The sequence below is a fragment of the Sagittula sp. genome (genome assembly GCF_052825245.1).
The window spans coordinates 55,809-167,912 of the sequence record NZ_JBRBWD010000014.1 but is presented as its reverse complement, the minus strand read 5'-3'; the positions used below and the strand labels follow the sequence as shown (position 1 = coordinate 167,912).

The window sequence follows — 112,104 nt, the reverse complement described above, 5'->3', positions numbered from 1 at the left end:
CGCCGGGCGACAGCGACTGGAAGGTGCCGCCGACGATGCCCGCCATGCCGGCAAGCCCCGCGCCGAAGGCGAAGACGGCGAGGAAGACGTACTGGATGCGCACACCGGAGGCGGCCAGCATCTCGCGGTCGTCGACGCCGGCGCGGACCAGCATCCCCAGCCGGGTCTTGTTCAGCACCAGCCACATGCCGACGCCGATGACGATGGCGGCGAAGAGGATCGCCATGCGGACGGCGGGATAGTTGAGATAGACGACCTCTCCGCTGTCGCGCACGTCCGAGACGATGGGCAGGGTCATCGGGCCGAACAGCAGGTCGGGCGCGTAGATCGTGTAGGACTGCCCGCCCCATTGCCACAGCAGGAGGTCGGCGATGACCACCGACAGGCCGATGGTGACCATGGTCTGGCGCAGTTCCTCGCCCTCCATCCGGCGGAAGACCTGGTTCTGCAGGACGATGCCCACGATGCCGACGACGACGAAGACCACCGGGAAGGCAAGGAACCACGATCCCGTCCGTTCGGAGATCTCGAAGCCGAGGTAGCCGCCCAGCAGGTAGAGCGATCCGTGCGCGAGGTTCACGTTGCGCATCAGGCCGAAGATCAGGGTGAAGCCGGAGGCGACGAGGAAATAGAGCGCGCCCAGCGTGATGCCCCCGAAGATGCCGTTCAGGAAGACGCGCTTCTTGCCGAGGGTCTCCTCCATGCCAGCGGACCACGGCGCGAAGATCAGCCACAGCAGGATCGCCGCGCCGAGCGCGATGATGAATGACCAGACCGGATGGCGCTGAATGAACCTTTGCATGGTCTCCCGTCCACGACGCCCCTCTGCAGGGGCTTGCAGAGGTTAGCGCCCAAACGCGGCCGCGCTGATACCCGAGGGTCTGATCCTTCAACCCTCCGTTTGAAAACATTCTTGCCGTCGAAGGGCAGGCAGGCTGCGCCGGAAATGCGCAGTTTGCGGCGCACGGGGCAGGTTCGCGGGGATAAGGGGCACTGTTGTCCCCTTTGTGATTTGACGTGAGGGCCGCGAACCCGAAGCCTTTCCCCCATGAAACGTGTTCTTGCCGCTTGTGCCGCCCTCGTCCTTGCCACGTCCACTGCGGCCCGGGCCGAGGAGGTCGACCTGGAGCTTGTACTGCTGGTCGACGTCTCGCGGTCGATGACCATGGGCGAGCTGGAGATTCAGCGGCAGGGCTATGCCTCTGCCCTGCGGTCCGACGAAGTCTATGCCGCGGTGCAGGCCGGGCTGCTGCAACGCATCGCGCTGACCTACGTGGAGTGGGCGGGCGGTCAGAACGTGATTGTCGACTGGACCGTGCTGGAGGGGCGGGAGGATCTGGACGCCTTTGCGCGGGCGGTGGAGATGACCTCCACCATCGGGATGCGGCGGACCTCCATCTCTGGCGCGCTGGCCTTCGGGGCGGAGATGATCGAGGCCAACGACTACGAAGGGTTGCGCCGGGTCATCGACATCTCGGGCGACGGGCCGAACAATCAGGGGCGGATCGTGACCGACGCGCGCGACGACGTGCTGGCCCGGCGGATCGTGATCAACGGCCTGCCGCTGATGACGCAGGAGGGGATGGGCGGCCGGTGGCACCTCGACGATCTCGACGTCTATTACGAATCCTGCGTGACGGGCGGTCCCGGCTCCTTCGTGATCCCGGTGCTGGACTGGACGGACTTCGGCGAGGCGGTGCGGCGCAAGCTGGTGCTTGAGATCGCCTCCGGCAGCGGGGGGGTGGGCCTCGAGGGTATTCAGGACGTGCAGTTCGCCCCGGCGAAACCGCCCTACGACTGCGAGATCGGCGAAAAGATCTGGGAGCAGCGGCGCATGGACTGGTGGGAGCCATAGGTCGGCGGGAGTGGCCTGCCCGGTGCGCGGATGCAGGCAAAGGAACAGGCGCCCGGCCGGCAGGCGGCAGGCCATCAGGGCAAAGGGGCCGCTACGTCAGGCGACGTGCACCGAGCGGCGGTAGGCCGAGGGCGGTACCACTCCGTTGCCGATGAAGAACCGCGAGAAGCTGGCCTGGCTGGAGAACCCGAGGTCGAAGCCGATGTCGGCCACGCCGTCCTCGGAGGTGGCCAGCATGTCGATCGCCTGCTCCATCCGCAGCGCGTTGAGGTAGAGGTTCGGCGTCAGCCCGACCTGCGCCCGGAAGAGCTTGTAGAAATGCGGACGCGACAGGCCGACCTCGCGCGCGACGCGGTCCATCTCCAGCGCCTCGCCCAGACCTTCCTGCAGGTACTTCAGCGCCTTGCGGATGCGGTAGTCGCGGCGCGGCATGTCCGGCCCGGTGAAGTCGGCACCGCGCGGCGTCCACTGCCATGACTGTTCGTAGGCGACGCGGGTGAGGTCGCATAGGCGGTCCTCGATCATCACGTCCTCGCTGTCCTCCTCGAGCATGGCCTGCGCCGTGCCGTAGATCAGCCGGGCGAGGTGGTCGGTCACCTCGATCCCCACGCGCCCGAACGAGAGCGAGGCCGAGGCCCGCCGCGACACGTCGAGAAACCACGACGGGCGGATGTAGAGCACCAGCGCCAGCGTCGGTTCGGACAGGTGCACCGGCTGGTAGAAGTGCGACAGCCAAGGGCTGACGGCGACGCCCTGGCCCGGGGCGAGCGGCCATTTCCGGCCGTTCACGTTGATCTGGCCCGGCGGCCCCTGAAGATGAAAGATCAGGTGGCCCTCGCGGTGCCCGTGCGGCACCATGCTGCGGTCCATGTTGTAAAGGCAGACGCGACCGAAACGGCCGTGGAACACGGCCAGCGAGTCACTCATTTACTCCTCCCGGGACGTTTCGTCCCTTAATGTTGGCACTGCATGCGCTCTCCGGGCATGTCAGGACACGGGCATGCTACTCCGATTCCCGTTTTCGACAAATATTGGTTGGCGTGCCGCCCGCGGGGGGCACGGCGGGGCAATTCGGGATCACAGGACGGCACGCATGATCCTTTCGTAGTCGCGCCCGGTGGCATGGCGCGGGTTTGTCCGGTTGGCCGGATCGGCGGCGGCGCCCTGGGCCGCACGCGACAGCATGTGTTCCTCGATCCCGATGTCCGACAGGCGGCGCGGCAGGCCGATGCGCTGCGCAAGCGCGACCAGCCGCTCGCCGGGATCGGCGTCGGCGGGCAGGCCCAGCACCATCCGCACCAGACCGAGGCGGTCGTGCACCGCGGGCGCGTTGAAGGCGAGCACCTCCGGCAGGAGCGCGCCGTGCAGGATACCGCGGCGGGAACGGGCGATGGCTTCCAGCCCGTGGGCCGCCGCCGCGATGCCGCCGTGCCCCTTCTCCGACGCCAACCCTGCGTTCAGGGCGGCGGCCAGCAGTTCACGCCGGGCGGACAGGTCCCTGCCGTCCTGCACGGCGGTTTCGAGCGAGAGCGCCGCGCGCCGCAGTCCGTCCAGCGCCATGCCGTCCGCCGGGGGATTGAAGGCGGTCCCCAGAAAGCATTCGAGACACTGGCAGAGCGTGTCCATGCCGGCTGCCGCCGTGGCCTCCGGGTCGGCGGAGGTGGTCAGCGTCGCGTCGCAGAGGATCGCCACCGGCAGCGCCGCCCTGCGTCCGGGCCGCGCCGAAAGACCGGGGTCGATGGGGCCGAGGCCCACGGTGTCCGTGCAGGTGGGAATGGTGATGACCGGCACCCGGTCCGACGCGGCGGTCCGGGCGAGGTTCAGGGCCGCCAGCCCGCCGAACCCGATGATCCCGTCGCAGCCCTCCTGTTCGAGGAGTTCGAGCGCGCGGGCCAGGTCCCGATCCGGCGCGATGTCCCCGGCGAAGTGGCTCGCGGTGCGTGTCTGGCAGGGCAGGGCGGCGTGGAGCCGGTCGAGCCCGTCGCCATGCGCCGCATCCCGGTCCGAGATCACCAGCAGATGGCGCAGGCCGTGACGCTCCATCTCTGCGGACAGCGCGTCCTCGAGCACGCGGTCGGCGAAATGGATGCGGGTGAGATAGGTGATGAGAGACACGGCGAGCCCGCTCCGAAGCCATGCGCGCCGCGGGGGCACCGGCCCCCTCGGGCGCAGCGCGGGGCCAGCAAGCGGCCCCGCGCGCGATTGCGCATCCGTGTCTTCGTCAACCGTCGCGCAGCGCTGCGCAATCGGGCGTGTCGCGGGACGGCAGACCCATCGCGCGGAATTCCTCCTCGGACAGGCCCAGCGTCTGGTTGACGTTGTCGGTACGCGACTTGAACTCGTTACGCAGACCACCCTGACCGTCATCCACGACTTCGTTGATGAACACCGAGCCGGTGGCCTGGCGGTTCTCGTTCAGGGTGACCGGACCGAGCGGCGTCTCGAGGGTCATGCTGGAAAGCGCCTCCTTGAAGGCGGCCTGCCCGTCCGAGAGATCGCCGTCGACCTGGTTCAGCCCCTCGATGGCCGCGAGCGCTGCGACGTAGTAGCCGACGCCGAAGAGCGAGGGCGAGGGGAAGCGTTCACCTTCGGGGAAGGCGTCCTGGTAGGCCTTGACGTATTCCTGCCATGCCGGATCGGGGTTGTCGTCCGCCAGCGGACCGGAGGTGGGCGTGCCGACGAGGGCCTCCTTGGCGCGGCCGCGCGAGGTCAGGACGGTCTGGTCCGCCATGATCGTGCCGCCGATCAGGTTGGTGTCGGCCCCGGCCTGGCTGTACTGGTTGAGGAAGTTGATCGCGTCCGTGCCGCCGACGCCGAGGTAGATGGCGTCCACGTCATCGGGCAGCGAGGCGATCACCCCGCCGAAGTCCGACGACCCCAGCGGCACCCAGAAGCGTTCGACGATGTCGCCGCCGGCGCTGCAGAAGTCCACCGCGAAGCCCAGGAAGTTGGTGTAGCCGAAGGAATAATCGGCGGCCACGGTGGCGACCCTGGTCCAGCCCTTCTCGTTCACCACGTAGGAGCCGAGCCCCGCGCCCCACTGTGCGCCGTCGAGGTTGAAGCGGAAGAAGTTCTCGGCCGGGTCGACCCATGTGGTTTCCAGCGCGCCCGAGATGCCGTTGATGACGGTCTTGTCGGGGATGGTCTTGGCGTAGTCGCGCATGGCGATCCCCTCGGAGCCGGAAAGCGGGCCGAGGATGATGTCGACGCCGTCCTGCTCGATCAGCTTGCGCGCCTGCCGGACGGTGGTGTCGGGCGTGGTGTCGGTGGGGGCCACGACGGTTTCGATGGTCAGACCGCCCGCGGTGCCGCCCGCCTGCTGGATCGCCAGCTCGACGTTGCGGATGCCGTCCGCGCCGCCTTCGGCGAAGGCGCCCTCGGTGGCGACAAGGATGCCGAACTTGACCGTGCCGTCCTGCGCCATGGCCATGGCCGGAAGCCAGAGTGCCAGCGCCGAAACGGAGGCCGTGAATGCCTTCTTCATGAGTATCCTCCCGTAAAAATCGGCAGGCGTCCGTATTATTGTTGTCGCCCCAACGCCTGCGTGCCGGGGGCTCCGGCAGCCGAATGAGGGTACGGCAGGGGGCGTTGCGGACAAACGCCCCACTGTTTCCCGGCATACCCGACCGTCTCTTTTTTGGGCGGCGCGGGAACGGGGCGTGGCCGGGCGGGCGCCCTCAGTCGCCGTTGCGCGGGTCGCGGAACTGCTTCAGGAGGCGGCCGACGGAGAAGGTCGTGCGCGGGGCATAGACGTAGCGGGTGCGGGTCGGGGCAGCCGGGCGTGCGCGCATCCGGACGAAACCAAAGATCACAAGCGCGGCGTGCCCGATTGCGATCAGGGCAAAAAGCGCGGGTGGTCCGAAACCCTCGATCAGGGCGGAGGCGACGTAGGGCGCGGCGATGGCGCCGGTCGCGTACCAGAACATCAGCGCGGCCGAGAGCTCCACCCGCTTGTCGTCCTCGGCAAAGTCGTGCGCGTGGGCGGCGGCGATGGAATAGATCGGGTAGGTGGTCAGCCCGAAGACCGCCGCCGACAGCATGATGCCCCAGGCGGGCAGGTCGGTGACGGTGGCGGTGAACACGCAGGAGAGGATCGCCGCGACCGAGAGCCAGACCAGCACGGTGCGCCGGTCGAAACGGTCGGCCAGCCAGCCCACCGGAAGCTGCGCCAGCGCGCCCCCGGCGACGAAGGCGGCGAGGAAGAAGGCGATCTGCGAGGGCGCAAGGCCCACCGCGGCGCCGTAGAGCGGTCCGACCATCCGGAAGGACGCGCCCGACAGCGCCGCCACCAGCACGCCTGCAACAGCGAGCGGCGAGTTGTGCCAGGCAAGCGACGGCGTCAGGCGCGGGGCCGCGGCCACCACGGGCTGCGGGATGCGGGTCAGGGCCAGCGGCAGCAGCGCCGCACAGCAGACCATCGCCAGCAGCGTGTAGGAGACGTAATGCGCCGGCGGCAGGACGGAGATCACCAGCTGCGCCCCCAGCGCCGCGCCCAGGTCCGCGAGGCGGTAGGCCCCCATGGCGCGCCCCCGGTTGGCGTTGGTGACCTTGGCCTGCAGCCATGCCTCGATCACCGTGTAGGCGCCCGCCACGCACAGCCCCTGCGCCACGCGCAGCGCGCTCCATGCCCATGCGCTGTCGGTCAGCACGTGGCCGAGGATGCCCAGGGTGCCGAGCGCGGTGAAGGCGGCGAAGGCGCGGGCGTGGCCGACCTCTCCCATCAGGCGCGGCGCCCACCAGCATCCGATGAAGAACCCGGCGAAATGCGCGGAGCCCAGAAGGCCGATCTGGGTGGTGGTGAACTCCAGCGCGATGCCCGAAAGCGCGTCGAGCGGGCCGATGCCACCGGAGGAAAGCTGCAGCAGGATGACCGAGAAGAAGAGGGCGGTGAAGGACAAGGCGAGTTTCATGCGGCCCGGCAGACCATGCGGGGCGCGGGGGTGCGCGTCGGGAATCGACCTTGGATGTCGTTTTGGGACAAGTTCCGTTCACCGGCGGTTAACTGCTCCTGCCGCAGAGTGCGGCCCATGTCGCGCTATCGCCGCCTTCGGGTGCCCGGGGGCACCGCCTTTTTCACCGTCTGCCTCGCGGAGCGGGGCTCGGACCTCTTGGTGCGGGAGGTGGACCTTTTGCGGTGGGCGGTGGGCGCCACGCTGCGCGACCGGCCGGTGGAGGTTCTGGCCTGGGTCGTCCTGCCGGACCACATGCACGCGATCTGGCGGATGCCGGAGGTCGACTACGGGTATTCCCGCCGGTGGGGCGCGATCAAGGGGCGGTTTTCGGTCGCGCTGAAGGAGGCGCGGGGGCAGGCGGCGCAAAGCCCCGCCCTACGGAGCGGCCCGCGCTTGCGGGACGGCGAGAGCGGTGTCTGGCAGCGGCGCTTCTGGGAGCATCACATTGCCGGGCCACAGGACCTGGCGGCGCATATGGCCTTCTGCCGGAACGCGCCTGTGCGGGAAGGTCTTGTGTCACGGGCGGGCGACTGGCCGTACAGCAGCTTTGCACGGGCGGAGGCACGGCAGGCGGCGCAGGCCGGTCCGGTTTCAGGCCCTTCTGTTCCGGGCCGGGCCACTGGCTAGGCGGCGGCCCGGTCGCGGCGCTTGCGGGCGGGAGCTTCGACAGATGCGCGTTCGTGTCGCGTGCCGCCGGTCGGGTCCTCTCGGCTGGCTGGCCACGCCGCGGCATGGGCCACGCGGCGGTGCAGCCTCTCCCGGCGGTCCCGTGTCCTATGTCCCCAGCGTCGGGACGTCGCGGGCGGGCACTTGGGGCGCGACCTCCTGTAGGGCGGGGCTTTGCGCCGCCATGCCCTCGGGCAGCAGGCGGTCGTTCTCCACCCGCCAGACCTTCGGCGGCAGCATCCGGGCGCGCAGCCGCTCCAGCCGCCAGGCGTCGCGGCCGGGGGCATGGGCCGGGGCGCAATGCCAGCGTGTCTCGATCCCCGGGGCGCCGCCCGTGCCCGGCGTCAGCAGCAGTCCGAGCGGCATCGACAGCCCGGTCTCCGCCCCGGCCTCCGCCGCGAGGTGCAGGCGGCGCACGGGGGTCATGCCCGGCGGCTCGGCCAGTTCCGCCACCACGACGGGGGCCGCGCCGCTCTTCAGCGCCTCCTCCATCGTCCAGAGCAGGTCGGCGGACCGTGCGGCGGTGACGAACAGCACCTCGCCGGGATCCATGAGGGCCGCCATGCCGCAGGCGTCCGGCAGGTCCGCGCCGCGGCCGGGCGCGATCCAGATCAGCGGTGCCCCGGCCCGGGCCGCCAGCCGGAGCGCCAGCGTGCGCCGGGCCGGGCCGCAGATCTCGTGCACGCGGTTCAGCGGCAGCGCCACCTCCTCCCATAGGGTCAGGGCGGGGGGCGGCCGGTGCGGGCGGCGGGAGAGGAGGGCGCTGGCCATCATGCCGTCAGTCTACAGTGTTCGCATTTTGTTCTCAAGCTGTTCTCGGGCCCTCGCGGCCGCCTTGTCTTCCCCCGGCGGGGCGGGCATCCTGCGCGCAACCACGACGATTGCAGGACAGACGCGATGAAGATGAACCCGCTGGGCCGTTCCGGCCTGATGGTGAGCGAGCTTTGCCTCGGCACGATGACCTACGGCAACCAGACCCCGAAGGAGGAGGCCCACGCCCAGATCGACTGCGCGCTGGATGCCGGCATCAACTTCATGGACACGGCGGAAATGTACCCGGTGAACCCGGTCCGCAAGGAAACGGTGGGCCTGACGGAGGCGGTGATCGGCGAATGGTTCGAAAAGACCGGGCGGCGCGGCGACTGGATCCTCGCCACCAAGCACTCGGGCGAGGGCAGCCTCGCGCGCGACGGGGCGCCGATCTCGTCGAAGTCGATCCGGCAGACGCTGGAAGGCTCGCTGAAACGGCTGAAAACGGATTACGTCGACCTCTACCAGTTCCACTGGCCCAACCGCGGCAGCTACATGTTCCGCAAGAACTGGCAGTACGACCCGTCGCAGTCCGGCTGGACGAGGGAGCAGGTCGTGCAGGACATGGAGGACTGCCTGGGCGCGTTGCAGGCCGAGGTGGACCGCGGCACCATCCGCGCCTTCGGCCTGTCGAACGAAAGCGCCTGGGGCACGCAGATGTGGCTGGATACGGCGGCGCGGATCGGCGGGCCGAAGGTGGTCTCTGTCCAGAACGAATATTCGCTGCTCTGCCGGCTGGCGGACACGGACCTGGCGGAACTGATGGCCTACGAGGACGTGGGCCTACTGCCGTTCTCGCCGCTGGGCGCCGGGTTCCTGACCGGCAAGTACCAGGACGGCCGGGTTCCCGAGGGATCGCGCATGTCGCTCAACGAGACGATGGGCGGCCGCACCGGCGACCGGGTCTTCACGGCGGTGGACGCCTATCTCGAGGTCGCGCGGCGCTTCGGGCTCGATCCGGCGCGCATGGCGCTGGCCTGGTCGGCGCGTCGGCCCTTCGTGACCTCCTCGATCTTCGGCGCCACGACACTGGCGCAACTGGAAAGCCTGCTGCCCGCCATGGATCTCGACCTGGGCGAAGACGTGCTGCAGGCGCTCGACGAGACCCACCGGGCCCATCCGATGCCGTTCTGACGCACCGGGGGTGGCGGGGCTCCCGCCCGCCCACCCCGCCCCGCCACCCCCGGCGCGGACCTCCGCGCGCGGAAATGGTGAAGAGGTCCCGGTCAGGTATTTGGACCAAGATGAAAGCCTGCGCGCGACTTTGCCTTCATCTTGGCAAAAATACCTGAACGGCCGTCGTGTCGGGCCAGCGGAGCGCCTGAGGTCTTGCCTGCAAGTTGGATTTGACTGGCTGGGCATCTGGTCTGGCGAGCGTGCGGCGATGGTCAGCCAGCGATCCCGTCGCGCAGGCGGCGGAGGTGGTCCGGGATGTCCCGCGCCGTGATTTCCGCCTCCTTCACGAGGTGGTCGAAATGCGCGGTGAAGACCGCGATCCGGTCGCTGTCGCGGAAGGCGAGGTAGTTGCGGCCAAGGTAGAGGACCGCCAGCAGCGGGCCGAACACCGTCAGCGGCGCGGAATAGAGGCGCCGGGCATCGTAGAGCGTCACCCGCAGCCGCGGGTAGAGCGCCTCCGTCAGGTCGATCATCAGGTCGAGTTGTGCCCGTCTCAGGCCTGGCGCCAGCCCGGCGTAATACCCCGTGGCCCCGGCGAAGGCCTCGATCTCCGACATGGGAAGAGCGATCTCGTAGTCGGAATGCGAGGCGCGCATCCAGTTCAGCCGGTCGGTGGAGGCGTTGATCGCCTGTTCGGTCGTACGGCCCAGGTGCGGCGTGTATTCCCAGTTGAGCAGTGCCCGGGTCTTGAGCATGTCGGGCAGGGCCGGGGGCACGTAGCGGATCTTGTAGCCCTCCGCCTCGCGGTGCCACGCAAAGATCTGTTCGTCGACCAGCGCGCGGGGGGCCTCGGTCATCGTCAGCGAGGTGGCCAGCAGGTCGGCGGCGCGTTCGGGCCGCTCCGACAGCCCCAGGAGCCAGTCCGCCGAGACCCCGAGCGCCTGCGCGCAGCTGCCGACGAGGTGGGCGTTGGGCAGGCGGGCGCCTTCATCCTTCAGGAGTTGTGAAATCGTCGAGCGGTCGACGCCGATCGCGCGGGCCAGCGCGGTCTGGTTGGTCTCGGCCCTCTCCATGGCGCGTATCAGCCGGGAGCGGAGCAGGGCGGCACGGGCGCGTTTGTCGAGAATCTGCTGCATGGCGTGACAAATATCACTGAACGGGAAATTTGTGAACCATACTCAGAATGGCCGGATGCGCGCGTCCGCGTTACCGCTGCTGACAGAAACAGTCGGGGGCAGGATGGGCAAGCGGGCGAGATATATGGGTCGGTTGAAGGTCCGGGAGCCGTTCAGAGCCGAGCGCGGGGGCGTTTCCACTGCCCGATCACGCCAAGCACTGGCCCCCGCAACCGCCGCGGCATGTCCGGCGTGCCCTGTCCAACAATCTGACCATATCTGCCGGAGGTCTCATGCCTGAGGGCCTCATCCCGCGCCTCGCGGACCGGTTTCGTGGTGTCGAATGGCCGACGCTCGGCCTTCTTGCGGTCTGTTACGGGCTTTGGGCGCTCGGCACCACGGCCGCTGCCGAGGTCTGGCTGCCGCTGGGCATGGCGCTGGTCACGGCGACCACGGCGCTGCATTCCTCGCTGACGCATGAGATGCTGCACGGACATCCTTTCCGGTCCCGCGTCCTGAACGGCGCGCTGGTCTTTCCGGCGCTGACGCTGGTCGTGCCCTACCTGCGCTTCAAGGACACCCACCTGGCGCATCATCGCGATTCGATCCTGACCGATCCCTACGACGATCCCGAAAGCAATTACCTCGACCCGAAGGTCTGGGCGCGACTGCCTGCCGTGGTCCGCCGGGTGCTGCGCTGGAACAACACCCTTGCGGGACGGCTGACGATCGGACCGCTGCTGGGGACCGTCGCCTTCTTCACCTCCGACCTCGCGGCGTTGCGGCGCGGCGACCGGCGCGTCTGGCTGGGCTGGCTGCTGCATGTGCCGGCCGTCGCGGTCGTCCTGATCTGGATGGGCGTGGCCGGCCAGATGCCGTGGTGGGCCTTCGGGCTGTCGGTCTACGGCGCGCTGGCGATCCTGAAGATCCGGACCTTCCTCGAACATCGCGCCCACGAGGACGCGCGCGGCCGCACCGTGGTGATCGAGGACAGGGGGCCGCTCGCGCTGCTGTTCCTCAACAACAACCTGCATGTCGTGCACCACATGCACGCCATGGTCCCGTGGTACCGGCTGCCGCGCCTCTACCGTGAGAACCGCCAGCGCTACCTGAGCCGGAACGCCGGCTACCGCTATGCCTCCTACGCCGAGGTCTTCCGCCGCTACTTCTGGCGCGCCAAGGATCCGGTGCCGCACCCGCTCTGGCCGCGCTGAGGCTCTGGACGGCGCCCGGCGAACGGGGCATTGGTCGCGCATGGACTTGTGGATCCTCGCCACCCTTTCCGCGGCAACCTTTCAGACCGTGCGATTCATGCTGCAGAAGGTGCTGGCCGGCGGACGGCTGAGCGCCGTCGGCAGCACCTTCGCCCGTTTCGCCTATGCGAGCCCCGCCGGGCTGGTGGTGCTGGGGCTGGTGCTCTGGACACGCGGGCAGGCGCTGCCGCAGATCATGCCCGCCTTCTGGGGATGGGCGCTGTTCGGCGGGCTGGGGCAGATCCTCGCCACCGTCTTCGTGGTGATGACCTTCCGGACCCGCAACTTCGCGGTCGGCATCACCCTGAAGAAGACGGAGGTCATCCTGACCGCGCTCCTCGGTCTGGTCGTACTGGGCGAGGCGCTGTCCCTCGCGGGCTGGCTGGGGATCTGCGTGGGGCTCATGGGCGTGCTGCTGCTGTCGGGCACGCCGGAGATCGAGGGCAACCTCCTGCGGCAGCTCCGCAGCCCGGCGGTGCTCTACGGTCTGGGATCGGGGCTGTTCTTTGCCGTGGCGGGGGTCGGCTACCGCGCCGCGACGCTGTCGGTGGCGAGCGAAGACCCGATCCTGCGCGCCGCCGTGGCGCTGGTCTGGGTGACCACCGGGCAGGCGCTGATCATGGCCGCCTGGCTGGCCTGGCGCGAACCGGGTGAGATTGCCCGCGTCTGGCAGGCGCGCGGGACCGCCGCCTGGCTTGGGGTGACCTCGGCGGCGGGATCGCTCAGCTGGTTCACCGCCTTCACCCTGCAGACCGCCGCCTACGTCTATGCGGTGGGGCAGGTGGAACTGATCCTGAGCCTCGCCGCCAGCGTACTGTGGTTCCGCGAAAAGGTCAGCACCCGCGAACTGCTGGGCATCGCCGTCCTCACCGTCTCGGTCGTGACGCTCGCGCTGGTCGCCTGACCGGCGCCCCTCCTTCATCTTGGCAACAATACCTCGGGGTCCGGGGCAGAGCCCCGGCCGCGTCCCACGCGCACCCAAGCCGGTAAAATGCGCCCCCACCCGGACCCCGCATGCTTGGTCTTCGCGGCACCCGTCTATTTGTAATCCTGGACATGAGTGCCGCCCAGGGCGGTGTGCAGCGCGCCCATCTGATCCAGGTTCCAGCCGGAGGCCGGGCTGCGGGCATCGTGTCAAATCGCCGTGCCCGGCCGGGTGATGACCCCGTTGAGCGCAATGCCGGTGGTCCGGACCTCGCGCGTCGTATGGGGCTTGCCGGGCGCGGCAGACACCTCCGATCCGCGTCCGGGCCGCGCCGCACACGAGGGCTGATTTTCGGGCTTGCACATATCCGAGTGTTTTTATAGGAATTGATCGACCCAGCCAGACGACGCTGTCCGCCAGGTCCGGAAAGGAGCCGCAACAGGCTCCGTGTTCAGGTCTGGAGGTGCGGTCATGGAAACCGGAAGTCAGCGATGCTTCGATGCAAAGCGCGGTACGCCCATCGGGGCGCTGGGGCTGAAGCCCGCGGAATTCATCGTCCTCAACATTGCGCGTCACTACTTCGGGGCGTTCTCGGACCCGGCGGAGCACGGCTGGTTGCAGGCCGCCTCCGACGCCTTGGCGTGTTTCGGTCCCGAGCGGGGGCCGCGCGCCGCGATGGCGGTGTTGTCCGCGGTTCAGTCGATGCGGCAGGCACGCGTATCGGTGTTCCGCTTCAACTCGGCGCGCTGTCCGCGCTGTTCGGCCTTCGTCAGCGACCATGAGCGGATGTTCCTGACCACCATGAGGGCCGTGGTGCGCGGCAACGAGGTCGCGGCGGCGGGACATGCGATGCTGTTGTGCGAAGGAAACGATCACTCCGGTTTCCTGCGCGCGCTGGCAGTTCTGGCCGATGACTGCGGACTGTTCGCGGGCGGCAATGGCGCCGCCCGCGCCGATCTTGTCGACGCCCCTCCTCACGCGGGGCTTTGACAGGCGCCCCTGTCGACGCGCCGGCGAGGTTCCCTCCCCGCTTGGAATCGGATCGACAGGGGCACATTTTTGCAAGGGTCGCCAAACGGCGAAGGCTTTGGCCACGACAAGCAGGACCGCACGAGGCCGGATTAACTCGACCGAGGCCTGTCAGGCGCAGGGGCGGGCAGGGTCCTGTCGGGCAGACGGGCAGCAGAAAAAGAAGAAGGGCCGGTCGCTTTCGACCGGCCCTTACCGCATGTCGTGACGATCCGGCGTCAGAGCGTCGGGTAGATCGGGAACTTGGCGCAGAGGGCAGCGACCTCGGCCTTCACCTTATCCTCGACCTCGCCGTTGCCGTCCTCACCGTTGGCGGCCAGCCCGTCGACCACCTCGATGATCCAGTCGGCGATCTGGCGGAACTCGGCCTCCATGAAGCCGCGCGTGGTGCCCGCCGGGGAACCCAGACGGATGCCGGAGGTGATCGTCGGCTTTTCCGGATCGAACGGCACGCCGTTCTTGTTGCAGGTGATGTGGGCCCGACCGAGCGCCTTCTCGGTGGCGTTGCCCTTCACGCCCTTGGGACGCAGGTCCACCAGCACGACGTGGGTGTCGGTGCCGTGGGTCACGGTGTCGAGGCCGCCCTTGATGAGCTGGTCCGACAGCGCCTGCGCGTTGGCGATGACGTTCTTGGCGTAGGTCTTGAACTCGGGGCGCAGCGCCTCGCCGAAGGCCACGGCCTTGGCGGCGATGACGTGCATCAGCGGACCGCCCTGGATGCCCGGGAAGATCGCGGAGTTGACCTTCTTGGCGATGTCCTCGTCGTTCGTCAGGATCATGCCGCCGCGCGGGCCGCGCAGGGTCTTGTGCGTGGTGGTCGTCGCGACATGGGCGTGCGGGAACGGGCTCGGGTGCTCGCCCGCGGCCACGAGGCCTGCGAAGTGCGCCATGTCCACGTGCAGGTAGGCGCCGACCATGTCGGCGATCTCACGCATCTTCGCGAAGTCGATCTGGCGCGGGATGGCAGAACCGCCGGCCACGATGATCTTCGGCTGGTGTTCCTTGGCCAGCGCCTCCACCTGATCGTAGTCGAGGCGGTTGTCCTGCTGGCGCACGCCGTACTGGATGGCGTTGAACCACTTGCCCGACTGGTTGGGCTTTGCGCCGTGGGTCAGGTGGCCTCCCGCGTCGAGCGACATGCCGAGGATGGTGTCGCCCGGCTTGATCAGCGCCTGGAACACGCCCTGGTTGGCCTGCGAACCGGAGTTCGGCTGGACGTTGGCGAATTCGCAGGAGAACAGCTGCTTGGCGCGCTCGATGGCCAGTTCCTCGGCCACGTCGACCCACTGGCATCCGCCGTAGTAGCGGCGGCCCGGGTAGCCCTCGGCGTACTTGTTGGTCATCACCGAGCCCTGCGCCTGCATGACGGCACGGGACACGATGTTCTCGGACGCGATCAGCTCGATCTCGTCGCGCTGGCGGCCGAGTTCGCCGGTGATCGAGGCAAAGAGCTCGGGATCGCGGGAGGAGAGGTCTTCGGTGAAGAAACCGTCGTCGCGGTGGGGGGCGTTCATGGCCGTGTCTCCTGTTGAGGGGTGGGCGTGCGTTGCGGGCGTCTTAAAGGAAAGCCGGACCGGGTCAAATACGGCAAAACGACTTAGTGTAATATTCTTGCGGCATCTCTGGTCCCCCACGGCAACTTGTGCTTCCATCCGCGCCAAGGGGGGCGTTCCGGAAACGTCGTCCCGGAACGGAGACCGGACGCCACATGACGCTACGCATCGCCTTCTGCGCATCCCGCGCGCCCATCGCGCAGGCGGCCCTGGCCGCGCTGACGCGGCGCTATGGCTGCCACGCAGAGCAGGGCGCGGACGTGATCGTGGCGCTTGGCGGCGACGGGTTCATGCTGCACACCATGCACCGCACGCAGGAAATCGCCGCGCCGGTCTACGGCATGAACCGCGGCACCGTGGGTTTCCTGATGAACGAGTATTCCGAGCACGGGCTGGTCGAACGGCTGACCGCGGCGGAAGAGGCGGTGATCAACCCGCTGGGCATGCGCGCTCATTGCGCCGACGGCACGCGGCACATGGGGCTGGCGATCAACGAGGTGTCGCTGCTGCGCGCCGGGCCGCAGGCGGCGAAGCTGAAGATCAGCGTGGACGGCAAGGTGCGCCTGCCGGAACTGGTCTGCGACGGTGCGCTGCTGGCGACGCCCGCGGGGTCGACGGCCTACAACTATTCCGCCCACGGGCCGATCCTGCCCATCGGCGCGGACGTGCTGGCGCTGACGGCCGTGGCGGCTTTCCGGCCAAGGCGCTGGCGCGGGGCTCTGCTGCCGAAGGCGGCGGAGGTCACCTTCGACGTGCTGGAGGCCGAGAAGCGCCCGGTCATGGCTGAGGCCGACAGCGTCGCCGTGCGCAACGTGGTGCAGGTGCACATCCGGTCGGAGCCGGGCGTGGTCCACCGGGTGCTGTTCGACCCGGGCCACGGGCTGGAGGAACGGCTGATCCAGGAGCAGTTCGTCTGAGGCAGGAGCGGGGCGCGGGCCGTCGGGCGGCACTGTTTGCTGACGCCAAGGCGCCCGCCCGCCGACCCGACGACCGCGCCTCCCGGTGAGCGACGCTCTGACCCTCGGTCGGAAGGGGCGGGCATGACGGATCGGAACGCACCGGGGCCCATGGCCCTGCCCAATGCGTGAGCGAAATTTCTCGCAATCCCGTGAAAGCTGATAGCCTGCCGCCAGCCCGCATACCCTGCCGAGTCGGGGCGCGGGCCGAACGGGAGGTATGTCGATGAAGAGAACACATGCGCTGGCGCTGGCATTGGCCGTGGTCGCGGGGCAGGCGGGCGCGGACTGCGCCACGGACGAGGCGATTGCAGCCTACGTCAAGGATTACATGGCGAAAGTGCCGGCAGCGGCCCTCGTCCCGGACGGGTCGATGGAGGACGCCCGCTGCACGCAGGACAAGCTGATCGAGGCGCTGGTGCCGGAAATGGGCGAGATCGTGGGCTACAAGGCCGGCTTGACCTCGGGACCCGCGCAGGAGCGGTTCGGCGTAACTGAGCCGGTGGCGGGCGTGCTCTATGCCGACATGCTGCTGGAAGACGGCGCCTCCGTGCCACTTTCCTTCGGCGCGCGGCCGCTGTTCGAGGCGGACCTGATCCTCGTCATCGGCGACGACGCGATCAACGATGCCACCACGCCGGAAGAGGCGATGGCCCATATCTCGGCGGTGCAGCCCTTCATCGAGCTGCCCGACCTTGTCTTCAAGGAAGGGGAGCCGATCAACGGGATCACCCTGACCGCCAACGGCGTGGCGCCGCGACTGGGGGTGCTGGGGACACCGATCCCGGTCGAGGACCCCGCCGCGATGCTGGAGGCGCTGGCCGCCATGCAGGTGACCGTCACGGACGCGGAGGGCACCGTGATGGCCGAGGCGCCGGGTGCGTCAGTGCTGGGCAACCCGGTGAACTCGGTGCTGTGGCTGATGTCCAAGGGCTACGCGATGAACGCGGGCGACCTCGTATCCGTGGGCTCCATCGGGCCGCTCCTGCCCCCGGCCAAGGCGCTGGGGAAGGCGACGGTCAGCTACGCCGGCCTGCCGGGCGATCCGCAGGTCTCCGTCACCTTCACGGAGTGACTGGCGCGCGGTCGGAGGTCGGGCCGCGAAAAAGCTGCCCGGCCATGAACCCCTGATTTACCCGGAGCATGGATAGTGCCAGCGACTCCCCTGCGCGGCGGCCGGATCGGTGTGCCCTGCGGCGGACGGATACACATAGGGGGCAACATGTGTTTCGTGGCAGGATGCGGCGTCGCGACGCCGGGCGGCGTGCGGCCGGTTGAGACGATCGTTCAGGGCGACCTCGTGCTGACCCACGACGAGCGGGCGGAGCCTGTGCTCTGGGTCGGCCTGACGCGGGTCACATGGGCCGAGCAGATGGGCAATGCGCGCAAACGCCCGGTGCGGATCGGCAAGGACGCATTGGGCCCCGGCGTGCCGGAGCGGGCCGTCATGGTCTCTCCGCAGCACAGGGTGCTGGTGCGGTCGCCGCTGGTCGCCCGGGCGGCCAGAGGGGGGGAGGCGTTGGTGCCCGCACTGTCGCTCACCGCGCTGCCCGCGGTGCGGCAGATGCCCTCGCTGCCCGGTCTCGACTATGTCCACATCGCCTGCGCGCGCCACGTCCTTCTGCTGGCAGAGGGGGTCGCGGTGGAGACGGCGCTGCCCGAACCGCTGGCTTTGCAGGAGATGAACCCCGTGCAGCGCGAGGCGCTGGTGGCGGCGGTGGGGCAGGCGGAACCGGGGTGGCCCGTGCTGAGCATGCGCAAGGCGGAGCGTGTGGTGGAGCGGTCGATGGCCCGCGGCGCGCCGCTTGTCGTCGCGGAACGCGGTACCGACCTTCGCCACAAGGCGTCCGGCTGACACCTGCGCGGCGGGCAGGGGCGTTGCATCGCGCGCCCTGGCCTGCATGGCGCTGACCCGCCTTTGCCCGCAGCCAGGGCAAAGACGCGCACCTTTTCGCGGGTATCTGTGTCGCAGGGGAACGGGGCTTGCTCGTCGCGGAAATGGTGCCATGTTGCGCAGCGATGGGGCCGCGTGGCCCGGGACTACTTGAGGGCTGCGCATGGTGCACCAACTCTCCCGCCCGTTCGATGCGGAGAACGACATTCTTCTGGGCGAGGCCGGTGGCCGTGTCGAGATCACCTGGTACGTCGATTACACCTGTCCGCACACACGCCGGATACGCGACATCCTGAGACGGTCGCCCGCCCGGTTCGGGCGTGACGGGGCTTCGGTCGCCGTCCGGTTCATCATTCCGCACAACGACGAGGACGGTGCAGCCATCGCTGCGCGGGCCGCCGTCGCCGCGCACCGGCAGGACCGGTTCTCCGACATGCACCGCGCGCTGTTCGATGCGCCGCCGGACTACTCCGTCGAAACGGTGGAGGAACTGGCACGCGACCTCGACCTCGATATGAAGCGGTTCCGGGAGGACATGGCGGAGGCCGACGCCAAGCTGGAGGCCGACCGCGATTCGCTTGGCGACACCTCCGACCTGCACATGCCGCTGATCTTCATCGACGGACGCTTCTACGAAGGGGCGTGGGACGAGACCGCGCTGATCGAGGCCATCGAGCAGCCGCTGGGCGTGCGCCTGTCGCTGGCGGGCAACGACTTCTTCCACTGGGCGGCCTCGGCGGGCCTAGTGCTGATCCTCGCCACGCTGGCGGCGCTGGTGGTGGCCAACATCGGCTGGCACGACGCCTACGAGGAGCTGCGCGAGACAGACTTCACCCTGATGTTCGGCGAGCGGAGCTTTGCCCTGCCGCTGGAGATGTGGGTCAACGACGGTCTGATGGCGCTGTTCTTCCTGCTTGTGGGCATCGAGATCAAGCGGGAGTTTGTCTTTGGCGAACTCAGCGACCGTGACAGGGCGATCATGCCGATCATCGGCGCGCTCGGCGGGATGATCGTGCCCGCGCTTCTGTATACGGCGGTCAACTTCGGCGGCGAGGCGGCGCATGGCTGGGGCGTGCCCATGGCGACCGACATCGCCTTCACGCTGGGGATCATGGCGCTTCTGGGGAACAAGGTGCCGACCTCGCTGAAGGTGTTCGTCTCGGCGCTGGCGATTGCCGACGACCTGGGCGCGATCCTCGTCATCGCGGTCTTCTATGGCGAGGGGTTCCACCTGACGCAGTTCCTGATCGCTTGCGGCGTCACGGGCGTGATGGCGGTGCTTGCGGTGGGGCGGGTCTACAACCGGATGCCCTACATGCTGCTGGGCGTGGTGCTGTGGTACTTCATCCACGAAAGCGGGCTGCACGCGACGCTGGCGGGCGTGATCACCGCGGCGGTCCTGCCGTCGCGTCGGCCGGCGGACGGGCGCAGCGTCGCCATGCAGGCCGTGGCCATCGTCGACGGCGAGGAAGACACGGAGAACATGAACGACTCCGCCGTGCGGCGGCTGCAGAACGCGGTCGACCGGCTGCGCGAACCGGGCTTTCACCTGCAGGAGGCGCTGGAGGCCTATTCGAACTTCATCATCCTGCCGCTCTTTGCCTTCTTCAACACCGGGCTGCTCATCATCGGGTCGAGCTTCTCTCCCTTTGCGCCGGAAAGCCTTGGGGTGATGCTGGGGCTCTACATCGGCAAACCGCTGGGGATCGTGGGCATCGTCTGGCTGGCGACGAAGCTGGGCATCGCCCGACTGTCGTCGGAGATCAGCTGGACACAGATGGTCGGCGCGGGCTTCCTCGCGGGGGTCGGCTTCACCATGTCGATCTTCATCAGCTCTGCCGCCTTCGAGGGCGGGCAACTCGAAAGCGTGAAGCTGGCGGTGCTGATCACCTCGACCGCGGCGGCGATCACCGGGTCGCTGATCCTTTGGTTCGCGCCGAAGATCGGCGGCAAGGCGGAATGAGAAAGGCCCGGCGCGTGGCCGGGCCTTTGGGGAACGCTGTGGATGCGCCGCGTTACCTAGCGTAGCCGAGGGTCTGCAGCGCTTCCCTGATCTCGTCGAGGATGGCGGGATCGTCGATGGTGGCGGGCGTCTTGAACTCTTCGTTGTCGGCGATCTTGACCATCGTCGCGCGGAGGATCTTGCCGGAGCGGGTCTTGGGCAGGCGGTCGACCACGCAGGCCAGCTTGAACGCCGCCACCGGGCCGATCTGGTCGCGCACCAGCTTCACGCATTCCTTCACGATTTCCTCGTGCGGGCGGTTCACACCGGACGACAGGCACAGGAAGCCCAGCGGCAACTGCCCCTTGAGATCGTCGGTCACGCCGATCACCGCGCATTCGGCCACGTCCGGATGGCTGGCGAGGACCTCTTCCATGCCGCCGGTGGACAGGCGGTGGCCCGCGACGTTGATGACGTCATCGGTGCGCGCCATGATGTAGACATAGCCGTCGTCGTCGATCATGCCCGCGTCGCCGGTCTCGTAATATCCCGGGAAGTGGTCGAGATAGGCCTTGCGGAACCGCGGTTCGGCGTTCCAGAGCGTCGGCAGCGTGCCCGGGGGCAGCGGCAGCTTCACCGCGATGGCGCCCAGTTCGCCCTTGGGCATCGGGTGCCCGGCCTCGTCGAGGATGTGAATCTCGTACCCCGGCATCGGCACGGCGGGAGAGCCGAGCTTCGTCGGCAGTTCCTCGATGCCCAGCGGGTTGCCCGCGATGCACCAGCCGGTTTCGGTCTGCCACCAGTGGTCGATCACCGGGACCTTCAGCTGCTCCTGCGCCCATTCGATGGTGGCCGGATCGGCGCGTTCGCCCGCAAGGTACACGGCGCGCAGGCCGGAGAGGTCGTACTTGCCGACGTATTCGCCCTTCGGATCCTCGCGCTTCACCGCGCGGAAAGCGGTGGGCGCGGTGAAGAAGCTCTTGACCTTGTGCTCGGAGATGACGCGCCAGAAGGTGCCCGCGTCGGGGGTACCTACCGGCTTGCCCTCGAAGACGATGGTGGTGTTGCCGTGGATCAGGGGGCCGTAGCAGATGTAGCTGTGGCCCACGACCCAGCCCACGTCCGAGGCGGCCCAGAACACGTCGCCGGGATCGACGTTGTAGAGGTTCTTCATCGACCAGTTCAGCGCCACGAGGTGGCCGCCGGTGTGGCGCACGACGCCCTTCGGCTGGCCGGTGGTGCCGGAGGTGTAGAGGATATAGGCCGGGTGGTTGCCCTCCACCGGGACGCATTCGGCGGGCTGCACGCCGTACTGGAAGCCGTGCCAGTTGTAGTCGCGCCCTTCGACCAGCGCCGCCACTTCCTGCTCGCGCTGGAAGATCACGCAGAAGTCGGGCTTGTGCTTCGCCTGGTCGATGGCGGAATCCAGTAGCGGTTTGTAGTGCACGACACAGCCGGGTTCCATCCCGCAGGAGGCGGCGATGATCGCCTTGGGTTGCGCGTCGTCGATGCGGACGGCCAGTTCGTGCGCAGCGAAGCCGCCGAACACCACGGAGTGGATCGCGCCGAGGCGCGCACAGGCCAGCATCGCCTCCAGCGCCTCGGGGATCATCGGCATGTAGATGATGACGCGGTCGCCCTTCTCGATCCCCTTGGCGCGCAGCGCGCCGGCCAGCATGGCGACACGGTTGCGCAGCTCGACGTAGGAGATCTCCCGCTTGGTGTGGGTGATCGGGCTGTCGTAGATGATTGCGGTCTGTTCGCCGCGGCCCTGCTCGACGTGCCGGTCCACCGCGTTCCAGCAGGTGTTGACCATGCCGTCCGCGAACCATTCGTACAGGTTGTCGCCCTTGTCGAAGAGGGCCTTGGAAGGCTTCTGCGTCCAGTCGATGGCCTCTGCGGCCTCCATCCAGAATGCCTCCGGGTCGGCTTTCCAACCCTGGTAAACCTCGTTGTAGCCCATGGTGTCCTCCTCTCGGGTCTCCCTCTTGCATAGCGGCTTAGGCGGGAGGCGGCCTTTCAGGCAAGACTGTTGGCGTCGGTCAGGACAGATTACCGCAGAGACTTTGCGATTCTCGCGTGTTTGACCCTGCAAATATTTGCAAATCCGCGGAAAACAGACAGGTTTCCTGCGAAGATTTCCTGAGTTTGCAAATCTTGGGGCGGGGGGTGCAAAGTTGCTGAGTCGGTCGGCCGGACGCTTGACCGGGCGCGCGGCCCGTGGCCTCCTCCGGTCATGAGAGCAGCGAAGACAGGTTTGGCCACGCGGGTGGCGGTGGTGGCTCTGGCGCTGGCCCATGCGGCAGGCGGGGCGCAGGCGGACTGGACGTACCAGGCAGGACCGGAAGAGGGACGGCACGCGGGTTTTGTCTGTGCGGAGGGCACGGGGGAGCGGTCGGGTGAACGGCTGTGCTTCGGGCTGTCGTGCAACGCAGGCAGCGCACTGGCCTTCGGGATGAGCGCCGAGGGCGCCGCCGACCTGCTGGCGCGTTCGGAGGTCGACGTGCAGATCTTTGCCGGGCCGCGCGTGCTGGCGCCCCTGAGGTTCCACACCATCGGGCTGGGCACCTTCGAAGCCCCGCTGGAAGAGGCGCACCTGCCCGGGCTCGAACGGCTGAAGGCGGGCGCCCGGATGGAACTGCGCTACTGGGAAGCCTACGACGCGCCGCCGGCGGTCTGGCGCTTTCCGCTGACCGGGTCGCGCACCACCATCGAGACGCTGGAAGAGGTCTGCCCGATGCCCGACTTCGCGGCGCAGGAAAGGGCGGCCCGCACCGAGGCCGATCCGGGCGCAAAGGTGCTGGCCGACATGCGCGAAGCCTGCGCCGTCCTTGGCGGAGAGGTCACGGTCGGCGCGGGCTATGCCACGCCCATCGATCTCGACGGTGCAGGGGCGGCGGACCTGGCGCTGAACCACGGCGCGCTGTCCTGTTCCGCGGCCGAGGATCTGGTCTGCGGACCGGCGGGGTGCCTGCGGTCGGTCTGGCAGGCGCAGGAGGACGGGCAATTCCTGCGCGTCTTCCTGAACACCGCGCAGGGCATTGCCGCCGAGGCACCGGGCAGCCTGCGCTTCACCTTCTCGGGGTCGCTGTGCGGGCGCGTCGGCGCGGGACCCTGTGAACAGGTCTGGTCGCTGCGGGACGGAGAGATGGCGCCCGTGGAATGATCCCGGAACGTTGCCGGGTCAGGAGCAGGGGTGCTGGGTGACGTAGGCGGCGTAGATCCAGCCGTCGATCAGGATGCCTGCCTTGTCCGCCCTGACCTTCAGCCAGTTGCCGTCCAGGTCGTATGCATAGACCAGTTGCCCGTCGAAGAGCTTTTCCTTCATGGCGCTGTCGGTGGTGTGCGAGTGGCGCACGGCCAGCCATTTGTCCTGCGTTCGGGCGACGTTCACCGTGCCGCAGATGAAAGCGCCGCGGGTCAGGTCCACCCGGTCGCCGGTCGTCGCCTTGCTTTGTTCGGGGGCGGCGACGATGATCAGGACGGTGAGCGAGGCCGCCACGAAGACCAGAAAGACACCGACCTGAACGATGGGCGTGTTGTCCCGGAACAGCAGGTAAATCAGGACGAACATGCAGGCGACGATCAGAGCGGACAGCTTCCAATTGTCAGTCACGGCGTCAACCACCGCGGGAAGTAACTTCAGCAGGTCGTACATGGCAAGACGGCCCTGTGGAAACACGAAAAGAAACGACGACAGCATACTCCGGGCTGCCTTGGGGTCAACCGTTGCGTGTTCCCGCAGGGGGTCTTCAGCTGTAGTGCTGCACCGGGGTTCCGGCAATCGCGGCCATGTTCAGAAGGCCGCGGGGCGTGATCGCGGGTGTCACGATATGCGCGCGGTTGCCCATGCCCATCAGGATCGGCCCGACCTCGAGCGCACCGGCCTTCATCTTGAGGATGTTGCGCACGGCAGAGGCGGCGTCGGCCTGTCCGAAGACCAGCACGTTGGCGCTGCCCTGCATCCGGTTCCCGGGCAGCAGGCGGTCGCGCAACTCGGGGTCGAGCGCGGCATCGACGTTCATCTCGCCCTCGTAGCAGAAGTCGCATTCGCGGGCGTCGAGAATCTCCAGCGCCTCGCGCAGGCGAGGGCCGGAGCCCTCGGTCTGGTTGCCGAAGGACGACTGCGAACAAAGGGCGATGTTCGGTTTCAGACCAAAGCGGCGGACGTGGCGCGCGGCCCCGATGGCCGAAAGGGCAAGCTGATCCGGGGTCGGTATCGGATGGACGTGGGTGTCAGCGATGAACAGCGGCCCGTCCTCGAGAATCATCAGCGAGAGCGCGCCCTGCGGATGCAGGTGCTTGTTGCCCAGGACCTGCCGGATGTAGTTCAGGTGCCAGCTGTATTCGCCGAAGGTGCCGCATATCATCGAGTCCGCCTCGTCGCGGTGCACCATGATCGCCGCGATGGCGGTGGTGTTGGTGCGCATGATCGCGCGGGCGAGGTCGGGCGTCACGCCGCGCCGCGACATGATCTGGTGATAGGTCTCCCAGTAGTCGCGGTAGCGCGGATCGTTTTCCGGGTTCACGACGTGGAAGTCCTGATCGGGCCGGATCTTCAGGCCGTAGCGTTCGCAGCGGGCCTGCATGACCTCGGGCCGCCCGATGAGGATCGGCGTCTCGGTCGTCTCTTCCATGATCGCCTGCGCGGCGCGCAGCACGCGCTCGTCCTCGCCCTCTGCAAAGACGATCCGGCGGGAGGCGGTCAGCGCGGCCTCGAACACCGGGCGCATCAGCAGGGCCGACTTGTAGACCGACGCATCGAGGCGCCGCTTGTAGGCGTGGATGTCGTCCATCGGGCGCGTCGCCACGCCGGATTCCATCGCGGCCTTGGCCACCGCGGTCGACACGACGCCGGACAGGCGCGGGTCGAAGGGTTTGGGGATCAGGTAGTCGGCGCCGAAGGTCAGCTGTTCGCCCCGGTAGGCGGCGGCGGCCTCGGCGCTGGTGGTGGCGCGGGCGAGGGCGGCGATACCCTCGACGCAGGCGATCTCCATCTCGTCGTTGATCGTCGTGGCGCCCACGTCCAGCGCCCCCCGGAATATGAACGGGAAGCACAGCACGTTGTTCACCTGGTTGGGGAAGTCGCTGCGGCCGGTGGCGATGATCGCGTCTGGTTTTGCCTCGCGGGCGAGGTCGGGCATGATCTCGGGCGTCGGGTTGGCAAGGGCGAAGATGATCGGCTTGTCCGACATCCGCGCAACGTGCTCCGGCTTCAGCACGCCGGGGCCGGAGAGCCCGAGGAACAGGTCCGCGCCGTCGATCACGTCGTCAAGCGCGCGCAGGTCTGAGGGCTGGGCGAACTCCGCCTTCTGCGGGTTCATGTCCTCGGCCCGGCCCTCGTAGACCAGCCCGTGAATGTCGCAGAGCCATACGTTCTCGCGCTTGACGCCCAGCTTCAGCAGCATGTTCAGGCAGGCGATGCCCGCCGCGCCGCCGCCGGTGGAAACGACCTTGATGTCCTCGAAGGCCTTGCCCGCGACGTGCAGCGCGTTGGTGGCCGCCGCGCCGACGACGATGGCCGTGCCGTGCTGGTCGTCATGGAAGACGGGGATGTTCATCCGCTCGCGGCAGATCCTCTCGACGATGAAGCAGTCCGGCGCCTTGATGTCCTCGAGGTTGATGGCGCCGAAGGTCGGTTCGAGCGCGCAGACGATGTCGGCCAGCTTCTCGGGGTCGGGTTCGTTCACCTCGATGTCGAAGCAGTCGATGTTGGCGAACTTCTTGAAGAGGACGGCCTTGCCTTCCATCACCGGCTTTGACGCCAGCGCACCGATGTTGCCCAGACCCAGGACCGCCGTTCCGTTCGATACCACCGCCACGAGGTTGCCGCGCGTGGTGTAGCGGGCGGCGTTGGCCGGATCGGCCTTGATCTCGAGGCAGGCCTCGGCGACGCCGGGCGAATACGCGCGTGAGAGGTCGCGCCCGTTGGCCAGCGGTTTCGTCGCACGGATCTCGAGTTTCCCGGGTTTGGGGTTCTCATGGTAGAACAGAGCCGCGTCGCGCAGGGTCTCCTTGGCGGTGTCGTGCTTTGAATCGCTCATCGGACGGCCTCCTCTCAATATTGGTTCAGCGTTAAACCAATGTCTCGCGCGATGGGTCTTGTGGCAGGGCGATACAGCCTCGGACCCTTTCCGACAAGGCTTTTCACGGTCCCCGGGTGACGCGCAGAGAAGGGTTGCAAATGGCGGGGCACAGGGGAAACATGGCCGGACCTGACCAATGAGAGGACCGTCATGTCTCTGGCCGATGCCGCGCGCAGCGTGCGTGAAAATGCCTATGTGCCCTATTCGCATTTCAAGGTGGGCGCCGCGCTGAAGACGCCCTCCGGCGCCGTGCACGTCGGCTGCAACGTGGAGAACGTGGCCTATCCCGAAGGCACCTGCGCCGAGGCCGGGGCGATTGCCGCGATGGTCGCCGCGGGCGAGACCGAGATCGTCGAGGCCTACGTGATCGCCGACAGCCCGCACCCGGTGCCGCCCTGCGGCGGCTGCCGCCAGAAGTTGATGGAATTCGCGAAGGGCGGGGTGAAGGTCACGCTGGCGACGGTCGACGGGCAGGAGTTCGTGACCACGGTGGCCGACCTGCTGCCGGGCGCCTTCACCAACACGCACATGGACAAGGCAGGCGGGGAGGCATGAGCGACGCGCGCGCCGTCATCGCCCATTTGAGGCGGGGAGAGGAGCCCTCTGCCCGCGACCTCGCGTGGTTCGCGCAGGGGCTGGCCGATGGCACGGTGAGCGCGGCACAGGGCGGGGCCTTTGCCATGGGTATCTGCCTGCGCGGCCTTTCGGAGGCGGGCCGGGTCGCGCTGACGCTGGCCATGCGGGATTCGGGGCGCGTGCTGGACTGGGACCTGCCGGGTCCGGTGGTCGACAAGCATTCGACCGGCGGCGTGGGCGATTGCGTGTCGCTGGTGCTGGCGCCGATGCTGGCGTGCTGCGGCGTCTACGTGCCGATGATCTCGGGCCGGGGGCTGGGCCACACGGGCGGCACGCTCGACAAGCTGGAGGCGATCCCCGGCTATTCGGTGTCACCTGATGAGGACCGCCTGCGCGCCATCGTGGCCGAGGTGGGCTGCGCCATCGTCTCGGCCAGCGCGGACATCGCACCGGCCGACAAGCGCCTATACGCCATCCGCGACGTGTCGGGCACGGTCGAGAGCCTCGACCTCATCACCGCCTCGATCCTGTCGAAGAAGCTGGCGGCGGGGTTACAGGCGCTGGTGCTGGATGTGAAGTGCGGCTCCGGCGCGTTCATGAAAACGCCGGAGGAGGCGCGCGCGCTGGCGCAGGCGCTGGTCGGCACGGCGAACGCTGCCGGGTGCCCCACCACGGCGCTGCTCACCGACATGTCGCAGCCGCTCGTGCCCTCGCTCGGCAACGCGCTGGAGGTCGATATCAGCATGGAGGTGCTGACCGGCGCCCGGAAGGGGCCGCTGCGCGAGCTGTCCGTGGCGCTCGGGGCAGAGCTGCTGGCGACGGCGGGTGTGCAGGACGGCACGACACGGCTGGAGGCATCGCTCGACAGCGGTGCCGCGGCAGAGCGGTTCGGCCAGATGGTCTATGCGCTCGGCGGGCCGCTCAGTTTCGTCGAGGACTGGCGCCGCTTCCTGCCGGAAGCCCCGGTGATTCAGGAGGTCACGGCGCGCGAAAGCGGGATCGTTGCCGCCATCGACGGCGAGGCGCTCGGCCTGACGGTGGTCGACCTCGGCGGCGGACGCCGGGTGGAGACGGACGAGGTCAACCCGGCGGTGGGCCTGACCGAGGTTGTCCGCTTGGGGCAGCGGGTCGAGAAGGGGCAACCGCTGGCCCGCGTGCACGCCGCCCGCGAAGGGCAGGCCGACCGTGCCGCGGCAGCCGTGCGCGCGGCCATCGTTTACGGCGACGCGCCCAAGCCGCGCGACGCGGTGCTGGAGCGGGTGGCATGACCCGCGCCTTCCTCGTGGTGATGGATTCCGTGGGCATCGGCGGCGCGCCGGACGCGGCGGAGTTCTTCAACAACGGTGTGCCGGACACCGGCGCCGACACGCTCGGCCATATCTTCGACGCCTGCGCGCGCGGCGAGGCCGAAGACGGGCGGAGCGGCCCGCTCTCGCTGCCCGTGCTTGCGGGGCTCGGTCTGTTCCATGCCGCCGATCTCGCAAGCGGCGGGGGTAGGGTGGGCCTTCGGGCCACCCCGCCGGTCGGGACATGGGGCGCGGCGACCGAGGTCTCGCAAGGCAAGGACACGCCCTCCGGCCATTGGGAGTTGGCCGGTCTGCCGGTGCCGTGGGACTGGACCTACTTCCCCGACACCGTGCCGGCCTTCCCCGACGACCTGACCGCGAAAGTCTGCGAGATCGCCGGGACCGACGGCATCCTCGCGAACTGCCACGGCTCCGGCACGGTGATGATCGAGCGCTTCGGGGATGAGCACGTCCGCACGGGACGGCCCATCTGCTACACCTCCGCCGACAGCGTGTTCCAGATCGCCGCGCACGAGGCGCACTTCGGCCTCGACCGGCTGTACGACCTTTGCGAACGGCTGGCCCCCATCCTGCACGACATGAAGGTGGGGCGGGTGATCGCGCGGCCCTTTGTGGGCGAGGCGGGGAACTACACGCGCACCACCAACCGCCACGACTATGCCATTCTGCCGCCCCGGCCGGTGCTGACCAACTGGGTGCAGGACGCGGGCCGTGCGGTCCATGCCATCGGCAAGATCGGCGACATCTTCTCCATGACCGGGATCGAGACCGTGGCCAAGGGGGCGGACAACACGCTGATGGAGCACTTGCACGCCGCGGTCGAGACGATGCCCGACGGGTCGTTCACCTTCGCCAACTTCGTCGAGTTCGACTCGCTCTACGGCCACCGCCGCAACGTGTCGGGCTATGCGCGGCACCTCGAATGGTTCGATGCGGGCATTGGGCGGCTCCTGCCGAAACTGCGGGACGGCGACCTGCTGGTCATCACCGCCGACCACGGCAACGATCCGACCTGGACCGGCACCGACCACACGCGCGAGCGGGTGCCGGTTCTGATCGCCGGGCGCGGCATGGGCGAGATCGGACAGGTGGGATTTGCCGATGTCGCGGCCAGCATCGCGGCACATCTTGGGGTCCCTTCACAGGGGCCGGGAAGGAGTTTCCTGTGAAAGATCCGGATTGGCGCGCGGACGAGGAGACCCTCGACCGCATCGGGAAGATGCCGAAGGTCGAGCTGCACCTGCATTTCGAGGGCGCGGCGCCGCCGTCGTTCATCCGCGGGCTTGCGAAGGAAAAGAAGGTCGACCTGAGCCGGGTCTTCCGGCCGGACGGCTCCTACGACTACCGCGACTTCTGGCACTTCCTCGAGGTCTACGAGGCCGCGACCTCGGTCCTGAAGACGCCCGAGGACTTCGCTCGCCTCTGCCGCGCGGTGCTGGAGGAAAGCGCCGCCAAGGGCGTGGTCTATTCGGAGACCTTCCTGAGCCCCGACTTCTGCGGTGGCGGCGACGTGTCGGCGTGGAAGGACTACCTTTTGGCGATCCGGGAAACCGCGGAGGCGGCGGAGCGCGACCTGGGCATCACGCTGCGCGGTATCGTCACGGCAATCCGTCATTTCGGTCCCGACAAGGCCCGGCAGACGGCGCTTTGCGCGGCCGAGACGGCGGGCGACTGGCTGACCGGCTTCGGTCTGGCCGGGGACGAAAAGAAGGGCAAGCAGCGCGACTTCGCCTGGGCCTTCGACTGCGCGCGGGAGGCGGGGCTGCGCCTGACCAGCCACGCCGGCGAATGGAACGGCCCGCAGGAGGTGCGCGAGGCGGTCGAGGACCTGGGCGTCGAACGCATCGGCCACGGCGTCCGCGCCTGGGGCGACCGCGCCTTGGTGGACATGCTGGCCGAGCGCGAGATCGTGCTGGAGGTCTGCCCGGGCTCCAACGTCTTCCTCGGGGTGTTCCCCTCGCTCGCCGCGCATCCGATCGCGAAACTGCGCGATGCGGGCGTGAAGGTCACGGTTTCGACCGATGATCCGCCATTCTTCCACACCACGATGCGCCGGGAGTTCGAAGACCTTGCGAAGACCTTCCATTGGGACGAAGAGGTGTTCGAGGAGCTGAACCGGACCGCGCTCGACGCCGCCTTCTGCGATGCGGCCACGCGTGACGCGGTCCTGAAAAGACTGGAGCCGAAATGACCCAACACCTGACCGTCGTCGATCACCCGCTGGTGCAGCACAAGCTGTCGATCATGCGCAACAAGGACACCTCCACCGCGTCCTTCCGCCAGCTCCTGCGGGAAATCAGCCACCTCCTGGCCTACGAGGTCACGCGCGATCTGCCCCTCACCAACGTGCGTATCGAGACGCCGCTGTGCGAGATGGACGCGCCGATGATCGAGGGAAAGAAGCTGGCGCTGGTGTCGATCCTGCGGGCGGGCAACGGTCTGCTCGACGGTATTCTGGAGTTGATCCCGGCGGCACGGGTGGGCTTCATCGGCCTCTACCGCGACGAGGAAACGCTGCAGCCGGTCCAGTATTACAACAAGCTGCCCGCCAACATGGAGGATCGGGTGACCATTCTCGTCGACCCGATGCTGGCGACGGGCAATTCCTCTGCCGCTGCGGTCGACCTGGTGAAGGCCGCGGGCGCGAAGGAGATTCGCTTCCTGTGCCTTCTGGCGGCGCCGGAAGGTGTGGCGCGGATGCAGGAAGCGCATCCTGACGTGCCTGTCGTGACCGCCGCGCTCGATCAGAGGTTGAACGAGAAGGGCTATATCGTTCCCGGACTGGGCGACGCGGGTGACCGGATGTTCGGGACGAAATAGTCCGTTTCCAAGCTGAACCTTGTTACAGCCCCCAAAATAAGGCGATTCTGCGACAAGCGGCCACAACCGCTTGTTTATCCACAGGAGTCCAGTGGAAATTTAGCGAAAGCAATGTTCTCAAAGCTTTACAGGTCAAAGCTGAGATTGCATTGTGCGAGTCACATCTGTGGGGGCAGACATGACGTTAAAGAAACTGGCGGTCTACGCCATTATTGTGTCCAATTTTGCGGGCTTTGCGCAGACTGCCAGCGCGCAGGGCCAGATCCCGGCGAACTTTCCGCCTGCCAGCTACACGGGCAAGCAATTCGTGGACAATGACGGCTGCGTATTCGTACGCGCGGGTTTTGACGGCAACGTCACATGGGTGCCCCGCGTCACGCGGCAGCGCAAACCGATCTGCGGACAGACACCGACCATGGGCGGCAATGTGACGGCTGCGGCAACGGTCCGCACGCCGGGTGCACCGCCTCCGGTGCAGATCACGGTGGACACCCCGCCGGCGGCCGCACCCGTGGCGGCAGCGCCTGCGCCGGTCGCAACCGCACCGCGCAGGGTGGTGCGCAGCACGACGGCGACCGTGCCGAATTACGCACCTGCACCGCGCGTGGTCATGGCACCCGCGTCGAAGCCGGTCACGGCGGAGCCGCCGCGCATCGTGCGCCCCGTGCCGACGACGACGGTCCGCACCGTCGCGCCGGCCAGGACGCGGGTCGTGGTTCCGGCGCGCGAAGCCTGCCTTGCCGGCAAGACGACGCGCCGTGTCGGCAACCGGACGGTTTCTGTCCGTTGCGGGCCGCAGAGCGCGCCGCATGTGACCGAGATCCGCCGCGGCGAAGCGCCGACCGCTGGCAAGAACGTCTATTACAACCGCAATTCGTGGCAGGGGTCCTCGCTGGCGCCCGATACGCGTATCGTCCCGCGCCATGTGTACGAAAGCCGCGACACGCAGATCGCCTCGATCCCGGCGGGGTACAAGCCGGCCTGGGAAGACGACCGGCTGAACCCCTACCGCGCGATCCAGACGGTGGCGGGTCATCAGGCGACCCAGCAGATCTGGTCCAACCAGGTGCCGCGCCGCCTGATCTCTCAGGCGAACAAGCGCCAGCCGTTCCCGAAGAACCTCTGGACCACGCGCTACCGGCATGAAGTGAAGGCACCGGACATCGCCTACGTCGCGAACCAGACCTATCCGCCGGTCGACGTGCAGATCGCCTACGCGGCGCAGGCACCGTACCGCACCGACGCCCTGTCCACGCGGGGCAACGCGGGCGCATCCGGCGGCGGCTTCGTGGAAATCGGCGTCTTCACCACCAGCGACAAGGCGGCTGCGGCCTCTGCCCGGCTGGCGGCAGCAGGGTTCCCGGTGCAGGCGGCCAACGTCACGCACCGCGGCCAGTCCGTGCAGCGGCTGCGCGTCGGTCCCTACGGCACCGATGTTGCCGTCAAGGCTGCGCTCGCTGCGGTGCACCGCAGCGGCTACACGCAGGCCTACGTCCGCTGAGCCGGACCTGAGACACAAGCCCGTTCGGAACGGACGGCTTCAGAGAGGCCCGGGCATGGGGGTGCCCGGGCCTCTCGCTTTTCCGGGATGGAGTTTCAGGAGCCGCAGATGCCCTGCAACCTGACCCAATCGGCATCCGAAAGGACGGTGCGGCTGCCGGTGGTGCGCATCGGGTCCGCCTCGATCAGGGCCAGCGTGGACTCGCCGGTGATGTCGATGGCGTAGGCGTAGGGCGTGCTGCGCAGTTCGGCTTCGGCGAAGGCGGGCAGCAACCGCGCGGCATCCGGGGTCCTTACGGGGCGGGTCATGATGTACTCGGCGTAGTCCGAAAGGGCTGAATCCGGCAGGCTGCCCGTGGTCAGCAACTTCAGCGACGCCGCCAGCCCCGCCCAGTCGAGCAGTTCGGCCAGCGGGTCGCTGGCACGGGCGCGGGCGGCCTCGACCAGTGCAAAGCCCGCGGCCACGTCCGGATCCTCGTGGTCTTCCACCACGCGGCGGTGCAGGAGCACGATGCCGCCCGGCAGATGAGTGCTGGTGAACCCGCCGCCCGGCACGATCACCACGCTGCCCGACGACTGGATGCGCTGCGAGAACCGCTTGAGCGGTTCGCGCGCGTCGGGCGTGTTGCACGGCTGTCCCGTCAGGCGGGTGATATGGGTCAGAAGGTTGGCGCCGATCTCTGCCCGTTTGACCGGGGGCACGACCGTCGTGGCATAGCGTTCGAGGGCATCGGGCAGCCAGAAGATCGCCCCGGCGGCCAGCGCCACGAAGAAGGCGCCGGTCAGGTAGAAGCGCAGCTTGCCGGGGCGCGGGCGCCGCCGGTCGATGGCACGCAGCACGCGGTCCAGTCCGGCGATCATGTCGGTCTCGTCCGCCGCCAGTTCAAGCGTCTCGTCCGGGTCGCTGTCGGGATGGTATATGGCAGGCACCTGCGTGCCGTTGGCCCGCGTCACGGCACCCAGCGACCAATGGGCGAGAATGTCGCCGGAGGTCGAGCTCATGGTGAGGGTCGCATCGCCAAGCGAAACGATCACCTCGCGCCGCTGTGCGTCCGGGTCCGGGCGCCACAGCCCGGTGGCCTCGAGCCTCTGGAATTGCTTCAGTGCTGTCATGCGGGCGCTGCTCTGCCTCTCGCTTCGGCGGACGATAGCACGGTGCACACAAGAGGTGCAATCTGGAGAGAAAGGCCGCGCTTAACCCGGGTTTAACCGCGCCGGCGCCAAGCTGACCGAAACGGAGGTCAGGCCATGCACCCTGTGGACGAGCTGGCGCAGCTGCGCGCACAAATGCGGCGCCTGAAGGCGCGCGAGGCGGAACTGCGGGCGCAGTTCCTGTCGGGAAACGCCCCGCCGATCAGCAACCGCCACCGGGTCGAAATCGTTCGGCAGCGCCGCCCGGCCTTCGTGAAGGACAAGCTGCCGGAACACGTCCTCAACGATCCGTGGTACTGGGAAACCCGGGAGACGCAGGTCGTGAAGGTGGTCGATCTGGCCCGGCGTGGCGGCGGATGGGCCGAGGTGGACAGCGTCCTCGAGACCTGAGGCACGCCATGGTGGCCAACCCCGGCCCGTGCCCGGGAACGCCCACCCTACGTCCCGCAGCGCCCCCAGCACCGAAAGCACGACGCCGCCCCTTCATCTTGGTCCAAATACCTGCTGCAACGTCAGTCCTCACGCCTTCGGCAACAGCAAGGAGCGCGCGGGTCGGCGTGCGCAGCACGGCGAAATCACTTCTCCTTCGCCAGTGCGCGCAGCTCGAACTTCTGGATCTTGCCGGTCGAGGTCTTCGGCAGTTCCTGGAACACCACCTTCTTGGGGGTCTTGAACCCGGCCAGCCGCTCTCGGGCAAAGGCGATCAGGTCGGCCTCCGTCGCCTCCCGACCGTCCTTCAGCTCGACGAAGGCGCAGGGCACCTCACCCCATTTCTCGTCCGGCTTCGCCACCACCGCGCACAGCAGCACCGCCGGGTGCGCCATCAGCACCCCCTCCACCTCCACCGAGGAGATGTTCTCGCCGCCGGAAATGATGATGTCCTTCGCGCGGTCGGCGATCTGCAGGTAGTTGTCCGGATGCATCACGGCGATGTCGCCGGAGTGGAAGAGCCCGTCCTTGAAGGCCTCTCTCGTGGCGCGCGGGTTCTTCAGGTAGCCCTTCATGACGCCGTTGCCACGAAACACGATCTCTCCGCGGGCCTGTCCGTCGCGCGGAATCGGTGCGCCGTCATCGTCAAGCACGTCCATCGGTTCGAGGAACGGCATCGCCACGCCCTGCCGCGATTTCTGGGCGGCGCGGGCCTCGCCCTCCATGTGGTCCCACTTCGACTGCCAGGTGCATTCGGTGCCCGGACCGTAGGTCTCGGTCAGGCCGTAGACCTGCGTGACGTTGAAGCCCATGGGTTCGATCGCGGCGAGCGTGGCGGGTGCGGGCGGCGCGCCGGCGGTGAAGACCTCGACCACATGGTCGAACGCCCGCCTCTGGTCCTCGGGTGCGTTGATCAGCGTGTTGAGCACGATGGGCGCGCCGCCGAAATGGGTCACCCCCTCGTCGGCGATGGCGTTGAAGATCGAGTCGGCCCGCACGTCCCGGCAGCAGACGATGGTGCCGCCGACGGCCGGCATCATCCACGTGTGGCACCAGCCGTTGCAGTGGAACAGCGGCACGATGGTCAGATAGACCGGGTGCAGCACGATGCGCCACGACAGCACCTGTCCCATGGCGTTCAGGTAGGCGCCGCGGTGGTGATAGACCACGCCTTTGGGCCGGCCCGTGGTGCCCGAGGTGTAGTTGAGCGCGATGCTCTCCCACTCGTCCTCCGGCATGATCCATGCAAAGCCGGGATCACCCTTCGTCAGCAGGTCCTCGTACTGCAGGTAGTCGGAATGGCGGTGCACCCCGGCATGGTCGTCGGGCACTTCGACGACCTGCGGCGGTTCGTTCTCCATCCGGTCGAGCGCCTCGGCCAGCACCGGCAGGAACTGCGTGTCGCAGAGCACGACCTTCGCCTCGCCATGATCGAGGATGTAGGAGACCGTGTCCGGGTCCAGCCGCGTGTTGATCGCGTTCAGCACGGCCCCGCAGGCGGGCACGCCGAAGTGCGCCTCCACCTGCGCGGGGATGTTCGGCAGGATCGTCGCGACCACGTCGCCCGGCTCCACACCCAGGCCGGCCAGTCCGGACGCCAGCCTGCTGACCCGTTCGGCATATTCCACGTAGGTCTTGCGGTGCGCGCCGTAGACCACGGCCAGGTGATCGGGCCAGATCTGGACGGCCCGGTTGAGGAAGGACAGGGGCGTGAGCGGCACGTAATTCGCCGCGTTGCGTTCCAGTCCGGTTTCATCCTTCAGCCAGCCCATGTCGTACCCTCCCTGATGGTCAAGCAAGAATGTTGCGCCAGTTGACGGGGAAGGAAAAGGGGGTTTTCGTATTCCGGACAAAGGAGTTTTCAGATGATCATTTCCCGCGGGCGCAAATACATTTTCGTGCACATTCCGAAGACCGGCGGCACGTCCCTGGCGGCGGCTCTGGAGGATCGCGCGATGCGCGGCGACATCCTGATCGGCGACACGGAAAAGGCCAAGCGACGCAAGCGCCGGGTGAAGAAGCTGCAGGAAACCGCGCGCGGGCGGCTCTGGAAACACTCCAACCTGATCGACATCGAGGGCGTCGTGACCCCGCAGGAGGTGGAGGATTTCTTTGTTTTCACCATGGTGCGCAACCCGTGGGACCGGATGGTGAGCTATTACCACTGGCTGAGAACGCAAAGCTTCGATCACCGGATGGTGCACCTGTCCAAGATGATGACCTTTTCGGACTTCGTGAAGCACATGTTCACCCGCAAGCAGATGGAACAGTGGCCCTACACCGCCTACACCACGGATTCGCAGGGCAGGAACCGCTGCAACCACTACATCCGGCTGGAGACGTGGCGGCCGGACATGGACATGCTGGCGCAGCACCTTGGTTTCATGCCGGGGATCGGGCACCTCAACCGCTCTCCCCGGCATCCGGATTACCGGACCTACTACACAGACGAAACGGCAGAGGTCGTGGGCAACATCTGCCGTCAGGACATCATGCGGTTCGGTTACAGGTTCTGAGGGGCGCGCGGCGCGGGTTCGGCGGGCGGGCGCCGAACGGCCGTTACCGGATCGGTTCGAACAGCGCGTCTTTCATGCTGCAATCCTTCACCACGTCGCGGCCACAGGGCACCGGCGTCAGGTCGCGCGACAGGCAGACGCGGACCTCCTGGATGTAGGCGTCCCGGCAGGTCACGGTGACCATGTCCTTCTCAAGCCCCGGGTTGGCCTTCAGGAAGGCTTCTTCGACCACCGAAGCGGGCAGCTTCACCGGCTTGTCGAGCTTGCGGAAGACCGCCGGCCGGGCGACGGTGCCGTAGGCCTCGCGGGAGAGGGCGTAGTAGGCGCTGGCCGACAGGCCGGAGCAGACGCCGTGCTTCTTCCACTGGTGCCACGCAAGGCCGGAGGTCCCCATGATGTCGGCCATCCCGGCGGTCTGCTGGCGGGAGGGCTGACGTTCCGTCGTCGGGCAATAGGCGGGCCAGCCGCGGTGGTACTGCGGCCACAACCCGTGGAGCACCCAGCCAAAATCCGCGTCGCATTGTTCGGAGTTCCGGGCATCGCCCTCCATCCGGCACCAGTTCGGCGACCACGACAGCGACATGACGTAATAGTCGAATTGCCCGGCGGGTTCGCCGTCGGCCAGTGCGGGGGCGGCGGCGAACAGGGCAAAGGCGGCAAGAAGGGCGCGCATTTTTCCGTTTCCTTTTGATTTTCGCGGCACTATATACGGCGCAAGTTTCCCCACAACGGTAACCCGCCCCGGAGTTGATCCGGGGTCTCCCGCGGCCCCGAAAGGCGGTCCGGGGCACGGAAAAGGTTTGGCCGTTAAGACGTGAATAGGAGTAGACGAGATGTCCAAGCTGCTGCACCCCAAGGCGACCGCCGTCTGGCTGGTGGACAACACCACGATGACCTTCAAGCAGATCGCCGATTTCACCGGCTTTCACGAGCTTGAGATCCAGGGCATCGCCGATGGCGACGTGGCCGTGGGCGTGAAGGGGTTCGATCCCATCGCCAACAACCAGCTTGAGCAGGCCGAGATCGACAAGGCGGAGAAGGATCCGACGTACCGGCTGAAGGTGAAGTTCAACCCGGCCGCCCGCGACGAGGAAAAGCGCCGCGGCCCGCGCTACACCCCGCTGTCGAAGCGTCAGGACCGTCCGAATGCGATCCTGTGGCTGGTGAAGTTCCACCCTGAACTGACCGACGGCCAGATCGCCAAGCTGGTCGGCACCACGAAGCCCACGATCCAGTCGATCCGCGAGCGCACGCACTGGAACATCCAGAACATGCAGCCCATCGACCCGGTGGCACTTGGCCTCTGCAAGCAGACGGAGCTTGACGCCGCCGTGGCCAAGGCCGCGAAGGATCTGGAAAAGGTGATGACCGACGACGAGCGCCGCAAGCTTGTGTCGACGGAGCAGAGCCTCGAGATGGACAGCGCCGAACCGCGCCTGCCGTCGAACATGGAAGGGCTGGAAAGCTTCTCGCTGTCCGATCCCCGTGGCGACGACGACGAGGAAGAGGACGACAACCAGAACTACCTGGACGCCGACAGCTTCTTCAACCTGCCTGAAGACAAGGAGGACGAGGACGAGGACCGCTGAGGCGGGCCTCTTCCTCTGACGCCGCAAGCACTTCGAAACCGCGGGCCGTCACTGGCCCGCGGTTTTCGTTTGCAGGGTGGGTGAATGGGCAGGGTCGGGCGCGGCGCCCGGATGGCCACGTGACAGAGCGGTTCAGAAGTTCAGGGAGAACCCGGCATTGAACCCGGTGTGGCCCTTGTCGTCGGACGTCAGCTCTACCCGGCCGCCGAGGCCGTTCAGCGCCTGCGCCTTGAAGCTCATGCCCAGCGACATCTGTGTCTTCGACAGCACGTCTACGGCGTCGAACGGCGCCATACCGGATACCGCGATCTCGTCCTGCCGGCCGCCGAAGGCCGTCAGCCCGAGGAAGGGACGCAGGCTCGCACCGGCGGCGGTCATCGGCGCGCCTACTTCCAGCCGCAGGGCGGTGGCGGTGCTGTCACGCTCGTCCACCGTGGCACCAGGCAGGCCGGAGACGGGGTAGGCCTTGGTCGTGTGGTGCAGCGCGTCGCCCTGGACGACGAAGTCGATCCCGTGGCCCGCGCCATCGTCCATCAGCATGCCCGATCCGCGCAGCGTCAGACCCATCAGGCGCCCGTCCCGGTCGGCGGCGCCTGTGGCGGTGTCGGGGCTGTCGATCACGTTGTGGCTGCGGCCCACGTAGGCGGCGCCGTCGAAGGCGAGCCGGCCAACCGTGCGGCCGTAGGTCAGGCCCAGGAAATAGGAGCGGATGCGCGCCTTGTGGATGTCATCCGCCAGTTCGGAGGCACCCTGCCCATAGCCCGCGAAAGCCGAGAAACCCGTCTCGCCGAAGCCGTAGCCAAGGACCACGTTGCGCCGGTCGGTGTCGGTCTCTTGACCGCCGGACGGATCGACCGTGCTGCGCCCGGTGCTCGCCCCAAGCCAAACACCTGCAGCGGCCGTATCGAGCGCGGTCTGCCCGATGCCAAAGCCGATCTCGCGCCCGAGCAGGTCGGTCTGCGACATCGCGGTCTTGTCGGCGGCATGGGCCGGGACAAGGGAAGCAGCAGTCAGGGCGACGGCAAGCGCAAGGCGCGCGAGGCAGGACATGGAGGGCTCCGGGGCAGCGGGCAAGCAGTTGGCCGCAGCTATTGCGAATAGCCCGCAAGCGCGCAATAGCCCCAGGCCACGAGAGGCGGCAGGTGCGTCCTTTCGGGCGCAGTTTCTGATCGGTTCAGAAGCGTTTGCGTGCGTTCAGGGCAGCAGTGATGGTCCCGTCGTCGAGATAGTCGAGCTCCCCCCCGATCGGCACGCCCTGCGCCAGCGAGGAAACGGACACCCGCCCTTCGAGCTGATCGGCGATGTAATGGGCGGTGGTCTGCCCGTCGATGGTAGCGTTGAGCGCGAGGATGACCTCCGTCACGTTCTCGGCGCCAAGCCGGTCCATCAGCCGGGGAATGCGCAGTTCGTCCGGCCCCACGCCATCCAGCGCCGACAGGGTCCCACCCAGAACGTGGTAGCGGCCCTTGAAGACCTGCGCGCGTTCCATCGCCCAAAGGTCCGCCACGTCCTCGACCACGCACAGAAGGCCGTTGCCGCGCCTCTCGTCGCTACAGATCGGGCAGATGTCGGCGGTCGATACGTTGCCGCAGTTCAGGCACTCACGCGCGGTGCGGGCAACCTCGGTCATCGCTTCGGACAGCGGTTGCAGCAGCGGGCCGCGCTTGCGGATCAGGTGCAGCACAGCGCGCCGGGCAGACCGGGGGCCAAGCCCCGGCAGGCGCGCCATGAGGCCGATGAGCGTGTCGATGGGGTCGGTGTCTTTCATGGACCTGCGGCGTTCGGTTCAGTGCAGATAGGTACACGTCATTTGAGGAGAAAGTCGATGATCGTCGGCAGGAAGGACAAGAAGGCGACGATGCCCGCCGCCGAGACCGAAACCTGTCCGCCCGGCGGCAGGGTCTGGATGCCGTGCAGGGTGTCGCGCGTCTCCATCAGCTTGTCCAGCGGTTCCAGCGTCGCGATGTCGAGATAGCCGTCGCCCTCCGGGTCCTTCAGCGGGCCGTCGGGGCGCGGCGGCAGGCCGGAGCGCTGCCTGTGATGCGCCTCGATCAGGCGCTCCACCTCGTTCATCGCCTCGGACTTCACCTCCCGCAGCCTGTTCGACAGGGGCAGGATCGGCACCGCGTAGGTGGCCACGACCAGCGACAGGGTCAGGAGCGAAAACAGCGCCACGGTCTGGTCGACCTCGAAGCCGGACAGGATCAGCGACAGGATCGACAGCGACGCCACAAGCGCCGACGTTGTGACCAGCAGGCTGTTGGCGCGCAGGAGCGCGGGCAGCGGTTCGCGCGAAAGGTTCAGGATGCGCAGGTCGATGTCGTCGATCCTCACCAGCACGGCCCACCAGAAGCGGAAGATCACCGCGACGGCGGCGCCGATGATCAGGTTTCCGCAGAAAATGAAGAGCGAGAGCATCCGGGTCAGCAACAGCTTGGGCACCGGGTTCGGGCAATGGTCGGGCGCGCCGAGGACGGTGCCCAGCGGGTTCTCCGCCGCTTCGGCGATCAGCGGCACAAGTTCCGACAGCGACAGGACCTCGCGGTTCCACGGGTCGTAGATCCAGATCCCGCCCGCCAGCAGGCCACCCCAGGCCGCCGCCAGCACCAGCGAGGCCGGGGTGAACAGCGTCCGGTCGATCCATCGTTGCGGGTCGTGCGCGGGCAGGGGCATGTTGGCGTACATCTGGCCCAGCCGCGGCGTCAGCAGCCAGCCGGTGGCGTAGACGATCCAGGCGTTCAGCGTGACCAGCAGGATCAGGGCCGCGTCGCGGATGTCGCAGGTAAAGGCGGCTTCGGTGGCCAGGTAGGCGATGCCGCTGACCGTCGTCAGTCCGACGGCGATGCCCCCGGCCAGAACCCATGCCCGGGGGGTGTGGTAGTGGCGTCCGGTCTGTTCCGCCGCGCCCACCGTCCCGTCTCAGAACGGCAGTTTCATGTCGGCAGGCAGCCCCATTTCCTCGGTCAGCTTGCGCATTTCCTGTTCTGCGCGGCTCTGGGCCTTGGCCTGTGCGTCCTTGATCGCGGCGAGGATCAGGTCTTCCACCACTTCCTTTTCCGAGGCCACGAAAATCGACGGGTCGATCTCCAGCCCGGTCAGTTCGCCCTTGGCCGTGGCCGTCGCCTTCACCAGGCCCGCACCGGATTCCCCGGTCACGGTCATGGTCTTCAGGTCGTCCTGCAGTTGCGTGACCTTGCCCTGCATTTCCTTGGCGGTCTGCATCATCTTGGCCATGTCGCCAAGATTTCCGAGGCCCTTGAACATCGTCTGTACTCCTGTGTTCGGGGCGCGCGCCTGCATGATCGCCGCCCGGAAGGTTCAGAGGCTTATCGCAAGCGCAGCCCCGATCGACAAGCCTTCAGGCGGCGGGGCGGTCCTGCGGCATTGCCCGCATGGGCTGTATCCCGCAGCGTTTGCGGCCATGCCGTAAGCCATAGACCCGGCGGCGCGCTTCCCTCTTCAATCCTCGTCGAACGGATCCCATTCGTCCTCGACCTCCTGAAGCCCTTCCGACTGGGCTTCCGCCTCGGCCTCGGCCTGGGTGCGGATCGAGGTGATCGTGGCCTTGGGGAAGGCCGCGAGGGCGGCCTGCACGAGGGGGTGCTGCGCGGCCTCGGCCTTCAGTGCGCGGTCGGCGGCGTCGCGCCGCTCGGTCACCGTCGGTTCTTCGCAGCCGTTCACAACCGTCACCGCCCAGCGGTTGCCGGTCCAGCGTTGCAGGGCCGCGCCGAGTTTCGACGCAAGCTGCGGATCGGCAGTATCGGTCGGGGTGAACTCGATCCGGCCGGGCTGATAGGCGGCAAGGCGCAGGCCGCCCTCGACCTCCACCAGCAGCTTCACGTCGCGGTTGGCGCGGATCAGGTCCAGCACGTGTTCGAACGTCGCGTAATGGGCCAGCGCGTCGGTGGCCAGCGCAGGCGCCGCGCTGCCCGAGCGGGAGGCGACGGGGCCGGAGGGGCCGCGATGCGTGGGGGCCGGCACGCCCGTGGCCTGGGTTTGCCCGCCATGATGCGCATGCCCGCCACCACCACCGGGGCCGGTGGGCATGGGGGGCGGGGGAGTGTCCTGCAGCTTGCGGATCAGGTCCTCGGGCGTCGGCAGGTCGGCCACGTGGGTCAGACGGATCACCGCCATCTCTGCCGCCATGATGGCGGACGGTGCGGTCGAGACCTCCTCGATCGCCTTCAGCAGCATCTGCCACGCCCGGCCGAGGCTGCGCTGGCCGAGACCGTCGGCAAAGGCCTGCCCGCGTGCCCGCTCGTCCGGCGAAATCGTGGGGTCCTCGGCGGCATCCGGGGTGATCTTGACCACGGAAATCCAGTGAGTCAGCTCCGCAAGGTCGCGCAGCACGGCCAGCGGATCGGCACCGTCGGCATATTGCGCGGCCAGTTCCTCGAGCGCACCGGCCGCGTCGCCGCGCATGATGCGTTCGAAAAGATCCATGGTGCGGCCCCGGTCGGCCAGGCCCAGCATCGCGCGGACCTGGTCGGCGGTCGTCTCTCCGGCGCCGTGTGAGATTGCCTGATCCAGCAGCGAGGTCGCGTCGCGGGCGGAGCCTTCGGCGGCGCGGGTGACAAGCGCCAGTGCCTCGTCGGTGATCTCCGCGCCCTCGCTGGCCGCGATCTTGCGCAGCAGGGCGATCATGATCTCGGGCTCGATCCGGCGCAGGTCGAAGCGCTGGCAGCGCGACAGGACCGTGACGGGGACCTGCCGGATCTCGGTCGTGGCAAAGATGAACTTCACATGCGCGGGCGGTTCCTCGAGCGTCTTAAGGAGCGCGTTGAACGCGCTCTTGGACAGCATGTGAACCTCGTCGATGATGTAGATCTTGTAGCGCGCCGAGGCCGCCCGGTAGTGCACGCTCTCGATGATCTCGCGGATGTCGCCGACGCCGGTACGCGAGGCCGCGTCCATCTCCATCACGTCGACGTGGCGGCCTTCCATGATCGCCACGCAATGTTCGCACTTGCCGCAAGGGTCGGTGGTCGGGCCGCCGTTGCCGTCCGGTCCGATGCAGTTCATGCCCTTCGCGATGATCCGCGCCGTCGTCGTCTTACCGGTCCCGCGAATCCCCGTCATGATGAAGGCCTGCGCGATGCGGTCCGCGGCGAAGGCGTTCTTGAGGGTGCGGACCATGGCATCCTGGCCGACGAGATCGGCAAAGGTCTCTGGCCGGTACTTGCGGGCGAGCACCTGGTAGGCGGGCTGATCTGACATGCGGGTTCCCTGGATCGGACGGGGCCAAGCTATTGTCCGGGGCAGGGGATCGCAAGCCTTGCGGGAACCGCCTTCGCACTTAAGACGTTCGATCACGACTGGGTGTACGGAGGGTGACCATGCGACTTAGGGGAATTCGGAGCAGTTCCAACGTCGAGGACAGGCGGGGCCGTGGCGGCGGCATGGCCGTCGGCGGCGGACTGGGCCTCGGCGGCGTGCTACTGGTGCTGGCCATCGGCTATTTCACCGGCATCGACGTGTCGCCGATCCTGACCGGAAACGGCTCAGGCCAGTCGCAGCAGACGCGCCCCCTGACGGAACAGGAAGAGCGGGCGGGCGAGTTCAGCGCGCAGGTCCTCGCCACGACCGAGCAGGTCTGGACCAATGTCTTCCCAAACGCCTTCGGCAAGCCCTACGATCCCCCGACGCTGGTGCTGTTCAGCCAAGTCATGCAGTCGCCCTGCGGCGGTGCGTCGGGCGCCACGGGACCGTTCTACTGCCCGGCCGACGAGAAGGCCTACCTCGACACCGCCTTCTTCGCCTACATGAAGCAGGAGCTGGGCGCGGGCGGCGACTTTGCGCAGGCCTACGTCATCGCTCACGAGGTCGCGCACCACGTCCAGGACGAGATCGGCATCCTCGCCGAGGTCAACGCCATGCGCCAGCGCGCCTCCGAGCGTGAGGCCAATGCCCTGACCGTGCGGCTGGAACTGCAGGCGGATTGCCTGTCGGGCGTGTGGGCGTCCTACGTCGACGACCTGCTTGAGCCGGGCGACATCGACGAGGCGCTGAACGCCGCGCAGCGGATCGGTGACGACTACCTCCAGCGCAAGGCGGGACGGGTCCCGAACCCGCATACCTTCACACATGGCACCTCCGAACAGCGGCAGCGCTGGTTCAGCAACGGGTACGAGTCGGGCAGCCCCGCGGCCTGCGATACCTTCGGCGCGGAACGTCTCTGACGCTTGCGCGCCGGGGACGGTTGACGCTAGGATCGGGCATGGCCCATCGGCAGGGGGCCACCTGATCCGCGGAAAGCCTTCGCACCTGCATCTGACGTCGAAGACCCACATCTTCGGATTTCTCTGGCCCGAGCAGCGGATTGCGGGCGATGACGGAGGAAGCCGATGTCCGAAACATCCCTCGACAAGCTGCGTCTCGACGCCAAACTTCTGCACCGCGCGTGGATCGCGCGCGAACCGTGGGCCGTCGAACGTGTGCGCCAGCACCCGCCGCGCAAGGACCTGACCGACCTTGTCCGGGCCGATTTCCTGTTCATCATCGCGCAGGAGAACGGCTTCGCAAGCTGGCCGCGGCTGAAGGCGGAGGCGGAGAGGACCGGCCTCGACCGGGCCGCCCGGTTGCAACGCCTGAAGGTGGCGCTGGCCCACGGGCAGGTCGATCTGGCCGAAACCCTGCTGGCCGACACACCCGACCTGCCGGATGGCCTTTTTGGACTGGAATGCGCGCTCTACCGCCGCGCGGCGGTGGAACAAGCGCTGGCCGCCCGGCCGGAACTGGCGGTACAGCAGCTGGGGCCGCGAACGCCGATCCTGCACCTCAGCTTTTCGCGCTGGATACACAAGTGCCCGGAACTGGAAGGCGACATGCTGGCCATTGCCGATCTGCTGGTGGAGCATGGGGCGGACGTGAATGACGGTCTGCCCGGACCGGACGGCCACCGGCTGTCGGCGCTCTATGGGGCCATCGGCCACGCCGACAACATGGCCTTGGGCGAATGGCTGCTGGATCACGGCGCCGATCCGAACGACGGCGAATCGCTCTACCACGCGACGGAGCTTGGCCATCACGGCGGCCTGCGTCTGCTGCTGGCTGCGGGGGCGACGCCGGAGGGAACGAACGCGCTGTTCCGGGCCATGGATTTCAACGACCACGTCGCAGTCGGGATGCTGCTGGAGGCGTACTCCGACACCGGGGACTTGAACGGTGGCGCCATCACTGCCTTGCATCACGCCGCACGACGTGGCTGCGACAGGCCGATGGCCGAGATGCTGCTGGACGCGGGCGCGGACCCGGAACGGCGCTGGCAGGGCACGCATCCCCTGGCCTTCGCGAAGGTCTACGGCAACGCGCAGGTCGCAGTGGCGCTCGAGGCCCGCGGCGTCACTTGCGACCTGAGCCGGGAGGAGACGCTTCTGGTGCGCGCGGCAGAGGGGCTGGACAGCCCGGGAGACTGCGTCGATCCTGACCGGCTCGCCGAACCCTACCGCAACATCTTCCGCGAGATCTTGCATCTGCCGGACCGCATGAACCATCTGCAGCGCCTCGTCGCCGTCGGTCTGCCCTCCGACGCAACGGATGCGCATGGGGTCACGCCGGTGCAGATCGCGGGCTGGGAGGGGCTGCCGGAGATCGTGGGCTGGCTTTTGTCGCTGAGGCCCGACCTGAGCCACGTCAACGGCTACGGGGGCACGCTCCTGTCGACGATCCTGCACGGGTCGGAGAACAACCCCGCGCGTGCCGACCGCGACCACGAAGCATGTCTGCGGCTGGCGCTGGAGGCCGGGGTCGCCCTGCCCAGGCACGTGATCTCCGCGACGGGGCGCTCCGACCTGCGCCGGTTCCTGTCGGATTGGGCGGAGGCCCGGCCGGGGCAGGTGGTCTGAGAGTGCCCCGGTTCACCTTCCACGGCCGTCATGCCGACCGAATCGCTAGGACCGGGGCGTCAAGTGTGTATCATCGCCGGGAACGGATTTTCCCCAGTCGGGTGAACAAGGGAACGGAAAGAACGGGGTAAGTGACGGGGATCGGAGAGAAATCGGCGGTCGTGATGCATGCGTGGCCCGTCGGTGGCGGGATCGTTGCGATCTCGCCGCTGCCGGGTGCGGGCGGCGACTATCGCGGCGACCTCGAGCACCTGGCAAGCTGGCGCCCGGCCATTGTGCTGTCGCTCGTGACCCCCGAGGAACTGGTGGACGCAGGCGCCATGAACCTTGGCCAGAACATCCAGGACAAGGGCACGCGCTGGGTGCACCTCGCGATCGGGCCGGGGGACAGGCCGAGCGACAGCCAGATGGAGACCTGGCCTTCGGTGTCGGAACAGGCGCGGCGTGCGCTGCTGGGCGGCGGGCGGGTCCTTGTGAACAGCCGGAACGGCGGCGGGCGCTGCGGCATGGCCGTGCTGCGCCTGATGATCGAGGCGGGCGAAGCCCCCGACGAGGCCGAGGAACGGTTGAAGAGCGTTTGTCCGGAGGCAGAGGGGACGCCCGATCAGATGGATTGGGCGAAGGCCGCAACGCGCGGCGCGGCTAAGTTTGTCCGTCATCCGGAGCGTTGATCCCGCGACCGCCCGCCATTGCGTCAAGATCCGGAAAAGCAAAAGCCCCGGCGCGGGGCCGGGGCTTTCTGGTGAGAGATTGCAACGACCCAAGCGGGGCTCGTTACGGCTGCTTCCTTCCGGACCTGACCGGGTTGGCGAGGCGCCTGCCCGCACAACCTCTCGACCGCTCATTTAGGGGTTCGCGCCGCGGATTGCAAGGGTTGCGGCCCGCCCGCCGGTCGACGTGCGGAGACGTGGCGACCGGAGGCCCGCGCGACCCCTCCGATCCCGGGCCTGTTCTGCGAAACCCTGTGGACAGGCGGGCCGGAACCGGTAAGAGCGGGGACATGGACACGCCTTTCGAGATATTCCTGAGCGCCCCGCCCGGGCTGGAAACCCTGCTGGCAGAGGAGGCAGCGGAGCAGGGATTCGCCGCGCCTGAGGCCGTTGCGGGCGGCGTCGTGACAAGCGGCGGCTGGCACGACGTCTGGCGGGCGAACCTCTGCCTGCGCGGGGCGTCGCGCGTGCTGATCCGCATCGCCGAGTTCCGCGCCTTTCACCTGGCCCAGCTCGACAAGCGCGCGAAGAAGGTGGATTGGGCCGCCTATCTCCCCAAGGGCGCCGACGTGCGGGTCGACGTGACCTGCCGCGCGTCGAAGATCTATCACGACCGCGCGGCTCGTTCGCGCGTGGCCGGTGCGATGGAGGTGGCCGGGCTGAAGGTCGGGGCCGAAGGGACCTTCCGTGTGATGGTGCGGATCGAGGACGACCTCGTGACCGTGTCGCTCGACACCTCCGGCGAGCTGTTGCATCGGCGCGGCTACAAGGAGGCAGTCGGCAAGGCCCCCCTGCGCGAGACGCTGGCGGCGTGCTTTTTGAGGGCGGCCGGGTATCGCGGGACCGAAACGGTGGTCGACCCGATGTGCGGTTCCGGCACCTTCGTGATCGAAGCGGCGGAGATCGCGCTGGGGCTGGCGCCGGGCCGTGCGCGCGGGTTCGCCTTAGAGGCCTTCCCGACGTTCGATGCCAAGGCCTATGACGCGATCCGCAGCGATGCCGGCCTGGAAGCCCGGCCTACGGACTGTCGGTTCTTCGGCGCTGACCGCGACGACGGGGCCATCCGGGGCAGCACGGCCAACGCGGAGCGGGCCGGGGTGTCCGGGGTCTGCACCTTCACCCGCGCGCCGGTCAGCGCCCTCGAACGCCCCGATGGGCCGCCGGGACTGGTCATGGTCAACCCGCCCTACGGCGCGCGGATCGGCGACCGGAAGCTGCTGTTCGGGCTGTACGGGTCGCTGGGCGCGGTGCTGAAGGAGCGGTTTGGCGGATGGCGGCTGGGTATGGTGACCTCGGACGGAGGGCTTGCCAAGGCAACCGGGCTGGAGCTCGACGCCGGGCCGCAGGTGGCCTTTGGCGGGCTGAAGGTCAGGCTGTACCAGGCGAGGATCTGAGCGACCGCCCAATCGCGCAGGACTGTGTTTTTGCCCTATGGGGCAGTCCGGCTGGCCGGGTGACCGGGAAGCGTCCGGCAACGGCGTTGCCACATCGGGCCAACTGACCGTAAGCTTCCCCAACGTCAGAGGGAGGCGCGCATGGCGGACAGTCAGAATATCTCGGACCACTGGGGCACCGGGGACGTCTACGGCAAGATCGTCGAGACCATGAAGGCCGCCGGGATGGACCCCGAGACGGTGACCATCGAACAGCTCGCCCCGGTCGACCACTTCCACGCCCGCGGCTTTCCGGCCACGCAGGATCTGGCAGAGGTGTTGCCCATCCGCGAAGGCCAGAGGATCGTCGACATCGGCAGCGGCATCGGTGGCCCGGCGCGCTACCTGGCGCAGCGCTTCGGCTGCCATGTTGAGGGCATCGACATCACCGCCCCCTTCGTCGAGGCAGCGAACAGGCTGACCGATCTGGTCGGGATGACGGGCCGCGTCACCTGCGTGCATGGCGACGGACAGGCGCTGCCCTTCGAGGATGAACGATTTGACGGGGGATACAGCCAGCACGTCACGATGAACGTGCCGGATCGTGCCGGGTTCTTCGGCGAAGCCTTTCGCGTGCTGAAACCCGGGGCCTTCTTCGCGATCACGGAACACGGGCTGGGACCTGTGGGCGATCCGCACCACCCGCTGCCGTGGTCTGAAGATGGCAGCGGCGCCTACCTGATGCGCCCCGACGACACGGTGGCCCTGCTCGCGGCGGCCGGCTTTACCGGGATCGACGTGACCGACACCGGCGAGAAGTACCTGGCGGGCTATAACAAGGCCATCGAGATGGCGGAGAAGGGGCAGGTTCCCGTGTTCGGCGTGCACATCCTGCTGGGCCGGCAGGCACCGCAGATCGTCCGCAATGCCGCGCGCAACATCGCGGAGCGCCGGACCCATCCGGTTCAGATCGTCTGCCGCAAACCGGGGTGAGGGCTGCCCTTGGAGGTCAGCCCAGCCCGGCCATGCGTGCGCCGCTCAGCAGGTCGGCGGCGGTGTGGTGGGCGTGGCCGTCCTCGACCAGCGCGATGTCCGGCACCACGACAACGGTCATTCCGGCGGCGCGTGCGGCGCGGGCACCGGGTGTGCTGTCCTCGAACGCGAGGCACCGCTCGGGCGCCACGTTCAGACGGGCGGCGGCGGTGAGGTAGGGTTCCGGATCGGGCTTCGGCCGGGTCACGCAATTGCGCGTCACGACGGTGGTGAAGCGATGGGTCAGATCCGCCGCCAGAAGCTTGCGGTCGGCGCTGGCACGGCCCGACGACGTGGCCACCGCGCGGGGCAGCCCCATCCCCTCGATCAGGTCGAGGAGCGCGTGCACCGTGGGTTTCAGGGGCATGCCTGCGACCAGCAGGTTGTCGTGTTCCTCATCCCAGGCGGCGTCGAACTCGGCCATCCGGTGGGCGCCGTATTCGGCGGCGAGCCGGGCGTTGGTCGATGCCATGTCGCCACCGATGAGCGTGCGGAAGAAGGTCTCGGTCATGGGCGGGCCGAAGCGGGAGCTGGCGCGGCGGGCGGCCTCGAAAGCCAGGCGTTCGGTGTCCAGAAGCGTACCGTCCAGATCGAAGATCACCGCGTCGTATGGCATGGCCAAACCCTTCCTTAAATCCGTCAGGTGATCGCTAACACGAGGCGGCGCCCTGCGGAAGCCGGGCGGCTTCACGTCATGTGTCAGGCTGTTGCGGCTTTCGTTCAAAGGCGCGTCAGGAACGTTCAAGACCCTCGGGGCAGGAGACGCCTAGCCTTTGTGGATCGGCTGGCCGGGAGGGGCCATCCGGAAAGGATACCCAAAGGGAGGAACAGGATGACACGGAAACTGGACGCATTGGTGATCGGCGCGGGCGTGGCGGGGCTGTACCAGCTCCACCAGCTGCGGCAGGAGGGCCTCGACGTGCACGGCGTCGAGGCGGGCACCGACGTGGGCGGCACATGGTACTGGAACCGCTACCCGGGGGCGAAGTTCGACTCCGAGAGCTACATCTACCAGTACCTGTTCGACGAGAAGCTCTACAAGGACTGGACGTGGAGCGAACGCTTTCCCGGCCAGCCGGAGATCGAGCGCTGGATGCACTACGTCGCGGACCGGCTGGATCTGCGCAAGGACTTCACCTTCGGCGCCAAGGTGACGTCGGCCCGCTGGAACGAGGACACGGGCCGCTGGATCGTGAAGACCGACACCGGCGAGACGTTCGACACCCGGTTCCTCATCGGCTGCACGGGCATGTTGTCGGCGCCGCTGACCGACCGCTTTCCGGGTCAGGACACCTTCAAGGGCACCATCGTCCATACCGGGCGCTACCCGAAGGAAGGCATCGACCTCGAAGGCAAGCGCGTGGGTGTGATCGGCATCGGCGCCACCGGCATCCAGGTGATCCAGACCATCGCGCCGGTCGTGGACTCTCTGACTGTCTTCGTGCGCACCCCGCAATACGTGCTGCCGATGAAGAACCCGAAGTACGGCCCGGCCGAGGCCGCTGCCTACAAGGCGCGCTGGGATGAGCTGAAGACCAACCTGCCCGTGACCTTCACCGGGTTCGAGTACGACTTCGAACATGCCTGGGCCGACTGCACACCGGAACAGCGCCGCAAGATCCTCGAAGACACCCACGCCGACGGATCGCTGAAACTGTGGCTCGCCTCCTTCGGCGAGATGTTCTTCGACGAGGAGGTGTCCGAGGAGATCAGCGCCTTCGTCCGGGAAAAGATGGCGGCACGGCTGAAGGATCCGGAACTGATCGACATCCTCGTGCCCAAGCCCGGCGACTACGGGTTCGGCACGCACCGGGTGCCGCTGGAGACGAACTACCTCGAGGTCTACCGGCAGGAGCACGTCACCGCCGTCCCGGTCCGGAACAACCCGATTGCCGAGATCGTGCCCGAAGGCGTGAAGCTGGCGGACGGCACGGTGTACGAACTGGACGTCATCATCATGGCCGTGGGCTTCGACGCCGGGTCGGGCGCGCTGACACGTATCGACATCACCGGGCGCGACGGCATGACGCTTCGCGACGAATGGTCGAAGGACATCCGCACCACGCTGGGCATCCAGAAGCACGGTTTCCCCAACCTGTTCATGACCGGCGCGCCGCTCGCCCCCTCGGCGGCGCTGTGCAACATGACCACCTGCCTGCAGCAGCAGACGGAATGGATCACCGACTGCATCAAGGCGGTGCGTGCCGCGGGTGCCACGGTGATCGAACCGACGGCAGAGGCAGAGGACGCCTGGGTCGCGCACCATGACGAGACGGCCAATGCCACGCTGATCTCGAAGACGGACTCGTGGTACACCGGCTCCAACGTGGCGGGCAAACCGCGGCGGGTGCTGTCCTACACCGGCGGCGTCGGCACCTACCGGAAGAAGTGTCAGGAGATCGCGCAGAACGGCTACGAAGGCTTCTCCATGTTGAAAACGCCGGAAGTCGAAGCGGCTGAGTGAGCGCGACCGGTCAGGGCAGGCGCAAGGCTTGCCCTGACCGGAGCCCGCATAGGTCGTATCGGCAGACTAGGACGCCTGCCGCCGGAAGACGGCGGGCGTCACATCGTAGGCGGCAGAGAACAGGCGCGTGAGGTGGGCCTGGTCGGAAAAGCCGCAATCCGCCGCCACCGCCTTGATCGGCAGGGTGGTGCGGGCCAGCAGATGTCGGGCGCGCTCCAGCCGCCGCGCCTTGACGAAGGCGTAGGGTGGCAAGCCGAAGCTGCGGCGGAACTGGCGGGCAAAGAGGCACGGCGTCAGAGACAACGCCTCGGCCATGCCGGTCAGGTCCAGCGACTGCGAAAGCCCTGCGTCGATGTATTCGAGGATGCGCGCCTGCTGGGTGCGGGACAGTCCGCCCGCGTCACTCTCCGGCGGTGTCCGGACCATGGCGTAGCGCCGCAACAGGTGGACGATCAGCCCGCGGGCCACGCTGTCGACATAGAGGGCGCCGCCAAGATCCTGCGTCTGCGCCTCTTCGGCGATGGCGGACATGGCGTGTGTCATCACCGGGTCCTCGGTGCGCAGGATGTCGGCCAGCGCGACGTCGGTCACGGTGCAGTCGAGGACCTCGCTCGCGACCTCGGCCACCAGTGCGCCGGACAGGTAGACATGGGTCACGTCGATGGGCTCCACCCAGCTCCACGACACCTGCTGCGCGCGGGTCAGCAGCGACACCGCACCGGGGCCCAGCGTCTCCTTCGTCCAGCGCCCGTCGAACCGGCGCTGCATCGGGGTCACACCGGACCTGTAGCCGACAAGCATGAAGTCCCGCATCGCGGGCACGGTCACATCCTGTCCCTCGTAGTGGTAGGACCGGAGTGCCACGTTTTTCCAGCCCAAGCCGTCGCTGGCCAGCAGCAGGCGGCCCGGCACCCAGTTCGGCAGGGTTTCGAAAGTGATCAGGTCTTTCATCGCTCCTCCTCCCAAAGGCCATGAAAAAAGCGGGGGGCGACGTGCCGCCCCCCGCTGACATTTCCGGACGGTCCGAAAGCGCGCTCAGGCGGCCTTTGCGGCGGCGATGGCCTGGTAGACGGCGGATTCGAAATCCAGATAGCCGGGGAACGACACCGGATCGCCGAACGGCAGGATCTGGGTCGCCCAGTAGCCGCCGACACCGGCCGCGCGGTCGATCCAGAAGAAGCTGTTGGCCAGCCCGGCCCAGCCGATGGCGCCCGCCGGACGGCCCGTGGGCGCTGTCTCGGTGTTGACCATGAAGGTGTAGGACCAGTCCTTGCCGAGGCCCGGGAAGAACTCCGCGTCGTTCGACAGCGAGGGGATGACGCCGGGCAGCATGGTCACCTTCTGCGGCGGCACCAGCGCGCCCTTCACCGCCCAGTCGACGGTCTCGGGCTTCAGCACGCGTCCGTTGGGACCGGCGCCGTCGTTCAGCCACATGCGGATGAACTTCATGTACTCGGGCACGGTGCCGTACAGACCGTGGCCGCCCATGTCGACCTCCGGGTTGTCTGGCAGCGCGAAGCCGTCCATTGGAGATAGGCTGCCGTCCTCGCCGCGCGCGTGGATCGTCGCGGTCCGCGCCTTCATGTCGTCGGTGCGGGTGAAGGCGATGTCGGTCATCCCGAGCGGCGCAAAGACCCGCTCTGCCATGACCGCGCCCAGGCGCTTGCCCCGGATGCCCTCGACCACCTGGCCCACCCAGTCGATGTTCGTGCCGTATTCCCACTTCTCGCCCGGATCGAACAGCAGCGGTGTCTCGATGGCAGCCCGGGTGCCGGACACGACGGAGGGCTGTCCGTGCTCATCGGCCAGGCGCTTGTAGGTCTCGTTGAAGAAGTCGTAGCCGAAGCCGCCGGTGTGCAGCATCAGCTGGCGCGTGGTCACGTCGGACTTCGGCGCGCGCAGGCGCGGGCTGCCATCGGCGTCGAACCCCTCGATCACCTGCAGGTTTCCGATGGCCGGGGCGTAGGTCTTGGCCGGCGCGTCGAGGTCCAGCAGCCCCTCTTCGACGCATTGCAGGGCGGTCGTCCCGGCAATCGCCTTGGTGGTCGAGAAGATGGCAAAGACCGTGTCGAGGCTCATCTCCCCGTCGCCCAGACGCCTGTCGCCCGCGCTGCCGGCGTAGATGTCGCCGTCGCGGTCGGTGACCATGGCGACCACGCCCGGCACGCGGGGGCTGCCGCTTGTCACGCGCGACAGCACGGCGTCGCAATTGGCCTTGAGATCCTTCATAGTGTCCTCCCTTAGGGTTTTCCCATGGCCAAAGCGTACCGCCCCCTCGGGCGGCTTTCTGTCCGTGACCGGCAGGGAGTGTCCGGTTTCGGAAGCGTTGTTCAGTCCGGCTTGCGGCCAGTGATGGCGCGCGCGCGGGTGTGCGACGGCAGCTCGCCAAAGCGTTCGCGATAACGCCCTGCCAGCGCTCCGAGGTTCACGAAGCCCCAGTCGGACGCGATGTCCGAGACGGAGCGATCCGCCTCCGCGCTTTCCAGTTCGGCCCGCAATCCGTCGAGCCTGCGCCCGGCCAGGAATTCGCGCGGCGACACGCCCCGGAACCGCTGGAACCCGCCGGACAACGTGCGTGCCGAGACCCCGATACGGCGGGCCACATCCCCGATCACCGGGGCGTCGCGTGCCTCGGCCTCCAGGATCTCCTCGGCGCGGCGGACATAGCCGGGGGCCGCGGTGCGCGCGCCGTCCTCCAGTCGGATACCGGCGGCGGCAGCCCAGCGGCGCAGGAGTTCGATGCAGATGATCTCTTCGAGGTGGCGGGCCAACGGGCCGTCTGCGGGCATCGGACCGGGACCGGCCATGGTGCGCGCGGCGTAGTCCAGCAGCGCCAGCCACGGAGAGCCCGGCCCCCCGAACTTCGTTCGGCAGGTCCAGAGCCGATCGTCCGGGACGAAGCCGAACCAGCGCCGGGCGGTTTCCTCCATCACCGCGTGGGGGATGGTCAGGTTGAACTGCATGTGGTCGCTGTCGCCCTCCAGCCAGTAGTCGGCACGCGAACAGTCGACGACAAAGCTCTCACCGGCGCCGGTGGAGGCGGGCGCACCAGAGGTTTGGTGGGACAGCGCCCCGCGCAGCGTGTTGAGGACAATGATGTTGCCCGCCTCGGGGTCGAAGCGGTCGAGGAAGATGCCTGTGCCATAGGAAAACCGCGTCATCGTCACGCGGCCCGCATGTGCCGACAGCATGGTGGCATCGGGGCGCGCGCCGCGTTCCAGCGGCCGCACTCGATATGGCATGTAGACGGTGCGGCAGAAGTCCTGCACCTCGTCCCAGTCGTTCGAACGGGTACGCCCCCGATGTCGCGCGGGCGCGCCCGAAGCGTCGAGCAAGAGTGCCTCCTCCAGCATCCCGCCACCCTCCGGTCATGTCTCCTCCGGAGGGCAGCATAGCATGGAAGGCGGGCACCGGTCGAATGTCGGATGCGCGACTTTGGTCGCGGGGCGCACCGACCGGCAACGCCCCGCCGCCGGGTCAGAGCGTGATGCGGAAAAGGGCGAAGCCGTTCTCGCCGTCGCCTGCATCCTCGATCTTCGCGCCGTCGACCTCAGACAGCAGGTCGCGCGCCTTGGGGCCGGTCTCGAACAGGACGGTGGTGTTTTCCAGCGGCTTGAAGGACCAGTTGTCGTCGGCCTTCGGGTCGATGGTGCCCTGTTCGACGATGTAGCGGACGATGACGTCGCGGTTGGTGTCGGGCGCCTCGAAGATGATGGTGTCGCCCTTCGCGCCCGGGAAACTGCCGCCGCCGGAGGCGCGGTAGTTGTTGGTCGCGATGACGAACTCCATGTCGTCGGTCACCGGCTTGCCCTCGTACATCAGGTCGACGATGCGGTTGGCGCCCTCGTTCACGACGTTGCCCTCGCGGTCGAACTTCGACGGCTGCGACAGGTCGATCTGGTAGGTCACCCCGTCGATGACGTCGAAGTTGTAGGACGGGAACTCCGGGTTCAGAAGCACGGCGTCGGTCGCGCCCGGCTCCACCTGATTGAACATGCCCGCAGAGCGTTCGAGCCAGTCCTTCACCTGCGCGCCCGTCACCTTCACCGCGCGCACGGTGTTGGGATAGAGGTAGAGGTCGGAGACGTTCTTGATCGCCACGTCGCCCACCGGCACGTCGGTGTAGTATTCCGGACCGCCACGGCCCCCCGCCTTGAACGGGGCGGCGGCAGATAGAACCGGCAGGTCCTCGTATTCGGTGCCTTCAAGCATCTGCTCAATGTACCATTTCTGCGCGATGGAGACGATCTGCACGGACGGGTCGTCGGCCACGAGGGCAAAGTACGAATGCAGCGGGGCAGAGGTCTTGCCCACGGCGCGGCGCACATAGGCCAGCGTTTCCTCGTGCTCCTGTTCGGTGGCGTCCAGCACGGGCTGGTGGCTTTCGACCAGCGGCGTGATGGAGCGGTCCTCGTTGCGCTGGGAGATCGGGCGCGCCTCCGTCGTGGCAGAGACCACGCGCCAGGTGTTGCCGTCCCGTTCCAGGAGCAGGTCGATAAGCCCTAGGTGCGAGCCCCAGAAGCCGCCCATGACGGCGGGCTTGCCGTGCAGCAGGCCGTTCTCGGCATCGACCGCGGCAAAGCCTTCGTAGGTCGGCGACGGAAAGACGAGGTGCGAGTGGCCGGTCACCAGCGCGTCGATCCCCTCGACCGCTGCCAGCGGAACGGAGGCGTTCTCCATCCCGTCCTCGTGGTCGGCGGAGCCGATGCCGGAGTGCGACAGCGCGATCACGATGTCGGCGCCCTGTTCGCGGATCTCGGGCACGTAGGCCTCGGCGGTCTCGACGATGTCGCGGGCGGTGACGTTGCCTTCGAGGTGCTTGCGGTCCCAGTTCATGACCTGCGGCGGGGTGAAGCCGATGATGCCGATCCGGATCGGATGCGCCGTGCCCGCGCCGTCCGTCACCTCGCGGTCGAGGATCACGTAGGGCTTGTAGAGCGTCTCGTCCTCGCGCGGGTTGGCGCCCTGGGTCTTGGCGATGTTGGCAAGCACGACCGGGAACTCTGCCCCGGCGGTGGATTTCGCCAGGAAGTCGAGACCGTAGTTGAATTCGTGGTTGCCGATGGTGGCGGCGTCATAACCCAGCGTGTTCATCGCGGTGATGACCGGGTGCATGTCGCCTTCCTTCATGCCCCGCTCGTAGGCGATGTAGTCGCCCATCGGGTTGCCCTGCAGGAAGTCGCCGTTGTCCACCAGCAGCGCGTTGGTTGCCTCGGCCCGGATCTCGTCGATGATTGAGGCGGTGCGGGCCACGCCCACGGTGTCGACCGGCTTGTCGGCGTAATAGTCGTAGGGCCAGACGTGCACGTGCAGGTCAGTGGTCTCCATGATCCGCAGGTGCGCCTGGTTGGCGGCGGCGTTGGCGGAATACGGGTGCAGGACGATCAGGGCCGCCCCGGCGGTGGTGCCCGCAAGGAACTGGCGGCGGCTGAACTTCGGTTTCTGTTGATACATCATACGTTCCCCCATTGGTTTTCAGGTTTTTTCTGCGCTCAGGTTGCACGGAAAAGGCACGGCGGTGTGACAGTTTTTTCGCATTCCGCAACGGCATGGCAGGTCGTCGCCGATCAATTGCATCTTTGCGTGTCGCTGTGCATGAAGGGGCAGGGCAGGGAGGGCGGCACATGCGTCATGCGGAACAAGTGACATTCGGCGGATCGGGTCTGGACCGGGCGGCGGAGCTGCGCGGCACGACGGACCTTCTGGCCGATCACGGCGGGCAGATGGTGGTGCTGTGGAACGGCAAGCCGCTGGTGGCCGGCGAGGACCGCGACCTCACCCTTCTGCGGCTGCCCATCGACCACCCCGTGCTGAAGGACGCCGTGCGGGCGCCGATCCTGCTGGGCCGCGAAGAGGGCGTCCTGACCTGGGCTGCCGACATCTCGGCCTGGGAGCCGGAGGAAGCGGCGGAGACGCTCGGCAGTTTCGTCGACCCCAGTGAACAGCAGCATCCGCAGGCGCCGGAAGGTCGGTTTGCCGAACTGCGCCGGATCATGACGCGGCTCACGGCGCGCGATGCCGAACTGGCCGCGACCGCGAAGGCGATCCACGGCTGGCACGACAGCCACGGGTTCTGCGCGCGGTGCGGTGCGGCGTCCGACATCCGGCAGTCGGGATGGCAGAGGCAGTGCCCGTCCTGCAACGCGCCGCATTTCCCGCGCACCGATCCGGTGGTCATCATGCTGATCACCCGCGGCAACCGCTGCCTCTTGGGCCGTTCGCCCGGCTGGCCCGAGGGGATGTATTCCTGCCTCGCCGGGTTCGTGGAGCCGGGCGAGACGATCGAGGCCGCCGTCCGCCGCGAGGTCTTCGAAGAGGCCGGGGTGCGCGTGGGGCCGGTGCGCTATCTCGCCAGCCAGCCCTGGGCCTTCCCGTCCTCCCTGATGATCGGCTGTCATGGCGAGGCTGAGACCTCGGAAATCGTGCTCGATCCGGTTGAACTGGAGGACGCGCGCTGGGTCAGCCGGGAAGACGTTGCCGATGCCGCGGCCGGTCTGCGGCCCGACCTGATGCCCGCAAGGCGCGGTGCAATTGCCCATTTCATGCTGCGGGCGTGGCTGGCGGACCGTTTGGATTGACGGCACCTGATGTGTGTGGTCCTCATCCAACGGGATCAAGGGGCCAGGACAGGGGCGGTAGAACGACATGCAGTTGAAGGCACGCGAAGACATCGAAGCGCCGCTGGACAAGGTGTTCGCGGCGCTCTCCGATCTCGAAACGGTCGAGCGGCAGGCGCTCCGGCGCGGCATCGACGTCCAGCGCATCAGGGGCGGCGGCGCGCCGACCGAAGGCATGGCGTGGCGAGTTGTCTTCACCTTCCGCGGCAAGGAGCGCGAGGCCGAGATCACCCTGACGGAATACACGCCGCCGGAACGGATGGTCTTTTCCTCGATCAGCGGCGGGCTGAAGGTGGTCATGGTGATGGACGTGGTGGCCCTGTCGCGCACGCGCACCCGGATCAGCGTAGAGGTCGAGATGGCGCCAACGACGCTTTCGGCCCGTCTGCTGGTGCAATCGCTGAAGCTGGCCAAGGGCGGGATGGAAAAGCGGTTCCAGGGCCGGATTCACGATCTCGCACGAGAGCTTGAACGCCGCTTGCAGGCGACGGGCTGAACGCTACGTCGCCAGCGCAGGAGGACATCGAATGAAACGTCTGCTTCTGGCGCTCTGCACGGCGGCCCTGCCCGCTAGCGCCCATGAATTCTGGATCGAACCGGTCGACGGCGTGGTGGCCGAGGGCGCGCCGCTGGTGGCGGACCTCTATGTCGGCGACAAGCTGGAGGGCGCCTCGTTCTCCTTCGTGCCGCCCAACTTCACCCGGTTCGAGATCCTGATCGACGGCGAGGTCCTCCCGGTCGAGGGCCGCGCCGGGGACAAGCCCGCACTCAACATGGCCGTGCCCGGAGAAGGGCTGGCCACGGTGGTGCATGTAACGCGCGACTACACGCTGACCTACAAGGACTTCGCCACCTTCGAACGGTTCTGCGCGCACAAGGACATCGAATGGGCCTGCGCGCGGCACATCGAACGCGGTCTCGACCCCGAGGCGGTGCGTGAACGCTACTCCCGCCACGCCAAGAGCCTGATCGCGGTCGGCGACGGAGAGGGGCAGGACGTGCAGGCCGGTCTGCTGACAGAGATCGTGGCAGAGGCGAACCCCTTCACCGACGACCTGTCCGAAGGCTTTCCGGTGCGCGTCTTCTACAAGGACGAACCGAGGGCCGACGTGCAGGTCGAACTGTTCGACCGCGCGCCGGATGGCACGCTGGACATCCGCCTCTACCGCACCGATGCAGAGGGGCGGGCAATACTCGACCTGTCGCCGGGACACTTCTACCTCGTCGACAGTGTGGTCATGGAAGAGCGCGATCCCGGCGCCAACGGCGACCCGGCGTGGGAGAGCCTCTGGGCCTCGCTGACCTTCAAGGTCCCCGAATGATCGACGCGCTGCGTGGCGTGACGGAGGTCCTGACCGGCGCCGACATGGCACCCTGGTCGCAGGACTGGACGGGGCAATACCGATGGACGCCGCTGTGCGTGGCCCGCCCGCGCGACACGGCGGAGGTGTCGGCGGTGATGCGTCTGGCACATGACAGCGGGACGCACGTGGTCCCGGTCTCCGGCCACACGGGGCTGTCCGGCGGGACGGAGGGGGAGGGCGCCATCATGCTCTCGCTCGACCGGCTGGACGGGATCGAGGAGATCCGTCCCGAGGCGCGTCTGGCGCGGATCGGGGCCGGGGTGATCCTTTCGGACCTGCACGCAGCGGCGGCGGCGCACGGGCTGGCCTTTCCGATGACCTTCGGCGCGAAGGGGTCCGCCCGGCTGGGCGGGTTGCTGGCGACGAACGCGGGCGGGTCCAACGTCCTGCGGTACGGCAACACCCGCGACCTTGTCCTGGGGCTGGAGGCGGTGCTGGCGGACGGTCGCGTCGTCGACCTGATGTCGGAGCTACACAAGAACAACACGGGCTACGACCTGCGGCACCTGCTGATCGGCTCCGAAGGGACGCTCGGCATCATCACCCGGGCCGTGGTCAAGCTGGTCCCGCAGCCCCGCGCCTTTGCCACGGCGATGGTGGCGGCGCAGTCGGTCGATGCGGCACTGACCCTGCTGAACCGGCTGCAGGACATCACCGGCGGCGCGGTCGAGGCCTTCGAGTTCATGCCCCGCGCCTACATGGACGCCTACGCTGCGCTGCGCCCGGAGGCACAGGCGCCTTTCGCGGAACCGCACGCGGTGAACATCCTCGTCGAACTGGGCGCCACCGCTCCGCGCGACGCGGCCCCCGGCCCGGACGGCAGTGTGCCGCTGTCGGGCCTGCTGGAAGACGCCTTGGGCACTTTGTTCGAAGAGGGGCTGGTGATCGACGCCGCAGTCGCCACGAGCGAGGCGCAGCGCGCCGCTTTCTGGGCAAGGCGGGAGGCAGCGGCAGAATTGTCCTTGGCCAGGAAACCCTGCGTGGTCAACGACGTGGCGGTGCCGCTGGACAAGGTACAGACCTTCCTTGAGCAGGCCGAAGAGCGCGTCGCCAGGGTGGACCCCAAGGCCGACGCCATGGTCGTGGCGCACTTGGGTGACGGGAACGTGCACTACGCGGTGCGCGTGACCGATGCGACCCTGGTCACGCCGGTGATGGAGACGGTGGAAGACCTTGTCCGCACGTTGGGCGGCACCTTCTCGGCCGAGCACGGCATCGGCCGGTCGAAGCTGGGCAGCATGGCGCGCCGCAAGGATCCGGTCGCGTTGGACATGATGCGCGCGATCAAGACGGCGCTCGACCCGAAGGGCATCCTGAACCCGGGGAAACTGCTGCCTCCGGCCTGAGGGATTGGGGGTGGCGTCGGGCGCTCAGCATCAGAGGACGCAGGCCGGCGCAACCCGGCCCGCAGGAAGTGCAATCAGGCGTCGCGCTGTGCGATCCAGTCGTGGTCGGGGTGGTTCTTGAACCGCCACTTGCGCATCGGGCCGGCCATGACGTTGAGATAATACATCTCGTATCCATAAGGCGCACCGCAGGGATGGTGGCCCTTCGGCACCAGCACCACGTCGTGATCGGAGACCGACATGGTCACGTCGAGCGAGCCGTCCTCTGTGAACACCCGCTGGTGGCCGTAACCCTGCGCCGGGTTCAGGCGGTGATAGTAGGTCTCTTCCAGGTAGGTCATGTCGGGGAAGTTGTCCTCGTCATGGCGGTGCGGCGGGTAGGAGGACCAGTTGCCCGCGGGCGTGAAGACCTCCGTCACAAGAAGGGAGGAGGCGACGTCACGCTCTTCCATCGCGATGGGGTGGATGTAGCGCGTGTTGGCGCCCTTGCCGCGGGTCACGAGGTCGACGCCCTCCGGGCTGATCTGCGCCGCCGGATAGTCGCCCGTGGCCGGTGCGGAGCAGACCGCGACGGTGCAGTCGGTGGTGGCCACGGCCTCCCATGCGGCACCCTTCGGCACGTAGACCGCGTGCGGCGGCGTGCGGTCGAAGACGCTCATCCGGTCGCCCAGTTCTCCGAAGGACACACCCGCGCCCGTCACCTCTGCCTTGCCTTCGACGAGGACGAGGATGACCTCCAGATCGCCGGTCTCTCCCGTCGCGGTCTCGCCGGGGGCAAGCCGCCAGAGGTCGAAACCGACGTAGCCCCAGTCCGGGCTGTCCGGGGTCCTCGCGTTGTCGATGGTGACGTTCTGGACCTGCCCGGAGGTCCCGGTCGGCTTGCGCAGGAGATGTGTCATGGGTCGTCCTTTCCGAGAGGTGGGCGGCGCGAAGCCCCGCCCTACAGGCGGTTTCACGCGCGGCGGCGGGCGTTCTGGGCGTCCAGCGCGGCGTTGAAGGCGGCCTCGTCCATGTCCTCCGCCAGGGCGCGGTGGAACAGGGCCGCCTGGGTTTCCGGCGCCAGCCCGCCCACAGGCGGATCCGTGTCGAGATTGGTGGGGAAGCTGTAGCCCTCGGCGCTGGAGGCGATGGCCGCGGCGGTGCCGGGATCGTCCAGCCGGCCCTCCGTCCGCAGCGCCTTCACCACCGGGTAGAGCGTCCGGACCATGGCGGTGCGGTCGATCGACTCCATCGCCCGGCCGAACGCGCTGGAGACCTGCAGGAGGTTGGCCATGCGGTTGATGTCCGCCGAATGGTTCGACCCTGCGCCGTGGAACAGCGCCGGGTTGAAGAACACGGCGTCGCCCTTCGCAAGCGGAAGCTGGATGCAGTAATCCTCGAAATAGGCGCGGAAGTCCTCGCGGCGGTAGGCCATGTAGCCGGGGCGGAAGAGCTGGCTGAACGGCAGCAGCTTGGTCGGGCCGCTCTCCACCGGCATGTCGCAATGCGCCACCGCGCCCTGCAGCGTCATGACCGCCGACAGGTCGTGCACATGCGCCGGGAAGCGCCCCGCCGCCTCAGCCGTCTGGAAGCCGAGGTGATAGTCGCGGTGCGCGACCTGTGCCTTGCCGCCGGGCCGCACGAGGTTGACCTGCGCGGTCATCTGGTAGCAGGGGCCGAGCCATGCCTCGCAGACCGCCGCGATGGCGTCGTTGCCGAAGTAGAGGGCGAAGGTCTCCGGGTCCTTCTCGCAGAGTTTCTGGAGCGAGTTCCAGATCCGGTCGTTGGCGCCTGCCGCCGCGAAGTGATCGGCCCCGCCGCCGGAGCGCGCCTTCTCCTCCGCGATGATCGCCTCGTAGGCGCGGGTGGCAGCGTCGATGGGGGCGGTGTCCTCGTAAGCGCCTTTCAGCACCAGCACACCGGCGGACTGTCCCAGCACCCAGCCCCATTCGGCCAGCAGGGACAGTCGTTGCGCCGGGTCGCTGAGGGCAGCGGTGAGGGAGGGCATGTCGTAAAGGGGGACGTTCTTCTGCACGTCAGAGGCAAAGCGCAACTGGCCCGCCGACAGCGTCTGACCGCAGAGCCGGGCGAAGTCCTGCAGGTCGCAGTCCTCGATATCGAAGTAACCGACGTCTTTCATGAATCCTCCTCCTTGGTTTCCGCCTCTTTCGGATCGAAGACGACGAAGAATTGATACGCACAGTACAAGCCGATCAGACCGAAGAGCAGCGCCCACATCGGCCCGCCCCACGACAGTTCCAGCAGCGCCCAGCCGAGGCAGGCCGCGACCGTCACGATCCGCCGCCAGAGCGGTTTGAAGAACGGGTGCTGGACGTCGAGGAAGCGGGCCATTGGATCAGGTCTCGACCGTCAGGCCAGCGTTGGCGCAGACCTCGAGAATGTGCTGATAGCCCTTCCGGCTGTATTCGTAGGGCGGGGCCTTGGCCGGGTCCTGCTCGGCCTCCACGACGATCCAGCCATTGAACGACATCTTCGCCAGCTTGTCGGCCACCGCCTGGAAGTCGATGCAACCGTCTCCCGGGACGGTGAAGGCACCCGCAATCACCGCGTCGAGGAAGGAGCGGTCGTTGTCGCGCACGTCCTTCACGACGTCGGGGCGGATGTCCTTGAAGTGCACATGGTGTATACGATCGGCCCAGCGGTCCATGGTTGCCATCACGTCGCCACCGCCGAACAGCAGGTGGCCGGTGTCGAAGCAGAGCGTGACCTCGGGGGACGATCCTTCCATCAGCCAGTTCACCTCTTCCTCGCTTTCGATGAAGCTGCCCATGTGGTGGTGATAGGACAGGACCATGCCGCGGTCCTGCATCCACTTCGCCACCTCCGACAGCTTCTTCGCATAGGTCGTCACCTCGTCCTTCGACAGCTTGGGCCGGTCGTTGACGGGGGTGTTGGCCATGCCCTGGACGGTGTTTGAACACTCGGCGTATACAAGGCAGGGCGCGTTCAGCGAAATGAACTGGTCGACCTGCTGGGTGATCGCGGCGCACTCTTCCTCGACGCTGGCGACCAGAAGGTTGCCGGAGCACCAGCCGCCGCACAGCGCGATGTCGTACTTCTGGAGGTAGGCCTTCAGTCCCTCGGTGTCGGCGGGCATGCGGCGTCCACGCTCGACCCCGGTATAGCCGATCTCGCGCGCCTCTTTCAGGCACTGCTCCATGGTGAAGGCAGAGGTCAGGTCGGGCAGGTCGTCGTTCTGCCAGGCGATGGGGGAAATGCCGATCTTGACGGTCATGGTCCTATCCTTACGTGCGCTCGAGCAGCGCGGCTTCGTAGACTTTGCGGGCGTCATTCACTTCGGCGCGCTCCGAGACCTCGGGCACCGCCACGTCCCACCAGTTGCCGCCGTGCGGCGTCGACGGGTAGGGGTCCGTGTCGATCACCACCACGAAGGGACCGGCCGCGTCCCTGGCGCGGGCCAGTGCGTCCTCGAGTTCCGCGATGCTCGACACGTGGACCGCTGCCGCGCCCATCGAGGCGCTGTGCGCGGCAAAGTCGATGTTGCTGTCGGCGGCAGAGGAGTGGTCCAGGAGGTTGTTGAACTCCGCCCCGCCGGTGCCCATCTGGAGCCGGTTGATGCAGCCGTAGCCGCGGTTGTCGGTGATGACGAGGGTGATCTTGAGGCCCATCGCCGCCGCGGTGGCAAGCTCGGAGTTGGCCATCATGTAGGACCCGTCGCCGATCATGCAGATCACGTCGCGCTCGGGCTGGGCCATCTTGATCCCCATGGCGCCGGCGATCTCGTAGCCCATGCAGGAAAACCCGTATTCCATGTGATAGGCGCCCGGCCGCGGCGCCTTCCACAGCTTGTGCAACTCGCCCGGCATGGTGCCTGCGGCACACATGACGACGGTGTCCGGGCCTGACGCCCGCTGCACCGCGCCGATGACCTGCTGGTCGGTCGGCAGCTCGTTGCCCTCCGCGGGCGCATCCGTCAGCGGGTCGACCTTGCCGAACCATGCGTCCTTGAAGCCGTCGATGCTCAGCCCGCCCTTGTAGCTGCCAAGCGCGGAGGCGAGGTCCTTCAGCCCGACGCGCGCATCCGCCAGCAGGGGCATCGCGCCGTGTTTCACCGCGTCGTAGGCCTGTACGTTCAGGGACACGAGCTTTGCGCCGCCGTTAAACACGGTCCAAGATCCCGTGGTGAAGTCCTGAAAACGAGTGCCGACACCCAGCACGAGGTCCGTCTCGGCGCAGGCCCGGTTCGCCGACTCAGCGCCGGTCACGCCCACGGGGCCGAGGTTCAGCGGATGGTCCCACGCCAGCGCGGACTTGCCCGCCTGGGTTTCGACCACGGGGATGCCGAAGGTTTCGGCAAAGGTCTGGAGGTCCGCACAGGCGTCAGAGAAATGCACCCCGCCCCCGGCCACGATCATCGGTTTCTTTGCCGCCTTGATCGCCTCGACCACGCGGGCCAGTTCGCCCTCGTCGGGACGGATGCGGCGCTGATACCAGACCTTCGGCTCGAAGAAGGACTCCGGGTAGTCGTATGCCTCGGTCTGCACGTCCTGACAGAAGGCCAGTGTCACCGGCCCGCACTGCGCCGGGTCGGTCATCGTCGCCATGGCCCGGGGCAGGGCGGTCAGAAGGTGTTCGGGGCGCATGATGCGGTCGAAGTAGCGTGACACCGGCCTGAAGCAGTCGTTGACGCTGATCGTGCCGTCCTCGAAATCCTCGACCTGCTGCAGCACCGGATCGGGGCCACGGTTGGCAAAGACGTCGCCCGGTACCAGCAGGACGGGAATGCGGTTCACGTGGGCCAGGGCTGCGGCGGTGACCATGTTGGTCGCGCCCGGCCCGATGGAGGAGGTCACCATCATCGCCCGTTTGCGGCCCAGCTGCTTCGAATAGGCGATGGCGGCATGGGCCATGGTCTGTTCGTTGTGGCCGCGCCATGTGGGGAATGACCCGCGCCCGTGGTAGAGCGCCTCGCCCATCCCCGCCACGTTGCCGTGGCCGAAGATCGCCCAGCATCCGGCAAGGAAGCGTTCGCCGTCCTCGTTCATCTGGTTGGACAGGTAGCGGACCATCGCCTGTGCGGCGGTCAGTCGGATCGTGGCCATGTCGTCGTCCTCCCTCAGGCGGTCTGTCGTGTGGTGCCGGTCTGCGCGGACGCCTGCGCGCGCGCATCGTCCCAAATGGTGCAGAGCCGGGTGTAGTTGTCTTTCATCAGCGCGACGGCGTCGGCGTCGGACATCTCGCCCTTCATCCACGCCTTCGCGGCATCGCCGAAGATCGTGCGGCCTACGGCAAAACCCTTCACCAGCGGGAATTTTGCGGCGGCCCTGAAGCTTTCGGCCAGCGCATCCTCCTCCGCGGCGAGGCCCAGCACCACGATCCCGCGGGTATGGGCGTCGTTGCGCTCGATGGCGTCGCAGGCGGCCTGCCAGCCCGCTTCGGACTTCATCGGTTCCAGCTTCCACCAGTCGGGGTAGACGCCGATGTCGTAGAACCGCTGGATGATCTCTGCCGTCGTGGTGTCGGTGACGGCGGCGACCTTGGAGGGGATGACCTCCAGCAGGAACTCAAGGTTGTTGCGGCGGCAGGCGTGGAACAGGCGGGTGACGGTGTCTTCCTGCTGCTGCTTCATCTCCGCCGTGTCGTCGGGGTGGTAGAAGCAGAGGCACTTCACCACGTGTTCCAGCGGCCATTCGTTCAGCCCGCCGAAGTCCGGGCCGATCTCGGGCTCGAGCGTCAGGGGGCGCGACCCGGGCCATTCCACCGGGCGGCCGATCCACAGCCCGGTGCCTGCCGCCTTGTAGAGCGCCTGCCGGCCAAGGCGCCCGTCGCACAGCAAACCATAGCCGGGACGACCGTCCGCGACGGCGGTGCAGGCGTCGAGGCAGAGCTCCTTGAAATCGTCGATCTTCGCGTCGGTCGCGCCGTCCAGCTCTTCCAGCTGCATCCGGTGGTCGAAGGCAAAGACCCGCATCGTCGACCAGTCGCCCTTGCGGTTCGTCGACCAGTGGATCTGTTCCAGCGCCTTGTCCTTGCGCAGCGCCTTCTCCTTCACGCCGCGGTCAAGGAAGAACTGCAGCTCGGTCCAGGACGGATAGGCGGGCGCGCAGCCGTGACGGCTGACTGCGAAGGCCCCGCAGGCATTGGCGTATTTCAGCGCGGTCGGCCAGTCCTCGCCATCGAGCCAGCCCTTCAGCAGCCCGGACATGAAGCCGTCGCCCGCGCCCAGCACGTTGAACACCTCGATGGGGAAGCCGGGGCCGGTCTGGCCATCGTCGAGGCTGTCGGGGATCGGCCCCTCGAAAGCGGATGCGCCCATCGGGCCGCGCTTGCAGACCAGCGTCGCGCCGGACACCTCGCGGACCGCGCGCAGCGCCGCAATCGTATCGGTGGTGCCGCCCGCGATGTGGAACTCCTCCTCCGTGCCGACGATCAGGTCGAAGAGGTGCAGCGTCGATTGCAGCTTGGCCGTCACCTTGTCGGAGGCGATGAAGCGGTTCTCGCCGTCGCCGTGGCCGGACAGCCCCCAGAGGTTCGGGCGGTAGTCGATGTCGAGCGCGGTCTGCATCCCGTTCGCGCGGGCGATGTTCAGCGCCTTGAGGACGGCGGCTTCGGTCCGCGTGTGGCTCAGGTGGGTCCCGGTCGCCACCACCGCGCGGGCGGAGGTCACGTAGCCCTCGTCGATGTCATCCTCGCACAGCGCCATGTCCGCGCAGTTGTCGCGGTAGAAGATCAGCGGAAATTGCTCCTGGTCGCGGATGCCGAGGATAACCAGCGCGGTCAGCCGCTCCGGATCGGTGACGATGCCGCGCGTGTCGACGCCCTCCTTGGCAAGCTGTTCCTTGATGAACCGGCCCATGTGCTCATCGCCGACGCGGGTGATGAGTGCGGACTTGAGACCGAGCCGTGCCGTGCCAGCCGCCATGTTGGTGGGGGAGCCGCCGATATACTTGTTGAAGCTGGCCATGTCTTCGAGACGGCCGCCGATCTGTGCGCCGTAAAGGTCCACAGAGGACCGCCCGATCGTGATCACGTCGAGGGGTTTCGTCATGTGTTCTGCCTTCGCGAATAGAATCCTCCACGGGGCCCGCGGACCGCCGTCTCCTCTGCCGATACCTGTCGGCAAGCAGCGCCCTGCGTCAACGCTTCTGCGATTTTTCCTATCATTGCTGAGAGGCGTCGCAGCGGTGAGATGAAACGATCAGACGGATTCCGGCAGGTAGAGATCGGGACGAAGGAACAGCTGCCCCGGCGTGCCGGAGGTGCCGTTGAGCACAGTGTCCGACACCAGTTTCACCGCTGCCTCGCAAAGCTGGCGCAGGGGCGTCGCGATCACCATCTCCGCATAGCGGTCGGCCAGGGCAGCGCGGGACTCGGGCGTAATCTCATGCACGACGAGCGCCACCTGCCCGGGTGCACGCGCCTCGCGCAGGGCGGCGATGGCGCCTTCCATGCCGCCACCCGCGCAATAGAGCCCCTTCAGATCGGGGTGCCTTTGCAGCAGTTCCAGCGTCGCCTCGTAGGTCAGTTGCCGGGTCTCGAGGTTCACCAGCGTGTCGAGGACGCTGTAGTCCGGCCCGAATTCGCGGAAGTAGGATCGGAACCCGGTCTCGCGCAGCTCGTGTCCGTGCCAGCGGAAACCACCCACGAACACCCCCAGTTTGCCCGGACGCTGGATCGCCTTCATGATCATGTGCGCCGCGACCCGCCCGGCCTTCATGTTGTTGACGCCGATATAGCTTTGCCGGATGCCCTGTGCGAAATCGTTGAGCAGCGAGAAGCAGGGCGTGCCCTCTTCCTGGATACGCGCGATGGTGTCCGTGACCTGCACGTGGTTCACCGCGGTCGCGACCAGCGCATCGGCACGCGCGGCGGTCTTTTCCAGCACGGCGGCGAAGTCAGACGGGCTTTGCGACGGTACGAAATCGACGATCATGCGCCCGCGGATGTTGGTGGCGCGGGCGATAGCATTCTCCATCTCCGTCCGGAAATCCTGGTAGAACGGCTGGCGCTCCTTGTTGAAGACGACGCCGAACCGGATCTCTGGCAGGTCGGCCATCATGCGCTGCCCGATCAGAGCTGCGGCGTGATAACCGATGCGCTGTGCCGCCTCGTAGACGCGGCGCGCGGTCTCCTCCCGCACCTTGGCGCGACCGTTGAGAACGCGGTCGACGGTGGCGACGGAAACCTGCGCCTCGGCGGCGAGATCGTTGATCGTGGGGCGGCGGGCCATGGCGTGTCCTGATGATATACCCGCATCGGACTGCGGCATTCTGATGGGTTTTGCAAGAAATTCTGTCGCCGATGACGCGGCTCGTTGCCGGAGCGGCATGCGACCGGCTACGCCATGTCAGGCAAACGGGAGGAGTTCGAAGATGACCGGGGTTGGCGTGGGTGTGATCGGCACGGGGTTCATGGGCAAGGCGCACGCTTTGGGGTGGCGCAACGCCCGCGCGGTTCTGGGAGGCACTCTCCCCGACGTTCGGATGGAGATGCTCTGCGACACGCCACTGGCAAAGGCAGAGCAGATGGCGGCGCAATTCGGCTTTGCCCGGGCCACCGACGACTGGCGGGCGCTGGTGGCCGATCCGGCGGTCGATGTCGTCAGCATCACAACGCCGAACAACCTCCACCGCGAGATGGCGCTCGCCGCGCTTGAGGCGGGCAAGCACGTCTGGTGCGAGAAACCCATGGCACTGACACTGGCCGACGCCGAAGAGATGGAGGCTGCGTCCCGGGCGGCGGGGGTCGTGACCATGCTGGGCTACAACTACATCCGCAACCCCGCCTTCCAGCACGCGAAGCGGATCATCGAGGACGGGCGCATCGGGCGTGTGGTGCATGTGCGCGGCTGGGTCGACGAGGACTATCAGGCCGATCCGGACCTGCCGTGGACATGGCGGGCGAAACTGGCGGATGCCGGGCTGGGCACGCTGGGCGACCTGGGCTGTCACCTCGTGTCGATGATCGTCGGACTCGTGGGGCCGGTCGAGAGCCTTGTTGCCGACATGCAGGTGGTGCACGAGACGCGGCCGCTGGCGGACGGCTCGGGGCGGTCACCTGTCGAGAACGAGGACACCGCCACCGCGCTGGTGCGCTTTGCCAATGGCGCGCATGGGTCGATCTCTACCTCGCGCTCCGCCTGGGGCCGTAAGAACAGGCTGGACTGGGAGATACACGGCACCAAGGGCATGATCTGTTTCGCGCAGGAGCGGATGAACGAGCTGCAGGTCTACCTGAACGAGGGGCCGCGCGGCGAGCAGGGGTTCCGCACGATCCTGACAGGCCCCGATCATCCGCCGTTCGGGGCCTTCGTGCCTGCGCCGGGCCACCAGATCGGGTTCAACGATCTGAAGGTGATCGAGGCGGCCGAGATCTTGACAGCGATCCGCGACGGCGCGCAGGCCTATCCGTCGATGACCGATGCGCTGGCGTTCGAGAAGGTGATCCACGCCATCGCGGAAAGCGCGCGGGGCGGATCGGTCCGGGTAACGCTCTGATCTACGGTGCAACGGTGCTGCGGCGCACCCTTCCGGACGCCCCGACTGAGCCTTCTCAGGCTCAGCGGCCTGCCCTCCAGGCCGCGCGCCGGTCTGCCGGAGGGGTCAGCCGAGGGCGCGATCCTCTGCCGCGCGCTCCAGCTTTTCGAGGGCGCGGTCGAGGATGAGCTCTTCCTCGATGTCGAGATGCGCGCGCAGGGCGTCCTGACGGGCGCGCATCCGCGGCAGAGTGTCCTGGAACACGCGCAGCCCGTGCGGTGTCAGTTCGAGGTGCTGGGCGCGGTGGTCTTCGGGGTCGAGCGTCACCTGCACGAAACCGTCCGTCACCAGCGTCTTGATGTTGCGGGAGATCAGCCCCTTGTCCATCGCCACCTCGCGAGACAGGTGCGCGGCAGTGGTGCGGCCCGCGCCACCGATCAGCGACAGCAGCCGCCACTGTGTCAGGGTGATCCCGGCATGGTCCTTCAGGATGCGGCTCGACTGGGCGTTCAGCTTGGCCTGTACACGCGCAAGACGAAACGTCAGGAACTTGGCAGGGGCATCGCCGGCCGGTGTCTGGGTGTCGATTTCGGTCTCGGGCGCCGTGTTCATTCCCGCGATCCCTCTTTGTCCTGAGCACATGTGTCCTCAGGACTTAGACTTGTCGCTTGCGGTGTCAACGGTTCAAATGCCCCTGCGCCTCAGGTATGCCATACGCGCATAGGTGGTATTTCGCCTAGTATTCGCACACGGCGCCAGCGGTTTGCAGCACCGCGCCGGGGGCGTCCGGCAACCGCATGAAGGTCACGCGGCGGTTCTCCGGAGCGCGGGGATCATAGACGTTTTTCAGCACATGCTCGCCGAAACCGACCGGATACAGCGGCAGGGTGACATAGGCAGCGTTGAGCGCGCCCGCGACCGAAGCGGCCCTGCGGCGGGACAAGTCACAGTTGTAGCCCTCCGAGCCGGAGGCATCGGTATGCCCGATCACCGCGTAGGAGGTGCCGGCAAGCGCGGGGTCGGACAGCGCGGCCACCAGGGAGGTCAGCTTGCCGAACTGGTCGCCCCGGATGTTGGCACTGTCGAAGTCGAATTCGATGGTGACCGCGACCGAGGGCAGCGCAACCGTCCCGTGAGTTGCCTGTTGCGGCGCGGCGTAGTTCGGCGCGGCGGCAGGCGGTGCGGCGGTGGAGGTCACCTTCTTCTGGTCGAGGTCCAGCACCAGCGTTTCGAACTGGACCTGCGGCACGGCGGATTCGTTCATCGCGCCGGACGGATCGACCGTCGCCCCGGCGCAGGTGGCCGCGTCCGGGGAGGCGAGGCAGCGGGCCAGCGCACTGGTCGGCTGGGCGGCGGTATCGTCCGGCAGCGCGCTGTCGTCGCCGCCGGGGATGAAGATCTCGCCGCTTTGCGCGTGGGCTGCGGGCGGCGCGCAGAGCGCCATGGCAAGGAGCAGGTGTCGCATCGGCGGCCCTCAGTGCGATTGGACGAGGACCGAGATCTGCGCCTTGGTCACGTCCGGGTTGTGGCTGGAAACAGCGCGGTAGTCGGCGCCGCTGGCGGTAGACAGCTGGTCGCCGCCGCCGGGGTTGAGGTCGAGGATCAGAGTCTCGTTCACCACCGACGTGTAGCTCTCGCGCGAGATCGGCTGGTGGTTGGCGGAGCAGGAGACGGAGTTGGTGCCCGACCGTTCCTTGCTGATCGCCGCGTCGGAGCCGTTGCAGATCGCCAAGACCGTTTCCAGCCCCGGCTCGGACGTACGCAGCGCACCCTGCGGCGGGAAGACGTACTGCGAGCCGCCCTTGATGACCACGTCCGGCAGGCCCGGGAAGGGGTAGAGGACGCAACTGTCATGGTCGTCGTCGATGGAGATTAGCGTCAGGCGGCAGTCGTGGCGCGGCTCGATGAAGATGCGCAGCGGGTCGCCGACCTTGTAGGTGGGCTTGTCGGTGTAGACGGTCAGGTGGCTCTGCGCCGTGACCGAGTGCTGCGTGGCATCGTAGTCGGCGCCGAACTGCTTGGCGTCGGCATGGGTGACGATGGGCTGCCCGCCGGTCTGGCCGACGCTGTCGTAGGGCGTGCCCTGCACCACCTGCTTGACCGAATGCGACAGGGCGGCGGTGGTGCGGTGGTCGGTCAGGATCGGACGGTAATCGGTCAGCTTGTCGAGCAGCACCGGGTACACCGCGGTCCATTCGTCACGCGCAATCGGAGAAACCTTCAGCCGTTGCAGGAGGGAGGCGTTCTCGGTCCCGGCAAAGGCGGCGCGGGCGGTCAACTCGTCCTCGGTCAGGCCCAGCTCGTTGGCGGCCTGTTCGTAGTTCACGAAGTAGTCGACGAAATAGACCATCAGGCCGCGCACGGGTTCGAGCCCGGCGGCCTTGGTCTCCGGGTCGATGCCGGCCTTCTGGAGGGTGGCAAAGAACGCCTCCATGTCCTTCTGGAAGTAGTCGTTGACCACCTCCTTGCCGGGATAGATCGCGTCGACGGTTTGGCGCACGGCGGGCGACAGCGCGAGGTTGTTCAGCGCCACCTCGCGGACGCGGTCGTCGTTGAAGCGGATGCCCTTGGAGTGGCAGGACATGCAGGAGATGCCGTTCACGACCTCGCCGGTTCCGTCCGGGTAGTCCGTATCGCGCACGATGGCGGTCGGCCCGACGTTCAGGCGCGTGCCGTCCGTGGTGTTCAGGTAATAGCCGTGGAAGCCGTTCGGCAGGGTGAAGATCGACTCGCCCCCGTCCTCGTGGAAGGAGACCTCCTCGCCATGCACCGAGACGGGGCCAAGCGGATACTCGAAGAAACTTTGCCGGCCCTTGGAACCGGCAAAGTCGTAGGACGTCCAGAACATGCCGGAACCGAGCGGATGGCGCTCGATCAGGCGATTGTTGGTGGATACGCCGGAATCCTGGAAACCGGCGCGGACGACCTGCTCGTTCAGGATATTGGATCGCATGTCTAAGCCAAGCTGCTGTTGCAGCCCTTGCAGCGTGTCGGCCAGCCCCAGCACGTCGTAGTACATCGGCGCGGCGGAGGCGGTGGCGGCGAACCAGTCCGCGCGGATCACCGGGATCTGGGTGCCCGCCATGGTCTGCAGCGTGCTCAGGTTCGGATCGGTGTCGGATTCCATCCCGTAGGGATATTCGCGCTCCATCACGGCCCACTTCTCGTGGGTCCAGTCCAGATCGGGCAGGAAGACCCGCAGCAGGATACCCTTCTCGTCGATCTTCTCGAACTTGTAGACGTTGGGGTTGAAGCTGAGCGCATTCATCAGCTTCACCGTCGCGGCGAGGTAGGCGTCGTAGTTCTCCTGCGTCACCTCGCTGTCGTTCCACAGCGTCCGCATGGAGATATAGCGCGTCCGGTCGCGGCGGTTGGTGGGCTGGGCGGAGAGGTCCTGCAGCGCCATGGCATAAAGCTCGGACAACGGGACGAAGGTGCGTTCCGGCGGCGCGGTCTCTCCCATCTTGGTGATCCACGTTTCGAGCGCGGCCATCTCCTCGGCCTTGGGCGTGCAGGTCGGATCCCAGCAATTGTCCGGCATGGCCGGGGCGCCGCCTGCGATCACCTGATAGAGCTTCGACTTGGTCGGCTCGCCCGAGACGACGAATTTCGGATCCTGCGCAAGGCGGCGGACATCGAGGATATGGCCGAACCCCGACTTCGGATTGGTCAGCCCCTCGTCGAGCATCCCCTGCTGGTGGCAGCCGGAACAGTACTTGTTCAGCACCTCGTAGGCCGCCGTCTCCTCCGGCGTGGCATCCTCGGGCAGGGGCATGCCGTTCAGCTCAAGCTCCACGTCGATGAGGATCGACTGGTCCTGTGCAGAGGCGGTTGACGTCAGGCCGATGCCAAGCGCCAGTGCGGCTGCCGTCATCCGGAAAATGGGGGTCATCGCGCGTGTCTCCTGTAAAATGCTTTTTGCATCCGCATCAGTTGCAGCGGACTGCGAGATACTTGGCCGAGGCCCAGCCGGTGGCGCCGCCGTTGCCCACGTACGGCTGCTGGCATTGCCCGGAAACGCATCGAATTTGCGCCCATCCATTGCTTTGCGCCACCACCTGGACCGTGTCACCGAGGTAGACCTCGGTCAGGATGTTGCCACGGGTCGACGGCGCGCTGCGCACGTTCAGATAGCCGGAGCCGTCCGAGCGTGTCCGGCTGGAATAGGGACTGAGGTTGGTCACAGTGGCGTAGCACTGGCGCTGCGCCGAGGGGCGGGAACTCGACAGGTAGGTGGCCGAGACCCAGCCGCTCAGCCCGTTGGGCAGGTGGATGTTCGACCAGCCGTCGCTGCTGCCCGTGACGGTCACCTGCGTGCCGCGGTCGACGGCAGTGATGCGGCCGTATTGCGTACCGGGGCCGGATCGGACGTTCAGACTGGCGGTGTTGTCGATGTACATCGTGTATCCGCCGCCGCCGGAAGAGGACCCGCCGCCAGACGATCCGCCGTTCCAGAGCACCTCTTCGACAAAGCGGGAGCCGGTGGAGCAGTAGCTGTCGTTCGGGATGCGCCCGGCAGAGATCAGTTGCGCGATGCGCCCGTCGGCGCTGCTGCGCGACACGGTCTCCAGCGCGATGCCGTAGTACCCGTTGGTCGACCGGAAGATGCGAATGCCCTGACCGCTGCCGAACCACTGAGAGATGAACGCCTTGGCCTCGGACAGGGAGGGGCGGGAGGCGGTCATGATGTAGCACGACGACGACAGCTCGTAGTTGCCGGACCGCGTGGTCGCGCCGCCCGATGAGCCGCCGGACGAGGTCGCCGGCGTCTTCAGGTAGGCGATGCGGTCGATCACTGACCGGGAAATGCAGCTTGTGTCCGTGCCGCAGCGGTCCCGTGTGCCGGTGCGCCACGCTCCCTGCGCGGAGGCAGAGACGCTGCGGGCCGGGTTCGCATAGGCCCGGTCGAGTTCCGCGTCGAGCCCGGCCAGGTAGCGGTCGCCGCAGATCGTCGCCTCCGTCGGGTTGAGGCGGCTGGAGGAGCACCAGGGGCGCAGCAGCTCGGTCGTTGTCCCGCCGCCGGACCCGCCGGTGCTGCCTCCGCCGGTCGATCCTCCGGACGGGGGCGTGGTGCTGCACTCGCGCGCGACATAGCCCTTGGCGAGAATGGCAAACGGATGGTCGCCGCAGGACTGCAGGTAGGCGTCGTAGGCGTAGCAGGCGTTGAGCGTCTCGGCCTTGTTGTAGAGCGTGTCGCAGAAGCTGGGCTGCGGAACGGTGCCGCCGGTTTCCTGACCACCGCCTCCGCCGCTGCCACCGCCCGGGACGCCGCCGACGGCGGCCTTCAGGATGCGGCTGTGCTCCAGGATCGCCTGCATCGGCGTGGCAAAGTTCACAGCGTCCTGGCCTGACCCTGCGTTGTGCAGACCGATCACCATGCGCGAAGCGGCATCGATCAGCGGCGAACCGGAGTTGCCCGGCAGCGTGTCGCAGGTGTGCAGCAGCCGCCCGCCGGAAACAGCGGGCGAATTCGCCTGGCACTTCTCGCGGCTGATGCGCTGCGCCTCGCCCATGGGGTGGCCGATCACCCAGTAGGGGTCGCCGTCGTGCGGGATGTTGGCGGCCAGTTCCAGCGTTCCGTAGTCCTCGGACGGGTCGCCGATCACCTTCAGCACGGAGTAATCGAGCTTCTCGTCCGCCTCGACCGGGGTAGGCAGGACGGTGTAGCTCCGGGCGCCTTCCTCAACGCCTTGGCGGGTGTAGCCGGCCCAGAACAGTGCCGCCTCGATCCGGGTCGCGCCGGTGCGGTCGGCCCCGGCGGCCCCGGGAATGCAGTGGTAGTTGGTGACGATGTGTTCGTCGTCGACGATGAAGGCGGTGCAGGGAAAGACGCCGTTGTCGGTCAGGATGTCGAGCCGCCCGACCGGGCGCCCGAGCTTGGCAAAGAAGTTCTCCGGCGAATAGGACCCGATGGATTCACTGGTGCCCTCGCCGGGCTGCGTCAGCCCCGTGCTGCTGCCGTCCTGCCGGTCCATGATGGCGAACTGCTTGCGGTCGAGCACGACCTGGCCAAAGCTGTTCCGGTCGAAGCCCACGAACTCCTGCGCCGCGCCAGACTGGGGCAGGGACAAGAGGGACATCAGGATGGTCGTCAGAACCAGAGAGCGCACGGCTTCCCTCCTCCCTTCGATAAAGGCTTTGTCTTCAACACCGATATGTTCGATGACGGGCGACCTCACGTCAACGAGGGAAAACCCGACCAAGGTGGAAAGAGCGGGATGCAGGAGGAAACGATCCTGTGGAACGCGACTGCAGGGCCGCTTGCGACCGGGGAAGTGGAGCGGATGCCGTCCTGTGGCTTTGCAGTGGTTCGACCGCCCGGCCGCGGTTCTGCAGCGGGCGTCGGTTGTTCAGGTATTTTTGCCAAGCTGAAGGACAGCGGGTCAGAGCACGCGGGCGAGGAAGCTTTTGGTGCGGGCGTGGCGCGGTGCGGTGAAGAACTCTGACGGCGGGGCCTGTTCGAGGATGCGGCCGTTGTCGAGGAAGCAGATGGTGTCCGCGACCTCGCGGGCAAAGGCCATTTCGTGCGTGGCGAGGATCATCGTCATGCCCTCGGTGCGCAACTGGCGCAGCACGTCGAGCACTTCGCCCACCAGTTCCGGATCGAGCGCCGAGGTGATCTCGTCGAAGAGCATGATCTCGGGCTGCATGGCAAGGGCGCGGACGATGGCCACCCGCTGCTGCTGGCCGCCGGAAAGCTGGTCGGGATAGTGGTGCATCCGGTCGGCAAGGCCGAAGCGGGCAAACAGTGCCTCTGTCCCCGGGAGCAGTTCGGCGCGGGACTTGCGGCGGACCCGGCGCGGCGCCAGCAGCGCATTGTCGAGCGCGGTCATGTGCGGGAAAAGGTTGTAGCTCTGGAACACCATGCCGATGCGCTGACGCACGGGCTGCGGATCGAGGCCGGGTTCGGCGATGTCCTGGCCGTCGAGCAGGATCTGCCCGTCGTCGATGGGTTCCAGCAGGTTCAGGCACTTCAGCAGTGTCGACTTGCCGGAGCCCGAGGCGCCGATCAGGCAGACCATCTGGCCGGGCGAGACGGAAAGGTCGATGCCGTCGAGCACGGTGTTGCTGCCGAAGGCCTTGGTGACGGCGCGCAGTTCGAGACTTTTCATGAGCGGGCCTGCCGTTCGCGGTTCATCAGGTGGTCGGCGTATCGGGTCGCCGGAATGGTAATCGCGAGGAAGATCAGGGCTGCGCCCACGTAGGGCGTGAAGTTCGCGAGTAGCGACTTGTAGACGCCGGCTTGGCGGAAGATCTCGACCGGGCCGATGAAGGAGAGCAGCGCCACGTCCTTCTGCAATGCGATGAAGAGGTTCATGTTGGCCGGGATCACCCGACGGATGGCCTGAGGCAGGATCACGAAGCGCATGGTGTCGCCGCCGGAAAGGCCAAGCGACAGGGCCGCGGCGCGCTGGCTTTCGTGGATCGAGTCGATGCCGGAGCGCAGGACCTCGGCGGTATACGCGGCATATACGAGGATCAGCGACAGCGACCCCCAAATGTAGGGCGAGTTCCACGGTCTCGGCAAGCCCAGGCCCGGGATGCCGAAGCCGATCAGGTAGATCACGAGGATCACCGGCAGGCCACGGAAGACGTCGATGAACAGCGTGGCGAACAGGCGGACCGGGGTGAGCGCGGGGCTGCGCAGGTCGCGCGCCACGGCGAGGACGAGCCCGAGGATCGCGATCAGCGGCGCGCTCCACGCAAAGATCGCCACATCCATCAGGAAGGCCTGCAGCAGGCCGGGGAAGGTACGGGCGAAGACCGAGCCGTTGAAGAACGCCCGCTGCACCGCCTCCCAGCCCGGGGTGAGGGGCACCAGGATGACAAGCGCCAGAAGTACGCCGCCGGTCGAGGCGGCGGCGATCAGGTTGGCGCGGCGGCGTTGGCGGGCCTCGAAGACCTGTCGGCGGGTGGGCATGGGCGTGTCCCTCGTTTCGGGCCGACTTTTGCCGCAGGGCAGCGGCGTGTCAAACCGTTCACATCTGTGTTTCAGGGATATAGGTAAGCATTGCGTACCTATATCCTCGGGCGTATCCCGAAGCAGGGAGTTCACGGAGGGGAAGGTCATGGACTGGCAAACTGTGCTGGCGCGGCGGACGGGGCGGATGAAGGCCTCGGAGATCCGCGAGTTGCTGAAACTGCTGGACCAGCCGGACATCATCTCGTACGCCGGCGGCATCCCCGATCCGGCGCTGTTCCCGGCAGAGGCCTTTGCCACGGCCATGTCGGAAGCGATGACCGGTCCGCGTGCCGCGCAGGCCCTGCAGTATTCCGTGTCCGAAGGCTATGCGCCGCTCAGGGCCTGGCTGGCCGATCACATGGGCACCATCGGCGTGCCGTGCGGGACGGAGAACATCGTGATCACCTCCGGTTCGCAGCAGGCGCTCGATTACCTGGGCAAGCTGCTGCTGACGCCCGGGGATACGGCGATGGTCGGCTGGCCCACCTACCTCGGGGCGCTTGGTGCCTTCAACGCCTGCGAGCCGCGGTACATTCCGCTGGACCCGTGGTCCAACACCGCGCCCGAAGATCTGCGCGCAGAGGCGGAGGCCGCGGGCGGGGCGGTCAAGATGGCCTACCTGTCGCCGGACTTTGCCAACCCAACCGGCGAGACGCTGGATGCGGAGGGCCGCGTGCGGCTGCTGGACCGGGCCGAAGCGCTGGGGATCGCGGTGATCGAGGACGCAGCCTACCAGGCGCTGCGCTATGACGGTGATCCGGTGCCGCCGATCCTTGCCACCGACATCGCCCGCAGCGGCGGGATCGAGAACACCCGGACGATCTACTGCGGTTCGTTCTCCAAGACTCTGGCGCCGGGGCTGCGCGTTGGCTGGGTCTGTGCCGCGTCCCCGGTCATCGAGCGGCTGGTGCTGATCAAGCAGGCGGCGGACCTGCATTCGCCCACCCTGAACCAGATCGCGACGGAGCGCGTGGCGCGCGGCATGTTCGACGACCACGTCGCCGGGTTGCGCCGGGTCTACGGCGCGCGGCGCGACCGCATGCTGGCGGCCCTGTCACGCGAGATGCCGGAGGGTGTCACCTGGACACGACCCGAGGGCGGGATGTTCGTTTGGGTGACGCTGCCCGAAGGCACGGACAGCGCGCAGCTGCTGGAGAGAGCCGTGCGCGAGGCGCGGGTGGCCTTCGTGCCCGGCGGCGCGTTCTTCCCGGATGGGTCCGGGCGGAACACGCTGCGGCTCAGCTTCTCCTGCGCGGACGATACCCGGATCGACGAGGGCATCGCCCGGCTGGGCAGGCTTTTGCGCTGAGGTTACTCGATCACCGGGACACCGGTGGTCTCTTCGAGCCAGCTCTTCTCGATCTCGGCCAGCGTGCCTGTATCGATCAGCTCCTGCAGGGCGGCGTCGACGCATTCCTTGAGCGGACTTTCGTTCGGCATCAGCAGGCCGAACTGGTCCGGGTTCTCCGTCCGGTCGGCGGGAAACTGGCCGAGGATTGTGCCGCCCTCGACCACGACCGCCGACAGGTAGAGCGCGGTCGGCAGATCGAAGAGCGCCGCGTCGATCTGGCCCGCCTGCATCGCTGCGGTCACGTCGACGTTGTCGTTATATAGCATCGGGTCCTTCGACGGGCCGATCAGGTCCTGCAGCATCGGCACGGCGGTGGTGTTGGCATCGGCGCCCCACACCAGCCCCTTGAGCGAGTCCATCGTGGCGGTGGCGCCGCCTTCGACCACGCGGTCTGTCGTCAGCACGGCCATGGCGGAGCTGTAGTAGGGGATCGAGAAATCGACGACCTCTTCACGCTCCGGCGTGATCGAGAACTGCTGGAGGTTGAAGTCGAAGTCCTTTTCGCCCGGCTGGATCGCCTGGTCGAAAGAGGACCGGACCCATTCCACAGCATCGGGCTCGAACCCCATCTTGGCGGCCACGGCGTAGGCGACGGCGGCCTCGTAGCCCTGACCCGATTCCGGTTTGTCGTCCAGAACCCAAGGGTAGAAGGCCGGGTTGCCGGTGGCGATGGTCAGGGTGCCGTCCTTCAGGGTCTTGCCGGCGGCGCAGTCGTTCTGCGCAAGGGCCGCGCCGGCAAGGCAAAGCGCGAGCGCGGTGGTCGTGACGAGTTTCATGTCTGGGACTCCCGGTTGGATTTTGTCCGGCAGCTTCCGTCGGTTGCCCTGCCTTGTCAATTTTGTCCTCCGCGGCGCGTTCAGGCGGGGCAGGGCTGACGGTTTTGGCAGCATGGCCAGCGGTTTGGAACCCGCGGAGGCTTGACGGCTGCGGCGGCGCGTGTCTGGCTTGAACCATCGACGCCAGCGCATTCAGGCCCGGAGATTTTCATGAAGGTCATTCATCTGTCCGATATCCATCTCGGCCCGCCGGGCATGACGAGCTGCGGCCTCGACCCTTACGACCGTCTGGCCCGCGCCTTCGGCCATATCGCCGAACACCATCGAGACGCAGCGCTTGTGGTGATCAGCGGCGACCTGACCGAGTATGCCGAACGCGAGGCCTATGCCCGGCTTAAGCAGGCACTGACGATGCTGCCGATGCCGGTGCGCCTGATGGTCGGCAACCATGACGACAGGGACGTGTTCTTCAAGGTCTTCCGGGATCATCCGAGAGACGCGGAGGGTTACGTCAACCACGCGGCGGATTTCCGGGAAGGCCGGTTCATTTTCTGCGACACGGTGGAGAAGGGCCGGGACGACGGGTCTTTCGGCCCAGATCGTCTGGGCTGGCTGACCGCCCAACTGGAAGGCTGCGACCGCGCCTTCCTGTTCTTCCACCACAACCCGCTGCACACGGGCGATCCGTCGGCGGACGCGGACTCTCTGCGGGACGCGGATCAGGGCCCTTTGCGCGACCTTCTGAAAGCCAACGCGGCGAAGGTGGCGCATCTGTTCTTCGGGCATGTGCATGCGTCGCTCTGCGGGACCATGGGGGGCATCGCCTTTTCCGGCGTGCCCTCCACGATGATGCAGCGCATCCCGAACCTGTCTCCGGCGGCACGGACGGCCATCGGCCCGCTGGACCCGTCCTATCGCGTCGTCCTGATCCGGGGCGACGACGTGGTCATCCACCAGATCCCCTTTGCCTACGATGGCGAACTCGACTGGTTCGCCAACGCATAGGGCAGGGGCCACGTCGTCTCAGCCGGGCCGGTAGACGCGGTTCGCTTCGGGGTCGTCGGCGTCGAAGGGCAGGGCGTCCAGCTCGTCCCAGACCTCTGCCGGGATCTTCGTGGCGGCCCAGTCGAGCGTCTGCTGCACGCGCTCCGGCTTCGACACGCCGATGAGCGTCGAGGTGATCCGCGGATCGCGCAGAGAGAAGCCCAGGGCGGCGGCGCCCGGTGCGATGCCGTGGTTTGCGCAGATCGCCTCGATGGCACGGACCGGCTGAAGCGCCTCGTCCGTCGCCTCCTGGTAGGTGATCTGCGGCATCTCGGCCGCGCCCTTGGCCAGCACGCCACCGGCGAAGGGAGCGGCGTTCAGGATCGCGATGTCGTTGTCGTAGGCGTAGTCGAACATCTGCGCGGCCGCCCGGTTGAGCAGGGTGAACCGGTTGTGCGAGATCAGCGCGTCGAAGGGCCGGTCGCGCAGCATCGGGAACATGATGTCGATGCGCCCCATGGCAAGACCCACGGCCTGCGCGATCCCCTCTTCCTTCAGCTTGAACAGCTCGTCCAGCGCGCCGCCTTCCCGGGTGATCTCATCCAGGTCGCGCGCGTGCTCCGGGTCGTGCAGGTGCAGCAGCGGGATGGTGTCGAGGTTCAGCGCCTTCAGGCTTTCCTCCACCGACTGGCGGACGCGGGCGGCGTCGAAGCGCCTCGTCTCCATGTCGCGGTCCAGCTTGGTGGACAAGACGAACCCTTCGGGCAATCCGCCGCGTTCCTTGATGACCTTGCCGATCCGCTCCTCGGAGCGGCCAAAGCCGTAGTTGCGCGAGGTGTCGAGGACGTTCACCTCCGAATCGAAGATGGCGTTGATGGTGTCGCGCGCGCGGTCCTCGGAGACGGAATAGCCGTAGGTGTCGGGCATATCGCCAAGCGCGCTGGCGCCGAAGCACACCTCGGTCACTTCGAGGTCGGTGCGGCCCAGTTTGTATCGGGGCATGGACATGGTCAGGTCTCCAGTCGGTAGAAGCGTGTCGCGGTCGCGCCGAAAATCGCATGTTTTGCGGCGGCGTCCAGATGGTCGGTCAGGGTGTGGGCGAGGGCGTGCCAGTTTTCGTATTCGGCGCGCAGCCGCAGGACGGGCCAGTCGCTGCCCCACATCGTGCGTTCTGCGCCAAAGACGGAAAGCGCATGGTCGGTGTAGGGGCGCAAGGCCTCTGCCGACCAGTCGGTGTCGGCCTCCGTCACGAGGCCGGAGAGCTTAAGGAAGGCCTGCGTCTGCGCGAGGTTCGACATGCCTTCGCACCATTCGGCGTGGGCTTCGGGCGTATGGGCGCGAAGCTGGGGTTTCAGGCAATGGTCCAGCACCGCGCGCAGGTCCGGGTAGCGGTCCAGCAGGCGGCGGAAGTTCGGCATGTGGCGCGGGAAGCCCAGGCAGTCGAACGTCAGGTCGAGGTCGACAAGCGCGGCGTAGGCCCATTGCACGTCGTCCCGCAACATCCAGTCGTCATCGGGCAGGTCCTGGATCATCGGGCGCACGCCCTTGAACTTCGGATGCTGCGCGAGTCGTTCGAGGGTGCGCGCCTGCGCGGGGTCCTCGAAGTCGATCCAGCCGACGACACCCGCCACATGCGGTGTCGCATCGGCGATGCCCAACAGGTACTCAGTCTCTTCCGTCGTGGGTGCGGCCTGCACGAGGACGGTCTGCGCGACACCGGTCTTCGCCAGTCCGGAAGCAAGATCGGCGGGACCGTAGGGTCGGGACAGTACCGGATCGTCCTGAGGCATCCAGCCGTAGTCGCCGCGTGCGGGGTGCCAGAAGTGGTGGTGAGCGTCGACGGTCACGGTCATCAGAACACGAGCCTCCTGTCGGTGCGCGGCACGCGGCGCAGCGTGGTCGCGTCGGGGTGGCCGGGGCGGGGCGGCAGGTCGATGCGCTGCGGCTGCCCGGTCTGCGCCGCCTCCTCGATGGCGCGCATGATGACCACGTCGGCGCGCCCTTCCGCCCCGTCGTTCTGCGGCGGCGTGCCCGTCTGGATGCAGTCGGAGAAATAGGCGATCATCGCGCCGAAGTCGTCGTTCTCCGCGGTGCGGACCTGTTCGACGACCTCTTCATCGGCGTGCCGGGTCAGGTGCAGCTCCTGCTCGAACTTGAAGCCCGGGTCGGCGGTCAGCGTCCCCTTGGTCCCAAGCACCTGCATCATGTCGCGCGCGTCGGTGCCGAAGCTCGCCATGAACTGCGCCAGCCGGTCGCCGGGGAAGCGCAGGGTGACGGCGACCGTTTCATGCGTCTCGGCAAAGCGCGGGTCGTTGTCGCCATGGCCGAACACCGCGGTGACCTCGACGGGTTGGGACTGAAAGACATGGCGCGCGGCGTTCAGGCAGTAGACGCCCAGGTCCTGCAAGGGCCCGCCCCAGTGTCCGCCTTTCAGGCGGTGGTTGCCTGCGTCGATCTGGAACCCGAAGACGGAGGAGAAGAGCCGCGGCTCCCCGATCTCGCCGCCCCTGATACGGTCCAGCATGTCGATGGTGCCGGGATCGTGGTGCAGGCGATAGGCGGTCATCAGGTAGGTGCCCGCCTCGGCGTGCGTCGCGATCATCGCGTCGCATTCGTCCACCGTGATCGCCAGCGGTTTCTCGACCAGCGCATGGCACCCGGCCCGCGCGGCGCGGATGGCAAAGTCGGCGTGGCTGCTGTTCGGCGTTGCGATATAGACCGCGTCCGCATGTCCCGACGCGAGATAGCCGTCCAGTTCGTCGTAAGAGATCACGTCGGGGATGCCGTGGAAATCGGCCAGCTCGCGGGCGCGCTCCGGGTTGCCGGTGACAAGGGCAGTGACCCGCGAATTCCCGGTCTGGTGCACGGCGGGCAGGAAGGCGATCTGGCTGATCCAGCCAGCGCCGATCACGGCGTAACGGGTCTCTGTCATGCTTGGTCCGGGTGTCTTTCAAAAGAAGAACGGTGGCGCGGAATGCGCGCCACCGCCTGTTGTTGCCTGTATCGTCTTATTCGACGCAGGTGTCGATGTTCTCGTTCGTGCAGACGTCGAGACCGGTGTAGGTCGGATCCTCGAGCGAGCCGCCTTCCTTCAGGTCCTTGAGCATCTGCATGGCGAGGTAGCCCATCTCGAACGGACGCTGACCGACCAGACCGTTGCCCAGACCGTCCTTGGTCTGCGCAACCTGCATCGGCAGGGTGTCTGCCACGACGATGGTCAGGTCGCCGGAGGCCATCTTGTCCTTGTAGGGCTCGGCCGCGCCGCGATAGGCGTTGTCGAACCACTGGGTGAAGGCACCGGTCGACAGGAACGCGGTCAGGTCGGGGTTCGCCGCAAGGATGTCCGTCATGCCCTGCACGGCGACGTTGCCGTCGTCGTTGGTGATCAGCGGGCAGCCCGAGATCTCGGTCCAGCCGCCCTGGCCGTCCAGCATGCTGCCCGGCGCTTCGCCCATGTCCTCGCCGGCCAGCGTGTCACGCGCACCCTTCAGGCGCTCGTTGTGGTTGGCCGCAGCGGCACCGCCGGTCTGCAGGCAGATCGTGCCGCCGTCAGGGTGACGGGCCTGAACCAGCTTCGCAAGTTCGACGCCGATGTCGTAGTTGTTGGTGCCGACGAAGGCCGCGCGCAGCCCCTTGTCTTCTTCCAGAAGGTCCGCGTCCCACGTGATGACAGGGATGCCTGCGGCTTCGGCCTCCTGCAGGGTCTTCGCCATGGCGGGCGCGTTCGAGGGCGACACCGCGATGCCGTCCACACCCTTGGTGATGAGGTCCTGCACGATCTGGATTTGCTCCAGCTCGGTGTGCTCACCGGGGCCGATGTATTCGCAGGTCACGCCTTCGATTTCTTCCTGCGCCTTGTAGCAGCCGTCGCGGGCGAGGTCGAAGAACGGGTTGTTCATCGCCTTGGGCACGAGGGCGAAGGTGTAGCCGCCGTGGCTTTCGGCAAAGGCCGGTGCCGCGAGGGCGCCCAGCAGGGCCGTGGCCGTCAGTAGTTTCTTCATGCGTATATCCTCCCTGAATTAGCATGAAAGTCCGGGGGTTATTTGCCCCCGCGATTGCGGATCTGTTCCAGGAGCACCGCGAGGATGAGGAACAGACCGACAAAGAATTGCTGCCAAAGCGCGGGTATCCCGGCGAGCAGAAGCGAGTTCCGGATCAGTTCGACCAGCGCGGCCCCGATGGGCGCGCCAAGCGCATAGACCACGCCGCCCATCAGGTTGGCGCCGCCGATGACGGTGGCCGCGATGACGTTCAGCTCGTAGGTGACGCCCATCGCGTTGGTGGCCGAGCCGGTGTAGCCGATGAACATGAAGGCCGCGATCCCGGTGCACATGGAGCACACCATGTAGACCGACACGATCACACGCTCGACCGGGATACCGGCCAGCTTCGCCGCGTGGGCGTTGCCGCCGATGGCAATGACCCAGCGGCCCCATTGGGTGAAGCGCCAGACCCACAGGAACAGAAGCGTCATGATGATGAGCACCCAGACGACGTTCGGAATGCCCAGAACGTCGCCGCCGCCGATCCACTCGAAGATCTCCTGGTCGGGGCCGAATTCGTAGATCATCTTGTTGTTCGAAACGACCATCGCGACGGATCGCGCCATGGCCAGCATGCCCAGCGTCACCACGAAGGGCGCGAGCCGGACGTAGGCGATCAGCACGCCGTTGATGAAACCGACGATGGCGGCGGTCACCATGCAGACGACGAAGCCGGCTTCGACCCCCCATCCGGCCTGCAGGACGAGGGCGAGGTTGATGCCGCACAGCCCCAGAAGGGAGCCGACGGAAAGGTCGATCCCGGCCGTACAGATCACAGCCGACATCCCCAGCGCCATGATGCCGAAATAGGCCATGTTGCGGGTGATGTTGAACATGTTGCGTTCGGTCATGAAGGCGTCGGAGACAAAGCTCATGACCAGTGCGATGAACAGGATCGCGATGAAGACCCAGAAGGGCTGGGTCCGGATCATGGCTCCGAAGCCCGTGACCTCCTGCCGCGACGTGATGCTGTCGTCGATGGCCGCGTGGTCGATCGGCTGCTGCGCCGTCTTGGCGTGATCTTCGGTGGGGGTGGTGTCGGTCATGCTGCTTCGATCGCTCCGATGATGAGTCCGGTGACCTCTTCGGGGGTCGTGTCGTTGATGCGCTTGTCGGCCACCTTGGTGCCGCGCCGCAGGACGGCGACCCGGTCGCAGACGTCGAAGACGTCCGGCATGCGGTGGCTGACGAGGATGACGGCGTGGCCGGTGTCCTTCAGGCGCTTGATGAGGGCGAGGACCTCCTTCACCTGCCGGACAGAGATCGCGGCAGTGGGTTCGTCCATCAGCACCAGCTTCGGGTCCGACAGCCGGGTGCGGGCGATGGCCACCGCCTGCCGCTGGCCGCCCGACATCTGCTTGACCAGGTCGCGCGGGCGGGTCTCGGACTTCAGCTCGCCAAAGAGTTCGCCCGCCTTGGCATACATGGCCTGGTAGTCGAGCTTGCGGAAGGGCCAGACCCCGGTCGAGATTTCCCGCCCGAGGAACACGTTCGCCGCCGCCGTGAGGTTGTCGCAGAGCGCGAGGTCCTGGTAGACGATCTCGATCCCGTTTTCCCGGGCCTCGATCGGCCTTGTCATGTGCACGGGCTTGCCCTCGATCAGGATCTTGCCCGCCGTTGGAGAGAAGTTGCCGGCGATGATCTTCATCAGGGTCGACTTGCCGGCGCCGTTGTCGCCCATTAGACCCACGGCCTCGCCGGGCTGAATCGTCAGGTCGATCCCGTTCAGCGCATGGATGGCGCCGAAGCTTTTGGTGATGCCTTTCAATTCGATAAGGCTCATGTCGGTCTGGTCCTCCCTGTCCGCCCCGGCCTCTGACGTGCCGGGTGCGGGCTTTGTTTGTCGTCAGCGGCGTATGGCGCGCCGCCGTTTCAGAACAGGGAGAGAACGATCCGTTCGACGTGCGGAAAGGCGACAGCGGCGCTGTCGTTTCGTCCGTCTTCCTCCCTTCCAAGTGCCGCTGATTTTGCGCGGGTCTTCGTGCCGCTGCGGCTTTGGTATACCATCGTTGGCACGGCGGACCTGACCTGACAAGAAAATTCTTCGGGAAATGTTAGCGCTGGCCAGAGCACCTGTTACCGGGGGCATCTGGGCAGACAGGCGCCGCGAGACACCGCCCGCACTGACGGGCATTCACGGTCTGCCCCGAGGCGCGCCGCCCGTCAGGACCGTGTCGCGCACAGCGGTCCGGGCAGCGCCCGGCGCATGACGCTGGTCGATTTCTCGAGTGCGGCCTTGGGCGAGAGCACCTGGTCCTGGTGAACGAGGGACAACCAGCCATCGTAGTCGTTCAGGCACAACCGGTACGCGAATCGTGCCCACCAGTCCTCGTCATGACCGTAGCCGGGGGTGGCGTAACTCCACGCGCGGGCATTGATGTCCGTCAGGCAGCCGGTGTCGATATACGAGGTCGTGGCCAGCACCGGCGGGTTGATCATGATGTCGGTGACATGGACCCGGTATAGCGCATCCCCCAGCGCGTCGATGGAGCTGATCGGGTCGGCCCCCATCAACATCAATTGCGACGGGTCGAGGTTCGCGCCGATCTGCGGGCCGATAACCTCCCGGAGGTTCTGCAACGTATAGACGTTGTGCACACATTGCCCCGCATGCATCGTGATCGCGATCCTGGACACGCCGTTTTCCCGCGCCAGCGCCGCCATGCCCGTCCAGAAAGGATAGAGCACGTCCTCCCACTGGTAGCGCAGCGCCGCGGTGTTTTCGGCCGAGTTGGAGGAGGTGATCCAGTTCGGCGCGGTGTCGGCGGCATTGGCGGCGGGCAGGCCGGACGTGGTCACAACCATCCCCACCCCGAGCGCGCCTGCCAGCCGGATGGCATCGGCCAGCGCGTCGGCATGGTCGCGCGTGGTTGGGTTGAGCGCATTGCCGGTCACGTTCAGCGCCGAGATCTCCAGTCCGCGGGCGGCGAAAGCCCTGAGGTAGGCATCGCGCGCCCTCACATCCGACAGAAGCGTCGGCACGTCGGCATGCGGCGTTGCCGACCAGCCGCCGACGTTCACCTCCACCCCTGCCAGGCCAAGCGTGGCGGCGGTGTCCAGCATCTCTTCGAACGGCAGTTGATGCAGGCTGTCGGAAAGCGTTCCGAGTTTCATGGGGCTGGTCCTTCGGTATCCAACTCCGAGGCTTAACGCGGCCAAGGTAAAGGAGAGCTTTCCCCTTGCGAAAAATCCTCCGCGGGCCAGCGCATCTAGGGGCAGTAGCAATCGTGCATCAATCTGGTCGGTAGCAGGTTGACCCGGGCCGCGACCGACCGCAGTATCCCGGCAGATCCCTGCGGCAAAGCGGGGACGACATGGGAGGAATTCGTAATGCTGACAAGACGCGGAGCGCTGCGCGCCGTCGTGGCCGGATCCGTTTCGGCCCTTGCCCTGACCGCCGGAGCGGCCCAGGCCGTGGAACTCGACCTGATGATCTCGGACGTGGACGGCAAGGCAGCCATCATCCAGGAGTTCGCGGAACGCTACCAGAAGCAGAACCCGGACGTTCAGATCACGCTCAACGCCGTGGGCTACAACGTGATCCGCGAGCAGCTTCCGATCCAGCTCGAGGCGGGCACCGGGCCGGACCTGTCGTTCGTCACCAACCTTGGCGGCATGCACCCCTATTACGTCGACCTGACCCCGCACGTCGATGCCGAGGCTTGGGAAGCCGCCTATGGCGCGGTCCTGCCGTGGTACCGTGCGGGCACCGAGGGCGGGATCTACGGCTTCCACACCGAGATGACGGTGACCGGTCCCTACGTGAACCTCACCATGTTCGAGGAAGCGGGCGTGGACCTGCCGGAACCGGGCGCGACCTGGGAAGAGTGGGCAGAAGCCACGCAGGCGGTCATGGACGAGACTGGATCCTATGCCGGGATGGTGATGGACCGCTCCGGCCACCGCTCCGCCGGTCCGGCCATGTCCTACGGCGCCAAGTACTTCGACAGCGAAGGCAACCTGATCGTCGACGAAGGCTTCAGGACCTTCGCGCAGATGATGCTCGACTGGCATGAAAGCGGCCTGATGCCCGCCGACATCTGGCCCGCCGCATCGGGCGCCAAGTACACCAACGGCAACGAGCTGTTCTTCAACCAGGAAGTGCCGTTCTACATGTCCGGGTCGTGGAACACCTCGAACGTGCAGGACAACGTTGGCGACGCCTTCGACTGGAAGGTGGTTCCCGTTCCCTGCGGTCCCGAGGGCTGCGGCGTGATGCCGGGCGGCGCGGGTCTCGTGGCTTTCAAGTCCGGCGACGCCGAAAAGGAAGCCGCCGCGGCCGCCTTCGTCGGCTGGATGGGCGAAGAGGAACAGGCGCGCGAGTGGTACGCCCGCACCTTCGCGATCCCGGCGCACGCCGGGCTTCAGAAGGAGGGCCTGGACTACCAGGCCGCCGGCGCGACCGAGGCCGTGGCCGAGGCGCTCAAGACCTTCACCGATATGGCGGCTGCCGCCGCCGAAGAGACCCCGCAGGCCTACGACCTTCAAGGCTCGCAGTTCGGCTTCGTCATGTACAACGCGACCGTGCAGTACCTGTCGGCCGCGATGAACGGCGAACTGACGCTGGACGAGGCGATGGAGAAGATTTCCGAGGAACTGGAAACCAACGCCCGCTGACGGATGCGCATGGGGCGGGCCACGGTCCGCCCCGTCACGCCGCACCCCCCTTGGAACGGGAGAGACCATGACACCGGCCGGACTGGCGATGACCATCCTCGGGCTTGCCTGGGTCGTGGGGGGCGCGGCGTGGCTTCTGAGCCACCGAAGCTACACCCTCCGGCAGGTGCCCCGCTTCTTCGCCGATCTGCTGGGGTTCCCGGTGGAGCTGTCGCAAAGCCTGTTCGGACGGATCGGCGTGCCTTACGCGCTGCTCCTGCCGAACATGCTGATCTTCGGCTTCTTCACCTTCCTGCCGATGATCCTCAACGTCTATGTCTCGATGACCGGCGGATCGTCCATCGCGCTCTTCGACCGGCCCTTCGTGGGGCTGGAGAAGTACCGGGACATCTTCGACTGCGCGAACATCTTCATCCCCAAGACCTGCAGCAACGCCGGCTACAACTTCTGGACCGGCATGTTCAACACGCTCTGGTTCGTGGTCATCCAGGTGCCCGTGATGGTCGTGGTGGCGCTGCTGACCGCGCTGGTGGTCAACCGCAACATCCGGGGCAGGGGGTTCTGGCGGGCAATGTTCTTCTACCCGGTGATGCTGTCGCCGGTGGTCATCGCCAACATCTGGAACTGGGTCCTGCATCGCAAGGGGGCACTGAACGCCGCGATCGGCGGCACGCAGGACACGCTCTCGACACTCGCCGGGCTGTCGGGCTTCGACATCGCGGCGACCGTGGTCTTCGGCATCGTGCTGATGGTGGTCTCCGAGCGCACCCTGCGCGGCGAGGGCGGTCTCTCCACCGCCTGGGCGGGTGTCTTTTGCGGGGTCTTCGCACTCCTGACCGCATGGGCACAGCCGCTGTCCATGGTGGGCCTGCCCGGCAGCGGCTGGCTGGGGCTGGCGCTGGCGGCGCTGCTTTTGTGGCTGGTGGCCAGCGAACGGGCCATCGCCCGCGCGGCGGTGATCGGCTTCGGCATCGCCGCCGTCCTCATGCTGCTGTCGATCCAGTTCGACGCGGTCTTCGACTACGGGCGCTACCGCCCGGTGAACTGGCTGGTGACGCCCAACACCGGCTGGCCCTTCTTCTGGCTGGTCTTCGTCTTCTGCTGGTCGCACATGGGCTTGTACATGCTGATCCTGCTGGCCGGCCTTCAGGCCATCCCAGCCGACCTCTACGAGGCCGCCAAGATGGACGCGACGAAACCCTTCCGTGCATTCCGCCGCATCACCCTTCCGCTGGTCATGCCGACCCTGACCGTCGTACTTGTGCTCTCGCTCATCCGCTCCTTCCAGATCTTCGACGAGGTTTACCTGCTGACCGGCGGCGGCCCGGGGCGCGAAACCTTCATGGTCGTGCAGAACATCTACGAGGTCGCCTTCTCCTCGAACCACCCCGACTACGGACAGGCGGCCGCCGGATCGATCCTCATGGCGGTCGTCATCGCCGTCTTCACCTTCTTCCAGCTCTGGTTGACACGGAGGCAATCGGACCTTTGACACACACGCCATCCATCCACAGACAGGCGCCCGCCCTTCGCCTTGGCCGAAATACCTCCGCCGGAGGCATCCGCCCCCACCACCCGCACCACGGGCGGAGACCCGCATGAGCGTCGCCACCTTCCTTTCCCGCACCTCCGGCAACCGCGAGACCGCCGAACGCATCGGCATCCAGGACGTGCTGGCCTACGGTTACCTCGTGCTGGGCGTGCTGGTCATCCTGGTGCCGGTGCTCTGGACGCTGTTCTCCTCCATCAAGCCCGAAACCGCCGTCGACAGCTTCGATACCCGCATCCTGCCGATGAGCCAGGTGATGCAGGATATCGACGGCGTGGGCGAGAAACCCGTCTGGATCTGGACGGCGGAGGACGGCACGGAGGCGCTGGTCTTCAAGGCGGGGCCGACGCGCAAGATCACGGAGGTGGCGCGGCTCGACGCCCCAGAAGACGTCTTCGAGGTGCCGCGCGAACAGCTGCGTGAGAAGGAGGAAATGCGCGTTGCGGTGGAGAACTACCTCGACCCGATCCTGAAGCGGAACGGGCAGGAGACGTTCAACTTCTTTACCTATCTCGCCAACTCCGTCTTCGTCACGGTGGCGGCGACGCTGATCACGCTGCTGATCAACGCCATGGCCGCATTCGCCCTGTCGAAGTACCGCTTTCCCGGGCGGCTGACCTTTACCATCCTGATCGTCGCCACGCTCCTGATCCCGGCCTCGATCATCCTCGTGTCGCTGTTCTTCGTGGTCTGGTCGTTCGGGATCTTCGGCTCGCTCTGGGGCGTGATCATTCCCGCCGCCGCCACGCCTACGGGGGTGTTCCTGCTCAGGCAGTACATGCTGACCATTCCCGACGAACTGCTGGAGGCCGCGCGCATGGATGCGGCGTCGGAATGGCGGATCTTCTGGCGGATCGTGCTGCCGCTTTCTCTGCCCGCGCTCAGCGTGCTGGCCATCCTCAGCGTGATCTGGCGCTGGAACGACTTCCTCTGGCCGCTGATCGTTCTGATCTCCGACCCGACGAAACACACGCTGCAACTGGGCCTCACCCAGTTCGCCGGAGAGTTCAACTCCGACTTCCATTACATCCTTGCCATGACCGTGGTGACGCTGATCCCGATCACGCTGGTCTTCGTCTGGCTGCAGCGGTTCATCACCACCGGCATCGCCACGACCGGGCTGAAATGACAGGTTCGACATGACCGACACGACCCACGCGCTGGAGCTGAACCAGATCCGCAAGAGCTTTGGCCCCGTCGACGTGATCCACGGCATCGACCTCGCCATCGAGGACGGGGAGTTCGTGGTCTTCGTCGGTCCCTCCGGCTGCGGGAAGTCGACACTGCTGCGGCTGATCGCGGGGCTGGACGATCCGACCTCGGGCGACATCGTGCTGAACGGCAAGCGGGTGAACGGCATCCCCGCATCCGAACGCGGCCTCAGCATGGTGTTCCAAAGCTATGCGCTCTACCCGCACATGTCGGTCCGCCAGAACCTGTCCTTCGGGCTGGAGAACATGCGCATGCCGCGCGAGGAGATCACGCAGCGCGTGGATGCCGCCGCGAAGATGCTGCAGATCGATCAGCTGCTGTCGCGCCGTCCCGGGCAGCTGTCCGGCGGCCAGCGGCAGCGCGTGGCCATCGGACGCGCCATCGTGCGCGAGCCTGTGATCTTCCTGTTCGACGAGCCGCTCTCGAACCTCGACGCTGAGCTGCGGCTGCAGATGCGGGTGGAAATCAGCGACCTGCACGCCAAGCTGGGCAACACGATGATCTACGTCACACACGACCAGATCGAGGCGATGACCATGGCCGACCGCATCGTCGTCCTGCGCGGCGGCCGGATCGAACAGGTGGGCCGGCCGCTCGACCTCTACAACACCCCGGCGAACCGCTTCGTCGCCGGTTTCATCGGCGCGCCGCAGATGAACTTCCTGAACGGGGTCCTGGAAGGCGGTGTGCTGAAGCTCGACTGCGGGATGGTCCGCGACGTGCCCTGCGCTCACGCGGGCAAGGTCACGCTGGGCATCCGCCCGGAACGGATCGGCGTCTCGCTCGACGGGCACGGGGACGAGGTCATTACGGTCGAGAACTACGAACAGCTCGGCGCCGTGACCTACATCTACGGCGCCTTCGCGAACGGCGAACGCCTGACCGTGCAGCACGCCCACCAGATCCCCCTGAAGCGCGGGCAACAGATCGGCGTGACATTCCCCACCGAAGCGTTCCATCTGTTCGGAGAAGACGAAAAGACACTGGAGATGACACGGTGAAATGCGCACTGATCGGCCTTGGCATGGTCTCGCAGACCTACGGCGACGCGATTGCCAAATGCGAGACGGTGGACCTGTCGCTGGTCTACGCGCGCAGCCCTGACGCGCGCGAGGCATTCCTTTCCGACTGGCCGCAACTGAACGCCCGCGCGGCGTCGAACGTGGACGAGATCGCCGCCTCCGACGTTGACTTCGTGATCCTGACGACGCCCCCCAACGCGCGCTCCGAGATCGTCGAGACGCTGGCTGCGGCGGGCAAGCCGATCCTGATGGAGAAGCCGGTGGAGCGTACGCTGGAAGCCGCCACCGCTCTGGTCGAACGGTGCGAGGCGGCGGGCGTGCCGCTGGGGATCATGCTCCAGCACCGCGCCCGTCCTGTCGTCGCCGACCTGCGCGCGGTGATCGGCGACCTGGGGCCCCTGCGCATGGCCGAGGTCAACGTGCCGTGGTGGCGTCCGCAGGCCTATTACGACGAGCCGGGCCGGGGCACCTATGCGCGTGACGGTGGGGGGGTGATGATCTCTCAGGCGATCCACACCATGGACCTGATGCTGTCGCTGACCGGCCCGGTGACCGAGGTGTCTGCCATGTCCGCCACGACCGGGTTCCACGACATGGAATCCGAGGACTTCGTCTGCGCCGGGCTGCGCTTTGCCAACTGCGCGGTCGGGCAACTGTTCGCGACGACCGCCAGCTTCCCGGGGAGGGGAGAGACCGTCACCCTGCATTTCGCCGAAGGCTCCGCGCATCTCGAAGCCGGGCAATTGAAGATCGATCGCCGCGACGGTACGTCCGAGGTGCTGGGGCAGGCCGCGACCTCGGGCGCGGGGGCGGATCCCATGGCCTTCACCTCCGACTGGCACCGCTTCGTGATCGAGGACTTCGCGCAAAGCCTGACCGACAAGCGTGCGCCGCTTGTCCCGGGGCGCGACGCGCTGGAGGTGCACCGCCTGATCGCGGCACTCGAAAAGGCCGGGCGCACCGGCACGACCGTTTCCCTGAAGGATATCTGACATGAGCCTGAAGCTGGGCGTACTGGGCATCGACCACGGGCATATCTTCGGAATGCTCGGCGGCATGAAGGCGTTGGGGTGTACCTGCGCGCAATACTGGACCGACGGCCCCGCCGTCACCGAGGACAAGTTCAACGAGGTCTTCCCGGAGGTGGCCCGCGTCAGCGACCGGCGCGAGATCCTCGACGCCGATCTGGACATGATCCTGATCTCCGCCGTGCCCGCCGACCGCGCCGCACTGGCGATCGAGGCAATGGAAGCGGGCAAGGATGTCATGGTCGACAAGCCGGGCTGCACCACGCTGGACCAGCTCGACGCGATCCGCGACTGCGTGGCCCGGACGGGCCGTATCTGGTCGGTGAACTTCTCCGAGCGGTTCCAGGTGCGGGCGGCGGCCAAGGCATCGGAACTGGTGGCCGCGGGCGCCATCGGGCGCGTCGTGCAGGTGGTTACGCTGGCCCCCCACAAGCAGAACCTGAAGACGCGCCCCGAGTGGTACTTCCAGAAGGAGCGGTACGGCGGCATCCTCTGCGACATCGGCTCCCACCAGGTGGACCAGTTCCTGCATTTCACCGGCTCCACCGACGTGACCATCGCCCATGCGCTGGCAGAGAACACGACCCGCCCCGAGTATCCCGGCTTCCAGGACTTCGGCGAGATGACCCTCGTCGGCGACAAGGGGCACGGCTACCTGCGTCTCGATTGGTTCACCCCGGACGGCCTGCCCACCTGGGGCGACGGGCGGCTCTTCCTGCTGGGCACTGAGGGCACCATAGAATGCCGGAAATACACCGACATCGGACAGCCGCACCGCACCGATAACCTCTACCTCGTGAACGCGGAGGAGAACGTGCACATCGACTGCCGCGATGTGGAACTGCCCTACTTCGGGCGCCTCATCGCGGACGTGCAGGACCGGACGGAAACGGCTGCCACGCAGGCCCACACCTTCCGCACGATGGAGATCGCGATCCGGGCGCAGATGAAGGCGGACGGACTGTGACGCGGGTCGCCATCATAGGCGCGGGCATCGGGGCCGAACACCTCGCCGCCTATGCCGAACTCCCCGAACTGTTCGAGGTGGCGACGGTCTGCGACCTGAACCTCGCCCGGGCCGAGGCGGTCGCCTCTCCCCATGGCATCCCGTCGACGGCGGATTTCGACGCGGTGCTGGCGTCGGATGTGGACCTGATCGACGTCTGCCTGCCGCCGCACCTTCATCTGTTTGCCTGCCTCAGGGCGCTGGAGGCGGGCAAGGACGTGGTCTGCGAAAAGCCCCTCGTCGCCTCGCTGGCCGAGGCGGACCAGCTGATCGCTAAGGCGGCAGAGACCGGGGGCAGGGTCTTTCCGGTGTTCCAGTACCGCTTCGGCCTGGGCACCGCGCAACTGCGCGCCATCGTCGACGCCGGGCTGGCGGGCAAGCTCTACGCCGGCACGATCGAGACACACTGGAACCGCGACGCCGCCTATTACGCCGTGGACTGGCGCGGGACATGGGCCGGCGAGCGGGGCGGCGCGATCCTCGGCCACGCGATCCACATCCACGATTTCCTTCCGGCGTTCCTCGGCCCCGTCGCGCGCGTCTACGCCGAACTGGCGACCCGGGTGAACGAGATCGAGGTGGAGGACTGCGCCGCCCTGTCGCTGCGGATGGAGAGTGGCGCGGTCCTGACCTCCTCGGTCACTCTGGGCGCGGCGACGGACACCACGCGGATGCGGCTGGTCTTCGAGGGCGTGACGGTCGAGACCGGCCTGTCGCCCTACAAGCCCGCCCAGTCCGCATGGCAGTTCACCCCGCGCGTACCGGTCACGGCCGAGCAGATCGCAGAGGTGCTGTCCGGGGTCGGCCCGCAGGATGTCGGCTTCACCGGGTTTTTCCGCGCGGTCGGAGAGGCCCTGGCCGGGAAGGGCGGGCGCGAGGTGACTCTGGCCGACGGACGCCGGTCGCTGGAGTTCGTCAGCGCGATCTACCAGTCGTCCCGCACAGGCCTGCCGGTCAACCTGCCGCTGGGGCCTGATTTCCCGCTTTACGATGGCTGGTTGCCCGCCTGAGACATGGACCGGGTTGACAACCCTGCCGGCGATGGCCGGCGGGGTGGCGGACTTCGACGCCCTTTACGGTGCGTTGCCCGCACCGCCGGATGCCGTGTCGTTCGAACGCATCGCAACCTCCGAACCCGGCATGGAGCGGATCGTGATCGAGGTGACGGTCGGGGTGCGTCGCCTGCGGGTCGATGCCGGATTGTGGTTGCCGCCGGGCGCCGGGCCGTTTCCGCTGGTGGCGGGGCTGGACTTCCTTGGTCCCGTGGGCATCACGACCACTGACGTTTTCCCCTCTGATCCCTACGCCGTGGTGCAGGCGCCCGAGGCGCTGGGAGGGCATGGCACATTGCAGGAGTTCCAGCGCGGGGCGTCCGGATATCGCTGGCCGGTGAGGATGCTCTGCAAGCGGGGATACGCGGTGCTCGTCAGTTGCTACGGGTCGTGGGTGCCGGATTCGCAGGCTGCCTGGGACGAGACCGGGGTGAGGCCGCTGACCGGGGCAACCGATGCCGGTGCGATTTCCCTCTGGGCCTGGGCGATCATGCGGCTGCTCGATGTGGCGCAGCGCTTGCCCGAACTCGACCCCAAGCGCCTTGCCGTGGCCGGGCATTCGCGGTTGGGCAAGGCGTCGCTCTGGGCCGCGGCGCAGGACACCAAGATCACGGCTGTCTGGGCCAATGCGTCCGGCTGTTGCGGTGCCGCGCCCGAGGCGCACGGCATCGGCGAAACCCGCGCGCAACTGATCGGGAGGTTTCCGCACTGGCTTCGGCAGGGTGGTCCTGGGGTCGTTGGCGTACCGGATCAGCAGGCTCTGCTCGCTCTCTGCGCGCCGCGGCGGCTGTACCTGTCCGGTGCGGTGGGCGACCTCTGGGCCGATCCGGTGGGCAGTTACCTGGCGCTCACCACGGTCGGCGGAGAGGATTGGCCCGATGTGGCGTCCATGTGGGACCCGGGCCGACAGATCCTGCGCGGGGCGTCGGGGTGGCATCTGCGCCCGGGCGGACACGAGATGCTGCCCCATGACTGGATGCGCTTTCTGCACTTCCTCGACGCCGCGGGTTTCTGAGGCGGCCCGGATCAGGCCGCCCGTGACGTTGCGCTGACCGTCGCCGGGGCGTCGAGTTCCGGCACCTTCAGCTTGATCAGGATCGTCTGCAGCCCGGTCGCCTCCTGCCGCATCCGTTCCGTCGCGGTCGTCGTCTCGTCGACCATGGCGGCGTTCTGCTGGGTGACCATGTCCATCTGCGCGATGGCCGCGTTGACCTCGCTCAGGGCTGTCGACTGCTCGCGCGAGGCAGAGGCGATGTCCGTGGACAGTTGCGCCACGTGGTCGAAGTTCTGGACGATGGTCTGAAGCGTCTCTGCCGCGCGCTGGATCAGGTCCACGCCGGAGCCCACTTCCTGCGAACTGGCCGAAACGAGGTCCTTGATCTGCTTGGCCGCGTCGGAGGCGTTGCCAGCCAGCACCCGGACCTCTTCGGCGACGACGGCAAAGCCGCGTCCGGCGGAGCCTGCGCGCGCCGCCTCAACCCCTGCATTCAGCGCAAGGAGGTTTGTCTGGAACGCGATGTCGTCGATCATGCCGATGATCTGCGTGATCCGGTCGGAGGAGGTCTGGATACGGCCCATCGCCTCCGAGGCCTCGGCCACCGTGGCGGCGCCTGCCTCTGCCGTGCGGGCCGCGTCGTCGGCCACGGACTTCGCCCGGTTTGTGTTGTCGGACGATTGCCGGACGTTTTCTGTCAGCTCGTGGATCGCCGCCGCCGTTTCCTCCAGCGATGCCGCCTGGCTGGCCGTGCGGTTCGACAGGTCGGAGGTGCCGGTGTTCACGTCGGAAATCATGCCGAGCAGGCTGTCCATCGTCGCCGACACCTGTGCCAGCGTCTGTCCGAGCTTGAAAGTCGCCTCGTTCAGCTTGCGCCGCACCGGATCGAAGGTGGCGGGGAAATCGCTTGTCTCAGCCGATGGGATCACATGCGTCAGGTCCCCGGCGGCCATCTTGTCGATGGCGGTGTTGATGTGCTGGAAGGCGCAGGTCTGTTCCTCGGCGAGGACCATGAAGGTCGTCTCCACCACACGCTCGATATCGAGTGAGAAGGCGCGGACCAGCACGCCGATCTGGTTGCGGATCAGGTCCACCGAACGCCCGCGGAATCCGATGCGGCACTTCTTCAGGAAGATCGACACCAGATCCGACGTCGCCTGTGAATAGGACGCCATGTAGAATTCGAGCGGCAGCTTGATCCGCGCATGTGTTCGGCCGATCCGCTCGATCGAGGCGAAATACTCGGCGTCGAACTGCGCGGTCAGGATACGTTCCCAGTGCTTCTTCTGGGCTGACCGGGCAAAGGCCATGCGGTCGGGCCCGTCGAAGAAAGCAGCCGTTTCGGGATTGGCCGTCGCCCGGGCGTAGAAATTTTCCAGCACCGTGTCGAGTTCCGGCAGGAGGAGCACGCCAGCCTTGATCAACATCTCGCGGTGTTCGCCGTCAAGCTGGTAAGTTTTCAGTTTGGTTTCAAAATCGTGGGTCATCTCTTGTCCGTCCCCTTCGCTGGAGGTGACCCAAGGTGAACCCAAATCCATTAACAAGCCGTCGCCCGGAGCGGCTGCGCGACCGCCAATGTCCCTTGCATTTAAGGCGAATGCCGGCGCGAGATCAGACCGATACCTTGGCCAGAAGCTCGTCGCGATCCGTATCCGCGCGGGTGGCGTTATGGATCACACGGCCCCGTTCCAGCGCGACGAAATGGTCGCCCAGCTCATAGGCGAAATCGAAGAACTGCTCGACCAGAACGATGGCCATGTCTCCCTTTGACCGCAGGTATTTGATCACCTCGCCGATCTGCTTGATGATGTTGGGCTGGATGCCCTCGGTCGGTTCGTCCAGCAGCAGGAGCTTCGGCTGCGCGATCATCGCGCGGGCGATGGCGAGCTGCTGTTGTTGCCCCCCCGACAGGTCGCCGCCGCGGCGGTTCAGGAAGCTCTTCAGGATCGGGAAAAGCTCGAAGATTTCGTCTGGAATTGTCCATTGATCCTTCGGGATGCAGGCATACCCGGTTTCGAGGTTCTCGCGCACCGTCATCAGGGGGAAGATGTCGCGGCCCTGCGGCACGTATCCGATTCCCGCGCGGGCCCGCGCCTGTGGCGGGGTGGAGGCCGGCACGTCCTGACCGTTCAGGATCATCGTGCCGCCGGAGCGCGGATGCGTGCCGGAGATCGCCTTCAGAAGCGAGGTCTTGCCGACCCCGTTGGTGCCCATCAGGCAGGTGACCGCGCCGGGCTTCGCCTCCATCGAGATGTCGTAGAGGATCTGGCTGTGACCGTAGTGCAGGGTCAGGTCGGAAAGCGTGAGCATGGGCTGTCCTGTCAGTGCGGGCCGTGGAAGGCTTGGCGGTGTGGCGCGGGGCGGGGCATCGGCCTCAGCGCCCGAGGTAGACTTCGATGACCTGCGGGTCGGAGGTCACGTGGTCGATGGAGCCTTCGGCCAGCACCGACCCTTCGCACAGCACGGTGACCTTGCAGCCGAGGCGGCGGATGAACTCCATGTCGTGCTCGACGACGACAACGGCGCGGGTCTTGGCGGCCTCGACCAGCATCTCGGTTGTCTTCTCGCGCTCTGCCGGGGTCATGCCGGCGGCGGGTTCGTCGACCAGCAGCAAGCGCGGTTCCTGGGCCAGCAGCATGCCGATTTCCAGCCATTGCTTCTGGCCGTGCGACAACTCGCCCGCGATGCGGTTCAGGCTGTCCGACAGGCCGGTGCGTTCGGCGATCTCCTCGATCCGCTCGGCGCCTTGCCTGGTCTTCTTGTAGAACAGCACGTCGAAGGGGCCGCGCGGGTTCTTCAGCGCCATGGCGAGGTTCTCGCGTACGGTCTGGGCCTCGAAGACGGTGGGTTTCTGGAACTTGCGGCCCACGCCTTCGCGGGCGATCTGGCTTTCGGACATGCCGAGCAGGGAGATGTTCTTGTCGCCCCAGATCACCCGCCCCTCGTCGGGCTTGGTCTTGCCGGTGATGATGTCCATGAAGGTGGTCTTGCCCGCGCCGTTCGGCCCGATGATGGCCCGCATCTCCGGTTCGCCGATCTGGAAGGACAGGTTGTTGATCGCCTTGAACCCGTCGAAAGAGACGGAGACGCCGGACATTTCGAGAAGGGTGCTCATGATTTCCTCACGATCTTGTCGACCAGCCCGCCAAGGCCCTGCGGGGCGAAAAGGGTGACCGCCACGAAGGAGAAGCCGAGCAGCACAAGCCACCAGTCGGTCCACTTGACGGTGTAGAACCCGAGGTTGATGTCGGGCGCGCCGCCGCCGGTGAACCAGCTCGACAGGAGTGTGACGAAGACGGTACCCAGCACGGCACCGTAGAGCCGGCCGCGCCCGCCGATGGCCACCCAGACGGCAAGGTAGATCGACGCAATGGGGGCGATCTCGGCCGGGTTCACGATGCCCGCCTGCGGATAATAGAGGGCGCCCGCGATGCCCGAGACCACGGCAGTCAGGGTAAAGACGAAGAGCTTGTAGCTTTCCACGTGGTAGCCGAGGAACCGCACCCGCCGCTCGTCGTCGCGGATGGCACGAATGACGGAGCCCATCTTGCCCGAGGTCACGAAGGCGAAGAGCACGTAGCCCAGACCCAGCGCCAGCGCGGAGGCCCAGAGGAAGTAGACGGAGATGACGCTTTGCGGCACGTCCGTTGCGCCGGGGATGTTCTGCAGGCCCGACAGACCGTTGTTGCCGCGCAGGCCGCTGTCGTTCTGGAAGAGGTAGAGCGACAGCGCCAGCGTCATTGCCTGGGTCAGGATCGACAGGTAGACGCCGGTGACGCGCGACCGGAAGGCCAGCCAGCCGAAGACCAGCGCCAGGAGGCCCGGCACGACGATGACCATCAGGAGCTGCAGCGGCAGCGAATGCGCAAAGGCCCAGATCGGCGGGAACTCCGACGCGCCGACGACGCCGAAGATCTGCGAGGCGATGGCGTCCGAGATCTCCTGCCCCGTGGGCGGGATGACCTGGTTCGACATGGAGCGGGCGACGATGGTCTCGGTCCGGGCGTACATCAGCCACATGCCGATGGCGTAGCCGCCGATCCCGAAGAACGCGAAGTGTCCGAGCGAGAGGATGCCGCAGTAGCCCCAGACCACGTCCATGGCGATGGCGATCAGGCAGAGGCAGAGCGTCTTGCCCAGCGTCTTCACGAAGGAGGTGGAGATCAGGCCGGTGCCGAAGGCCTCGGATGTCACCGTCACGACGAGGGTGAACAGCCCGAGGATGGCGATGAACCAGAGGATCGAGGGGTTCTGCGCGAAGAAGCTGCGGTGTGTCGGTCGGGCTTTGGTCATGTATCGGCTCCGCGGTCGGCGGGGGAGGTGTTGCGCCCCGGCAGGCCGGGCCGCCCGGGGGCGGGGGGGCGCGGGGGGGGCCGCCGGGGGGGGGGGGGGGGGGGGGGCGGGGGCGGCGGGGGAAGGGGGAGGGGAACGTTCCACGGCGGCGCACCAGAGGAGGATGTGGACGCCGTGGGCGGCCGCGCGATGCGCGGCCGAAAGGGGCTCTGCCCCTCTGCCTGCGGCATTCACCCCGAGGTATTTCAGCCAAGATGAAGGCGCCTGGAGCGGCGTGTCCTCGGGCGCGTCGCCGAAGGCCGCGGTGACGGGGTAGCCGGGCGGGACGGAGGTGAAGAGGGAGCGCATCGTGATCAGTCTCCTGCCGCGCGGCCCTTGAGGGCGACGATGCCCTTGGGACGGAACTGGATGAAGAGGATGATGAAGAGGATCATGTAGGTTTGCGCCGCCAGCGTGTTGGACGGGTTGAACCACTCGATGCCCTTCTGCAGGATGCCGATGAGGCCGGCGCCCGCAAGCGTGCCCCAGACGTTGCCGACGCCGCCCACGACCACGGTCATGAAGGACTGCACGATGTAGTCGGAGCCCATTTCCGAGGTCACCTTGGCATAAAGGCCGATGGCCACGCCGGCGATGCCCGCGATGCCGGAGCCCAGGCCGAAGGTCATCATCTTGATGCGGTCGGGATTGATGCCCATCGACGCAGCCATGCGCGGGTTCTGGGTGACGGCCCGGACCTCGAGCCCGAGGCGGGTCTTCTTCAGGATGAAGAGGAGCAGGCCGAGGAACAAGAGCGCCAGCACGAAGATCGCGATGCGGATGTAGGAGATCGCGATGACCTCGTTGATCTGCCAGGCGCCATCGAGCCAGGAGGGCGAGGTCAGCGGGCGGGCCTGCGTGCCGAAGATGTTCTTGGCGAGCTGCTGCAGCGCGATGGAGATCCCGAAGGTCGCGAGCAGGGTTTCCAGCGGGCGATGGTAGAGCCAGCGGATCACCAGCCGCTCCATGGCGACGCCCGCGGCAAACGTGATCGCGAAGGCCAGCGGCAGGGCCACGATCAGCGACACGGTATAGTTCGGGATGAACTGCTGGACCACGTAGCCGGTGTAGGCGCCCATCATGATGAATTCGCCATGGGCCATGTTGATGACACCCATGACGCCGAAGGTGATGGCGAGCCCGATGGCGGCGAGGAAGTAGATCGAGGCCAGGGACAGCGCGTCGAGCGCGAGGTCGGCGGTCTGGCTGGCGGCGACACGGGTCTGCACGCCAGCCTGCGCCTCGTTCGCGGCGTCGGTGATCGCCTTGTTGTTCTCTCGGTAGGTCTCGTAGATCGTCCAGCTGGCGAGCGTGGCGTCGATGCCCTCGGGGGTGGCGCGCGGCGGCAGGGCGCCTTCGGTGGCGAGCCGGTCGTAGGCTTCTTCGCGTGCGGCCTGGGTGTTCAGCGTGTTGATCGAGACACCGGCGATCTTGTTGTCCTCGACCTGCGTTTCCAGCGCGGACCTCAGTTGCGAGGCGCTCAGGATCGGCGGCAGGTCGGTTTCCTCGCCGATCATGGCGTAGGCCTGTTCGCGCCTCAGATCCGATCCGATCTCCAGGACGCGGGCGACGTTGGCATCGTCGGGCACCTCCTGCGCGATCTCCGTCTGGGTTGCGAGGATCTGTGAGAGCACGGCCCGCCCGTCGACGGAGAGGTCGTCGGAGAGGGATGTGATGGCCTCGATCCGGGCCTCGTCGTTTTCGCCGTAACGTGCGGCGAGGTAGTTCATCAGCCGTTCCTTGCGGCGCTTGAGGGCGGGGTCGGGTTCGTCCTCGATGGACCGGGCGAGGGGCTCCATCTGCGAGGGATCGAGGTTGCGCGATATGGCGTCGAGCGCGTCGCGGCGGCGGACGATGTCGGGATCGGAAAGCTGGAACTGCACCAGCGCCTCGGAGATCACCTTGCGGACGCCGCCGTTGGGCTTGATCTGGTCGAGGGAGGCAAGCTCCACCTCGGGCACGGGTTCGGCGGTGGCCACGTCCAGCACGGTCTTCTTGCGGACGATGTAGAAGGTGCCGTCATCGGCGACCCAGACCTGCTTGTCCCGCAGGCTTTCGAGGAACACCGGAACGGAGGGCAGCCCGGAGGCGGTCAGCGCCTCGAGCGCGGGGCCGACCTTGGTGCGGGAGGGCTTGGCCAGCTCTGCCTGGTGCTCCTGCAGGATCGACTGGAGGTCCTGGGCATGGGCTGTTGCGGGCAGTCCGAGCAACAGGAGAACCGCGAGGAGGGCACGAAGCATGGCGAGCGCCTGTATATGGGGAAGATCGGGAGACATGGCGGGGTCAGTGCCCCGCCATGCCGGCGTACTGTCCGGATGGCGTGCGGCGCGCGTGGCGCCGCCGCCGTCAGGAGATCAGTAGTTGGACTTGATCTGCACGCAGGTGGAGGTCTCGGTGTTGTACATGCCGCACTGGAGGTCTTTCCAGTCGGACTCGAGCACCGCGGATTCCGGCAGGAAGTCGGTCCATGCATCGCCCGGGACCGGCTCGGTCGAGGAGATGATGTCGAACTGGCCGTCTGCACGGATCTCGCCGATCAGGACCGGCTTGGAGAGGTGGTGGTTCACGCCCATCACGGCGGTGCCGCCGGTCAGGTTCGGGAATTCCTGGCCCCACATCGCTTCGCGCACGGCGTCGACATCGGTGGTGCCGGCCTGCTCAACCGCGTTCACCCACATGTTGAAGCCGATGTAGTGGGCTTCCATCGGGTCGTTGGTCACGCGCTTCTCGTCGCCGATGAAGGCATGCCACTGCTCGATGAACTCGGCGTTGGCCTCGGTGTCGGCGGACATGAAGTAGTTCCACGCGGCGAGGTGGCCGACGAGGTTGGAGGTATCCAGACCCGACAGTTCCTCTTCGCCCACGGAGAAGGCGACGACCGGGATGTCGTCGGCAGAGATGCCTGCCGCGGCCAGTTCCTTGTAGAAGCCGATGTTGGCGTCGCCGTTGATGGTGGAGATCACACCGACCTGCTTGCCGTCTTCACCCAGCGCCACGACGTCGGACACGATGGTCGCCCAGTCCGAGTGGCCGAAGGGGGTGTAGTTCACGAAGATATCTTCCGCGGCGATGCCCTTGTCCTTCAGGTAGGACTCGAGAATGTTGTTCGTGGTGCGCGGATAGACGTAGTCGGTGCCGAGCAGGGCGAATTTCTCGACGCCCAGTTCCTCAAGGAAGTAGTCCACGGCCGGGATCGCCTGCTGGTTCGGCGCGGCGCCGGTGTAGAACACGTTCTTGGAGCTCTCTTCGCCTTCGTACTGCACCGGGTAGAACAGCAGGCCGTTCAGTTCTTCGATCACGGGCAGCACGGACTTGCGCGACACGGAGGTCCAGTTGCCGAAGATCACGTCCACATTGTGAACGGTCAGCAGCTCGCGCGCCTTCTCGGCGAAGAGCGGCCAGTCGGAGGCAGGGTCGACCACGACGGCTTCGAGTTCGCAGCCCAGCACGCCGCCCTTTTCGTTCTGCGCGGCCACCAGCATTTCCATGGTGTCCTTCAGGGTGGTCTCGGAAATGGCCATGGTGCCGGACAGCGAGTGGAGGACGCCGACCTTGATCGGCTCTGCGCAGTCCTGCGCGGAAGCGGTGCCGGCAATGATCGCCGTGGTGGCAGCGCCGGCGAGAAGTTTGGTGAATCTGTTCATTCTTGTCTCCCTGCGAAGGTGTCCCTCGGCGCGGCAAGGCGCGCTCCTGTCCCTCGCGTTCCTGTTGCATCCCGTGCGGCAGCGTGATCGAGGCGATGATCCTGGGCTTTCGCACGCCCTCTGAAGCCCGACGAAATCCGTCACATCTGCAGGGGCAGCGTCACTTGGGGGCGCGAGACGATGTTCGGTCAATCACGGCGCGGGTGACGCATGGTGAATCGCAAGGTGTGCCCACGAAATGACCTGATATTTGGGGGAGTGATCAAAATATGGGCGGAATTTCGGGGTCGGTTGCCAAAATTTTGGGGAATCGTTGTTCTGACAGCCGGATGGCGTCTACGAATTGTGCAAGTGGAAGACGGGGGACCCGCGTGACATTTCATCAGCGCGAGGATGTGGAGGCGCCCGCAAGCGCCCCGAACGCCCAGCCGAGGGCGGTGGGCGATCTCGTGCTGTCGGCCAAGTCGCGGGGCGGTGTCTCTGCCATCGACCGGCTGCGGACGTCCGGCTGCCTGAAGACGCTGTTTCCGCGCAATGCCGAGGCCGTCGAGGCCATCCTGATCAACACATCCGGCGGGCTGACCGGCGGCGACCGCCTGGCGCAGGTCGCGGAGGCAGGCGCCGGCGCCCGCCTGACGCTGACCACCCAGGCGGCGGAGCGGGCGTATCGTTCGGCCTCCGGCTGGGCGCGGGTCGATACGCGGCTGACGGTGCATGCGGGGGGCCGCATCGACTGGCTGCCGCAGGAACTGATCCTCTTCGAAGGCGCCCGGCTGCAGCGCAGCCTGCGCGCCGACCTGCATGGCGAGGCCCGCCTGTTGTTGGTGGAGCCGGTGATCTTCGGGCGCGCGGCCATGGGCGAACGGCTGCACGACGCAGCGCTGCGCGACCGGATCGAGATCCGCCGCGACGGCGTGCCGCTCTATTCCGATGCGGTGCGGCTTGAAGGCGACCTGACCGTGCAGATGGCGCGGCCCGCGGTGGGCGGCGGCGCCGGTGCCATGGCCTGCATTGTATACGTCGGTGCGGATGCGGAGGGGCGGCTGGCCCAGCTCCGGTCGCATCTGCCCGTAACCGGCGGCGCTTCCCTCCTGCGCCCCGACGTGCTTGTGGCGCGCGTGCTGGCCGAGGACGGCTTCACGCTGCGCAAGACCCTTCTGCCCGCGCTGGACCTGCTGTCCGGCCACGGGCTGCCCGTATCATGGAGACTTTGACGGCATGCAACTGACCCCCCGCGAAAGGGACAAGCTTCTGGTGGCCATGGCCGCCGAGGTGGCACGCAAGCGGCTGGCCCGCGGTGTGAAGCTGAACCACCCGGAGGCCATCGCGCTGATCACCGACGCGGTCGTCGAAGGCGCGCGCGACGGCCGGTCCGTGGCCGACCTGATGCAGGCCGGGGCAGAGGTCGTCAGCCGCGAGCAGTGCATGGAAGGCATCGCCGAGATGATCCACGAGGTGCAGGTCGAGGCGACCTTTCCCGACGGGACCAAGCTGGTGACGGTGCACAACCCGATCCGCTGAGCGGGCGGCGGGCGTCGATTGAGTATTTGGAAAGCAGAGAAACAGGGGACATCGAGATGAAGACAGCAATGGGACTGGCGGCAACGGCCGTGATGGTGGCGGCGCCCGCAGTGGCACATGAGGCCGGGGCGCACATGCACCCGCATGGGTCCGAGGGCTGGCTGGCCATGACGGCGGCGGCGGTGCTGGTGGTCGCGGCGATCATCGTGGCGCGGTGGACCAGATGATCCCCGGAGAGCTGTTTCCCGCCGAGGGCGAGATCGTGCTGAACGCGGACCGCGAGGCGATCACGATCATGGTCGCGAACACCGGCGACCGGCCGGTTCAGGTGGGGTCGCACTACCATTTCGCAGAGACCAACCCGGCGCTCGACTTCGACCGGGAGGCGGCGCGGGGCATGCGGCTCGACATCGCGGCGGGGACCGCGGTGCGGTTCGAGCCCGGTCAGCGGCGGGAGGTCAACCTGATCCCCATCGGCGGGTCGCGCCACGTCTACGGATTCAACCAGAAGGTCATGGGCGCCCTCTGAAAGGGCGTAACCGGCCTCATACCACCAACCGGGAGTACCAAGTCATGTGCAACGCCTGCCTGATCGAGAACGTGCGGAAGTCCGCCTTTTCCCGACGCGATTTCTTTCGCCGTAGCGCCGCGGCGGGGGTGGCCGCCGTCGCCGCCGGTGCGGTGACCGCGCGGCCGGCGCTGGCGCAGTCGTCGGGGAAGGTCGTCGACCTTACATGGACGCTGACGCCCGAGTTCCCGACTTTCGACGGCAACCCAGGCATCATGTTCGAACCGGACAAAGATTATGCCGCGGACGGCTACAAGATCTGGAAGGTCACCTTCTACGAGCATTCGGGCACCCACATCGACGCGCCCGCGCATTTCGCGGAAGGCGCAGATTCGGTCGACGAACTCGCGCCGGAGAGCCTGATGTGCCCGCTCTGCGTGGTCGACATCACCGCGAAGGCCACCGAGGACCCGAACGCCATGGTCGAGGCCGAGGACATCGAGGCGTGGATCTCGGCCAACGGTGACATTCCCGAGGGCGCCTGCGTGGCGATGAACTCAGGCTGGGAAGAGAAGATGGGCAGCGACGCCTATCGCACCAACGCCGAAGGGAATTTTGCCTTCCCGGGGTTCGCGAAGTCCGCGACCGACATGCTGCTGGATATGGGCGTGGCCTCGATCGGGGTGGACACGCTTTCGCTCGACCCCGGCAACTCCGCCGACTTCGCCGTGCACTATTCCTGGCTGCCCGCCGGGCGCTACGGGATCGAGAACCTGAAAGGGCTGGGCCAGTTGCCGGCCACCGGCGCGACGCTGTTTGTCGGCGCGCCGAAGCACGAGGCGGGCACGGGCGGCCCGGCCCGCGTGCTGGCGGTCGTCTGATGGCGGTTGTCCCCCTCCTGTCCGACGAGGACCTGTCGGAGACGGCCCGCGCCGTCTTCGACGACATCCGCCGCGTGCGGGGGACCGACTTCGTCAATAACTTCTGGCGCGCGCTGGCCAACGACCCGCCGCTCTTGCAGGCGACCTGGGAGCGGCTGAAGGTGGTGATGGCGCCCGGGGCGCTCGACCCGCTGACGAAGGAGATGATCTATGTCGCCGTCTCGGCTGCGAACGGCTGCGAATACTGCTGCCATTCGCACAGCGCCGCCGCCAAAGCGAAGGGCATGACCGAAGAGATGCATGGCGAGCTTCTGGCGGTGATCGGAATGGCCATGCAGACGAACGGGATCGTCAACGCGTTGCAGGTCCCGGTCGACGAGGCGTTCAAGGCATGACCGGGGGCGTGAGTGGGAGGTATGTCAACCCTGCAGGGAGCGCGCGCCGCAGCCTCTCTGCCTTTTCCTACAGGAGCATTTTCGTGCAGTCCTCTTCCCCGCTCACCTGTTATCTCCGCGTCGCGGAACGTCAGGCCATGCTGGCCCTCATGGCGGCCGAGGCCTCGGCTGTCATCACCATGCGCACGCTCGGCTTCATGGGTATCTGGTCGGTGCCTGCGTCCGAGAACACGCGCATGGTCTCGGAAAAGCAGGCCGCGATGGTCGAGGCCGGGCACGGGATGATCCGGGCGGCGTGGCGGGGCGAGGCGCCGGACGCGGTCTATGACGCCGTGGTGCTGCCGTTCGACAGGGCCGCCCGGGAAAACCGGCGCCGGCTGTCGCGAAGAGGATTCCGGCGGCCCTGAGAGGGACGCCTTGCGGCCGGTGAGACCGGAAAGAACAAGCCGCCGGGGCGCCTTGCGTGGGCAGACCGGCGAACGAGGGAGATTACAGGAATGCCGACGTCCATCAAACGCGCAGACTATGCCGCCATGTTCGGTCCCACCACGGGGGACCGCCTGCGCCTGGCCGACACCGATCTGATCATCGAGGTCGAACGCGACCTGACCGCCGAAGCCGTGGGCGCCGCGGTCAGCGGTGGCAGCGGCGCCAACGCCGCAGTCTATGGTGAAGAGGTCAAGTTCGGCGGCGGCAAGGTGATCCGCGACGGCATGGGCCAGAGCCAGGTCACCCGGGCCGAGGGCGCTGTCGACACCGTCATCACCAACGCGCTGATCGTCGACTGGACCGGCGTCTACAAGGCGGACGTGGGGCTGAAGGACGGGCGCATCGCGGCCATCGGCAAGGCGGGCAACCCGGACACCCAGTCGGGCGTGAACATCATCGTCGGCCCCGGAACGGAGGCCATCGCGGGCGAAGGGCGCATCCTGACGGCAGGCGGGTTCGACAGCCACATCCACTTCATCTGCCCGCAGCAGATCGAGGACGCTTTGCACTCCGGCCTGACCACCATGCTGGGCGGCGGCACCGGCCCCGCGCATGGTACGCTTGCCACCACTTGTACGCCGGGGCCGTGGCACCTTGGCCGTATGCTGCAGGCGGCGGATGCCTTTCCGATGAACCTCGCCTTTGCAGGCAAGGGGAACGCGTCGCTGCCTGCTGCGCTGATCGAGCAGATCAAGGGCGGTGCCTGCGCGCTGAAGCTGCACGAGGACTGGGGCACCACCCCCGGCGCCATCGACTGCTGCCTCTCGGTGGCGGACGACTGGGACGTGCAGGTGATGATCCACACCGACACACTGAACGAGAGCGGCTTTGTCGAGAATACCGTGAAGGCCATGAAGGGCCGCACCATCCACGCCTTCCATACCGAGGGCGCGGGCGGCGGGCACGCCCCCGACATCATCAAGATCTGCGGCGAGTCGTTTGTGCTGCCGTCCTCGACCAACCCGACGCGGCCCTTCACCGTGAACACCATCGAAGAGCACCTCGACATGCTCATGGTCTGTCACCACCTCGACAAGTCGATCCCCGAGGACGTGGCCTTTGCCGAAAGCCGCATCCGGCGCGAGACCATCGCCGCCGAGGACATCCTGCACGACATGGGCGCGTTCTCGATCATCGCGTCCGACAGCCAGGCCATGGGCCGTGTCGGCGAGGTGCTGATCCGCACCTGGCAGACCGCGGACAAGATGAAGAAGCAGCGCGGGCGGCTGTCGGAGGAGAAGGGCGATAACGACAACTTCCGCGTCCGCCGTTACATCGCCAAGTACACGATCAACCCGGCCATCGCGCATGGCATCGCGCACGAGATCGGCTCCATCGAGGCGGGCAAGCGCGCGGACCTTGTGCTCTGGAACCCGGCGTTCTTCGGCGTGAAGCCCGAGATGGTGCTGATCGGCGGGACAATCGTCTGCGCGCAGATGGGCGATCCGAACGCGTCGATCCCGACGCCGCAGCCGGTCTATTCGCGCCCGATGTTCGGCGCCTACGGCCGCAGCGTCGAGAACTCTGCCGTGACCTTCGTGTCGGAAGCCGCGCAGTCGGAAGGGATCGGGGCGTCGCTTGGGCTCGCGAAGTCCACCGTGGCGGTGCGCAACACCCGCGGCATCGGCAAGGCGGACCTGAAGCTGAATGACGCGACCCCGAAGATCGAGGTGAACCCGGAAACCTACGAAGTGCGCGCGGACGGCGAACTGCTGACGTGCCAGCCGGCGACCGAACTGCCGATGGCACAAAGGTATTTCCTGTTCTGACGTGCCGGGCGGAAGGTCAGGGCCGCCGGTCGCTGCCAGTCATCGCGGAACGCGGCGGCATGTGCACCGCGGCGTCCCGCCTGTCGTTTGCAGGGTGCGATCCGGACCCTTGCGGGCAGTAGACGGGCTCTCGCCCGGACAGCTCGACATGGAGTTCCTTGATCATCTGCATGCGCTCCCGGATGGAATCCAGGGAGGTGGAGATGCGGGATATGATTTGCCTGTTGCCCATGCGAAACTGGTTAAGTCGATGGGGTAAAAACTTGGTTATCAAATCGAACAAGACGCGTGTTTTTCCATCGGCCAGAGGCACGCGCGGCGGGAGAATACCGATGCGAATCTTGGGCTTGGTGGCAGCGATGCTGGTCGCGGGGCCGGTGGCGGCGGAATGTCCGGTGGCCGCGGACCTCGAGACAGGCATCCGGTTCGACGTGGACGAGGGCGACAGCGAGGTCTTTCGCAGCCTGCGCCCCGGCGTGGTCGAAGCGATCTATTCGCACGCCGACGGCGGCGCGACGCGTACGCTGCTGGGGCAGGGGGTCTACCTTCTGGAACTCGTGGAGATGGCGGGCAAGGAACCGGACCCCTCGACCCGCATGACCTATGCCTTCCCGCAGAATGCCGAGCACCTGCCGCGGCCCGTGCCGGGGTCGACCGCCCAGTTCGAGCTGCTGCGCAACGAGAACGGCAGCCTCGAGCGCGAAGTGCAGTCCTACGACTTCGGACCACAGGCCCGCGCG

At 67.1% G+C, this 112,104-nt stretch carries 101 protein-coding genes and 1 other RNA gene (2 of these 102 running past the window's edge); 50 read left to right on the top strand and 52 right to left on the bottom strand.

Going from position 1 to position 112,104, the window contains the following annotated elements; translation table 11 throughout:
- Nucleotides 1-802, bottom strand: partial view of a branched-chain amino acid ABC transporter permease gene (locus ACU0DV_RS04435; RefSeq protein ID WP_100927908.1) — the 5' portion only. 209 nt of this gene lie to the left of the window's left edge; 802 of the gene's 1,011 nt are visible here — the first part of the coding sequence; it begins with the start codon at nt 800-802; the stop codon falls past the left edge of the window.
- Between the two features lie 246 nt (nt 803-1,048).
- Between ACU0DV_RS04435 and ACU0DV_RS04430 the strand changes: the two genes are divergently transcribed.
- Complete coding sequence (locus ACU0DV_RS04430) at nt 1,049-1,855, top strand: DUF1194 domain-containing protein (RefSeq protein WP_446242488.1); 807 nt, start codon at nt 1,049-1,051, stop codon at nt 1,853-1,855.
- 96 nt (nt 1,856-1,951) lie between these two features.
- On the opposite strand, the gene ACU0DV_RS04425 is transcribed toward ACU0DV_RS04430, so the two are convergent.
- The 4 genes from ACU0DV_RS04425 to ACU0DV_RS04410 all read right to left on the bottom strand — a co-directional run bounded on the left by ACU0DV_RS04425 (nt 1,952) and on the right by ACU0DV_RS04410 (nt 6,765).
- Nucleotides 1,952-2,782, bottom strand: a complete 831-nt coding sequence (locus ACU0DV_RS04425; RefSeq protein ID WP_100927906.1) for a helix-turn-helix transcriptional regulator — start codon at nt 2,780-2,782, stop codon at nt 1,952-1,954.
- Between the two features lie 150 nt (nt 2,783-2,932).
- Nucleotides 2,933-3,970: a hypothetical protein gene (locus ACU0DV_RS04420; RefSeq protein WP_446242487.1), complete on the bottom strand. Its 1,038-nt coding sequence runs from the start codon at nt 3,968-3,970 to the stop codon at nt 2,933-2,935.
- Nucleotides 3,971-4,076: 106 nt separating this feature from the next.
- A complete protein-coding gene (locus tag ACU0DV_RS04415) occupies nt 4,077-5,339 on the bottom strand; it encodes an ABC transporter substrate-binding protein (protein ID WP_100927904.1) in 1,263 nt (420 codons plus the stop codon).
- A gap of 193 nt (nt 5,340-5,532) precedes the next feature.
- Complete coding sequence (locus tag ACU0DV_RS04410; protein WP_283982304.1) at nt 5,533-6,765, bottom strand: MFS transporter; 1,233 nt, start codon at nt 6,763-6,765, stop codon at nt 5,533-5,535.
- Nucleotides 6,766-6,882: 117 nt separating this feature from the next.
- Between ACU0DV_RS04410 and ACU0DV_RS04405 the strand changes: the two genes are divergently transcribed.
- The gene (locus ACU0DV_RS04405; RefSeq protein ID WP_446242486.1) at nt 6,883-7,434 is read left to right on the top strand and encodes an REP-associated tyrosine transposase; all 552 of its coding nucleotides are present in this window, start codon (nt 6,883-6,885) and stop codon (nt 7,432-7,434) included.
- Between the two features lie 147 nt (nt 7,435-7,581).
- On the opposite strand, the gene ACU0DV_RS04400 is transcribed toward ACU0DV_RS04405, so the two are convergent.
- Entirely contained in the window at nt 7,582-8,244 is a 663-nt protein-coding gene (locus ACU0DV_RS04400; protein ID WP_446242485.1) for an ImuA family protein, read from the bottom strand.
- A 126-nt stretch (nt 8,245-8,370) separates the two neighbouring features.
- Between ACU0DV_RS04400 and ACU0DV_RS04395 the strand changes: the two genes are divergently transcribed.
- Nucleotides 8,371-9,417: an aldo/keto reductase gene (locus ACU0DV_RS04395; RefSeq protein WP_446242484.1), complete on the top strand. Its 1,047-nt coding sequence runs from the start codon at nt 8,371-8,373 to the stop codon at nt 9,415-9,417.
- 254 nt (nt 9,418-9,671) lie between these two features.
- On the opposite strand, the gene ACU0DV_RS04390 is transcribed toward ACU0DV_RS04395, so the two are convergent.
- Nucleotides 9,672-10,535 carry a helix-turn-helix domain-containing protein gene (locus ACU0DV_RS04390; RefSeq protein ID WP_446242483.1) on the bottom strand — a complete coding sequence of 288 codons (864 nt, stop codon included), beginning with the start codon at nt 10,533-10,535 and terminating at the stop codon, nt 9,672-9,674.
- A 272-nt stretch (nt 10,536-10,807) separates the two neighbouring features.
- Here ACU0DV_RS04390 and ACU0DV_RS04385 point away from each other — a divergent pair, with 272 nt between their 5' ends.
- The 3 genes from ACU0DV_RS04385 (at nt 10,808) to ACU0DV_RS04375 (ending at nt 13,682) form a co-directional block, all read left to right on the top strand.
- Nucleotides 10,808-11,728 (top strand): fatty acid desaturase, encoded by a 921-nt coding sequence (locus ACU0DV_RS04385; RefSeq protein ID WP_100927899.1) that lies wholly within the window; start codon nt 10,808-10,810, stop codon nt 11,726-11,728.
- A 40-nt stretch (nt 11,729-11,768) separates the two neighbouring features.
- On the top strand, nt 11,769-12,671 hold the full coding sequence (locus tag ACU0DV_RS04380; protein WP_446242482.1) for a DMT family transporter: 903 nt from the start codon (nt 11,769-11,771) through the stop codon (nt 12,669-12,671).
- 492 nt (nt 12,672-13,163) lie between these two features.
- Complete coding sequence (locus ACU0DV_RS04375; protein WP_100927897.1) at nt 13,164-13,682, top strand: hypothetical protein; 519 nt, start codon at nt 13,164-13,166, stop codon at nt 13,680-13,682.
- A gap of 257 nt (nt 13,683-13,939) precedes the next feature.
- Here ACU0DV_RS04375 and glyA read toward each other — a convergent pair whose 3' ends face one another.
- Nucleotides 13,940-15,235, bottom strand: a complete 1,296-nt coding sequence (glyA, locus tag ACU0DV_RS04370; RefSeq protein ID WP_283982312.1) for a serine hydroxymethyltransferase — start codon at nt 15,233-15,235, stop codon at nt 13,940-13,942.
- A 194-nt stretch (nt 15,236-15,429) separates the two neighbouring features.
- Between glyA and ACU0DV_RS04365 the strand changes: the two genes are divergently transcribed.
- From ACU0DV_RS04365 to nhaA, 4 genes are all read left to right on the top strand, one after another.
- Nucleotides 15,430-16,191 carry an NAD kinase gene (locus ACU0DV_RS04365; RefSeq protein ID WP_100927895.1) on the top strand — a complete coding sequence of 254 codons (762 nt, stop codon included), beginning with the start codon at nt 15,430-15,432 and terminating at the stop codon, nt 16,189-16,191.
- Between the two features lie 265 nt (nt 16,192-16,456).
- On the top strand, nt 16,457-17,305 hold the full coding sequence (locus tag ACU0DV_RS04360; protein ID WP_446242481.1) for a 2-keto-4-pentenoate hydratase: 849 nt from the start codon (nt 16,457-16,459) through the stop codon (nt 17,303-17,305).
- 147 nt (nt 17,306-17,452) lie between these two features.
- Nucleotides 17,453-18,085: a Hint domain-containing protein gene (locus ACU0DV_RS04355; protein ID WP_446269995.1), complete on the top strand. Its 633-nt coding sequence runs from the start codon at nt 17,453-17,455 to the stop codon at nt 18,083-18,085.
- 202 nt (nt 18,086-18,287) lie between these two features.
- Nucleotides 18,288-20,087 carry a Na+/H+ antiporter NhaA gene (gene nhaA, locus ACU0DV_RS04350; protein WP_446242479.1) on the top strand — a complete coding sequence of 600 codons (1,800 nt, stop codon included), beginning with the start codon at nt 18,288-18,290 and terminating at the stop codon, nt 20,085-20,087.
- A 52-nt stretch (nt 20,088-20,139) separates the two neighbouring features.
- Here the strand turns inward: nhaA and prpE are convergent, their stop codons facing one another.
- Nucleotides 20,140-22,029, bottom strand: coding sequence for a propionate-CoA ligase PrpE (gene prpE / locus ACU0DV_RS04345; RefSeq protein ID WP_446242478.1), 1,890 nt, complete (start codon nt 22,027-22,029; stop codon nt 20,140-20,142).
- 294 nt (nt 22,030-22,323) lie between these two features.
- On the opposite strand from prpE, the gene ACU0DV_RS04340 reads away from it, so the two are divergent.
- On the top strand, nt 22,324-23,232 hold the full coding sequence (locus ACU0DV_RS04340) for a hypothetical protein (RefSeq protein ID WP_446242477.1): 909 nt from the start codon (nt 22,324-22,326) through the stop codon (nt 23,230-23,232).
- An 18-nt stretch (nt 23,233-23,250) separates the two neighbouring features.
- Here ACU0DV_RS04340 and ACU0DV_RS04335 read toward each other — a convergent pair whose 3' ends face one another.
- Nucleotides 23,251-23,682: a hypothetical protein gene (locus ACU0DV_RS04335; RefSeq protein WP_157814928.1), complete on the bottom strand. Its 432-nt coding sequence runs from the start codon at nt 23,680-23,682 to the stop codon at nt 23,251-23,253.
- 136 nt (nt 23,683-23,818) lie between these two features.
- Nucleotides 23,819-26,110 (bottom strand): NADP-dependent malic enzyme, encoded by a 2,292-nt coding sequence (locus ACU0DV_RS04330; RefSeq protein ID WP_446242476.1) that lies wholly within the window; start codon nt 26,108-26,110, stop codon nt 23,819-23,821.
- A 192-nt stretch (nt 26,111-26,302) separates the two neighbouring features.
- On the opposite strand from ACU0DV_RS04330, the gene ACU0DV_RS04325 reads away from it, so the two are divergent.
- From ACU0DV_RS04325 to ACU0DV_RS04300, 6 genes are all read left to right on the top strand, one after another.
- Nucleotides 26,303-26,707 (top strand): cytidine deaminase, encoded by a 405-nt coding sequence (locus ACU0DV_RS04325; protein WP_100927888.1) that lies wholly within the window; start codon nt 26,303-26,305, stop codon nt 26,705-26,707.
- Nucleotides 26,704-27,996, top strand: a complete 1,293-nt coding sequence (locus ACU0DV_RS04320) for a thymidine phosphorylase (protein WP_446242475.1) — start codon at nt 26,704-26,706, stop codon at nt 27,994-27,996. Before ACU0DV_RS04325 ends, ACU0DV_RS04320 begins: the two co-directional genes overlap by 4 nt.
- Nucleotides 27,993-29,204 carry a phosphopentomutase gene (locus ACU0DV_RS04315; RefSeq protein WP_446242474.1) on the top strand — a complete coding sequence of 404 codons (1,212 nt, stop codon included), beginning with the start codon at nt 27,993-27,995 and terminating at the stop codon, nt 29,202-29,204. Before ACU0DV_RS04320 ends, ACU0DV_RS04315 begins: the two co-directional genes overlap by 4 nt.
- 50 nt (nt 29,205-29,254) lie before the next feature.
- Entirely contained in the window at nt 29,255-30,226 is a 972-nt protein-coding gene (locus ACU0DV_RS04310) for an adenosine deaminase (protein ID WP_100930850.1), read from the top strand.
- On the top strand, nt 30,223-30,855 hold the full coding sequence (gene upp / locus ACU0DV_RS04305) for a uracil phosphoribosyltransferase (protein WP_100927885.1): 633 nt from the start codon (nt 30,223-30,225) through the stop codon (nt 30,853-30,855). The genes ACU0DV_RS04310 and upp overlap by 4 nt, the downstream gene beginning before the upstream one ends.
- A 178-nt stretch (nt 30,856-31,033) precedes the next feature.
- A complete protein-coding gene (locus ACU0DV_RS04300) occupies nt 31,034-32,356 on the top strand; it encodes an SPOR domain-containing protein (RefSeq protein WP_446242473.1) in 1,323 nt (440 codons plus the stop codon).
- A 95-nt stretch (nt 32,357-32,451) separates the two neighbouring features.
- On the opposite strand, the gene ACU0DV_RS04295 is transcribed toward ACU0DV_RS04300, so the two are convergent.
- Nucleotides 32,452-33,468, bottom strand: a complete 1,017-nt coding sequence (locus ACU0DV_RS04295) for a hypothetical protein (protein ID WP_446242472.1) — start codon at nt 33,466-33,468, stop codon at nt 32,452-32,454.
- A gap of 135 nt (nt 33,469-33,603) precedes the next feature.
- Here ACU0DV_RS04295 and ACU0DV_RS04290 point away from each other — a divergent pair, with 135 nt between their 5' ends.
- Nucleotides 33,604-33,897, top strand: a complete 294-nt coding sequence (locus ACU0DV_RS04290; protein ID WP_283982322.1) for a hypothetical protein — start codon at nt 33,604-33,606, stop codon at nt 33,895-33,897.
- A 185-nt stretch (nt 33,898-34,082) separates the two neighbouring features.
- On the opposite strand, the gene ACU0DV_RS04285 is transcribed toward ACU0DV_RS04290, so the two are convergent.
- The gene (locus ACU0DV_RS04285; RefSeq protein WP_446242471.1) at nt 34,083-35,708 is read right to left on the bottom strand and encodes an AMP-binding protein; all 1,626 of its coding nucleotides are present in this window, start codon (nt 35,706-35,708) and stop codon (nt 34,083-34,085) included.
- Between the two features lie 93 nt (nt 35,709-35,801).
- On the opposite strand from ACU0DV_RS04285, the gene ACU0DV_RS04280 reads away from it, so the two are divergent.
- Nucleotides 35,802-36,452: a sulfotransferase family 2 domain-containing protein gene (locus ACU0DV_RS04280; protein WP_283982324.1), complete on the top strand. Its 651-nt coding sequence runs from the start codon at nt 35,802-35,804 to the stop codon at nt 36,450-36,452.
- Nucleotides 36,453-36,495: 43 nt separating this feature from the next.
- Here the strand turns inward: ACU0DV_RS04280 and ACU0DV_RS04275 are convergent, their stop codons facing one another.
- On the bottom strand, nt 36,496-37,125 hold the full coding sequence (locus ACU0DV_RS04275; RefSeq protein WP_446242470.1) for a ribonuclease T2 family protein: 630 nt from the start codon (nt 37,123-37,125) through the stop codon (nt 36,496-36,498).
- A 160-nt stretch (nt 37,126-37,285) separates the two neighbouring features.
- Here ACU0DV_RS04275 and ACU0DV_RS04270 point away from each other — a divergent pair, with 160 nt between their 5' ends.
- On the top strand, nt 37,286-38,041 hold the full coding sequence (locus tag ACU0DV_RS04270) for a DUF1013 domain-containing protein (RefSeq protein WP_446242469.1): 756 nt from the start codon (nt 37,286-37,288) through the stop codon (nt 38,039-38,041).
- 132 nt (nt 38,042-38,173) lie between these two features.
- Here ACU0DV_RS04270 and ACU0DV_RS04265 read toward each other — a convergent pair whose 3' ends face one another.
- The 5 genes from ACU0DV_RS04265 to ACU0DV_RS04245 form a co-directional block, all read right to left on the bottom strand.
- Nucleotides 38,174-39,091, bottom strand: a complete 918-nt coding sequence (locus ACU0DV_RS04265) for a hypothetical protein (RefSeq protein WP_446242468.1) — start codon at nt 39,089-39,091, stop codon at nt 38,174-38,176.
- A gap of 124 nt (nt 39,092-39,215) precedes the next feature.
- Nucleotides 39,216-39,809 carry a recombination mediator RecR gene (gene recR, locus ACU0DV_RS04260; RefSeq protein WP_100927876.1) on the bottom strand — a complete coding sequence of 198 codons (594 nt, stop codon included), beginning with the start codon at nt 39,807-39,809 and terminating at the stop codon, nt 39,216-39,218.
- A 38-nt stretch (nt 39,810-39,847) separates the two neighbouring features.
- On the bottom strand, nt 39,848-40,951 hold the full coding sequence (locus ACU0DV_RS04255) for a hypothetical protein (protein ID WP_283982328.1): 1,104 nt from the start codon (nt 40,949-40,951) through the stop codon (nt 39,848-39,850).
- 9 nt (nt 40,952-40,960) lie between these two features.
- Nucleotides 40,961-41,305 (bottom strand): YbaB/EbfC family nucleoid-associated protein, encoded by a 345-nt coding sequence (locus ACU0DV_RS04250; protein WP_283982329.1) that lies wholly within the window; start codon nt 41,303-41,305, stop codon nt 40,961-40,963.
- A gap of 195 nt (nt 41,306-41,500) precedes the next feature.
- On the bottom strand, nt 41,501-43,258 hold the full coding sequence (locus ACU0DV_RS04245) for a DNA polymerase III subunit gamma/tau (RefSeq protein WP_283982330.1): 1,758 nt from the start codon (nt 43,256-43,258) through the stop codon (nt 41,501-41,503).
- 119 nt (nt 43,259-43,377) lie between these two features.
- Here ACU0DV_RS04245 and ypfJ point away from each other — a divergent pair, with 119 nt between their 5' ends.
- The 3 genes from ypfJ (at nt 43,378) to ACU0DV_RS04230 (ending at nt 46,556) form a co-directional block, all read left to right on the top strand.
- On the top strand, nt 43,378-44,220 hold the full coding sequence (gene ypfJ, locus ACU0DV_RS04240) for a KPN_02809 family neutral zinc metallopeptidase (protein WP_446242467.1): 843 nt from the start codon (nt 43,378-43,380) through the stop codon (nt 44,218-44,220).
- Between the two features lie 165 nt (nt 44,221-44,385).
- Nucleotides 44,386-45,885 (top strand): ankyrin repeat domain-containing protein, encoded by a 1,500-nt coding sequence (locus ACU0DV_RS04235; protein WP_446242466.1) that lies wholly within the window; start codon nt 44,386-44,388, stop codon nt 45,883-45,885.
- A gap of 131 nt (nt 45,886-46,016) precedes the next feature.
- Nucleotides 46,017-46,556: a protein-tyrosine phosphatase family protein gene (locus ACU0DV_RS04230; protein ID WP_446242465.1), complete on the top strand. Its 540-nt coding sequence runs from the start codon at nt 46,017-46,019 to the stop codon at nt 46,554-46,556.
- A 67-nt stretch (nt 46,557-46,623) separates the two neighbouring features.
- Here the strand turns inward: ACU0DV_RS04230 and ffs are convergent.
- An RNA gene (ffs, locus tag ACU0DV_RS04225) (signal recognition particle sRNA small type) lies at nt 46,624-46,723 on the bottom strand.
- 162 nt (nt 46,724-46,885) lie between these two features.
- Between ffs and ACU0DV_RS04220 the strand changes: the two genes are divergently transcribed.
- The gene (locus ACU0DV_RS04220; RefSeq protein ID WP_446242464.1) at nt 46,886-47,989 is read left to right on the top strand and encodes a THUMP domain-containing class I SAM-dependent RNA methyltransferase; all 1,104 of its coding nucleotides are present in this window, start codon (nt 46,886-46,888) and stop codon (nt 47,987-47,989) included.
- A 141-nt stretch (nt 47,990-48,130) separates the two neighbouring features.
- A complete protein-coding gene (locus tag ACU0DV_RS04215) occupies nt 48,131-48,961 on the top strand; it encodes a class I SAM-dependent methyltransferase (protein WP_446242463.1) in 831 nt (276 codons plus the stop codon).
- 16 nt (nt 48,962-48,977) lie between these two features.
- On the opposite strand, the gene ACU0DV_RS04210 is transcribed toward ACU0DV_RS04215, so the two are convergent.
- A complete protein-coding gene (locus tag ACU0DV_RS04210; protein WP_283982335.1) occupies nt 48,978-49,616 on the bottom strand; it encodes an HAD family hydrolase in 639 nt (212 codons plus the stop codon).
- A 216-nt stretch (nt 49,617-49,832) separates the two neighbouring features.
- On the opposite strand from ACU0DV_RS04210, the gene ACU0DV_RS04205 reads away from it, so the two are divergent.
- Entirely contained in the window at nt 49,833-51,464 is a 1,632-nt protein-coding gene (locus ACU0DV_RS04205) for a flavin-containing monooxygenase (protein WP_446242462.1), read from the top strand.
- A 66-nt stretch (nt 51,465-51,530) separates the two neighbouring features.
- Here the strand turns inward: ACU0DV_RS04205 and ACU0DV_RS04200 are convergent, their stop codons facing one another.
- The 4 genes from ACU0DV_RS04200 to ACU0DV_RS04185 all read right to left on the bottom strand — a co-directional run bounded on the left by ACU0DV_RS04200 (nt 51,531) and on the right by ACU0DV_RS04185 (nt 56,921).
- A complete protein-coding gene (locus ACU0DV_RS04200) occupies nt 51,531-52,415 on the bottom strand; it encodes a helix-turn-helix domain-containing protein (protein WP_446242461.1) in 885 nt (294 codons plus the stop codon).
- Nucleotides 52,416-52,499: 84 nt separating this feature from the next.
- A complete protein-coding gene (locus ACU0DV_RS04195; RefSeq protein WP_446242460.1) occupies nt 52,500-53,693 on the bottom strand; it encodes a serine hydrolase domain-containing protein in 1,194 nt (397 codons plus the stop codon).
- A gap of 101 nt (nt 53,694-53,794) precedes the next feature.
- Nucleotides 53,795-54,817, bottom strand: coding sequence for an AraC family transcriptional regulator (locus ACU0DV_RS04190; protein WP_446242459.1), 1,023 nt, complete (start codon nt 54,815-54,817; stop codon nt 53,795-53,797).
- 124 nt (nt 54,818-54,941) lie between these two features.
- Complete coding sequence (locus ACU0DV_RS04185) at nt 54,942-56,921, bottom strand: bifunctional 2',3'-cyclic-nucleotide 2'-phosphodiesterase/3'-nucleotidase (RefSeq protein WP_446242458.1); 1,980 nt, start codon at nt 56,919-56,921, stop codon at nt 54,942-54,944.
- Nucleotides 56,922-57,088: 167 nt separating this feature from the next.
- Here ACU0DV_RS04185 and nudC point away from each other — a divergent pair, with 167 nt between their 5' ends.
- From nudC to ACU0DV_RS04165, 4 genes are all read left to right on the top strand, one after another.
- Nucleotides 57,089-58,042: an NAD(+) diphosphatase gene (nudC, locus tag ACU0DV_RS04180; protein WP_446242457.1), complete on the top strand. Its 954-nt coding sequence runs from the start codon at nt 57,089-57,091 to the stop codon at nt 58,040-58,042.
- Between the two features lie 67 nt (nt 58,043-58,109).
- Nucleotides 58,110-58,577 (top strand): SRPBCC family protein, encoded by a 468-nt coding sequence (locus tag ACU0DV_RS04175; protein WP_446242456.1) that lies wholly within the window; start codon nt 58,110-58,112, stop codon nt 58,575-58,577.
- Between the two features lie 31 nt (nt 58,578-58,608).
- Complete coding sequence (locus ACU0DV_RS04170; RefSeq protein ID WP_283982342.1) at nt 58,609-59,403, top strand: DUF4198 domain-containing protein; 795 nt, start codon at nt 58,609-58,611, stop codon at nt 59,401-59,403.
- A complete protein-coding gene (locus tag ACU0DV_RS04165; RefSeq protein WP_446242455.1) occupies nt 59,400-60,791 on the top strand; it encodes an FAD-binding oxidoreductase in 1,392 nt (463 codons plus the stop codon). The genes ACU0DV_RS04170 and ACU0DV_RS04165 overlap by 4 nt, the downstream gene beginning before the upstream one ends.
- A gap of 74 nt (nt 60,792-60,865) precedes the next feature.
- On the opposite strand, the gene iolB is transcribed toward ACU0DV_RS04165, so the two are convergent.
- The 7 genes from iolB to ACU0DV_RS04130 form a co-directional block, all read right to left on the bottom strand.
- On the bottom strand, nt 60,866-61,690 hold the full coding sequence (gene iolB, locus ACU0DV_RS04160; protein WP_446242454.1) for a 5-deoxy-glucuronate isomerase: 825 nt from the start codon (nt 61,688-61,690) through the stop codon (nt 60,866-60,868).
- Nucleotides 61,691-61,743: 53 nt separating this feature from the next.
- Nucleotides 61,744-62,910: a phytanoyl-CoA dioxygenase family protein gene (locus ACU0DV_RS04155; protein ID WP_446242453.1), complete on the bottom strand. Its 1,167-nt coding sequence runs from the start codon at nt 62,908-62,910 to the stop codon at nt 61,744-61,746.
- Nucleotides 62,907-63,122 (bottom strand): hypothetical protein, encoded by a 216-nt coding sequence (locus ACU0DV_RS04150; RefSeq protein ID WP_446242452.1) that lies wholly within the window; start codon nt 63,120-63,122, stop codon nt 62,907-62,909. Before ACU0DV_RS04150 ends, ACU0DV_RS04155 begins: the two co-directional genes overlap by 4 nt.
- 4 nt (nt 63,123-63,126) lie before the next feature.
- The gene (gene iolE, locus ACU0DV_RS04145) at nt 63,127-64,026 is read right to left on the bottom strand and encodes a myo-inosose-2 dehydratase (RefSeq protein WP_446242451.1); all 900 of its coding nucleotides are present in this window, start codon (nt 64,024-64,026) and stop codon (nt 63,127-63,129) included.
- Nucleotides 64,027-64,036: 10 nt separating this feature from the next.
- Nucleotides 64,037-65,854, bottom strand: a complete 1,818-nt coding sequence (gene iolD / locus ACU0DV_RS04140; RefSeq protein ID WP_100927853.1) for a 3D-(3,5/4)-trihydroxycyclohexane-1,2-dione acylhydrolase (decyclizing) — start codon at nt 65,852-65,854, stop codon at nt 64,037-64,039.
- 14 nt (nt 65,855-65,868) lie between these two features.
- Entirely contained in the window at nt 65,869-67,800 is a 1,932-nt protein-coding gene (locus tag ACU0DV_RS04135; RefSeq protein WP_446242450.1) for a bifunctional 5-dehydro-2-deoxygluconokinase/5-dehydro-2-deoxyphosphogluconate aldolase, read from the bottom strand.
- A gap of 150 nt (nt 67,801-67,950) precedes the next feature.
- Nucleotides 67,951-68,982: a LacI family DNA-binding transcriptional regulator gene (locus ACU0DV_RS04130; RefSeq protein WP_283982348.1), complete on the bottom strand. Its 1,032-nt coding sequence runs from the start codon at nt 68,980-68,982 to the stop codon at nt 67,951-67,953.
- Nucleotides 68,983-69,124: 142 nt separating this feature from the next.
- On the opposite strand from ACU0DV_RS04130, the gene ACU0DV_RS04125 reads away from it, so the two are divergent.
- A complete protein-coding gene (locus ACU0DV_RS04125) occupies nt 69,125-70,249 on the top strand; it encodes a Gfo/Idh/MocA family protein (protein ID WP_446242449.1) in 1,125 nt (374 codons plus the stop codon).
- Between the two features lie 105 nt (nt 70,250-70,354).
- On the opposite strand, the gene ACU0DV_RS04120 is transcribed toward ACU0DV_RS04125, so the two are convergent.
- The 6 genes from ACU0DV_RS04120 to ACU0DV_RS04095 form a co-directional block, all read right to left on the bottom strand.
- Nucleotides 70,355-70,840 (bottom strand): MarR family winged helix-turn-helix transcriptional regulator, encoded by a 486-nt coding sequence (locus ACU0DV_RS04120; RefSeq protein WP_157814927.1) that lies wholly within the window; start codon nt 70,838-70,840, stop codon nt 70,355-70,357.
- A 124-nt stretch (nt 70,841-70,964) separates the two neighbouring features.
- Complete coding sequence (locus ACU0DV_RS04115; RefSeq protein WP_446242448.1) at nt 70,965-71,693, bottom strand: OmpA family protein; 729 nt, start codon at nt 71,691-71,693, stop codon at nt 70,965-70,967.
- Nucleotides 71,694-71,702: 9 nt separating this feature from the next.
- Nucleotides 71,703-74,120, bottom strand: a complete 2,418-nt coding sequence (locus ACU0DV_RS04110; RefSeq protein ID WP_446242447.1) for a DUF4384 domain-containing protein — start codon at nt 74,118-74,120, stop codon at nt 71,703-71,705.
- A gap of 37 nt (nt 74,121-74,157) precedes the next feature.
- Nucleotides 74,158-76,338 carry an SH3 domain-containing protein gene (locus ACU0DV_RS04105; RefSeq protein WP_446242446.1) on the bottom strand — a complete coding sequence of 727 codons (2,181 nt, stop codon included), beginning with the start codon at nt 76,336-76,338 and terminating at the stop codon, nt 74,158-74,160.
- Nucleotides 76,339-76,611: 273 nt separating this feature from the next.
- Complete coding sequence (locus ACU0DV_RS04100) at nt 76,612-77,340, bottom strand: amino acid ABC transporter ATP-binding protein (RefSeq protein WP_283982353.1); 729 nt, start codon at nt 77,338-77,340, stop codon at nt 76,612-76,614.
- Entirely contained in the window at nt 77,337-78,149 is an 813-nt protein-coding gene (locus tag ACU0DV_RS04095) for an amino acid ABC transporter permease (RefSeq protein ID WP_100927844.1), read from the bottom strand. The genes ACU0DV_RS04100 and ACU0DV_RS04095 overlap by 4 nt, the downstream gene beginning before the upstream one ends.
- Before the next feature lie 148 nt (nt 78,150-78,297).
- Here ACU0DV_RS04095 and ACU0DV_RS04090 point away from each other — a divergent pair, with 148 nt between their 5' ends.
- The gene (locus ACU0DV_RS04090; RefSeq protein WP_446242445.1) at nt 78,298-79,500 is read left to right on the top strand and encodes an aminotransferase-like domain-containing protein; all 1,203 of its coding nucleotides are present in this window, start codon (nt 78,298-78,300) and stop codon (nt 79,498-79,500) included.
- A gap of 2 nt (nt 79,501-79,502) precedes the next feature.
- Here ACU0DV_RS04090 and ACU0DV_RS04085 read toward each other — a convergent pair whose 3' ends face one another.
- Nucleotides 79,503-80,318 (bottom strand): ABC transporter substrate-binding protein, encoded by an 816-nt coding sequence (locus ACU0DV_RS04085; RefSeq protein ID WP_446242444.1) that lies wholly within the window; start codon nt 80,316-80,318, stop codon nt 79,503-79,505.
- Between the two features lie 210 nt (nt 80,319-80,528).
- On the opposite strand from ACU0DV_RS04085, the gene ACU0DV_RS04080 reads away from it, so the two are divergent.
- On the top strand, nt 80,529-81,323 hold the full coding sequence (locus ACU0DV_RS04080) for a metallophosphoesterase (RefSeq protein ID WP_446242443.1): 795 nt from the start codon (nt 80,529-80,531) through the stop codon (nt 81,321-81,323).
- Nucleotides 81,324-81,341: 18 nt separating this feature from the next.
- On the opposite strand, the gene ACU0DV_RS04075 is transcribed toward ACU0DV_RS04080, so the two are convergent.
- The 7 genes from ACU0DV_RS04075 to ACU0DV_RS04045 form a co-directional block, all read right to left on the bottom strand.
- Nucleotides 81,342-82,310, bottom strand: coding sequence for an aldo/keto reductase (locus ACU0DV_RS04075; RefSeq protein ID WP_370311898.1), 969 nt, complete (start codon nt 82,308-82,310; stop codon nt 81,342-81,344).
- 2 nt (nt 82,311-82,312) lie between these two features.
- The gene (locus ACU0DV_RS04070; protein ID WP_446242442.1) at nt 82,313-83,155 is read right to left on the bottom strand and encodes an amidohydrolase family protein; all 843 of its coding nucleotides are present in this window, start codon (nt 83,153-83,155) and stop codon (nt 82,313-82,315) included.
- Nucleotides 83,155-84,234 carry a Gfo/Idh/MocA family protein gene (locus tag ACU0DV_RS04065; RefSeq protein ID WP_446242441.1) on the bottom strand — a complete coding sequence of 360 codons (1,080 nt, stop codon included), beginning with the start codon at nt 84,232-84,234 and terminating at the stop codon, nt 83,155-83,157. The genes ACU0DV_RS04070 and ACU0DV_RS04065 overlap by 1 nt, the downstream gene beginning before the upstream one ends.
- A 76-nt stretch (nt 84,235-84,310) precedes the next feature.
- Nucleotides 84,311-85,303, bottom strand: a complete 993-nt coding sequence (locus tag ACU0DV_RS04060; RefSeq protein ID WP_283982360.1) for a sugar-binding protein — start codon at nt 85,301-85,303, stop codon at nt 84,311-84,313.
- Between the two features lie 38 nt (nt 85,304-85,341).
- Nucleotides 85,342-86,391 carry an ABC transporter permease gene (locus ACU0DV_RS04055; RefSeq protein ID WP_283982361.1) on the bottom strand — a complete coding sequence of 350 codons (1,050 nt, stop codon included), beginning with the start codon at nt 86,389-86,391 and terminating at the stop codon, nt 85,342-85,344.
- Nucleotides 86,388-87,128 carry an ATP-binding cassette domain-containing protein gene (locus ACU0DV_RS04050; RefSeq protein ID WP_283982362.1) on the bottom strand — a complete coding sequence of 247 codons (741 nt, stop codon included), beginning with the start codon at nt 87,126-87,128 and terminating at the stop codon, nt 86,388-86,390. Before ACU0DV_RS04050 ends, ACU0DV_RS04055 begins: the two co-directional genes overlap by 4 nt.
- Before the next feature lie 380 nt (nt 87,129-87,508).
- On the bottom strand, nt 87,509-88,459 hold the full coding sequence (locus ACU0DV_RS04045) for a sugar phosphate isomerase/epimerase family protein (RefSeq protein WP_446242440.1): 951 nt from the start codon (nt 88,457-88,459) through the stop codon (nt 87,509-87,511).
- 216 nt (nt 88,460-88,675) lie between these two features.
- On the opposite strand from ACU0DV_RS04045, the gene ACU0DV_RS04040 reads away from it, so the two are divergent.
- The 8 genes from ACU0DV_RS04040 (at nt 88,676) to ACU0DV_RS04005 (ending at nt 97,846) form a co-directional block, all read left to right on the top strand.
- A complete protein-coding gene (locus tag ACU0DV_RS04040) occupies nt 88,676-89,962 on the top strand; it encodes an ABC transporter substrate-binding protein (protein ID WP_446242439.1) in 1,287 nt (428 codons plus the stop codon).
- A 67-nt stretch (nt 89,963-90,029) separates the two neighbouring features.
- Nucleotides 90,030-91,454 carry a carbohydrate ABC transporter permease gene (locus ACU0DV_RS04035; RefSeq protein ID WP_446242438.1) on the top strand — a complete coding sequence of 475 codons (1,425 nt, stop codon included), beginning with the start codon at nt 90,030-90,032 and terminating at the stop codon, nt 91,452-91,454.
- 106 nt (nt 91,455-91,560) lie between these two features.
- The gene (locus ACU0DV_RS04030) at nt 91,561-92,640 is read left to right on the top strand and encodes a carbohydrate ABC transporter permease (protein ID WP_446242437.1); all 1,080 of its coding nucleotides are present in this window, start codon (nt 91,561-91,563) and stop codon (nt 92,638-92,640) included.
- Nucleotides 92,641-92,650: 10 nt separating this feature from the next.
- Nucleotides 92,651-93,724 (top strand): ABC transporter ATP-binding protein, encoded by a 1,074-nt coding sequence (locus ACU0DV_RS04025; protein WP_446242436.1) that lies wholly within the window; start codon nt 92,651-92,653, stop codon nt 93,722-93,724.
- Complete coding sequence (locus tag ACU0DV_RS04020) at nt 93,721-94,737, top strand: Gfo/Idh/MocA family protein (protein WP_446242435.1); 1,017 nt, start codon at nt 93,721-93,723, stop codon at nt 94,735-94,737. The genes ACU0DV_RS04025 and ACU0DV_RS04020 overlap by 4 nt, the downstream gene beginning before the upstream one ends.
- Nucleotide 94,738: 1 nt before the next feature.
- Nucleotides 94,739-95,740 (top strand): Gfo/Idh/MocA family protein, encoded by a 1,002-nt coding sequence (locus tag ACU0DV_RS04015; protein WP_446242434.1) that lies wholly within the window; start codon nt 94,739-94,741, stop codon nt 95,738-95,740.
- Nucleotides 95,737-96,789 (top strand): Gfo/Idh/MocA family protein, encoded by a 1,053-nt coding sequence (locus ACU0DV_RS04010; RefSeq protein ID WP_446242433.1) that lies wholly within the window; start codon nt 95,737-95,739, stop codon nt 96,787-96,789. Before ACU0DV_RS04015 ends, ACU0DV_RS04010 begins: the two co-directional genes overlap by 4 nt.
- Nucleotides 96,790-96,802: 13 nt before the next feature.
- On the top strand, nt 96,803-97,846 hold the full coding sequence (locus tag ACU0DV_RS04005) for a glucuronyl esterase domain-containing protein (protein ID WP_446242432.1): 1,044 nt from the start codon (nt 96,803-96,805) through the stop codon (nt 97,844-97,846).
- Nucleotides 97,847-97,857: 11 nt separating this feature from the next.
- Here the strand turns inward: ACU0DV_RS04005 and ACU0DV_RS04000 are convergent, their stop codons facing one another.
- The 6 genes from ACU0DV_RS04000 to urtA form a co-directional block, all read right to left on the bottom strand.
- Nucleotides 97,858-99,312: a methyl-accepting chemotaxis protein gene (locus ACU0DV_RS04000; protein ID WP_198521823.1), complete on the bottom strand. Its 1,455-nt coding sequence runs from the start codon at nt 99,310-99,312 to the stop codon at nt 97,858-97,860.
- Nucleotides 99,313-99,436: 124 nt separating this feature from the next.
- Entirely contained in the window at nt 99,437-100,135 is a 699-nt protein-coding gene (urtE, locus tag ACU0DV_RS03995) for an urea ABC transporter ATP-binding subunit UrtE (RefSeq protein WP_446242431.1), read from the bottom strand.
- Nucleotides 100,136-100,199: 64 nt separating this feature from the next.
- Nucleotides 100,200-100,940 (bottom strand): urea ABC transporter ATP-binding protein UrtD, encoded by a 741-nt coding sequence (urtD, locus tag ACU0DV_RS03990; RefSeq protein WP_100927825.1) that lies wholly within the window; start codon nt 100,938-100,940, stop codon nt 100,200-100,202.
- Nucleotides 100,937-102,118: an urea ABC transporter permease subunit UrtC gene (gene urtC / locus ACU0DV_RS03985; RefSeq protein WP_100927824.1), complete on the bottom strand. Its 1,182-nt coding sequence runs from the start codon at nt 102,116-102,118 to the stop codon at nt 100,937-100,939. Before urtC ends, urtD begins: the two co-directional genes overlap by 4 nt.
- A 353-nt stretch (nt 102,119-102,471) precedes the next feature.
- Nucleotides 102,472-104,397, bottom strand: coding sequence for an urea ABC transporter permease subunit UrtB (gene urtB / locus ACU0DV_RS03980; protein WP_446242429.1), 1,926 nt, complete (start codon nt 104,395-104,397; stop codon nt 102,472-102,474).
- A gap of 114 nt (nt 104,398-104,511) precedes the next feature.
- Nucleotides 104,512-105,801, bottom strand: coding sequence for an urea ABC transporter substrate-binding protein (urtA, locus tag ACU0DV_RS03975; RefSeq protein ID WP_283982373.1), 1,290 nt, complete (start codon nt 105,799-105,801; stop codon nt 104,512-104,514).
- 437 nt (nt 105,802-106,238) lie between these two features.
- On the opposite strand from urtA, the gene ACU0DV_RS03970 reads away from it, so the two are divergent.
- From ACU0DV_RS03970 to ACU0DV_RS03930, 9 genes are all read left to right on the top strand, one after another.
- Nucleotides 106,239-107,015 (top strand): urease accessory protein UreD, encoded by a 777-nt coding sequence (locus tag ACU0DV_RS03970; RefSeq protein ID WP_446242525.1) that lies wholly within the window; start codon nt 106,239-106,241, stop codon nt 107,013-107,015.
- A gap of 4 nt (nt 107,016-107,019) precedes the next feature.
- The gene (locus ACU0DV_RS03965) at nt 107,020-107,322 is read left to right on the top strand and encodes an urease subunit gamma (protein WP_446242428.1); all 303 of its coding nucleotides are present in this window, start codon (nt 107,020-107,022) and stop codon (nt 107,320-107,322) included.
- Between the two features lie 56 nt (nt 107,323-107,378).
- Entirely contained in the window at nt 107,379-107,549 is a 171-nt protein-coding gene (locus ACU0DV_RS03960) for a hypothetical protein (RefSeq protein WP_446242427.1), read from the top strand.
- Nucleotides 107,546-107,851 carry an urease subunit beta gene (locus ACU0DV_RS03955; RefSeq protein ID WP_370311915.1) on the top strand — a complete coding sequence of 102 codons (306 nt, stop codon included), beginning with the start codon at nt 107,546-107,548 and terminating at the stop codon, nt 107,849-107,851. Before ACU0DV_RS03960 ends, ACU0DV_RS03955 begins: the two co-directional genes overlap by 4 nt.
- A gap of 44 nt (nt 107,852-107,895) precedes the next feature.
- Nucleotides 107,896-108,711 carry a cyclase family protein gene (locus tag ACU0DV_RS03950; protein ID WP_446242426.1) on the top strand — a complete coding sequence of 272 codons (816 nt, stop codon included), beginning with the start codon at nt 107,896-107,898 and terminating at the stop codon, nt 108,709-108,711.
- Nucleotides 108,711-109,106: a carboxymuconolactone decarboxylase family protein gene (locus ACU0DV_RS03945; protein WP_100927816.1), complete on the top strand. Its 396-nt coding sequence runs from the start codon at nt 108,711-108,713 to the stop codon at nt 109,104-109,106. The genes ACU0DV_RS03950 and ACU0DV_RS03945 overlap by 1 nt, the downstream gene beginning before the upstream one ends.
- Nucleotides 109,107-109,189: 83 nt before the next feature.
- A complete protein-coding gene (locus tag ACU0DV_RS03940) occupies nt 109,190-109,513 on the top strand; it encodes an antifreeze protein (RefSeq protein ID WP_283982378.1) in 324 nt (107 codons plus the stop codon).
- Between the two features lie 90 nt (nt 109,514-109,603).
- A complete protein-coding gene (ureC, locus tag ACU0DV_RS03935) occupies nt 109,604-111,364 on the top strand; it encodes an urease subunit alpha (protein WP_370311917.1) in 1,761 nt (586 codons plus the stop codon).
- A 332-nt stretch (nt 111,365-111,696) separates the two neighbouring features.
- On the top strand, nt 111,697-112,104 hold the 5' portion of the coding sequence (locus ACU0DV_RS03930; protein ID WP_446242425.1) for a hypothetical protein. 180 nt of this gene lie beyond the right edge of the window; 408 of the gene's 588 nt are visible here — the first part of the coding sequence; its start codon is at nt 111,697-111,699; the stop codon falls past the right edge of the window.

Coding starts and splice junctions, on each gene's coding strand:
- ACU0DV_RS04165 (WP_446242455.1), top strand. CDS start 59,400: ATGATCGACGCGCTGCGTGGCGTGACGGAGGTCCTGACCGGCGCCGAC.
- ACU0DV_RS04120 (WP_157814927.1), bottom strand. CDS start 70,840: ATGAACACGGCGCCCGAGACCGAAATCGACACCCAGACACCGGCCGGC.
- ACU0DV_RS04355 (WP_446269995.1), top strand. CDS start 17,453: ATGTGTTTCGTGGCAGGATGCGGCGTCGCGACGCCGGGCGGCGTGCGG.
- ACU0DV_RS04375 (WP_100927897.1), top strand. CDS start 13,164: ATGGAAACCGGAAGTCAGCGATGCTTCGATGCAAAGCGCGGTACGCCC.
- ACU0DV_RS04405 (WP_446242486.1), top strand. CDS start 6,883: ATGTCGCGCTATCGCCGCCTTCGGGTGCCCGGGGGCACCGCCTTTTTC.
- ACU0DV_RS04320 (WP_446242475.1), top strand. CDS start 26,704: ATGAGCGACGCGCGCGCCGTCATCGCCCATTTGAGGCGGGGAGAGGAG.
- ACU0DV_RS04055 (WP_283982361.1), bottom strand. CDS start 86,391: ATGACCGACACCACCCCCACCGAAGATCACGCCAAGACGGCGCAGCAG.
- ACU0DV_RS04125 (WP_446242449.1), top strand. CDS start 69,125: ATGACCGGGGTTGGCGTGGGTGTGATCGGCACGGGGTTCATGGGCAAG.
- ACU0DV_RS04015 (WP_446242434.1), top strand. CDS start 94,739: ATGAGCCTGAAGCTGGGCGTACTGGGCATCGACCACGGGCATATCTTC.
- ACU0DV_RS04310 (WP_100930850.1), top strand. CDS start 29,255: ATGCCGAAGGTCGAGCTGCACCTGCATTTCGAGGGCGCGGCGCCGCCG.
- ACU0DV_RS04210 (WP_283982335.1), bottom strand. CDS start 49,616: ATGCCATACGACGCGGTGATCTTCGATCTGGACGGTACGCTTCTGGAC.
- urtA (WP_283982373.1), bottom strand. CDS start 105,801: ATGAACAGATTCACCAAACTTCTCGCCGGCGCTGCCACCACGGCGATC.
- ACU0DV_RS04380 (WP_446242482.1), top strand. CDS start 11,769: ATGGACTTGTGGATCCTCGCCACCCTTTCCGCGGCAACCTTTCAGACC.
- ACU0DV_RS04110 (WP_446242447.1), bottom strand. CDS start 74,120: ATGACCCCCATTTTCCGGATGACGGCAGCCGCACTGGCGCTTGGCATC.
- ACU0DV_RS04080 (WP_446242443.1), top strand. CDS start 80,529: ATGAAGGTCATTCATCTGTCCGATATCCATCTCGGCCCGCCGGGCATG.
- ACU0DV_RS04425 (WP_100927906.1), bottom strand. CDS start 2,782: ATGAGTGACTCGCTGGCCGTGTTCCACGGCCGTTTCGGTCGCGTCTGC.
- ACU0DV_RS04100 (WP_283982353.1), bottom strand. CDS start 77,340: ATGAAAAGTCTCGAACTGCGCGCCGTCACCAAGGCCTTCGGCAGCAAC.
- urtB (WP_446242429.1), bottom strand. CDS start 104,397: ATGCTTCGTGCCCTCCTCGCGGTTCTCCTGTTGCTCGGACTGCCCGCA.
- ACU0DV_RS04115 (WP_446242448.1), bottom strand. CDS start 71,693: ATGCGACACCTGCTCCTTGCCATGGCGCTCTGCGCGCCGCCCGCAGCC.
- ACU0DV_RS04290 (WP_283982322.1), top strand. CDS start 33,604: ATGCACCCTGTGGACGAGCTGGCGCAGCTGCGCGCACAAATGCGGCGC.
- ACU0DV_RS04195 (WP_446242460.1), bottom strand. CDS start 53,693: ATGAAGGATCTCAAGGCCAATTGCGACGCCGTGCTGTCGCGCGTGACA.
- ACU0DV_RS04040 (WP_446242439.1), top strand. CDS start 88,676: ATGCTGACAAGACGCGGAGCGCTGCGCGCCGTCGTGGCCGGATCCGTT.
- ACU0DV_RS04000 (WP_198521823.1), bottom strand. CDS start 99,312: ATGACCCACGATTTTGAAACCAAACTGAAAACTTACCAGCTTGACGGC.
- ACU0DV_RS04075 (WP_370311898.1), bottom strand. CDS start 82,310: ATGTCCATGCCCCGATACAAACTGGGCCGCACCGACCTCGAAGTGACC.
- nudC (WP_446242457.1), top strand. CDS start 57,089: ATGCGTCATGCGGAACAAGTGACATTCGGCGGATCGGGTCTGGACCGG.
- glyA (WP_283982312.1), bottom strand. CDS start 15,235: ATGAACGCCCCCCACCGCGACGACGGTTTCTTCACCGAAGACCTCTCC.
- prpE (WP_446242478.1), bottom strand. CDS start 22,029: ATGGGCTACAACGAGGTTTACCAGGGTTGGAAAGCCGACCCGGAGGCA.
- ACU0DV_RS04130 (WP_283982348.1), bottom strand. CDS start 68,982: ATGGCCCGCCGCCCCACGATCAACGATCTCGCCGCCGAGGCGCAGGTT.
- ACU0DV_RS04035 (WP_446242438.1), top strand. CDS start 90,030: ATGACACCGGCCGGACTGGCGATGACCATCCTCGGGCTTGCCTGGGTC.
- iolD (WP_100927853.1), bottom strand. CDS start 65,854: ATGGCCACGATCCGACTGACCGCCGCACAGGCGATGGTCCGCTACCTG.
- ypfJ (WP_446242467.1), top strand. CDS start 43,378: ATGCGACTTAGGGGAATTCGGAGCAGTTCCAACGTCGAGGACAGGCGG.
- ACU0DV_RS04155 (WP_446242453.1), bottom strand. CDS start 62,910: ATGAAAGACGTCGGTTACTTCGATATCGAGGACTGCGACCTGCAGGAC.
- ACU0DV_RS04030 (WP_446242437.1), top strand. CDS start 91,561: ATGAGCGTCGCCACCTTCCTTTCCCGCACCTCCGGCAACCGCGAGACC.
- ACU0DV_RS04265 (WP_446242468.1), bottom strand. CDS start 39,091: ATGTCCTGCCTCGCGCGCCTTGCGCTTGCCGTCGCCCTGACTGCTGCT.
- ACU0DV_RS04200 (WP_446242461.1), bottom strand. CDS start 52,415: ATGAAAGACCTGATCACTTTCGAAACCCTGCCGAACTGGGTGCCGGGC.
- ACU0DV_RS04270 (WP_446242469.1), top strand. CDS start 37,286: ATGTCCAAGCTGCTGCACCCCAAGGCGACCGCCGTCTGGCTGGTGGAC.
- urtE (WP_446242431.1), bottom strand. CDS start 100,135: ATGCTCACGCTTTCCGACCTGACCCTGCACTACGGTCACAGCCAGATC.
- ACU0DV_RS04185 (WP_446242458.1), bottom strand. CDS start 56,921: ATGATGTATCAACAGAAACCGAAGTTCAGCCGCCGCCAGTTCCTTGCG.
- nhaA (WP_446242479.1), top strand. CDS start 18,288: ATGGTGCACCAACTCTCCCGCCCGTTCGATGCGGAGAACGACATTCTT.
- ACU0DV_RS04235 (WP_446242466.1), top strand. CDS start 44,386: ATGTCCGAAACATCCCTCGACAAGCTGCGTCTCGACGCCAAACTTCTG.
- ACU0DV_RS04215 (WP_446242463.1), top strand. CDS start 48,131: ATGGCGGACAGTCAGAATATCTCGGACCACTGGGGCACCGGGGACGTC.
- ACU0DV_RS04410 (WP_283982304.1), bottom strand. CDS start 6,765: ATGAAACTCGCCTTGTCCTTCACCGCCCTCTTCTTCTCGGTCATCCTG.
- ACU0DV_RS04395 (WP_446242484.1), top strand. CDS start 8,371: ATGAAGATGAACCCGCTGGGCCGTTCCGGCCTGATGGTGAGCGAGCTT.
- ACU0DV_RS04070 (WP_446242442.1), bottom strand. CDS start 83,155: ATGACCGTGACCGTCGACGCTCACCACCACTTCTGGCACCCCGCACGC.
- ACU0DV_RS03965 (WP_446242428.1), top strand. CDS start 107,020: ATGCAACTGACCCCCCGCGAAAGGGACAAGCTTCTGGTGGCCATGGCC.
- ACU0DV_RS04095 (WP_100927844.1), bottom strand. CDS start 78,149: ATGCCCACCCGCCGACAGGTCTTCGAGGCCCGCCAACGCCGCCGCGCC.
- ACU0DV_RS04085 (WP_446242444.1), bottom strand. CDS start 80,318: ATGAAACTCGTCACGACCACCGCGCTCGCGCTTTGCCTTGCCGGCGCG.
- ureC (WP_370311917.1), top strand. CDS start 109,604: ATGCCGACGTCCATCAAACGCGCAGACTATGCCGCCATGTTCGGTCCC.
- iolE (WP_446242451.1), bottom strand. CDS start 64,026: ATGACCGTCAAGATCGGCATTTCCCCCATCGCCTGGCAGAACGACGAC.
- ACU0DV_RS04135 (WP_446242450.1), bottom strand. CDS start 67,800: ATGACGAAACCCCTCGACGTGATCACGATCGGGCGGTCCTCTGTGGAC.
- ACU0DV_RS04330 (WP_446242476.1), bottom strand. CDS start 26,110: ATGAGCGATTCAAAGCACGACACCGCCAAGGAGACCCTGCGCGACGCG.
- ACU0DV_RS04365 (WP_100927895.1), top strand. CDS start 15,430: ATGACGCTACGCATCGCCTTCTGCGCATCCCGCGCGCCCATCGCGCAG.
- ACU0DV_RS04190 (WP_446242459.1), bottom strand. CDS start 54,817: ATGCTGGAGGAGGCACTCTTGCTCGACGCTTCGGGCGCGCCCGCGCGA.
- ACU0DV_RS04415 (WP_100927904.1), bottom strand. CDS start 5,339: ATGAAGAAGGCATTCACGGCCTCCGTTTCGGCGCTGGCACTCTGGCTT.
- ACU0DV_RS04300 (WP_446242473.1), top strand. CDS start 31,034: ATGACGTTAAAGAAACTGGCGGTCTACGCCATTATTGTGTCCAATTTT.
- ACU0DV_RS04045 (WP_446242440.1), bottom strand. CDS start 88,459: ATGAAACTCGGAACGCTTTCCGACAGCCTGCATCAACTGCCGTTCGAA.
- ACU0DV_RS04245 (WP_283982330.1), bottom strand. CDS start 43,258: ATGTCAGATCAGCCCGCCTACCAGGTGCTCGCCCGCAAGTACCGGCCA.
- ACU0DV_RS03955 (WP_370311915.1), top strand. CDS start 107,546: ATGATCCCCGGAGAGCTGTTTCCCGCCGAGGGCGAGATCGTGCTGAAC.
- ACU0DV_RS04360 (WP_446242481.1), top strand. CDS start 16,457: ATGAAGAGAACACATGCGCTGGCGCTGGCATTGGCCGTGGTCGCGGGG.
- ACU0DV_RS04050 (WP_283982362.1), bottom strand. CDS start 87,128: ATGAGCCTTATCGAATTGAAAGGCATCACCAAAAGCTTCGGCGCCATC.
- ACU0DV_RS03945 (WP_100927816.1), top strand. CDS start 108,711: ATGGCGGTTGTCCCCCTCCTGTCCGACGAGGACCTGTCGGAGACGGCC.
- ACU0DV_RS04295 (WP_446242472.1), bottom strand. CDS start 33,468: ATGACAGCACTGAAGCAATTCCAGAGGCTCGAGGCCACCGGGCTGTGG.
- ACU0DV_RS04220 (WP_446242464.1), top strand. CDS start 46,886: ATGGACACGCCTTTCGAGATATTCCTGAGCGCCCCGCCCGGGCTGGAA.
- ACU0DV_RS04065 (WP_446242441.1), bottom strand. CDS start 84,234: ATGACAGAGACCCGTTACGCCGTGATCGGCGCTGGCTGGATCAGCCAG.
- ACU0DV_RS04205 (WP_446242462.1), top strand. CDS start 49,833: ATGACACGGAAACTGGACGCATTGGTGATCGGCGCGGGCGTGGCGGGG.
- ACU0DV_RS04250 (WP_283982329.1), bottom strand. CDS start 41,305: ATGTTCAAGGGCCTCGGAAATCTTGGCGACATGGCCAAGATGATGCAG.
- ACU0DV_RS04170 (WP_283982342.1), top strand. CDS start 58,609: ATGAAACGTCTGCTTCTGGCGCTCTGCACGGCGGCCCTGCCCGCTAGC.
- ACU0DV_RS04390 (WP_446242483.1), bottom strand. CDS start 10,535: ATGCAGCAGATTCTCGACAAACGCGCCCGTGCCGCCCTGCTCCGCTCC.
- ACU0DV_RS04430 (WP_446242488.1), top strand. CDS start 1,049: ATGAAACGTGTTCTTGCCGCTTGTGCCGCCCTCGTCCTTGCCACGTCC.
- ACU0DV_RS03960 (WP_446242427.1), top strand. CDS start 107,379: ATGAAGACAGCAATGGGACTGGCGGCAACGGCCGTGATGGTGGCGGCG.
- iolB (WP_446242454.1), bottom strand. CDS start 61,690: ATGACACATCTCCTGCGCAAGCCGACCGGGACCTCCGGGCAGGTCCAG.
- ACU0DV_RS04175 (WP_446242456.1), top strand. CDS start 58,110: ATGCAGTTGAAGGCACGCGAAGACATCGAAGCGCCGCTGGACAAGGTG.
- ACU0DV_RS04385 (WP_100927899.1), top strand. CDS start 10,808: ATGCCTGAGGGCCTCATCCCGCGCCTCGCGGACCGGTTTCGTGGTGTC.
- ACU0DV_RS04285 (WP_446242471.1), bottom strand. CDS start 35,708: ATGGGCTGGCTGAAGGATGAAACCGGACTGGAACGCAACGCGGCGAAT.
- ACU0DV_RS04315 (WP_446242474.1), top strand. CDS start 27,993: ATGACCCGCGCCTTCCTCGTGGTGATGGATTCCGTGGGCATCGGCGGC.
- ACU0DV_RS04400 (WP_446242485.1), bottom strand. CDS start 8,244: ATGGCCAGCGCCCTCCTCTCCCGCCGCCCGCACCGGCCGCCCCCCGCC.
- ACU0DV_RS04325 (WP_100927888.1), top strand. CDS start 26,303: ATGTCTCTGGCCGATGCCGCGCGCAGCGTGCGTGAAAATGCCTATGTG.
- ACU0DV_RS04150 (WP_446242452.1), bottom strand. CDS start 63,122: ATGGCCCGCTTCCTCGACGTCCAGCACCCGTTCTTCAAACCGCTCTGG.
- ACU0DV_RS04025 (WP_446242436.1), top strand. CDS start 92,651: ATGACCGACACGACCCACGCGCTGGAGCTGAACCAGATCCGCAAGAGC.
- ACU0DV_RS03950 (WP_446242426.1), top strand. CDS start 107,896: ATGTGCAACGCCTGCCTGATCGAGAACGTGCGGAAGTCCGCCTTTTCC.
- ACU0DV_RS04280 (WP_283982324.1), top strand. CDS start 35,802: ATGATCATTTCCCGCGGGCGCAAATACATTTTCGTGCACATTCCGAAG.
- ACU0DV_RS04090 (WP_446242445.1), top strand. CDS start 78,298: ATGGACTGGCAAACTGTGCTGGCGCGGCGGACGGGGCGGATGAAGGCC.
- recR (WP_100927876.1), bottom strand. CDS start 39,809: ATGAAAGACACCGACCCCATCGACACGCTCATCGGCCTCATGGCGCGC.
- ACU0DV_RS04275 (WP_446242470.1), bottom strand. CDS start 37,125: ATGCGCGCCCTTCTTGCCGCCTTTGCCCTGTTCGCCGCCGCCCCCGCA.
- ACU0DV_RS04060 (WP_283982360.1), bottom strand. CDS start 85,303: ATGAAGAAACTACTGACGGCCACGGCCCTGCTGGGCGCCCTCGCGGCA.
- urtC (WP_100927824.1), bottom strand. CDS start 102,118: ATGACCAAAGCCCGACCGACACACCGCAGCTTCTTCGCGCAGAACCCC.
- upp (WP_100927885.1), top strand. CDS start 30,223: ATGACCCAACACCTGACCGTCGTCGATCACCCGCTGGTGCAGCACAAG.
- urtD (WP_100927825.1), bottom strand. CDS start 100,940: ATGAGCACCCTTCTCGAAATGTCCGGCGTCTCCGTCTCTTTCGACGGG.